The 114,221-nt window shown below is 64.8% G+C and carries 102 protein-coding genes (2 of these 102 running past the window's edge); 59 read left to right on the top strand and 43 right to left on the bottom strand.

Annotation, left to right across the window (positions count from 1 at the left end):
* From IE116_RS02900 to IE116_RS02880, 5 genes are all read left to right on the top strand, one after another.
* Positions 1–204: the end of a YciI family protein gene (locus IE116_RS02900; RefSeq protein ID WP_189609593.1), read on the top strand. Its footprint begins 213 nt before the window's first position; only the last 204 of its 417 coding nucleotides appear in the window; its start codon lies off the left edge, out of view; it ends in the stop codon at positions 202–204.
* Positions 205–277: 73 nt separating this feature from the next.
* The gene (locus IE116_RS02895) at positions 278–745 is read left to right on the top strand and encodes a VOC family protein (RefSeq protein WP_229827974.1); all 468 of its coding nucleotides are present in this window, start codon (positions 278–280) and stop codon (positions 743–745) included.
* Between the two features lie 8 nt (positions 746–753).
* A complete protein-coding gene (locus tag IE116_RS02890; RefSeq protein WP_189609591.1) occupies positions 754–2,040 on the top strand; it encodes an RNA polymerase sigma factor in 1,287 nt (428 codons plus the stop codon).
* A 106-nt stretch (positions 2,041–2,146) separates the two neighbouring features.
* Positions 2,147–3,706 carry an MFS transporter gene (locus IE116_RS02885; protein ID WP_229827973.1) on the top strand — a complete coding sequence of 520 codons (1,560 nt, stop codon included), beginning with the start codon at positions 2,147–2,149 and terminating at the stop codon, positions 3,704–3,706.
* Between the two features lie 148 nt (positions 3,707–3,854).
* Positions 3,855–4,700, top strand: a complete 846-nt coding sequence (locus IE116_RS02880) for an aldo/keto reductase (RefSeq protein WP_189609589.1) — start codon at positions 3,855–3,857, stop codon at positions 4,698–4,700.
* 117 nt (positions 4,701–4,817) lie between these two features.
* Here IE116_RS02880 and IE116_RS02875 read toward each other — a convergent pair whose 3' ends face one another.
* Both IE116_RS02875 and IE116_RS02870 read right to left on the bottom strand, forming a co-directional pair.
* Positions 4,818–6,122: an MFS transporter gene (locus tag IE116_RS02875; RefSeq protein WP_189609587.1), complete on the bottom strand. Its 1,305-nt coding sequence runs from the start codon at positions 6,120–6,122 to the stop codon at positions 4,818–4,820.
* A gap of 2 nt (positions 6,123–6,124) precedes the next feature.
* A complete protein-coding gene (locus IE116_RS02870) occupies positions 6,125–6,760 on the bottom strand; it encodes a TetR/AcrR family transcriptional regulator (protein WP_189609585.1) in 636 nt (211 codons plus the stop codon).
* 58 nt (positions 6,761–6,818) lie between these two features.
* On the opposite strand from IE116_RS02870, the gene IE116_RS02865 reads away from it, so the two are divergent.
* The 11 genes from IE116_RS02865 to IE116_RS02815 all read left to right on the top strand — a co-directional run bounded on the left by IE116_RS02865 (position 6,819) and on the right by IE116_RS02815 (position 18,865).
* Positions 6,819–7,961 carry an AbrB family transcriptional regulator gene (locus IE116_RS02865; protein WP_189609583.1) on the top strand — a complete coding sequence of 381 codons (1,143 nt, stop codon included), beginning with the start codon at positions 6,819–6,821 and terminating at the stop codon, positions 7,959–7,961.
* A 166-nt stretch (positions 7,962–8,127) separates the two neighbouring features.
* Positions 8,128–9,468: an aromatic ring-hydroxylating oxygenase subunit alpha gene (locus IE116_RS02860; RefSeq protein WP_189609580.1), complete on the top strand. Its 1,341-nt coding sequence runs from the start codon at positions 8,128–8,130 to the stop codon at positions 9,466–9,468.
* A 9-nt stretch (positions 9,469–9,477) separates the two neighbouring features.
* The gene (locus tag IE116_RS02855) at positions 9,478–10,026 is read left to right on the top strand and encodes a 3-phenylpropionate/cinnamic acid dioxygenase subunit beta (protein ID WP_189609573.1); all 549 of its coding nucleotides are present in this window, start codon (positions 9,478–9,480) and stop codon (positions 10,024–10,026) included.
* Between the two features lie 188 nt (positions 10,027–10,214).
* The gene (locus IE116_RS02850; RefSeq protein ID WP_189609571.1) at positions 10,215–11,420 is read left to right on the top strand and encodes an NAD(P)/FAD-dependent oxidoreductase; all 1,206 of its coding nucleotides are present in this window, start codon (positions 10,215–10,217) and stop codon (positions 11,418–11,420) included.
* Complete coding sequence (locus IE116_RS02845) at positions 11,413–11,739, top strand: 2Fe-2S iron-sulfur cluster-binding protein (protein WP_189609569.1); 327 nt, start codon at positions 11,413–11,415, stop codon at positions 11,737–11,739. The genes IE116_RS02850 and IE116_RS02845 overlap by 8 nt, the downstream gene beginning before the upstream one ends.
* A gap of 105 nt (positions 11,740–11,844) precedes the next feature.
* Complete coding sequence (gabT, locus tag IE116_RS02840; protein ID WP_229827972.1) at positions 11,845–13,128, top strand: 4-aminobutyrate--2-oxoglutarate transaminase; 1,284 nt, start codon at positions 11,845–11,847, stop codon at positions 13,126–13,128.
* The gene (locus tag IE116_RS02835) at positions 13,125–14,753 is read left to right on the top strand and encodes an acetolactate synthase large subunit (RefSeq protein WP_189609567.1); all 1,629 of its coding nucleotides are present in this window, start codon (positions 13,125–13,127) and stop codon (positions 14,751–14,753) included. Before gabT ends, IE116_RS02835 begins: the two co-directional genes overlap by 4 nt.
* Positions 14,754–14,772: 19 nt before the next feature.
* Positions 14,773–16,203 carry an aldehyde dehydrogenase family protein gene (locus IE116_RS02830; protein ID WP_189609565.1) on the top strand — a complete coding sequence of 477 codons (1,431 nt, stop codon included), beginning with the start codon at positions 14,773–14,775 and terminating at the stop codon, positions 16,201–16,203.
* A gap of 87 nt (positions 16,204–16,290) precedes the next feature.
* Positions 16,291–17,289, top strand: a complete 999-nt coding sequence (locus IE116_RS02825) for a 2-hydroxyacid dehydrogenase (protein WP_189609563.1) — start codon at positions 16,291–16,293, stop codon at positions 17,287–17,289.
* A 49-nt stretch (positions 17,290–17,338) separates the two neighbouring features.
* Complete coding sequence (locus IE116_RS02820) at positions 17,339–17,836, top strand: 2,4'-dihydroxyacetophenone dioxygenase family protein (protein ID WP_189609561.1); 498 nt, start codon at positions 17,339–17,341, stop codon at positions 17,834–17,836.
* A 42-nt stretch (positions 17,837–17,878) separates the two neighbouring features.
* Positions 17,879–18,865 carry a Bug family tripartite tricarboxylate transporter substrate binding protein gene (locus IE116_RS02815; protein ID WP_189609559.1) on the top strand — a complete coding sequence of 329 codons (987 nt, stop codon included), beginning with the start codon at positions 17,879–17,881 and terminating at the stop codon, positions 18,863–18,865.
* Between the two features lie 3 nt (positions 18,866–18,868).
* Here IE116_RS02815 and IE116_RS02810 read toward each other — a convergent pair whose 3' ends face one another.
* Complete coding sequence (locus IE116_RS02810; RefSeq protein ID WP_189609557.1) at positions 18,869–19,819, bottom strand: LysR family transcriptional regulator; 951 nt, start codon at positions 19,817–19,819, stop codon at positions 18,869–18,871.
* Between the two features lie 134 nt (positions 19,820–19,953).
* Here IE116_RS02810 and IE116_RS26040 point away from each other — a divergent pair, with 134 nt between their 5' ends.
* Positions 19,954–20,085, top strand: a complete 132-nt coding sequence (locus IE116_RS26040) for a hypothetical protein (protein WP_268249227.1) — start codon at positions 19,954–19,956, stop codon at positions 20,083–20,085.
* A 117-nt stretch (positions 20,086–20,202) separates the two neighbouring features.
* Here IE116_RS26040 and IE116_RS02805 read toward each other — a convergent pair whose 3' ends face one another.
* The 3 genes from IE116_RS02805 to IE116_RS02795 form a co-directional block, all read right to left on the bottom strand.
* Positions 20,203–20,454: a GlsB/YeaQ/YmgE family stress response membrane protein gene (locus tag IE116_RS02805; RefSeq protein WP_189609555.1), complete on the bottom strand. Its 252-nt coding sequence runs from the start codon at positions 20,452–20,454 to the stop codon at positions 20,203–20,205.
* Between the two features lie 178 nt (positions 20,455–20,632).
* Positions 20,633–21,160 carry a GlcG/HbpS family heme-binding protein gene (locus IE116_RS02800; protein ID WP_229827971.1) on the bottom strand — a complete coding sequence of 176 codons (528 nt, stop codon included), beginning with the start codon at positions 21,158–21,160 and terminating at the stop codon, positions 20,633–20,635.
* An 18-nt stretch (positions 21,161–21,178) separates the two neighbouring features.
* Positions 21,179–22,150: a tripartite tricarboxylate transporter substrate binding protein gene (locus IE116_RS02795; RefSeq protein ID WP_189609553.1), complete on the bottom strand. Its 972-nt coding sequence runs from the start codon at positions 22,148–22,150 to the stop codon at positions 21,179–21,181.
* 186 nt (positions 22,151–22,336) lie between these two features.
* Here IE116_RS02795 and IE116_RS02790 point away from each other — a divergent pair, with 186 nt between their 5' ends.
* Both IE116_RS02790 and IE116_RS02785 read left to right on the top strand, forming a co-directional pair.
* Positions 22,337–23,311: a LysR family transcriptional regulator gene (locus IE116_RS02790; protein WP_189609551.1), complete on the top strand. Its 975-nt coding sequence runs from the start codon at positions 22,337–22,339 to the stop codon at positions 23,309–23,311.
* A gap of 98 nt (positions 23,312–23,409) precedes the next feature.
* Positions 23,410–23,799 carry a VOC family protein gene (locus tag IE116_RS02785; RefSeq protein WP_229827970.1) on the top strand — a complete coding sequence of 130 codons (390 nt, stop codon included), beginning with the start codon at positions 23,410–23,412 and terminating at the stop codon, positions 23,797–23,799.
* Between the two features lie 69 nt (positions 23,800–23,868).
* On the opposite strand, the gene IE116_RS02780 is transcribed toward IE116_RS02785, so the two are convergent.
* A complete protein-coding gene (locus IE116_RS02780) occupies positions 23,869–24,297 on the bottom strand; it encodes a VOC family protein (protein ID WP_189609549.1) in 429 nt (142 codons plus the stop codon).
* 117 nt (positions 24,298–24,414) lie between these two features.
* On the opposite strand from IE116_RS02780, the gene IE116_RS02775 reads away from it, so the two are divergent.
* From IE116_RS02775 to IE116_RS02760, 4 genes are all read left to right on the top strand, one after another.
* Complete coding sequence (locus IE116_RS02775; RefSeq protein WP_189609547.1) at positions 24,415–25,386, top strand: Bug family tripartite tricarboxylate transporter substrate binding protein; 972 nt, start codon at positions 24,415–24,417, stop codon at positions 25,384–25,386.
* Between the two features lie 57 nt (positions 25,387–25,443).
* Positions 25,444–26,304, top strand: a complete 861-nt coding sequence (locus IE116_RS02770; protein WP_189609545.1) for an isocitrate lyase/PEP mutase family protein — start codon at positions 25,444–25,446, stop codon at positions 26,302–26,304.
* 271 nt (positions 26,305–26,575) lie between these two features.
* The gene (locus IE116_RS02765) at positions 26,576–27,613 is read left to right on the top strand and encodes an HNH endonuclease (protein WP_189609543.1); all 1,038 of its coding nucleotides are present in this window, start codon (positions 26,576–26,578) and stop codon (positions 27,611–27,613) included.
* Positions 27,614–27,663: 50 nt separating this feature from the next.
* A complete protein-coding gene (locus IE116_RS02760) occupies positions 27,664–32,193 on the top strand; it encodes a DEAD/DEAH box helicase (RefSeq protein ID WP_189609540.1) in 4,530 nt (1,509 codons plus the stop codon).
* Positions 32,194–32,277: 84 nt separating this feature from the next.
* Here IE116_RS02760 and IE116_RS02755 read toward each other — a convergent pair whose 3' ends face one another.
* Positions 32,278–33,624, bottom strand: coding sequence for an MFS transporter (locus IE116_RS02755; RefSeq protein ID WP_189609538.1), 1,347 nt, complete (start codon positions 33,622–33,624; stop codon positions 32,278–32,280).
* Between the two features lie 169 nt (positions 33,625–33,793).
* On the opposite strand from IE116_RS02755, the gene cyoA reads away from it, so the two are divergent.
* The 10 genes from cyoA (at position 33,794) to IE116_RS02705 (ending at position 45,858) form a co-directional block, all read left to right on the top strand.
* A complete protein-coding gene (gene cyoA, locus IE116_RS02750) occupies positions 33,794–34,861 on the top strand; it encodes a ubiquinol oxidase subunit II (protein WP_189609536.1) in 1,068 nt (355 codons plus the stop codon).
* A 51-nt stretch (positions 34,862–34,912) separates the two neighbouring features.
* Positions 34,913–36,916: a cytochrome o ubiquinol oxidase subunit I gene (cyoB, locus tag IE116_RS02745; protein WP_189609535.1), complete on the top strand. Its 2,004-nt coding sequence runs from the start codon at positions 34,913–34,915 to the stop codon at positions 36,914–36,916.
* Positions 36,909–37,550 carry a cytochrome o ubiquinol oxidase subunit III gene (cyoC, locus tag IE116_RS02740; RefSeq protein WP_189609534.1) on the top strand — a complete coding sequence of 214 codons (642 nt, stop codon included), beginning with the start codon at positions 36,909–36,911 and terminating at the stop codon, positions 37,548–37,550. The genes cyoB and cyoC overlap by 8 nt, the downstream gene beginning before the upstream one ends.
* On the top strand, positions 37,547–37,981 hold the full coding sequence (cyoD, locus tag IE116_RS02735) for a cytochrome o ubiquinol oxidase subunit IV (protein WP_229827969.1): 435 nt from the start codon (positions 37,547–37,549) through the stop codon (positions 37,979–37,981). The genes cyoC and cyoD overlap by 4 nt, the downstream gene beginning before the upstream one ends.
* 2 nt (positions 37,982–37,983) lie before the next feature.
* On the top strand, positions 37,984–38,856 hold the full coding sequence (locus IE116_RS02730) for an SURF1 family protein (RefSeq protein WP_373302931.1): 873 nt from the start codon (positions 37,984–37,986) through the stop codon (positions 38,854–38,856).
* On the top strand, positions 38,837–40,195 hold the full coding sequence (locus IE116_RS02725; RefSeq protein ID WP_189609533.1) for an ATP-binding protein: 1,359 nt from the start codon (positions 38,837–38,839) through the stop codon (positions 40,193–40,195). The genes IE116_RS02730 and IE116_RS02725 overlap by 20 nt, the downstream gene beginning before the upstream one ends.
* Positions 40,185–40,751, top strand: coding sequence for a response regulator transcription factor (locus IE116_RS02720; RefSeq protein ID WP_189609532.1), 567 nt, complete (start codon positions 40,185–40,187; stop codon positions 40,749–40,751). Before IE116_RS02725 ends, IE116_RS02720 begins: the two co-directional genes overlap by 11 nt.
* A gap of 94 nt (positions 40,752–40,845) precedes the next feature.
* Positions 40,846–41,994: a bifunctional DNA-binding transcriptional regulator/O6-methylguanine-DNA methyltransferase Ada gene (ada, locus tag IE116_RS02715; RefSeq protein WP_189609530.1), complete on the top strand. Its 1,149-nt coding sequence runs from the start codon at positions 40,846–40,848 to the stop codon at positions 41,992–41,994.
* Between the two features lie 97 nt (positions 41,995–42,091).
* Positions 42,092–42,829, top strand: a complete 738-nt coding sequence (locus IE116_RS02710; protein ID WP_189609528.1) for a FadR/GntR family transcriptional regulator — start codon at positions 42,092–42,094, stop codon at positions 42,827–42,829.
* Between the two features lie 323 nt (positions 42,830–43,152).
* On the top strand, positions 43,153–45,858 hold the full coding sequence (locus tag IE116_RS02705) for an ATP-binding cassette domain-containing protein (RefSeq protein WP_229828345.1): 2,706 nt from the start codon (positions 43,153–43,155) through the stop codon (positions 45,856–45,858).
* 42 nt (positions 45,859–45,900) lie between these two features.
* On the opposite strand, the gene IE116_RS02700 is transcribed toward IE116_RS02705, so the two are convergent.
* The gene (locus IE116_RS02700) at positions 45,901–46,821 is read right to left on the bottom strand and encodes a LysR family transcriptional regulator (protein WP_189609526.1); all 921 of its coding nucleotides are present in this window, start codon (positions 46,819–46,821) and stop codon (positions 45,901–45,903) included.
* A 100-nt stretch (positions 46,822–46,921) separates the two neighbouring features.
* Between IE116_RS02700 and IE116_RS02695 the strand changes: the two genes are divergently transcribed.
* The 5 genes from IE116_RS02695 to IE116_RS02675 all read left to right on the top strand — a co-directional run bounded on the left by IE116_RS02695 (position 46,922) and on the right by IE116_RS02675 (position 50,866).
* On the top strand, positions 46,922–47,455 hold the full coding sequence (locus IE116_RS02695; RefSeq protein ID WP_189609525.1) for an aromatic-ring-hydroxylating dioxygenase subunit beta: 534 nt from the start codon (positions 46,922–46,924) through the stop codon (positions 47,453–47,455).
* A gap of 16 nt (positions 47,456–47,471) precedes the next feature.
* Complete coding sequence (locus IE116_RS02690; RefSeq protein WP_189609524.1) at positions 47,472–48,830, top strand: aromatic ring-hydroxylating oxygenase subunit alpha; 1,359 nt, start codon at positions 47,472–47,474, stop codon at positions 48,828–48,830.
* Between the two features lie 74 nt (positions 48,831–48,904).
* Positions 48,905–49,924, top strand: coding sequence for a tripartite tricarboxylate transporter substrate binding protein (locus IE116_RS02685; RefSeq protein ID WP_189609523.1), 1,020 nt, complete (start codon positions 48,905–48,907; stop codon positions 49,922–49,924).
* A gap of 82 nt (positions 49,925–50,006) precedes the next feature.
* The gene (locus IE116_RS02680; RefSeq protein WP_189609522.1) at positions 50,007–50,249 is read left to right on the top strand and encodes a hypothetical protein; all 243 of its coding nucleotides are present in this window, start codon (positions 50,007–50,009) and stop codon (positions 50,247–50,249) included.
* Positions 50,250–50,431: 182 nt separating this feature from the next.
* Positions 50,432–50,866, top strand: a complete 435-nt coding sequence (locus tag IE116_RS02675; RefSeq protein ID WP_189609521.1) for a pyridoxamine 5'-phosphate oxidase family protein — start codon at positions 50,432–50,434, stop codon at positions 50,864–50,866.
* Positions 50,867–50,873: 7 nt separating this feature from the next.
* On the opposite strand, the gene IE116_RS02670 is transcribed toward IE116_RS02675, so the two are convergent.
* From IE116_RS02670 to IE116_RS02635, 8 genes are all read right to left on the bottom strand, one after another.
* Positions 50,874–52,256 (bottom strand): ABC transporter permease, encoded by a 1,383-nt coding sequence (locus tag IE116_RS02670; protein ID WP_189609520.1) that lies wholly within the window; start codon positions 52,254–52,256, stop codon positions 50,874–50,876.
* Positions 52,253–53,737 (bottom strand): DUF3526 domain-containing protein, encoded by a 1,485-nt coding sequence (locus IE116_RS02665; RefSeq protein ID WP_189609519.1) that lies wholly within the window; start codon positions 53,735–53,737, stop codon positions 52,253–52,255. Before IE116_RS02665 ends, IE116_RS02670 begins: the two co-directional genes overlap by 4 nt.
* A complete protein-coding gene (locus IE116_RS02660; RefSeq protein ID WP_373302930.1) occupies positions 53,719–54,489 on the bottom strand; it encodes an ABC transporter ATP-binding protein in 771 nt (256 codons plus the stop codon). The genes IE116_RS02665 and IE116_RS02660 overlap by 19 nt, the downstream gene beginning before the upstream one ends.
* A 9-nt stretch (positions 54,490–54,498) precedes the next feature.
* Positions 54,499–56,682, bottom strand: coding sequence for a TonB-dependent siderophore receptor (locus tag IE116_RS02655; protein WP_189609518.1), 2,184 nt, complete (start codon positions 56,680–56,682; stop codon positions 54,499–54,501).
* Between the two features lie 165 nt (positions 56,683–56,847).
* Positions 56,848–57,321 (bottom strand): hypothetical protein, encoded by a 474-nt coding sequence (locus tag IE116_RS02650; protein WP_189609517.1) that lies wholly within the window; start codon positions 57,319–57,321, stop codon positions 56,848–56,850.
* 188 nt (positions 57,322–57,509) lie between these two features.
* The gene (locus IE116_RS02645) at positions 57,510–59,738 is read right to left on the bottom strand and encodes an NADP-dependent isocitrate dehydrogenase (RefSeq protein ID WP_189609515.1); all 2,229 of its coding nucleotides are present in this window, start codon (positions 59,736–59,738) and stop codon (positions 57,510–57,512) included.
* Between the two features lie 142 nt (positions 59,739–59,880).
* Positions 59,881–60,282, bottom strand: a complete 402-nt coding sequence (locus tag IE116_RS02640; RefSeq protein WP_189609513.1) for a hypothetical protein — start codon at positions 60,280–60,282, stop codon at positions 59,881–59,883.
* A complete protein-coding gene (locus IE116_RS02635) occupies positions 60,279–65,912 on the bottom strand; it encodes a DUF3320 domain-containing protein (protein WP_189609512.1) in 5,634 nt (1,877 codons plus the stop codon). The genes IE116_RS02640 and IE116_RS02635 overlap by 4 nt, the downstream gene beginning before the upstream one ends.
* A 204-nt stretch (positions 65,913–66,116) precedes the next feature.
* On the opposite strand from IE116_RS02635, the gene IE116_RS02630 reads away from it, so the two are divergent.
* From IE116_RS02630 to IE116_RS02615, 4 genes are all read left to right on the top strand, one after another.
* Positions 66,117–66,407 carry a hypothetical protein gene (locus IE116_RS02630; protein WP_189609509.1) on the top strand — a complete coding sequence of 97 codons (291 nt, stop codon included), beginning with the start codon at positions 66,117–66,119 and terminating at the stop codon, positions 66,405–66,407.
* Positions 66,408–66,519: 112 nt separating this feature from the next.
* Positions 66,520–67,143 (top strand): LemA family protein, encoded by a 624-nt coding sequence (locus IE116_RS02625; RefSeq protein ID WP_189609508.1) that lies wholly within the window; start codon positions 66,520–66,522, stop codon positions 67,141–67,143.
* Between the two features lie 44 nt (positions 67,144–67,187).
* Positions 67,188–68,054 carry a TPM domain-containing protein gene (locus IE116_RS02620; RefSeq protein ID WP_189609506.1) on the top strand — a complete coding sequence of 289 codons (867 nt, stop codon included), beginning with the start codon at positions 67,188–67,190 and terminating at the stop codon, positions 68,052–68,054.
* Complete coding sequence (locus IE116_RS02615) at positions 68,035–68,553, top strand: TPM domain-containing protein (RefSeq protein WP_189609504.1); 519 nt, start codon at positions 68,035–68,037, stop codon at positions 68,551–68,553. The genes IE116_RS02620 and IE116_RS02615 overlap by 20 nt, the downstream gene beginning before the upstream one ends.
* A gap of 114 nt (positions 68,554–68,667) precedes the next feature.
* On the opposite strand, the gene IE116_RS02610 is transcribed toward IE116_RS02615, so the two are convergent.
* The 4 genes from IE116_RS02610 to IE116_RS02595 all read right to left on the bottom strand — a co-directional run bounded on the left by IE116_RS02610 (position 68,668) and on the right by IE116_RS02595 (position 72,474).
* Complete coding sequence (locus tag IE116_RS02610) at positions 68,668–69,156, bottom strand: GlcG/HbpS family heme-binding protein (protein WP_189609503.1); 489 nt, start codon at positions 69,154–69,156, stop codon at positions 68,668–68,670.
* Positions 69,157–69,260: 104 nt separating this feature from the next.
* Positions 69,261–69,863 (bottom strand): response regulator transcription factor, encoded by a 603-nt coding sequence (locus IE116_RS02605; RefSeq protein ID WP_189609501.1) that lies wholly within the window; start codon positions 69,861–69,863, stop codon positions 69,261–69,263.
* Positions 69,860–71,473: a sensor histidine kinase gene (locus IE116_RS02600; RefSeq protein ID WP_189609499.1), complete on the bottom strand. Its 1,614-nt coding sequence runs from the start codon at positions 71,471–71,473 to the stop codon at positions 69,860–69,862. The genes IE116_RS02605 and IE116_RS02600 overlap by 4 nt, the downstream gene beginning before the upstream one ends.
* 74 nt (positions 71,474–71,547) lie before the next feature.
* Entirely contained in the window at positions 71,548–72,474 is a 927-nt protein-coding gene (locus tag IE116_RS02595; protein WP_189609497.1) for a LysR family transcriptional regulator, read from the bottom strand.
* A 96-nt stretch (positions 72,475–72,570) separates the two neighbouring features.
* Here IE116_RS02595 and IE116_RS02590 point away from each other — a divergent pair, with 96 nt between their 5' ends.
* From IE116_RS02590 to IE116_RS02580, 3 genes are all read left to right on the top strand, one after another.
* Entirely contained in the window at positions 72,571–73,782 is a 1,212-nt protein-coding gene (locus tag IE116_RS02590) for a TauD/TfdA family dioxygenase (protein WP_189609496.1), read from the top strand.
* 128 nt (positions 73,783–73,910) lie between these two features.
* Positions 73,911–74,870, top strand: a complete 960-nt coding sequence (locus IE116_RS02585; protein ID WP_189609494.1) for a tripartite tricarboxylate transporter substrate binding protein — start codon at positions 73,911–73,913, stop codon at positions 74,868–74,870.
* A gap of 69 nt (positions 74,871–74,939) precedes the next feature.
* Positions 74,940–75,746, top strand: a complete 807-nt coding sequence (locus tag IE116_RS02580; RefSeq protein ID WP_189609492.1) for a TetR family transcriptional regulator — start codon at positions 74,940–74,942, stop codon at positions 75,744–75,746.
* Between the two features lie 27 nt (positions 75,747–75,773).
* On the opposite strand, the gene IE116_RS02575 is transcribed toward IE116_RS02580, so the two are convergent.
* The 3 genes from IE116_RS02575 to IE116_RS26110 all read right to left on the bottom strand — a co-directional run bounded on the left by IE116_RS02575 (position 75,774) and on the right by IE116_RS26110 (position 78,189).
* Positions 75,774–76,538 (bottom strand): SDR family oxidoreductase, encoded by a 765-nt coding sequence (locus tag IE116_RS02575; protein WP_189609490.1) that lies wholly within the window; start codon positions 76,536–76,538, stop codon positions 75,774–75,776.
* Positions 76,539–76,664: 126 nt separating this feature from the next.
* Positions 76,665–77,597: an NADP-dependent oxidoreductase gene (locus IE116_RS02570; protein WP_308428203.1), complete on the bottom strand. Its 933-nt coding sequence runs from the start codon at positions 77,595–77,597 to the stop codon at positions 76,665–76,667.
* A gap of 259 nt (positions 77,598–77,856) precedes the next feature.
* Positions 77,857–78,189 (bottom strand): hypothetical protein, encoded by a 333-nt coding sequence (locus IE116_RS26110; RefSeq protein ID WP_308428202.1) that lies wholly within the window; start codon positions 78,187–78,189, stop codon positions 77,857–77,859.
* Positions 78,190–78,240: 51 nt separating this feature from the next.
* Here IE116_RS26110 and IE116_RS02565 point away from each other — a divergent pair, with 51 nt between their 5' ends.
* The gene (locus IE116_RS02565; RefSeq protein WP_308428201.1) at positions 78,241–79,167 is read left to right on the top strand and encodes a hypothetical protein; all 927 of its coding nucleotides are present in this window, start codon (positions 78,241–78,243) and stop codon (positions 79,165–79,167) included.
* Between the two features lie 43 nt (positions 79,168–79,210).
* Here IE116_RS02565 and IE116_RS02560 read toward each other — a convergent pair whose 3' ends face one another.
* Positions 79,211–80,251 (bottom strand): LacI family DNA-binding transcriptional regulator, encoded by a 1,041-nt coding sequence (locus tag IE116_RS02560; protein WP_189609486.1) that lies wholly within the window; start codon positions 80,249–80,251, stop codon positions 79,211–79,213.
* 193 nt (positions 80,252–80,444) lie between these two features.
* Here IE116_RS02560 and IE116_RS02555 point away from each other — a divergent pair, with 193 nt between their 5' ends.
* The 4 genes from IE116_RS02555 to IE116_RS02540 all read left to right on the top strand — a co-directional run bounded on the left by IE116_RS02555 (position 80,445) and on the right by IE116_RS02540 (position 86,077).
* Positions 80,445–81,416, top strand: coding sequence for a Bug family tripartite tricarboxylate transporter substrate binding protein (locus IE116_RS02555; RefSeq protein WP_189609485.1), 972 nt, complete (start codon positions 80,445–80,447; stop codon positions 81,414–81,416).
* 51 nt (positions 81,417–81,467) lie between these two features.
* On the top strand, positions 81,468–82,817 hold the full coding sequence (gene gudD, locus IE116_RS02550; protein WP_189609484.1) for a glucarate dehydratase: 1,350 nt from the start codon (positions 81,468–81,470) through the stop codon (positions 82,815–82,817).
* 115 nt (positions 82,818–82,932) lie between these two features.
* Positions 82,933–85,260, top strand: coding sequence for an MBL fold metallo-hydrolase (locus IE116_RS02545; protein WP_189609483.1), 2,328 nt, complete (start codon positions 82,933–82,935; stop codon positions 85,258–85,260).
* Positions 85,261–85,324: 64 nt separating this feature from the next.
* Positions 85,325–86,077, top strand: a complete 753-nt coding sequence (locus IE116_RS02540; protein WP_189609482.1) for a tetratricopeptide repeat protein — start codon at positions 85,325–85,327, stop codon at positions 86,075–86,077.
* Positions 86,078–86,194: 117 nt separating this feature from the next.
* On the opposite strand, the gene IE116_RS02535 is transcribed toward IE116_RS02540, so the two are convergent.
* Positions 86,195–87,616 (bottom strand): sensor domain-containing diguanylate cyclase, encoded by a 1,422-nt coding sequence (locus IE116_RS02535; protein WP_189609480.1) that lies wholly within the window; start codon positions 87,614–87,616, stop codon positions 86,195–86,197.
* A gap of 352 nt (positions 87,617–87,968) precedes the next feature.
* Here IE116_RS02535 and IE116_RS02530 point away from each other — a divergent pair, with 352 nt between their 5' ends.
* Entirely contained in the window at positions 87,969–88,751 is a 783-nt protein-coding gene (locus IE116_RS02530) for an SDR family NAD(P)-dependent oxidoreductase (protein ID WP_189609477.1), read from the top strand.
* A complete protein-coding gene (locus IE116_RS02525; RefSeq protein ID WP_373302929.1) occupies positions 88,726–89,040 on the top strand; it encodes a LysR substrate-binding domain-containing protein in 315 nt (104 codons plus the stop codon). Before IE116_RS02530 ends, IE116_RS02525 begins: the two co-directional genes overlap by 26 nt.
* Positions 89,041–89,117: 77 nt before the next feature.
* On the opposite strand, the gene IE116_RS02520 is transcribed toward IE116_RS02525, so the two are convergent.
* Genes IE116_RS02520 through IE116_RS02490 form a run of 7 tightly spaced genes read right to left on the bottom strand, consistent with a single transcriptional unit; the run spans position 89,118 to position 96,438 of the window.
* Complete coding sequence (locus IE116_RS02520) at positions 89,118–91,529, bottom strand: xanthine dehydrogenase family protein molybdopterin-binding subunit (RefSeq protein WP_189609473.1); 2,412 nt, start codon at positions 91,527–91,529, stop codon at positions 89,118–89,120.
* Positions 91,522–92,025 (bottom strand): (2Fe-2S)-binding protein, encoded by a 504-nt coding sequence (locus IE116_RS02515; protein ID WP_189609471.1) that lies wholly within the window; start codon positions 92,023–92,025, stop codon positions 91,522–91,524. Before IE116_RS02515 ends, IE116_RS02520 begins: the two co-directional genes overlap by 8 nt.
* Positions 92,022–92,960: an FAD binding domain-containing protein gene (locus IE116_RS02510; protein WP_189609469.1), complete on the bottom strand. Its 939-nt coding sequence runs from the start codon at positions 92,958–92,960 to the stop codon at positions 92,022–92,024. The genes IE116_RS02515 and IE116_RS02510 overlap by 4 nt, the downstream gene beginning before the upstream one ends.
* A gap of 13 nt (positions 92,961–92,973) precedes the next feature.
* Positions 92,974–93,717 carry an ABC transporter permease gene (locus IE116_RS02505; protein ID WP_189609468.1) on the bottom strand — a complete coding sequence of 248 codons (744 nt, stop codon included), beginning with the start codon at positions 93,715–93,717 and terminating at the stop codon, positions 92,974–92,976.
* Positions 93,718–93,721: 4 nt separating this feature from the next.
* Positions 93,722–94,540, bottom strand: coding sequence for an ABC transporter ATP-binding protein (locus IE116_RS02500; protein WP_189609466.1), 819 nt, complete (start codon positions 94,538–94,540; stop codon positions 93,722–93,724).
* Entirely contained in the window at positions 94,537–95,439 is a 903-nt protein-coding gene (locus IE116_RS02495) for an ABC transporter permease (protein WP_229827968.1), read from the bottom strand. Before IE116_RS02495 ends, IE116_RS02500 begins: the two co-directional genes overlap by 4 nt.
* An 18-nt stretch (positions 95,440–95,457) precedes the next feature.
* The gene (locus IE116_RS02490; protein WP_189609464.1) at positions 95,458–96,438 is read right to left on the bottom strand and encodes an ABC transporter substrate-binding protein; all 981 of its coding nucleotides are present in this window, start codon (positions 96,436–96,438) and stop codon (positions 95,458–95,460) included.
* Positions 96,439–96,839: 401 nt separating this feature from the next.
* On the opposite strand from IE116_RS02490, the gene IE116_RS02485 reads away from it, so the two are divergent.
* From IE116_RS02485 to IE116_RS02475, 3 genes are read left to right on the top strand one after another with little or no spacing between them, the layout of a single operon-like run.
* On the top strand, positions 96,840–98,378 hold the full coding sequence (locus IE116_RS02485; protein ID WP_189609462.1) for an amidohydrolase family protein: 1,539 nt from the start codon (positions 96,840–96,842) through the stop codon (positions 98,376–98,378).
* A gap of 31 nt (positions 98,379–98,409) precedes the next feature.
* On the top strand, positions 98,410–99,096 hold the full coding sequence (locus IE116_RS02480; protein WP_189609460.1) for a GntR family transcriptional regulator: 687 nt from the start codon (positions 98,410–98,412) through the stop codon (positions 99,094–99,096).
* A gap of 45 nt (positions 99,097–99,141) precedes the next feature.
* Positions 99,142–100,317: an NADH:flavin oxidoreductase/NADH oxidase gene (locus IE116_RS02475; RefSeq protein WP_189609458.1), complete on the top strand. Its 1,176-nt coding sequence runs from the start codon at positions 99,142–99,144 to the stop codon at positions 100,315–100,317.
* A gap of 215 nt (positions 100,318–100,532) precedes the next feature.
* On the opposite strand, the gene IE116_RS02470 is transcribed toward IE116_RS02475, so the two are convergent.
* The gene (locus IE116_RS02470) at positions 100,533–101,486 is read right to left on the bottom strand and encodes a Bug family tripartite tricarboxylate transporter substrate binding protein (RefSeq protein ID WP_189614402.1); all 954 of its coding nucleotides are present in this window, start codon (positions 101,484–101,486) and stop codon (positions 100,533–100,535) included.
* 107 nt (positions 101,487–101,593) lie between these two features.
* Positions 101,594–102,520 (bottom strand): LysR substrate-binding domain-containing protein, encoded by a 927-nt coding sequence (locus IE116_RS02465; RefSeq protein WP_189609456.1) that lies wholly within the window; start codon positions 102,518–102,520, stop codon positions 101,594–101,596.
* Positions 102,521–102,656: 136 nt separating this feature from the next.
* On the opposite strand from IE116_RS02465, the gene IE116_RS02460 reads away from it, so the two are divergent.
* Complete coding sequence (locus tag IE116_RS02460; RefSeq protein WP_189609455.1) at positions 102,657–103,265, top strand: TetR/AcrR family transcriptional regulator; 609 nt, start codon at positions 102,657–102,659, stop codon at positions 103,263–103,265.
* 75 nt (positions 103,266–103,340) lie between these two features.
* Here IE116_RS02460 and IE116_RS02455 read toward each other — a convergent pair whose 3' ends face one another.
* Both IE116_RS02455 and IE116_RS02450 read right to left on the bottom strand, forming a co-directional pair.
* Entirely contained in the window at positions 103,341–105,545 is a 2,205-nt protein-coding gene (locus IE116_RS02455) for an OsmC domain/YcaO domain-containing protein (protein ID WP_189609453.1), read from the bottom strand.
* Positions 105,546–105,897: 352 nt separating this feature from the next.
* A complete protein-coding gene (locus IE116_RS02450; protein WP_189609451.1) occupies positions 105,898–107,169 on the bottom strand; it encodes a M20/M25/M40 family metallo-hydrolase in 1,272 nt (423 codons plus the stop codon).
* A gap of 223 nt (positions 107,170–107,392) precedes the next feature.
* On the opposite strand from IE116_RS02450, the gene msrB reads away from it, so the two are divergent.
* Positions 107,393–107,836 (top strand): peptide-methionine (R)-S-oxide reductase MsrB, encoded by a 444-nt coding sequence (gene msrB, locus IE116_RS02445; protein WP_189609449.1) that lies wholly within the window; start codon positions 107,393–107,395, stop codon positions 107,834–107,836.
* Between the two features lies 1 nt (position 107,837).
* Entirely contained in the window at positions 107,838–108,332 is a 495-nt protein-coding gene (gene msrA, locus IE116_RS02440; RefSeq protein ID WP_189609447.1) for a peptide-methionine (S)-S-oxide reductase MsrA, read from the top strand.
* A 3-nt stretch (positions 108,333–108,335) separates the two neighbouring features.
* Here msrA and IE116_RS02435 read toward each other — a convergent pair whose 3' ends face one another.
* The 6 genes from IE116_RS02435 to IE116_RS02410 form a co-directional block, all read right to left on the bottom strand.
* Positions 108,336–109,364, bottom strand: a complete 1,029-nt coding sequence (locus IE116_RS02435; protein WP_189609446.1) for a Bug family tripartite tricarboxylate transporter substrate binding protein — start codon at positions 109,362–109,364, stop codon at positions 108,336–108,338.
* Between the two features lie 151 nt (positions 109,365–109,515).
* Complete coding sequence (locus IE116_RS02430; protein WP_189609444.1) at positions 109,516–110,127, bottom strand: glutathione S-transferase family protein; 612 nt, start codon at positions 110,125–110,127, stop codon at positions 109,516–109,518.
* Between the two features lie 35 nt (positions 110,128–110,162).
* Positions 110,163–110,714: a cupin domain-containing protein gene (locus tag IE116_RS02425; RefSeq protein ID WP_189609442.1), complete on the bottom strand. Its 552-nt coding sequence runs from the start codon at positions 110,712–110,714 to the stop codon at positions 110,163–110,165.
* Positions 110,715–110,819: 105 nt separating this feature from the next.
* The gene (locus IE116_RS02420; protein WP_189609440.1) at positions 110,820–111,560 is read right to left on the bottom strand and encodes an SDR family oxidoreductase; all 741 of its coding nucleotides are present in this window, start codon (positions 111,558–111,560) and stop codon (positions 110,820–110,822) included.
* 40 nt (positions 111,561–111,600) lie between these two features.
* On the bottom strand, positions 111,601–112,143 hold the full coding sequence (locus tag IE116_RS02415; protein WP_189609433.1) for a cupin domain-containing protein: 543 nt from the start codon (positions 112,141–112,143) through the stop codon (positions 111,601–111,603).
* 152 nt (positions 112,144–112,295) lie between these two features.
* Positions 112,296–113,099 carry an alpha/beta fold hydrolase gene (locus IE116_RS02410; protein WP_189609431.1) on the bottom strand — a complete coding sequence of 268 codons (804 nt, stop codon included), beginning with the start codon at positions 113,097–113,099 and terminating at the stop codon, positions 112,296–112,298.
* 186 nt (positions 113,100–113,285) lie between these two features.
* On the opposite strand from IE116_RS02410, the gene IE116_RS02405 reads away from it, so the two are divergent.
* Positions 113,286–114,221, top strand: the 5' portion of a protein-coding gene (locus tag IE116_RS02405; RefSeq protein ID WP_189609429.1) for a LysR family transcriptional regulator. It continues 54 nt past the right edge of the window; 936 of the gene's 990 nt are visible here — the first part of the coding sequence; its start codon is at positions 113,286–113,288; the stop codon falls past the right edge of the window.

Genomic DNA, 114,221 nt, shown 5'->3' with positions numbered 1-114,221 from the left:
GAAACCAAAGAGTTGCTGGCCGGCTATACGCTGATCCAGGTACGCTCACGCGACGAAGCCCTGGAATGGGCACGGCGATTTCCGAATCCCATGGGCGCAGGCGCCAGTGCCGAGATCGAAGTGCGCCCCTTGTACGAAGCCGAAGACCTGCCCGCCGCCCTGACGCAGCACCGGCCGCCCCAGCCAGATGCCGCTCAAGCTTGAGCATGCTCGATAACGACACCTCGCCGAATTCCGCCAGTACCTACCCACGCCAGCCCGCCCAAAGGACACCGCCATGCACAAGCACATCTTCGTCAATCTGCCCGTGACCGACCTGCCCCGCAGCAAGACCTTCTTTGCCGCCCTGGGCCTGACCTTTGAACCCCGGTTCACGGACCACACGGCCGCCTGCATGATTCTTGGCGAAAACATCTTTGCCATGCTGCTGACGACCGAAAAATTCCAGGGCTTCACGCCCAAGCCCATCAGCGATGCCCATACCAGCACGGAAGTCCTGGTGTGCCTGTCGTGTGAAAGCCGCGCCGAAGTCGAAGATCTGGTCGCCAAAGCCGTGGCTGCAGGGGGCACGTCGCCCCAGCCGCCGATGGACTATGGCTTCATGTACGCCCACGGATTCACCGACCTGGACGGCCACATCTGGGAGCTGATGTATATGGACATGAGCGCCGCGCCGCCCGAGATGCAGTCGCCCCCGCCCGCCGGGACCGCATCGGGCAGCCCCGACCACCAGGCCACCACCTGACAGGCCACATGGATCCCGCGGCTACCCATCGTGCGATCGACGCCGTCTGGCGTATCGAGTCCGCGCGCGTCATCGCCGCGGTTGCGCGGCGCGTGCGTGACGTCGGCGTCGCTGAAGAACTGGCGCAGGACGCGCTGGTGGCGGCGCTCGAGCGCTGGCCGCGCGACGGCGTCCCCGACAATCCGGGCGCCTGGCTCATGACCACGGCCATCAACCGGGCGCTGGACCGCCTGCGTCAGCAGGCGCTGCATGCCCGCAAGAACGAGCAGTATGGTCAAGAACAGGAGGTCCTGTACGGCGCGTCGGCGCCCGACCCGGCGGACACGGTCGCGGCGGCGCAAGACGACGACGTCGGCGACGACCTGCTGCGCCTCATCTTTACCGCGTGCCATCCGGTGTTGCCCACCGATGGTCGGGTCGCGCTCACGCTCAGGTTGCTGGGCGGCCTGACGACCGACGAGATCGCGCGGGCCTTCCTGGTGCCCGAGCCCACCATCGCACAACGCATTGTCCGCGCGAAACGGACGCTGACGGCGGCGGCGGTGCCGTTCGAAGTGCCCGATGCCCAGGCCCGGCCCGAGCGCCTGGCGTCAGTGCTCGAAGTCATTTACCTGGTCTTCAACGAAGGCTATAGCGCGACCGCGGGGGATGACCTGATGCGCCCGGCGCTGTGCGACGAAGCCGTTCGGCTGGGCCGTGTCCTGGCCCAGCTGGCCCCCGACGAGAGCGAAGTACAGGGTCTGTTGGCGCTGATGGAGTTGCAGGCCTCGCGCGCCGCCGCCCGCGTCGACGCTGCCGGCCGGCCGGTGCTGCTGGCCGACCAGGACCGCTCGCGATGGGATGCGCTGCTGATCCGGCGGGGCCTGGCGGCCCTGGAACGTGCCGAGGCACTGGGCGGTGGCGATGGCCCCTATGCGTTGCAGGCCGCGCTGGCTGCCTGCCATGCCCGCGCCACGACGGCGCAAGCCACCGACTGGCGGCGGATCGTTGCGATCTACAACGTGTTGATGATGCAATGGCCGTCGCCTGTCGTCGCCTTGAATCGCGCGGTGGCCGTCGGCATGGCGGAGGGTCCGCAGGCGGCGCTGGCGTTGGTGGATGAACTGGCGCGCGATCCTGCGCTGGCCAATTACCCGTGGTTGCCCGGCGTACGTGGCGACCTGCTGGCCCGCCTGCATCGCCCCGACGAAGCGCGCGTCGCCTTCGAACATGCGGCCGCCCTGACACGCAACGCCAGGGAACGCGCAGCACTGCTCGCCCGCGCGGCCGCCATGTCGCCTGCCGCGCCGACATGACCCGGCCACATTGGTGTGACATCCTCAAATGTGGCACTCTTGCCGGTTGCGCGCCGCGTCCCGCTGTCGGGACGCACGTGGCCGCCACTTCCTGAATGTGTTTGTCATGACCTCTGCACCACCCACTGAATCGCATCATGCGGCCGCGCCGCCCGACTCCCGCACGCTGGCCACCCGCCGCGAATGGATAGGGCTGGCCGTCATCGCCCTGCCCTGTCTGGTCTATGCCATGGACCTGACCGTGCTCAATCTGGCGCTGCCCGCGATCAGCGAACACCTGCATCCATCCAGCTCGCAGTTGCTCTGGATCATTGATGTCTATGGTTTTCTGGTGGCCGGCTTCCTGATCACCATGGGCACGCTGGGCGATCGCATCGGCCGCCGCAAGCTGCTGCTGATCGGCGCCGCCTTCTTTGCGGTGGCGTCGACGCTGGCTGCCTTTGCCGACAGTGCCGGCATGTTGATCGCAATGCGCGCCCTGCTCGGCATTGCCGGGGCGACGCTGGCGCCTTCGACGCTGTCACTCATCCGCAACATGTTCCACGACGAGCGGCAACGGCAGTTCGCCATCGGCGTATGGATCGCCAGCTTTTCGGTCGGCAGCGCGATCGGCCCGCTGGTCGGCGGCGTGCTGCTCGAGTTCTTCTGGTGGGGCTCGGTGTTCCTGCTGGCCTTGCCGGTGATGGCGCTGCTGCTGATCGTCGGGCCATCGCTGTTGCCCGAATACAAGGACCCGAACGCCGGCCGGATCGACCTGGTCAGCGTGGCGTTGTCGCTGTTCGCGGTGCTCAGCATCATCTATGCGCTCAAGCAGCTCGCCGAGCATGGCCTGCATACGCTGCCGCTTGCCCTGCTGGCCGCGGGTGTGGCGGTCGGCACCGCATTCATCCGGCGACAGAAGACGCTGGCCTATCCGCTGCTCGACCTGGCTTTATTCCAGAGCCGCCCCTTTAGCGCGGCCATCACGGCCTATGCCCTGTCCTGCCTGGCGATGTTCGGCGTCTACATCTACATCAGCCAGTATCTGCAGCTGGTGCTGGGCCTGTCGCCCTTGATGGCTGGCGTGGCGCTGCTGCCCTGGGCCCTGGGCTTCGTGTTCGGGTCCCTGCTGTCGCCGCGGCTCTCGCGCCATGTGGCACCCCAGACCATCATGATCTGGGGCCTGCTGTCCTCGTCCGTCGGGTTTGCATTGGTGTGGATGGCAGGCACGTCATGGGGCCTGCCCGCGCTGATCGCCGGCACCATCGTCATGAGCCTGGGCATGGCGCCCGTGTTCACCGTCGGCAATGAAATCATCGTGACCGCTGCGCCGCCCGAGCGCGCCGGGTCGGCGTCGGCGATTTCCGAGACCAGCGCGGAGTTCAGCGGCGCACTCGGCATCGCCATCTTTGGCAGCCTGGGCACGCTGATCTACCGGATGGCGGTCAGCGATGGCCTGCCGGCCAGCCTGTCCGCGGAGCAGCGCGCCACCTCGCTCGCCACGCTGGGTGGCGCCGTCGCCACCGCGCAGGCCGCGCCCGGTCCAGTCGCCGATGCGCTGCTGTTCGTGGCACGGGATGCATTCGTCAGTGCACTGCAGTTCACCGCGCTGGTGGGCGGCGTCCTGGTGCTGCTGGCGGGCGTACTGACCGCGCGGATCCTGCGCGACATGCCGCCCAAGGCCTAGAGCCGGTCCGTCCAGGCTTGGGCGCTTCAACTCCGGATGTGCAGGGCCGGATGTGCAGGGCCGGGCTTTCAACCGATGGTAACGGCGTTGGAAGCCCGGCCGTACGGGCTGCTAGCATGTCCGCCGCAGTCCAGATGAGGAAGCCATCATGCAAGAACGTCCCTTCGGCGGCACCGGCCGCCAGGTCCCGGTCATCGGTCAGGGCACCTGGAACCTTGAACTTGCGCCCCGCGCCCAAGCCATCGCCGCATTGCAGCGCGGCCTGGACCTGGGCCTGCGCCACATCGACACCGCCGAAATGTACGGCAACGGCGACGCGGAATCCCTGGTTGGCGAAGCCATCGACGGCCGCCGCGACGAGGTGTTCCTGGTGTCCAAGGTGCTGCCGTCGAACGCGTCGAAGCAAGGCGTGCGCAGCGCCTGCGAGCGGTCGCTCAAGCGCCTGCGCACCGACCGGCTGGACTGCTACCTGCTGCACTGGCGCGGGTCCTATCCGCTTGAAGAGACCTTTGCTGCGTTCGAAGACCTGCAGCGTGACGGCAAGATATTGAATTTTGGCGTCAGCAACTTCGACGTGGATGATCTGGAAGAGGCGGTCGACGTGCTCGGCCCCGGCCGCATCGCCTGCAACCAGGTGCTCTACCACCTGAAGGAACGCGCGATCGAACATGCCGTGGTTCCGTGGTGCGAGGACAACCAGATCGCGGTCGTCGCCTACAGCCCATTCGGCCAGGATGCCTTTCCGTCCCCGGACAGCGCCGGCGGGCGGGTGCTTGCCGCCCTTGCCGATGCCCACGGCGCCACGGCGCGGCAAATCGCGCTGGCTTTCCTGACCCGAAGCAATGACGTGTTTGCCATCCCCAAGGCGTCTACCGCAGACCATACGGAAACCAACGCGGGCGCTGGCGACATCATGCTGAGCGACGACGACATCATCCAGATCGACAAGGCGTTTCCCCGCGGTGCCAAGCCTCGCGGCTTGCCGATGCTCTAGGACGCAGGTCGCACGGCGTCGCAGCGTGCCGGGTCAGGCGGGCGGACTCAGGCCCGACCGCCTCGGCACGCCGCGTTGTCAGGCCGCCTTGTCGGGCCGCGTTGTCAGGCCACCCTGTCAGGCCGGCCGCCCCGCCATACGCCCTTCGTGCCAGCGCAGCCCGCCCAGCATCACCAGCACCACGGCCACCAGCGGGAACATCATCAGGTTGATGGCATCCCAGCCGGCCGCGCCCAGCATGCGCCCGGAGCTGAACGACGACAGCGCCACCGTGCCGAACACCAGGAAGTCGTTCAGCGCCTGCACCTTGGACCGCTCTTCAGGCCGATAGCAGTCCGTGACGATGGACGTCGCGCCAATGAAGCCAAAGTTCCAGCCCACGCCCAACAACACCAGGCCGCCCCAGAAGTTGAACAGATCGAGTCCGCCCAATGACATCAAGGCCGCGGCGGCGATCAGCACCAGGCCCAGCGCCGTCATCGCGTACTTGCCGATGGCCGCAATCAGCCGGCCCGTGAACAGGCTGGGGGCAAACATGGCCAGCACATGCCATTGGATGCCGAGCGCCGCTTCGCCCACGGTATGCCCGCAACCGACCATCGCAATCGGCGCGGCGGTCATCACGAAGCTCATCAGCCCGAAGGTCACGACGCCGGCGGTGACCGCCACAATGAACTTGGGCGTCAATGCGATTTCTGACAAGGGCCTGCCTGAGCCGGTGGCCGTGACGGCAGGGGGTGGTGGAATGCGCAGCAGGGCAATCAGCGGGACGGCCAGCAGCGCCAGGGCGGCCTGTCCGAAGAAACTTCCGGCAAAGGGCGCAGCAGGCAAGGCATCGCGGGTCCAGATCACCACCTGCGGTCCGATCACCGCGGCAATCAGCCCACCCACCATCACTCGCGAGATCGCTTGCGGCCGCCACGCGGGCGCCGCCATGTCGGCCGCGGCAAACCGATAGCTCTGCACGCAGGCGCCATAGAAACCGGCCATTGTCGTGCCCACGCAGAACATGACGAAGTCGCTGCGCGCGATGCCCCAGGCCGCGATCAGGCCGGATACCAGACCCAGCACGGCGCCCAGCAGATAGGCCATGCGCCGTCCCATGCGCCGCATGATGAGCGCCGCCGGAATGGTCGAGAGCGCAACGCCCAGGTTGTAGAGACTGACCGGCAGCGTCGACAACGCCGTGTTGGTCGACAGCATCTGGCCGACCAGCCCGCCCAGCGAAATGATGATGGGCGCGGACGCGCCGCCCAGCGACTGCGCGGCGACCAGCAAGTGCAGGTTGCGCCGTTGCGAGGGCTCCGGCTCGGCGGCGGTCGCGGCGGCAGAGGCAGCGTTCGCGGACGCAGCGTTCGCAGCGGCGTTGGGGGCGGACGGCGACACCGCCGCGTCGGTCGTGACAACAGGTGGAGTCGACATCGTCAAGGCTTCCGCTTGGCGCCCGCCGTGTCGAACACGTGGGCAAGGTAACACTGCAACATGGTCCGCAATTCGTTCAGCAGCCCCGGCAGACCGGCCGCCTCTTCATCGATCAACGGCCCGACACTGCGCATCTGGCTGAGCAAGGTGGACGCCACCCGCGCGCCCTGGGCCGGTGGCACCTTGCCGGCAACGGCCAGGATGCCGGCCAGACTGGCGCGCATGTCCGCCCGCAGGCGGCTGCGCCGTCCGTCGGCATCGCCACGGGCATCCATCAACGCAATCGCCGCCGCCCGGTCGGACCGCAGGGTACTCATCAGGTCCACCAAACGATCCGCGAGGCGGGCGGCATCCAGGTCCGCGGCATCCGCCGTGATGGCGTCGAGCGACGCATGGATGCGCTCGCCGTAGCGGGCGAGCAACACGTCGGCCAGGACTTCCTTGGTCGGGAAAAAACGATAAAGGGACCCAATGGCCGTATTCGATCGTGCCGCAACTTCGGTCATCGTCGCCGCGTCGTAGCCCTTCTCCGCAAAGACCGCGGCGCCAGCGTCCAGGATCGCGGCCACGCGCTGCATGCCGCGCTCCCGTTTGGGTTCGCGCGCAGTGGCCACGGCGATTGACTTTTGCGAGGGCATCCTCAACAATCCTGATTTGCGAGTCTAGCCTCGCATTCTCGCACAGCCGTGTGCCGCGATGTCCCCCATTCAACCTCACGTTTCCCCGACCCCGAACACGCCAGCCGGCGGGCCCGAGCATGGCAAGCCGCCCGTCCCGCACAAACGCTGGGCGGCGTTGCTCCTGCTGTCGATTGTCTTTGCGACCCTGCTCGAGCTGGCCGGACTGTCGGCGGGGCTGCTGCTGGGGCCAATGATCGCCGCCATCATCGTCGCTTACGTGGGCGGGACGCTGAACGTGCCCAAGCGCCCCTTCCTGCTGGCCCAGGGCCTCATTGGCTGCATGATCGCGCACAGCATTCCAGCGTCGCTGCTGGGTGAAGTGCTCAAGGACTGGCCGGTGTTTGTCCTGGCCGTGGGCTCGGTGATTGTCGCAAGTGTGATTATCGGATGGCTCATGACCCGCTGGCAGGTCCTGCCCGGCACCACGTCCATCTGGGGCGCATTCCCTGGCGCGGCGTCAGCCATGACCCTGATGGCAGAAGCCTATGGCGCCGATTTCCGCCTGGTCGCGTTCATGCAGTATGTGCGGGTGGTGCTGGTCGCCATCGTCGCCTCCACACTGACGCGCCTCTGGGTCAGCGACGCCAATGTCGCGGCCACTGCGCCGGTCGCGCACATCCTGTGGTTCCCGCCGCTGAGCCTCATCGACTTTGCCAAGACGCTTGCGCTGGCTGCGGGCGGTGCGTGGCTGGCGCTGCGACTGCGTATCCCGGCCGGCCCGCTACTGGTGCCCATGGTGGTTGGCATCGTCCTGCAGAACGTGTTCGGGATGACGCTGGTGCTGCCGCCCTGGCTGCTTGCGCTGGCCTATGGCCTGGTGGGCTGGAGCATTGGCCTGCGCTTTACCCGCCCCATCCTCAGCTACGCCATGAAGACGCTGCCCCAAGTCCTGATCGCCGTCGTCACGCTGATCACTGTTTGCGGCGGCTTTGCCGTCATGCTCGTCGTGTTCGCCGGCATCGACCCGCTCACCGCCTACCTGGCCACCAGCCCGGGGGGCGCGGATTCCGTCGCCATCATTGCGGCCTCCAGCAACGTCGACATGCCATTTGTCATGGCCATGCAGACTGGCCGTTTTGTGGTCGTCCTGCTGATCGGCCCCGGCCTTGCCCGGTATATCGCGCGCCGATCCGGCATCGAGGACACGCCCACCCGCTAGACCAGACCGCGCTGCAGCGCGGTTTTCGCCCGGTCATTCGCGCCAGCCATAGAGGGTATGGCGGGCGATGCGTAGACAGTGCCAGGCACCCGGCCTACCTTAGCCTCCAGTACGACAGAACGATGACGGTCGCATCGTCATCCGTCGGATACCACGGAGAAAGAGCATGAGCCAGGCGTCCCTACGCAACCTCGTCGACGGCGAAACCGGCACTGTCAGCCGCGAGGTCTACGTCAACGACACCATTTTTACGCAGGAGATGGAGCAGATTTTCAGTCGTGCCTGGCTCTTCGTCGGCCATGAAAGCATGGTCCCGAATCCCGACGATTACTTCGTCAGCCGCATGGGCACCGACTCCGTCATCCTGACCCGCGACCGCCAGGGCGAGATCCAGGTGCTGCTCAATAGCTGCCTGCATCGCGGCATGAAACTGTGCCGCTATGACCACGGCAACAACCGCACGTTCACCTGTCCCTATCACGGCTGGAGCTACTCCACCGACGGCCGCCTGGTCGAAAAAGCAGGGGAACTGGTTGGCGTGCCGGGCTACAAGACGCACTACTTTTCCGAACTCGACAAGCAGGCCTGGGGCCTGAAAACCGTCGCCAAGGTGGTGAACTACAAAGGCTCAATCTGGGCCACATGGGACGCCGACGCCCCCTCGTTCGAGGACTACCTGGGCGACATGAGGCTGTATCTGGACTTCGCCCTGGACCATCGCGACGGCCGCGAAGGTGGATCGGAAATGATTGGTGGCGTGCAAAAGTGGCGCATTCCGTGCAACTGGAAAACCGCCGCCGAAAACTTCAACGCCGACCTGTATCACGACATCAGCCATCGCTCGGTCGATATCGTGGGCATCGGCCCGGGTGGCAAGGGCCGCCGCGATCCGACCCCCAACCGCGTGTCGATTTCGTTCAAGAACCTGGGGCATGGCCTGGTCGGCCGCGCGCCGTACACCGAAGAAAATCCCTACGCGCCCCTGTACGGCAAGTATCCGGAAGTCGAAGCCTATTACCGCCAGGTCTATGAAGACCGCGAACAACGCCTGGGCGGAAAAATGCGCGTGCTGCACAGCGTGGGCACCATCTTCCCGAACATGGCGATCCATGGCCGCCAGCCGCGCACCATCGCCGTCTTCCATCCGATCAGCGCGACCGAAACCGAAATGTGGCGCATCTACCTGGTCGACAAGGATGCGCCTGCTGCCGTGAAGGAAGCCGCGCGCGCCTACTACCTGCGGTACTCGGGCCCGGGCGGCATGACCGAGTCGGACGACATGGAAAACTGGTGCTATGCCACCGAATCCAGCACTGGCACCATCGCCCGCACCCTGGCCTACAACTACCAGATGGGCATGGGCCACGAGCAGCCGGTTCCGGGGCTGAAGGGCGCCGTCACCACCGGCGAATTCACAGAAGAGACCAATCGCAACTATTACGTGCGCTGGGCTGCCTTCATGGCGGGCACATCGTGGACCGACCTGATGGCCGGCGCGAACGACTGAGGACGAGACATGACACAGACCTATCTGGACATCGAACCGGCCTCGGTACAGCAGGAAATCGAACAGTTCTTCTATCGCGAAGCCGACCTGCTGGACGAACGCCGTTACGACGAATGGCTGACCTTGCTTGCTGAAGACATCCGCTACTGGATGCCCGTCGTGCGCAACGTACGGCGCGATGCCCGCGAACAGGAATACACCCGCGAAGGGCTTGACGTCGCGTGGTTCGACGAAGGCATCGAGACGCTGCGCCAGCGTGTCGCGCAGATCAACACCGGCATCCATTGGGCCGAAGAGCCGGCCTCGCGGACGTCGCACCTGATCACCAACGTGCGCCTGCTTGGCGCACCGGAAGGCCAGACGCTGGCAGCCAATGAGGTGCGCAGCAAGTGCCGCTTCATCGTCTATCAGAACCGGCTGGAAGGCGAAGTCGCATGGTTCGTCGGCAAGCGTGTCGACACCCTGCGGCGCACCGACAACGGGCTGCAGGTCCGGCGCCGCGAGATCTACCTGGATCAGACGGTGCTGCTCGGCAAGGCGCTGACGGTCTTTTTCTAGGCGCCGCGTCCACCACGCATTCGGGCTGCAGGTCCGCTGTTTCCAAGGCATGACGTCTCCTGCGCCATGTCACGCGGGCGGGGACGGCGCGCGTCCGTACCTGGGCGCGGTCGCAGGCCCTGTGGCCGTCAGGTCCCGCCGCCACCTGTCATGCCGCCGTAAAGTTTTCCGTCTTTTGTGGAGTGCCCATGAATCCCTTGCCAGTCATCGTGATCGGAGCCGGCCATGCCGGTGTCGAATGCGCGTTTGCGCTGCGCCAGGCCGGCGTACCGCAGGACATCCTCCTGATCGGCGACGAACCTCATTTGCCTTACGAGCGCCCGCCGCTGTCCAAGGCCATGTTGTCGGACGCGCTCGATATTGAGCGCGTTCAACTCAAGCCGATGGCGGCCTTCGACAAGGCCCGCATCACGCTTCGGCGTGGCGAGCGTGTCGCGCGGCTCGATACGGCATCACGCACCGTGCACCTGGCCGGCGGCGAAGCACTGCACTACAGCGACTGCATTCTTGCCACGGGTGGCCGTGCCCGGTTGTTGCCTGGCATGGACGCCATGCAGGTCCACGCGATCCGCACACTGGACGATGCCCTGCGGCTCAAGCCCGAACTGGTGCCTGGTCAACGACTCGTCGTCATCGGCGCCGGCTATCTGGGACTGGAAATCGCATCGACGGCCGCCAAGCTGGGCTTGCATGTCACCGTGCTGGAAAACGGCCGGCTGATGGGTGGCAAGGTCTCGCCGTATACCGAAGCGCGTTTTGCCGCGTTGCATCGCGACGCGGGCGTTGCCCTGTTTACCGGTGTCGCGGTGGCGCGCTGCGAAGGCGGGCCTGGGGATTGGCGGATCACCCTGGCCGATGGCGCGGAGCACGAAGCCGACCTGCTGCTCGTGTCGATTGGCGCGGTACCCAATACCGAACTGGCCGAGGCCGCCGGCATTCGTTGCCACGATGGCATCGAAGTCGACGCCCTGTGCCAGACCTCGGCATCCGGCCTGTTTGCGATCGGCGATTGCGCCAATGCCCATAGCCACCACGGCCAGCGCCGCTGCCGGATCGAAAGCGTGCAGAACGCCTTGTTCCAGGCGCGCACCGTCGCCGCGCAACTGGCAGGCAAACCTGTTGCGGCCGTGCGTCCGCCCACCTTCTGGTCCGAGCAATGCGGCAAGCGCCTGCAGATGGCGGGCCTCGTGCTGCTCGATGCGCCCATCGACGATCACGTCACCCATACCGACCGCGGCTGGGTGGTCGAACGGTTCCAGCAGGGTGCGCTGCGCGCCGTCGAAGCGGTCGACAGCCCGGTCGACTTCGTTCAGAAAACCCGAATGATTGCCGCGCCGATATCCATGGAGACGCCGGCGTGCACCACCTTGTCCACGGAGCCCCAGCATGCCTAGTGCGATTTTCGAACAACCCGATGGCGAGCGCGAGACGGTCGACATTCCCGAAGGCTGGACCCTGATGGAAGGGGCGCGCCGCGACGAGATCGGCGGCATCGACGCCGAATGCGGCGGCGGCGCGATCTGCGGCACCTGCCATGTGCAGGTCGATGGCGCATGGCTCGCGCGGCTCAAGCCGGCCGATGCTTCGGAGAGCGCCCTCCTCGGCATCGTGCCCGAGCGCACGGAAGGCAGCCGCCTGGCTTGCCAGATCGTGATGGATGACAGCCTGGACGGCATCGTGGTGCGCGTCCCGTCGGAACAGCTTGGTTTGTAGGACATCGGCAGATATCGGCCTGCAATACATCGGCCAGCAACACATCGGCCAGCAGGACATTGGCCAGTACGACATGTACGTCAATACGATTATCGGGAGAAGGTCGTGAGCGTGGCTTGGAATGAAAGGAAAGACGCGGCATGCCCGCGCGGTGTGGGAATCGCAACCGACGTGTATGCGTCCCATGCGCAGGGTACGGAGCTGTTTGATGAAAACGGCAAGCGCTACATAGATTTTGCGGGCGGCATCGGCGTGCTGAACGTCGGCCACCGGCATCCGCGTGTCGAAGCCGCGGTGGTCGATCAGGCGCGCCGCTTCATGCACAGCTGCTACCAGGTGCTCCCCTACAAGGAATACATCACCCTGGCCGAACGCCTGAACGCGATGGTTCCCGGCGATTTTCCCAAAAAGACGGTGTTCTTCACGACCGGAGTCGAGGCCGTCGAAAATGCGATAAAGATCGCGCGCGCCGCCACCGGCCGGCCCGCCGTCATCAGTTTCAACGGCGCATTTCACGGCCGCACGATGATGGGCCTGGCGCTGACCGGCAAGGTCGCACCGTACAAGATCGGCTTTGGCTCGCTGCCGGGCGATGTGTATCGCGCGCCCTTCCCCACCGCAGGGACCGATGCAGCAGTGGCGGACACGATGGCCGCCATCCACGACCTGTTCCGATACGACGTCGAAGCATCACGGGTGGCCGCCATCATCATCGAACCCGTGCAGGGCGAAGGCGGCTTCTATCCCGCGCCCGTCAGCCTGATGCGCCAGTTGCGCGCGCTGTGCAATGCCCACGGCATCCTCCTGATCGCCGACGAAATCCAGTGCGGCGTCGGCCGTACCGGCACCATGTTCGCGATGGAACACTTCGGCGTCGCCGCCGATATCACCACGGTGGCCAAGAGCCTGGCCGGTGGCATGCCCCTGTCGGGCGTGGTCGGCCGCGCCTCCGTCATGGACGCCCCCGCACCCGGCGGCCTCGGCAGCACCTATGCCGGCGCCCCGCTGGCCATTGCGGCGGCCCATGCCGTCCTGGATGTATTCGAGAAGGAAGCCCTGCTGGAGCACGGCAATCAACTGGCCCGCACCCTGCGCCAGCGCCTCGCGCGCGCTCAGGAACGTCATCCGGAGATCACCGACGTGCGCGGCCTGGGCCCCATGATCGCCATGGAATTCAGCGACGAGCAGGGCAAGCCGTCTGCCGCCATGGCGCAGGCGTTGCGCATGGAAGCACTTGAAGCCGGCCTGATCCTGCTGACCTGCGGCAGCTATGGCAATGCCATCCGCTTCCTGTTCCCGCTCAACACGCCGGTCGGCATCTTCAACGAAGCGCTCGACATCCTCGATACCGCGCTGGCCAACGTGCTGCGCCGGGAGCACACCGCATGACGACCCCTGCTGCTTCAACGGTTCCATCCCAGGCCAGCGGCCAGGCCGGCACACAGGCAGGCACCCCGCCCGGCGCACAAACCGGCTCGCACTGGATGCTGCGCAGCGCCGCGGCATCCGGCCTGACCGTGTGCTTTGCCAACCCAGGCACGACCGAACTGCCCTTCGTTGCAGGGATGGACGCGGTGCCCGAAGTGCGGCCGATCCTGACCCTGTTCGAAGGCGTCTGTTCCGGCGCGGCCGATGGCTACTACCGCATCAGCGGCAAGCCGGCCATGACGCTGACCCATCTGGGCCCCGGATTTGCCAATGCCATCGCCAACCTGCACAACGCACGGCGTGCGGGGTCCGCCATCTACAACGTCATCGGCGAACACATGTCGTGGCACATCGAGGCCGACCCGCCACTGAACAGCGACATCGAGTCGCTGGCGCGGCCTGTGTCCGCGGGCGTCTATCGTGCGGACTCGGTCGCGTCCCTGGCGTCCGTGACACGTCAGTCGCTCGACAACGTCGTGGCGCCCGGCGGCGGCATCCACAGCCTGATCCTGCCAATGGACCTGCAGGCCGCCGCCATGGATGCCCCTTTGCACGCCGCCGTCGCCAAGCCGATCGACACGCCGATGGATGGCGCCGCGATCGACCGCGTCGCAGCCGGCATCGCTGCGGGCAAACGCACCCTGTTGCTGCTGGGCGCCGATGCCTTGCACGAAGCCGCGTTGATCGAAGCCCTGCGCTTGCGTTCCCTGAGCCATGTCGAGATCGTGGGCGAGACCTTTCCCGCGCGCAGCGAACATGGCGGCGGGCTGCCGGCCATCCGGCGCTTCAACCCGTCGGCCGAACAGGCGCACCCGTACCTGCTTGGCTTTGACTGCGTCGCACTGATCGGCGCCAAACGTCCGGTCGCGTTTTTCGGTGCGCCCGGCTATCCCAGCTTTCTGGGCGACCCCGGCCGCACCGTGCCCCTGTGCGGCGGCAGCGAAGGCGCGCACGGCGTGCTGCGCGCACTGGCCGACACCTTGCGTCTGCCCGTGCAATCCCTGCAGGCGCCCGCCCCGGCGCAAGACCACGATCGCGACAACACCCTGACCGCTGAATCGGCGGCGCGCGTAGTGGCGGCCAACCTGCCCGCCAACGCCATCGTGTCGGCCGAAGGGCAGACACTGGCCTTTCCGTTCAACGCCATCGCAGCCGAAGCGCAGCGCCATTCGACCATCGTCCTCACAGGTGGCGCCATCGGCCAGGGCATTCCGGCGGCCTTTGGCGCAGCCATCGCGGCGCCCGACCGCAAGGTCATCGGCCTGCAGTCGGACGGCAGCGCGCTCTACACGATCCAGACCCTGTGGTCGATGGCGCGCGAAGGCGTGGACGCCACCATCCTGATCGCCTCCAACCGTCGCTACAACATCCTGCTCAATGAAATGCGCCGCAACGGCTACGAGCTGGTCAGCCCTGCCGTGACCGACCTGCTGCACCTGTCGCGGCCCGACATCGACTGGGTGCACCTGGCGCGCGGCTTCGGCGTCAAGGCGGACCGCGTCGGGACGGTCGCGGAACTGCGCGCATCATTCCGGCGCGCCATGGCCGAGCCCGGCCCGAAGCTGATCGAGGTCGTCCTTCCTTAACTTCTTTTGCGGATTCGCCATGCACGCCAACTACATTGCCGGACACTGGGTCGAAGGTGACGGCATCACCCGCAACATCAATCCGTCGGACACCGCCGACGTTGTCGGGATCTACACGCAAGCGACCCTGTCGCAGGTGGACGATGCCATTGCCGCTGCCGAGGCGGCAGCGCCTGCCTGGGGAAGCACGACGGCGCTGCAGCGCGCCGACATGCTCGACGCCATCGGCACTGAACTAATCGCCCGCAAGGACGAACTGGGCCGCCTGCTGGCCCGCGAAGAGGGCAAGACCCTGGCCGAAGCCACGGGCGAAGCCTGGCGCGCCGGCACCATCTTCCGCTTCTTTGCCGCCGAGGCCGTCCGCCTGCGGGGCGATCGGCTGCCGCAGCTGCGTCCCGGCGTCGACGTCGACATCACCCGCGAACCGGTCGGTGTCGTCGGGCTGATCACGCCCTGGAATTTTCCGCTTGCCATCCCGGCCTGGAAGATCGCGCCCGCGCTGGCCTTCGGCAACACGGTCGTGCTCAAGCCTGCCGATCTTGTGCCCGGATGCGCCTGGGCGCTGGCCGACATCATCAGCCGTAGTGGCGTGCCGCCCGGCGTCTTCAACCTGACCATGGGCCGCGGCGCAGTGGTGGGCCAGGCCATCCTGGATGATCCGCGCGTCGCGGCCATCAGCTTTACCGGCTCGGCCGCCACCGGCAAACGTATTGCCGAGGCCGCCATGCGGCGTCTGGCCAAGGTGCAGATGGAGATGGGCGGCAAGAACCCGCTCGTGATTCTGGACGATGCCGACATCGAACGCGCCGTGGATTGCGCCGTGCAGGGATCCTTCTTTTCGACCGGGCAACGTTGCACGGCGTCGAGCCGCCTCATCGTGCAGCGGGGCATCCATGACCGGTTCGTGGCGGCGATGAAGGCCCGCATGGCCAGCCTGCGCACCGACAATGCCCTGCTGCCGGGCACGGACATCGGCCCGGTCGTCGATGCCCGCCAATTGCAGCAGAACGAAGACTACCTGCGCATCGGCCGGGACGAAGGCGCCACGCTCGTCCAGGGCGGCGAGCGGCTGCGCCGGGATACCGACGGCTTCTACTTCTCGCCTGCCCTGCTCACCGATTGCGACAACAGCATGCGTGTGTGCCGGGAAGAGATCTTCGGGCCCGTGGCGGCGGTCATTCCCGTCGACAGCTACGAGGAAGCGCTGGCCGTGGCCAACGACACCGAGTACGGCCTGTCGGCCGGCATCTGCACTGGCTCGCTCAAACACGCCACCCACTTCAAACGCCACGCGCAAGTGGGCCTGGTCACCGTCAATTGCCCGACGGCCGGCGCCGACCACCACGCAGCCTTTGGCGGCCGCAAGGGGTCAAGCTACGGCTCGCGCGAGCAAGGCACCTACGCCGCCGAGTTCTACACCACCGTCAAGACGGCCTACACGGCGCCTTGATCCGCAGTGCCTGCCCGCAACTCGTTGTTTGACACCTGCAACGAGTTACCCGATTCAACGATTCACTCCCATTCATTGCGAGGAACCATGCCTTCATCCCAACCTACCGTCGTCATCAGCGCCACCCTGCCGGCCGACCTGCGTGCCAAAGTCGCCGCCGCCTGCCGCATCATCGACCTGCCGCCCGGCACGTCCTTGAGCGAAGGCGTGCCGGCCGCCGACCGTGCCCTGATCGAAGGGGTGCTGTGCACCCTCAAGACATCGATCGGCAAGGACCAGCTGGCCGCCCTGCCCAAGCTGCGCGTGGTTTCCAACTATGCGGTCGGCTTCGACAACATCAGCGTGCCAATGGCGTCCGAGCACGAGGTCCTTGTCTGCAACACGCCGGGCGTGCTGGACCGCGCCGTGGCGGACCTGACCATCGGCCTGCTGATCTGCCTGGCGCGCGGCATGGTCGCTGGCGACGCCTTCGTGCGCAGTGGCGCATGGACCAAGGGCGCCGCGCCGCTGACCATGGACATCGCCGGCAAGACACTCGGCCTGCTCGGCATGGGCCGCATCGGCACGCTGGTGGCCCGCACTGCCAAGGCCTTCGACATGAAGGTTGTCTATCACAACCGTCGCCGCGACGAGGCCGCCGAAGCCGAAGGCCTGGCGACCTATGTCGAGCGCGACGCCTTGTTCAGCCAGTCCGACGTCATCAGCGTGCACATTCCGCTGTCGCCGGAAACCCGCGGCGCCGTCGGCAAGGCAGAACTGGAGCTGATGAAGCCCACGGCCTACCTCATCAACACGGCACGCGGCCCGGTGGTCGACGAAGCGGCGCTGATCGCGCATCTGCAGCAAGGCAAGATCGCGGGCGCGGGGCTCGACGTCATGGAAAAGGAACCCCTGCCCGCCGACAGCCCGCTGTGCAGCCTCCCGAACGTGGTCCTGCAGGCCCACGTCGGCAGCGGCACGGTCGAAACCCGCCGCGCCATGATGGACCTGGCCGTTGCCAACCTGCTCGACGCGCTGGGCGGCACCCCGCCAAAGGCCATGGTCAACCCCGACACGTGGACCGCTGCCCAACGCCGCGCCGCCTGATCGCCTGCCAGGTCGTTCCGGTCACCTATCTTCAAGGACACGCATTGCCATGAGTCAGATCCTGCAGCAGATGACCGGCATCCAGCCGGAAGTCGCCATCGAAGCCATTCCGTCGGACGAGCGCGTCTGGGTGCTCCAGGCGCCCAACGTCTGGTTCCGGCCACTGTTCTTCAACACGCTGTCCGGGGGCTGGTGCAATCTGTTGCGCGTCCGCCGTTCGGGCGTGCTGAGCCGCCACATCCACCCCGCGCCGGTGTTCGCCTACGTCATCAAGGGGTCGTGGCGCTACCTGGAACACGACTGGGTCGCGTCCGCCGGCACCTTCGCGTTCGAGCCGCCCGGCGAGATCCACACCCTGGTCGTTGACGCCGACAACGAGAGCGACGAGATGATCACGTTTTTCAATGTCAGCGGCGCCATGATCTATCTCGATGACGCGGGCCGCCAGGTCGGTTATGAAGATGTCTTCAACAAGATCGACATGTGCCGCAAGCACTACCGCGACGTGGGCCTGGGCGAGGACTACGTCGACCAGTTCATCCGATAGCTGCGGCGGCACGTTAGGAACCTTCAATTGCTTTGAGGCACCATGGATCGTCGAACCGTACTGAAAGTCATTGGTAGCACGGCAGCCCTCGCCTGGGACCTGCCCGTCTTCGCGCAAGAGACCTATCCCACCCGTCCCTTGCGTATTGTCGTGCCGTACACGGCCGGCGGCGTGACCGACGTCGCCGCGCGCATCGTGGGCGACATCCTTTTCCGGAAGTATGGTCAGCCGGCCGTCATCGAGAACCGCGCCGGCGGCAGCGGCGTGATCGGCGCGCAGTACGTCGCCCATGCACCCGCCGATGGCTACACGCTGATCGTGGGCGGCCTGGGCGGCAACGTCATCCTGCCGGTCACGGTGCGCAACCTGCCGCTGGACATCAAGGCGTCCTTCGTGCCGGTGGCGCAGGTGGCCGAATTCGTCAACGTGCTGGTGGTTGCCCAGTCGCATCCTGCCAACAGCGTGGCCGAGCTCATCGCCTACGCCAAACGTTCGTCCAAGCCGCTGGGCTATGGTACCAATGGCCTGGGCACGTCGTCGCACCTGACGACCGAACTGTTCGCGCTGACCGCCGGGCTGACCCTGATGCATGCGCCGTACAAGGGCAGCAACGAGGCCTTGGTGGACACCGTCAATGGCAACCTCGACTTCTGTTTTTCGAACCTGCCGCCGGTGCTTCCGCTCCTGAAAGCAGGGAAGCTCAAGGCCCTGGCGGTGACAAGCTCCTATCGTTCCAGGCACCTACCCAATGTCATGACAATGGGAGAAGCCGGAATCGCCGACTTTTCGGTCACGAGCTGGCTGGGGATCTATGGCCCGTCGAAAATGCCCCCGGGCATCGTCGCGCAACTGGGCAAGGACATCTCGGAAGGGCTGAAGGCGCCCGACATGCAGGCCAAGGTCGAAGCGGCAGGCTTCGAGCCGCGGCCGCTCGATGCGAACGCCTTCGCGCGCCTGAACGATGCGGAATATGCCCGATGGGAAGGGATCGCCAGGAAGGCAAACGTGTCGCTGGAGTTCGGCAAGTAGGGGTCACGCCACCGCGCCGCCCGATCGACTCTCCTCCCCCACCTTGCGCAGCGTTGCGCCGATCTGCAGCGCGGCGATATGACTGCGCAACCACGTATTGGCCGTGTCCTCATGAAAGCGCCCGTGCCAGAACTGGCGGATGTGGGAGTGGGGTGTCTCGAAAGGCAGCGGGCACCACGTCACGCCCTTTGACGCAGTGACGGCATGCGCGATCACCTCGGGCACCGTTACCACCAGATCGGACTGCGCCATCACGGTCGCCAGCACAAGGTAGTTCGGCACGCTCAGCGCCACGTCACGGCGGCTGCCCTGCTTGTCCAGCTCCTGGTCGATACCCAGGTCCGTGCGATTGGCCGACACCACCAGGTGCCGCGCGGCAATGTATTCCTCCAGCGTGATGTTCGCGCCCGCCTTGCGAAAGTCCCGGCCCATCACACAGACATGCTTGTCCACCCACAGGCCGGACTGATAGAAGCCGCTTTGCAGTTCCTGCAGATTGCCCACGGCCAGATCGGCATCACCGCTTTCCAGCGCGCCCCGATACTGATCGCGCGGAATGTTGCTGACATGCAGGTTGACGCCCGGCGCTTCCCGCTTGAGCCGCGCGACCAGGGGCGGCAGGACCAGGAACTGCGCAAAGTCGGACATGAGCAAGGTAAAGCTGCGGGTCGTGGTCGCCGGATCGAAACCAGTCGCCTGCTCCAGTCCGTTGCGCACCAGTTCCAGCGCACGCAGCACATTCACCGACAGGTCCGTGGCGAAAGGTGTCGGCTCCATGCCCGCCTGGGTCCGCACGAACAGCGGATCGCCGCACTGCGTGCGTAGCCGCACCAGCGCATTGCTCATGGAAGGTTGAGACAGACCGACGCGCCGACCCGCACGCGTCACGTTCCGTTCGATGTAAAGCGCTTCGAAAACCGGAAGCAGGTTGAGGTCGAGTTTGCTAATGTCCATGGCGGGAAAACTATATATGCTGACAGCACAGCAGGCAATGCTGCAGACGCCGCGCTTCCTGCCCGTTTTGTCCGCCGGACCGCCGTTCTGCCAGGCTGACCGCCTTCCCTTCGTTTCCAGTCCGGAGCACCCGTATGCAGATTCGCGCCATGACCCTGGCCGACCACGACGCCGTGGCTGCGTCATGGCAGGCCAAGACTTTCGGACGGCATCGCCGCGACATCCACCGGTACTTATTCACCACACCCGGCGATGTGAACGCGTAGGCACCTGACCAAGCACGCCGGGCCTGCCGCGTCGTTGCGACACACCCATAAAAAAGGGAGGCCGAAGCCTCCCTTTCTTACCTGCCGGCGCGCCCTGGCGCCGCCGGCATGTGATGCTCAGGCGCGGCGGCGCACCATGCTGTAGATCACCAGCAGGATGACTGCACCGACCACCGACGCAATCCAGCCAGCAGGTTCGCCTTCGCCATACCATCCCAGTGCACGGCCCAGATAACCGGCCACCAGCGCGCCAGCGATACCCAGCACGATCGTCATGACCCAGCCCAGCTTGTCATCGCCCGGTTTTACCGCGCGTGCAATTAGGCCAACGACAAATCCTACGATGATGGTGCCGATAAGAGAAAACATGGACTGCTCCTTGGGATACGGGTGGGACCGCGCACTGCACCATGCAACACGCGGTGGCAGTGGCGGCCGAGCAAGTATCGTTCCCGCAGATGACGATGGCAAGACGAAAGCCCGGCAAACACCGGTGCATCAAGGGATGCGCCCGGCCTCGTACGGCTGCCTTGTCCTCGACGTTCCGTTACAGCGCCCGCGTGTCCAGGCCAACCTTTCCATAAATTTCGTTGATATGCTGCTTGACTGACTCAGGCGTGTCGTCATTCTCCGGCTTGTGATTCCACCCGACCGCGGCGCGCGCATATTGCCCGATGATCTCATCCTGGTCCGATGTCGCCCCACTGATGCCGTAGGCGCCCACCATCTCGTCGCCCTTGAAGATCGGCGCGCAGCCGCCCGACGCGACGATTTGTCCATTCGAGAACACTGACGCGTTCATCATCATCTGGGGATTCCGTTCCTTGAACCATTGCTGGATGATCAAGCCGTCCTGGAAGCGCGGGCTCATGGACCGGAATGCCGCCACCGTGTACGCCTTGGCGCGCGCCGTATCGGGCGTAATGAAGCCCGCGTCGTCCATCCGCTCAAGCGCGATCAGATGCCCTTCTGCGCTGACCACCGCCATCGACAGTGGCACACCCATCTCGGCGGCCTTCTCGGTGACCGCAAGAAAAAACGTACGGCATTCTGCAATCGTGACTTTCGCCATCATTCGACTCCTAAAAATCCATCAATCCAGTTTCACGCCCGCGGTCTGCATGACCTTGGCGTACTTGTCCACTTCCGTAGCGATATAGCGGCCGAACGGCGCGGGGCCTGCATCGACCGGTTCAATGCCTTGCGCCTGAAACTGCGCCTTGACCGTGGTGGCGCTCACTGCAGTCTTGACCGCCTCGGCCAGCTTGCGCGTCACGGCCTCGGGCGTGCCGACCGGCGCAGCCAGTCCGAACCACACTGACGAATCGAAGCCCTTCAATCCCGCCTCGGCGATGGTGGGCACGTTCGGCAAGGTCGCTGTGCGAGAGGGGCTGGCCACGCCCAATGCTTCCAGCTTGCCGGCCTGGATGTGGGGCAGCACCGTCGACGCCGGACCGAACATGATCGCCACCTGACCGCCCAGCAGATCGGCCACGGCGGGCGAACTGCCCCGATACGGGATATGCAGCAGCTGCACCCCGGCCATCGACGCGAAGAGTTCACCCGCCAGATGCGGCGATGTGCCGTTGCCCGATGACGCGAACGTGATACCGCCCGGCTTGGCCTTGGCCGCCGCGATCAACTCGGGCACCGTCTTGACCTTCAATGACGGGTGCGCCACCAGTACGTTCGGCACGTTGCCCATCATGGCAACCGGCGCGAAGCTGCGCGTCACGTCGATGAACGATGCGCTCTTCGAGCTGGTATTGATGGCATTGGCAATCGTGACAACGAACAAGGAATACCCATCCGGCGGTGCGGCCGCCACTTGCCGTGCCGCGATGTCGCTGCTCGCACCCGGCTTGTTCTCGACCACCACCGACTGGCCCAGAGTTTCGGCCAGGCTGTTCGCGATCACGCGCGTGGCGACGTCGGTAGAACTGCCTGCCGGGAATCCTACGGTGATTTTGATGGGCCGGGAGGGAAAGGCGTCCTGGGCCGTCGCAGCCACCGGTGCAAGCGCCATGGCCGCAGCCATGACGATCCCTGCGTGTCGAGTGTTCATGTCGTCTCCTTGATTGGCAAGGCGTTCTTGCGCCCTGCTCGTTGTGTGCGTTCCGTGCGCCGTGCGCCGTGGTCGCCGGGTAGTGCGTCGCGCTGTCTGCTTCGACGCGCTGCCTGCACCGCCATTACAAGGCTGGAGGATTTATAATTCAAACGAATCTTTCTTATATTTCAATGAGCAGAGCTCATGAATCTGACCGTTCGACAACTACAGGCTTTCGTTCACGTTGCCCGCCTGGGCAGCTTCACCAAAGCCGCCCAGGCCATGCACCTGACGCAATCCGCGCTGAGCCTGCTCATACGCGAGCTTGAAACCGCGCTGGACACGCGGTTGATCGACCGCACCACTCGCAGCGTCAGTCCCACCGCGGTCGGCATCGAATTCCTGTCAAGCGCCGAACGCATCCTGGACGACCTGACCCACGCCATCGCCAACGTGGATCAACTGGTGGCCCAGCAGAAGGGCCGCGTGGTGGTCGCGGCGCCGCTGGTCCTGTCGAGCACCTATCTGCCTCGCGTCCTTGCGGGCTTTCGCAAGCGCTACCCCGGCATCGAACTCGCCTTGCGCGACTCGCTGCCCGACGAGGTGCTGCCGCGCGTCAAGAGCGGCGCGGCCGACATCGGCATCGGCACCTTTGACGACAGCGAACCGGACCTGGGCCGGGTGCTCCTGTTTCGTGAATCGCTGGTGGCTGTATTCCCGAAAGACCATGCGTTCGCCCGGGTGCGCAGGCTGGCGTGGCGGCAGCTGGCCGACGTGCCCACGCTCGCCCTTCCCCGCGGCAGTGTCTTCCGGGACCTGGCCGAGCGCGGATGCGCCGACGCCGGCATCAGTCTTTCGCCGGCGTTTGAAGCCACCTATGTGGGCACCCTGATCGGGATGGTGGGCGCGGGCCTGGGCGTTGCGGTCGTGCCCGGCTACGCCACGGCCTTGGCCGATGCGCAAACGACCGCATGGAAATCGCTGGAACAACCCGTGGTGCAGCGCGACGTGGCGATCGTGCACCGGGCGGGGGTGTCCTTGTCGCCCGCAGCTACGGCCTTCGTGGAATTCCTGCAAGCGGCCGAGCGCGACAGCGGTCGACCCGCCGGGCCGGCCGGACGTCAACGCTTGACGGCAAGACGCAGCGGGAAGAAAGTCGGATTGACCACGGAGCCTTGACCGCGCGGTCGCAGGCCGCAGGCTCTTCATCAAACCTGTCGATTATCGTATTAGCCGATCGTCGTAGAGGTGACGCATACACCGCAAGGAGATCCATCATGGCCGGCATACTCGCCCACAGCCACGCGTTCGGCGGCTTTTCTGCCCCCGACGTCCGGCGCACCGTCGCCTTCTACCGCGACGTCCTGGAACTGGACGCCGCCGAAGAAAACGGCATTGCCCAGATCCATCTGCCCGGTGGCAGCAGCGTCATCTGCTACCCGAAGGCAGACCACGTCCCGGCCACCTTCACCATCCTCAACTTTGCGGTGCCGGACGTCGACGCTGCCGTCGACGCGCTGGTCAAGAAAGGCGTCGTCTTCGAACACTACGATCGGCCCGAGATCCGGACCGACGCCAAAGGCATCAGCCGCGACAACGGCGGGCCGGTCATCGCGTGGTTCAAGGACCCGGCCGGAAACATCCTGTCGGTCCTGGAAGCGAGCTGAAGCGCGCGGCATGGCAAGCGGCGGGTTGCGCGCCGCCTCATGGGGGCACAACCGCTGGCAATGCCGTGCTCAGAACGTCACGGTCACCGACGGCGCGTTCCGGGTCGCGGCGCCGTGATGTACCGCCTCGATGTTGTTGCCGTCCGGGTCGAGCACGAATGCGCCGTAATAGCCGGGGTGATACGGTCGGTATCCCGGCGCACCGTTGTCGGTGCCGCCGTTGGCCAGTGCCGCCTGGTAGTAGGCGTCCACCATCGCGGTGCCGTCCGCCTGGAACGCCAGGTGATGACGGCCGGTCAGCTTGCCCTGCGCCGCCTCGCTGTCGGCTGACGACACAAACAATTCATCTGCCCAGAAATACCCCGGCCCCGTTCCACCTATCGGCACGTTCAGGACGGCGAGCACCGCCTCGTAAAAACGCTGGCTGGCCGGCAGATCGGCCACGACAAGTTGCAGATGATCGATCAACCGGCCGCGATGCAACTGGTTCGTTTCCATGGTGATCTCCTTGGGTTAACCCCTTGTTCCCGACATAATAATTGCTGACACAGCTAAGAAAAAAGCCATAATCCGCCGTAGCGGGACGCAGAGCCTGCGCCACAGGAGACACGCATCATGAGACTGCTTTACCAAGGCATCGCCGCGGGCCTTGCCGCGTCCGTGCTTGCCGTCGGCCACGCTGCCGACGCCCCCTTTCCCGATCGCCCTGTCAAGATCGTCATCGGCTTTCCGCCGGGCAGCGCGACCGACGTCGCCACACGCATCATCGCGAACAAAATGAGTGATCTGCTCGGCCAGCCCACGGTGGTCGAGAACAAACCCGGCGCCAGTACCAACATTGCCGCAGCCCAGGTCGCGCGCGCCGCGCCCGACGGCTACACGCTCTTCATGGCGGGCAACTCCAACTCGGTCAACCCGGCGCTGCTCAAGAACGTGCCGGTCGACATGTTCCGGGACTTCACTCCAGTAGGGCTGGCGGCCACCGTGCCAAGCATCCTGGTGGTCGCGCCGAGCCTGGGCGTCACCTCGGTGCCCGAACTGATCGCTGCCGCCAAGCGTGCGCCGGGCAAGATCTTTTTCGCCTCATCCGGCGTTGCCACCACGTCGCATCTGTCGGGCGAACTGTTCGGCATGACCACCGGCGCCAAAATGACCCATGTTCCGTACAAAGGGAGCAACCAGGTCATCACCGACCTGCTCGCCGGATCGGTGCCTGTCATGTTCGCACCCGCGCCCACCGTGCTGGCCTTCGTCAAGGAAAACAAATTGACCGCGCTGGCCACCACCGGCCTTGCCCGGTCCAGGCTGTTGCCCGACCTGCCCACGGTGGCCGAGGCTGGCGTCAAGGACTACGAAACGCGCATCTGGTTCGGTCTTGTCGCGCCCGCCGGCACGCCGCAGCCCGTCGTGCAGAAACTGTCCGGCGCGCTCGACGCCGCCACCGACAGCCAGGACGTTCGCGACCAACTGGCGGCGCAAGGCATCGAACCCTTCAAGGGCGACGCCAAGGAGTTTGCACGCTACATGCAGCAGGAAACGCGCAAGTGGGCCGAGGTCATCAAGACCAGCGGCATCACGGTGGAATGACGTGGGCGGTCAGTCAAAACCCCGTCGCCATCGACGAAACCGATCACGGAGACAAACTTGAACACGCTCAAACAATGGATAGGCGGCACCGACCTGATCGTTGCTCCCGTCGCCCTGAACCCCATGATGGCCCGCCTGGCGCAAGACGCCGGCTTTCACGCCGCCTACGTCAGCGGGGGGTCACTGGGCTGGTTGAAATGCGTGACCGAGGCAAACCTGAGCCTGCATGAAATGGCGCAGCTCGGCCTGGACATCCGGTCCGCCTGCGATATTCCTTTAGTGCTCGACGCAGGCGGCGGCTGGGGCGACCCGGTGCACATGCACCGCACCATGGCCCTGTCGGAGGCCGCCGGCTACGCCGCCCTGGAAGTCGAAGACCAATACCTGCCCCGCCGCGTGCACCACCATCTTGGCGTGGAACGCCTCATCGACTCCGACCTGATGGTCCAGAAAATCCGCGAACTCGCCGCCGCTCGTAAGAATCCCGACACCCTCATCATCGCTCGCACCAATGCCATCCGCGGAGGGGGCATGGATGACGCCCTGCGCCGCGCCGAAGCCTTCCACAAAGCCGGCGCCGACATGCTCTTCGTCCACACCCGCGACCCCGAGCAGATGCGCTACCTGGGCGAACGCCTGCCCGCGCCGCTCATGATCTTTGCGCCCGGTGATGGCTTTTCCACATTTGCCCTGTCACGCACCGACCTGGCCGGGCTCGGCTACCGCCTCGCCGCGTCGTCAGGTTCCGCCTTTGCTGCCATGTACAAGGCGGTCAAGGAATCGTACGAATGCCTGGCCAACGACACGCCCAACCCCTACATGGCGCCGGGCGAGGTGGGCAGGCAGATGAAAGCAGCCCATGCAACGAGCCGATTACAGGACCTGATTGATGTTGAGCGGGCTACGACTGGCGATTAAAACCGAGCTAATAGACATTCATGGTTGCAGCGCTGACAACATTCACGACCCAGGTTAATTCTAATCCAGTGGCAGCTATAAATGCCGACCCTTCGAACATAAGCCGTTTGAACTTCTTTTGCTTTCGAGCATTAATACAACATGATTAGGGTCCGCTAACGGACCAGCGTTGCGATTTTTCGGACCCTTAAAAACAACGCCTTTTAACTGGTTACTTTCGCCTGCACGTCATATAAAATGCCGCGTCACAAATGAACTTCGGGCGTGCAGAATGTCTCTTGAGTATGGCGATGTTATTAGTTTGCTGCAAAGCAGGGGAATCAAGATCAGCGACGGGGTAAGGCTTATGCGCCATACCTCCAAAGAATACCGGGACATGCCCCTTTATTTCGGTACGGAAGCCTTTTCCCTGTATCAGTCTGTACAAGACCATGCCTATCCCATAGGAAGCCACGTCGTCGGATTTTACGGAGACCGACCTGGACATGGCTTACTTGTCGGGATTTGGCGAGTAGATGAGACAATGGATTCGGCAACTGCTGAAAGTCTCGGTCTCCTCGCGAACGCAGCTGAAGGCCTTGGTCGGATTGGAAAGTTTTATAACCGTCTCACTGAGCTGGATTTGCTTGATGATCTGTTTTTGCGACTGGAAATCACCTGGACAGGCAAAGAACGCTCATGGAAACGGAAACTCGAACTCGGGCAGCTATATCTAATACGCATGCTTGATGCATGCCCTATCGAGCCCCTGCTGCAACCGCCAGCACTGAACCGCTTGACCCGTGCTACAGAACTTGCCGAAGATGACGAAGATCGTTTATCAAATTCGGAGGTGGCGCTTAAAGCGCTGGAGTCAGATCTTGATTTTCTAGGTTTGCCGGAAACCACGCGCGCTGCCATCATCCTAGCTCGACTAGGGCAAGGGAAATTTAGAGACGGGGTGATAGCCAGATGGAAACGTTGTGCGGTCACGAAGTGCGACATGCTAAGTGCACTTGTTGCCTCGCATGTCATACCTTGGCGTGACGCCAGCAATGAAGCCCGAATCGACCCACATAACGGACTTTTGTTGACGCCGAATCTAGACAAGTTGTTTGACCGGCATTTAATCAGCTTCGAGCCAACGGGAAAAATCCTTTTGTCTCGTTCAATAGGTTTAGCAAATATTCGCAGGTTAGGCTTGGATCCGAACATGCGGCTAACAAAGGTTGACGCCGAACTGGTCCCGTATTTGCAGGTCCACATGGAACGGTTTCAGCAAAATGAAACGGCACGGTCAGCGTTCGTCGCCCAGCCGCGTTGTAACTAGGAAAGGCCGCGTTACCTTGACAAACTGCGCACCGCCTCCATCTGCATCCGATGCGCGTCCGCCCTTTCAGCTTGTCAGAGAGTTTCCACCCCGCCGTCACCGCGTGGTTCAGTTCCGCATTCACCGAACCCACCCCTGCGCAGCAGCAAGCCTGGCCGCTGATTCAATCCGGCCAATCGACCCTGATCGCCGCCCCCACCGGCTCTGGCAAGACGCTGACCGCCTTCCTGGCCGCGCTGGATACTCTGGTCCGCGAGGCCATCAAGCACAACGGCGCGCTTCCCGACGAAACCACCGTCGTCTACATCTCCCCGCTTAAAGCCCTGTCCAACGACATCCGCATCAACCTGGAACGCCCGCTCCAAGGCATTACGGATGCACTGACCAGGCTCGGGCTGCCGGCCCCCGGCATCCGCACCGCCGTCCGCACAGGGGATACCACCCAGCAGGAACGCACGGCCATGCGCAAGCGGGCGCCGCATATTCTGGTGACGACGCCGGAGTCCCTGTACGTGCTGCTCGGCTCCGACAGCGGCCGGGGCATGTTGAAGACGACGCGGACGGTGATCGTTGATGAAATCCACGCGGTGGCGGGCAGCAAGCGGGGTAGCCACCTGGCGTTGAGTCTGGAACGTCTCGACGCGCTGTGCGCCGCGCCGCCGGTGCGCATCGGCCTGTCGGCCACACAGAAGCCGCTGGATGCCGTGGCGCGCTTCCTGGTCGGCGCGGACCGCCCGTGCGCTGTGGTGGATATCGGGCATGGCCGGCCGCGGGACCTGGCGCTGGAACTGCCGCCGGTGCCGCTGGAAGCGGTCATGGCCAACGACGTCTGGGAGCGTGTCTACGACCGGATGGCCGAACTGGCCATCCTGCACCGCACGACGCTGCTGTTCGTGAACACGCGGCGCATGGCCGAGCGGACGGCGCGGCATCTGGCGGACCGCCTGGGGCCGGAACTGGTGGCGGCGCACCACGGCAGTCTGGCGAAGGAAACGCGCCTGGATGCGGAGCAACGGCTCAAACGTGGCGAACTCAGGGTGCTGATCGCGACGGCTTCGCTGGAACTGGGCATCGATATCGGCGATGTCGACCTGGTCTGCCAGGTCGGTTCGCCGCGCAGCATCGCAGCCTTCCTGCAGCGCGTCGGAAGGTCGGGTCACCATGTGGGTGGCACACCCAAGGGCCGGCTGTTTCCAACGTCGCGGGATGACCTGATCGAGTGCACGGCCTTGCTCGATTGTGTGCGGCGTGGCGAACTCGATACCCTGCGGATTCCGCAGGCACCGCTGGACGTGCTGGCGCAGCAGATCGTGGCCGAGGTCGCGTCACGGGAATGGGCGGAGTCCGACCTGTACGACACGGTCCGCCGCGCGGCGCCGTATGCGCAGCTACCGCGTCCCAGCTTCGACGCGGTGATTCGCATGCTGGCAGAGGGGTACGCCGGCAGCAATGGTGTTCGCGGCGCCTACTTGCATCGCGATTCCGTTGCTGGAACGGTGCGTGCGCGACGGGGCGGAAAGCTGACGGCCGTCACCTCGGGCGGGACCATTCCGGACAACGCCGATTTTGCCGTGCTCCTGGAACCGCAGGGACTTTCCATCGGTACGGTCAACGAGGACTTCGCGGTCGAAAGCCTGGCCGGAGATGTCTTCCAGTTGGGAAACACGTCGTACCGGATCGTCAAGGTCGAGAGCGGCAAGGTCCGGGTCGAAGACGCACACGGCGCAGCGCCGAACATCCCGTTCTGGCTGGGCGAAGCGCCGGGGCGCAGCGACGAATTGTCGATGGGTGTGGGCCGCTTGCTGGCTGCGATTGACCGGTCATTGGGACTTTCGAACAACCGGACAGATCGGGCGGGGCAGGAAGCGGCACCCGAATCAGCACACCAAGCAGGCGACGACGCAGCAACCGAAGCAGCAAATGAGCCTGTGTCGGCGCCAAACCTGGATGCCGCAATCGACATGCTGGTCGGCGAGGTGGGCGTTTCCCAGGCTGCCGCGACACAAATCGTTGACTACCTGGCCCGCGCCCGGTCCGCACTGGGCGCCCTCCCCAGCCAGGACACCCTGGTCATGGAGCGGTTTTTCGACGAAAGCGGCGGCATGCAACTGGTCATCCACTCCCCCTTCGGCAGCCGGGTCAACCGCGCCTGGGGACTGGCGCTGCGAAAGCGTCTTTGCCGCACGTTCAATTTTGAGCTGCAGGCAGCCGCGACCGAAGACGCCATCGTGCTGTCCTTGTCGACGCAGCACAGCTTTGCGCTGGACGAGGTCTGGCGCTACCTGCGCAGCGATAGCGCCGAACACGTCCTGATCCAGGCGCTGCTGGACGCACCGCTGTTCAACGTGCGGTGGCGCTGGAACGCGACAACGGCGTTGGCCTTGCCGCGCTTTACCGGCGGCCGCAAGGTCGCGCCGCCCTTGCAGCGGATGCGCAGCGACGACCTGCTGACGTCCGTGTTTCCGGACCAGGCGGCCTGCCTGGAAAACGTCGTGGGTGAGCGGGAAATCCCTAGCCACCCGTTGGTGGACCAGACGCTGGACGATTGCCTGCATGACGCGATGGACAGCGAGGTCTGGCTGACGCTGCTGCGGCGGATCGAGCAAGGCCAGGTGCGGCTGATGGCCCGCGATCTGCCCGCGCCATCTCCGCTTGCCATGGAAATCCTGAACGCCCACCCCTACGCCTTCCTGGATGACGCGCCGCTCGAGGAACGCCGCACCCAGGCCGTCCGCAACCGCCGCTGGACCGACCCGTCGTCGCCGGATGACCTGGGCGCGCTGGACGCGCAGGCCATTGCCGATGTCCTGGCCGAAGCGTGGCCCCAGGTGCGCAACGCCGACGAAATGCATGAAGCGTTGATGGCGTTGGGGTGCATGACGCAAGATGAAGCCCGGCGGGGCAGCGGCGCGGTGGACCGTGACGACCGGACAGCGCTGCCGGCGTCCAGGCTTCCGATCGAAGCGACGTCAGGTTGCGATGAGGGCTGGACGCCCTGGCTTCACGCGCTGGCTGCCAGCGGCCGCGCCTTGCTTGTTGAGCCCGGTCCGGCTGCTGAAGCCTCTCCTTCCAGCGCGGCCCTCTGGGTGCCGCTTGAACGCCTTCCCCAGTTCCGGCTGGTCTACCCTCACGGCAACAGCCCTGGGGCAAAGAACAACGAGGTCTTCGACGAACATACCCCGGAAGCCGCCGTCACCGAGATCATCCGCGCCCGCCTGTCCGGCATTGGCCCTGTGACGCCCGACGCCCTTGCCACCCCGCTCTCCCTGGATCTTCACACCGTCAACGCAGCATTGGCCCGGCTGGAAGCCCAGGGCGCGGTCCTCCGCGGCCGGTTCACCCCCAGCGCGTCGGCCGAAGAATGGTGCGACCGCCACCTGTTGGCCCGCATCCACCGCTACACCATCCGCCGACTGCGCCGCGACATCGAGCCCGTCGAGCGCCAGGACTTCATGCGTTTCCTGATGGAATGGCAGCATCTGACACCCGACACGCGTCTGCAAGGCCCGGAAGCGGTGTCTGAAGCCGTCGCACAGCTGGAAGGCTACGACGCGGCAGCCGCCGCCTGGGAAGGCCAGTTGCTGCCTGCCCGTGTCACCGACTATTCCCCCTCATGGCTCGACGACCTGTGCCGCGCTGGAAAGGTGGTCTGGACGCGCCTGGCCGGGCAGTCGCGAGCGACCGGGGGTCCGGTGCGCGGCACGCCGATCGTGCTGCTCCCGCGGCGTCACCTGGGCACGTGGACGTCTTTGCCCACCCTGGCTGGCGAGCCCGAGGTGTCCCCGAGAGCCGGCAAGGTCCATGCGGCGCTGGTGCAATACGGGGCCATGTTCTTCGACGAACTGGTCACCGAAGCCCGCCTGTTGCCGACCGAACTGGAAAACGCACTGGGCGAACTGGTATCCGCCGGCCTCGTCAACGCCGACAGCTTCGCCGGCCTGCGCGCCTTGCTGCTGCCGGCCACGCAGCGCATCAGTCCTGGAAAACGGCGCGGGAGAGGCGGTTTTCGCCCCGCCACCATGGACGAGGCGGGCCGATGGGCGGCGTTACGCAAGCCAAGACCGGACCAAGCGGCGCAACACGACGTCGGGCAGGGTTCCGCACCCCGCCGCCCCCGTACCGACAACGCCACCCTGGAACACATCGCCCAGGTGCTGCTTCGCCGCTATGGGGTCGTTTTCTGGCGCATCCTGGAGCGCGAGCCGGACTGGCTGCCGCCCTGGCGGGATCTGTTGCAGGTCTTGCACCGGATGGAGGCCCGCGGCGAGATACGTGGCGGACGCTTCGTGGGCGGCCTTTCGGGCGAACAATTTGCGCTGCCCGAGGCCATCCCGCTGCTACGAAGCATACGCAAGCGCCCGCTGGACGGCACGCTGGTCGCCGTGTCGGCCACCGACCCGGTCAACCTGGTCGGCACCGTCCTGCCCGGGGACAAGGTCCCGTCCCTGGCAGCCAACCGCCTGGTGTTCAGGGACGGCCTGCCCGTGGCAACACTGATCGGCGGTGACGTCACCATGATGGAATCCGTATCCGCAGGCGACCGCCCGGCCATCGAAGCCGCGCTGCAGTCCCGCCGGTAAAAACCGGGGGCGCAAACAAAAAGCCGGCCGGTCCTGTTACGGAACCGGCCGGCTTTCACCCGCCTTTCAAAACTGCGTGACGTCTTACGACCAGTCGCGCGCTTCGAAATTCTTGTTGATCCGCAGGGCCAGCAGCGTGCAGGCCGCGCCGGACAGCAGATAGGCGCTCAGATAGACCAGACCGTAGTTGGCCGACAGGCCCAGTGCCACCAGCGGTGCGAACGCTGCGCCGATGAGCCATGCAAAGTCGGACGTCAGTGCCGCACCCGTGTAACGGAAGCGTGGCAGGAAGTTGGCGGTCACCGTACCCGATGACTGGCCATACGACACACCCAGCAACGCAAAGCCGATCAGGATGAACGCGTCTTGCGCCAGCGGACTGCCATCGATCAGCCACGGTGCAAACACGGCAAAGATACCGATGAGCACGGCCAGGATACCCAGCGTGGTGCGGCGGCCGATCCGGTCGGCGATCAGGCCCGAGGCAATCGTTGCCCCAATGCCGACAAACGCGCCGATGACCTGCACGAACAACACGTCGGTAATCGATTGCGACGACCGCAGCGAAATCCACGACAGCGGGAACACGGTCACCAGGTGGAACAGCGCATAGCTGGCCAGGGCGGCGAACGCGCCAATGAAGAGGTTGTAACCCTGCGCCTGCACCAGTTCGATAACTGGAACCGGCTCGAGTTCGCCTTCTTCCATCAGCTGCGTGTATTCCTGCGTCAGGACCAGGCGCAGACGGGCAAACAGCGCCACGACGTTGATCGCGAAGGCCACGAAGAAGGGATAACGCCATCCGAAGTCAAGGAAGTCGCCCAGCGACAGTTCGGCATACAAGTACAGGAACAACGCGCTGGCGATCATGAAGCCGATCGGGGCGCCCAGCTGACCGAGCATCGAATACCAGCCGCGACGATCGCGCGGCGCGTTCAAGGCCAGCAGCGACGGCAGGCCGTCCCACGAACCACCGAACGCCACGCCCTGCATCACACGGAAGATCGCGAGCAGGATGATCGAGGCGCTGCCCAGCGAGGCATACCCCGGCAGGAAGGCCATGCCGCAGGTGGCGGTGCCCAGCAGGAACAGGGCGGCCGTCAGTTTGGCGCTTCGCCCCCATCGCCGCTGGATCGCCATGAACAGCGCGGTGCCGATCGGACGGGCCACGAATGCGAACGAGAAGATCACGAACGAGTACAGCGTGCCTTCAAGGCGTTCTTCGAATGGGAAGAACACCGTCGGGAACACCAGCACGCAAGCGATGCCAAATACAAAGAAGTCGAAATATTCAGACGCCCGCCCGATGATCACGCCGATGGCGATCTCACCAGGGGCGACCTTGGAGTGGCTGGTGGTGACCAGCCGGGCGTCGTTCTCCAGTTGTGAGGAGTGCGGCTCTGCGTGGTGCTCATGAGTGGTGCTGGACATCGTGCTTGCTCAGTGATTCGGAATGAGATTGCGCCAATAATGCGCGAACGGCCGTAGGATCGCATTGTCTGCCCTGGGCCGCCATAGGACAAAATGTCCAATTCCGGCCACGCGCAGGTAAGCGTACATTTTGCATCCTTTCCCAAGGTACGTTTTCGTCAATCCGGCAATGCCCACCCTCAAGAAATTTCGCGGACTGCTCTTGCTCCCCGCCGTCGCCATGTTGGCGGGCTGCAACGCGGTACTGCTCTCCCCCTCCGGCGACATCGCCGCCCAGCAACGCGATCTGATCATCTATTCAACGGTGTTGATGCTGATCATTATCGTACCTGTCATCGTGCTGACATTGTTGTTCGCGTGGCGGTACCGCGCGTCCAACAAGGAAGCGACGTATGAGCCGGACTGGGATCACTCCACCCTGCTCGAGCTGTTGATCTGGGCCGCCCCGCTGCTCATCATCATCGCGCTCGGCGCGCTGACCTGGGTCAGCACGCACAAGCTGGATCCGTATCGACCGCTGGATCGGGTCAGCGCCACGCGCGAATTGCCGGCGAACGTCAAGCCGCTGATCGTCGAAGTGGTGGCCCTGGACTGGAAGTGGTTGTTCCTCTACCCGGAACAAGGCATTGCCACGATCAACGAAATGGCGGCGCCGGTCGATCGGCCCATCATGTTCAAGATCACGTCGTCGACCGTGATGAACTCGTTCTTCATCCCTGCCCTGGCCGGCCAGATCTACGCGATGCCAGGCATGGAAACGAAGCTGCACGCCGTGATCAACGAGCCCGGCGACTTCGAAGGTTTCTCGGCCAACTTCAGCGGCGCCGGCTTCTCGGGCATGCGTTTCCGCTTCCATGGCGTCAGCGAAGGTGACTTCGACGCCTGGGTGGCCAAGGCCAAGGCGGACACCGCCGGCGAACTGACCCGCGACGCGTACCTGAAGCTCGAGCAGCCCAGCGAACGGGACCCGGTCAAGTATTTCGCCACCGTGGCGCCTGGCCTTTACGACGCGATCCTGAACCGTTGCGTCGAAGCCAACCGCATGTGCATGAAAGACATGATGGCCGTTGACCAGCGTGGCGGCCTCGGGATGGCCGGTGCGTACAACGTCGCCAAGCTCGACACCGCGTCGCGCAAGCGCCTGGGTATCGACGACAGCAAGGCCAAGACGTATGTCGGCGCCATGTGCACCCCGACCGACCTCTCGGGCTCCGCGAACGCGAGCGTGCCCCTGTGACCGATCGTCTCTCTGTAATTTTCTCCCGCGCTTTCCGCATCGGTACCCAAGATGTCTGAACAACTCGATCTCACCAAGCTATTACTCGGCCGCCTCTCGTGGGAGGCGATCCCCTTCCACGAGCCCATCCTGCTGGTCACCTTCGCAGCTGTGCTGCTGGGCGGCCTGGCGCTCGTGGGCGTGCTGTTCTACTTCAAGCTCTGGACTTACCTCTGGAAAGAGTGGTTCACCAGCATCGATCACAAAAAGATCGGGATCATGTACATGATCCTGGGCATCATCATGCTGCTCCGCGGCTTTGCCGACGCGCTCATGATGCGGGCCCAGCAGGCGATCGCCTTCGGCGACAACGCCGGCTTCCTGCCGCCGCACCACTACGACCAGATCTTCACGGCGCACGGCGTCATCATGATCTTCTTCGTGGCGATGCCGCTGGTGACGGGCCTGATGAACTTCGTGGTGCCGCTGCAGATCGGCGCCCGCGACGTGGCCTTCCCGTTCCTGAACAACTTCAGCTTCTGGATGACCACCAGCGGCGCCGTGCTGCTGATGGCATCGCTGTTCGTCGGTGAATTCGCCCGTACCGGCTGGCTGGCGTATCCGCCGCTGTCCGGCATTGCGCAAAGTCCGGACGTGGGGGTGGATTACTACATCTGGGCCTTGCAGATCGCGGGGGTCGGAACATTGTTATCAGGCGTCAACCTGCTGGCGACCATCGTCAAGATGCGCGCGCCGGGCATGGGCCTGATGAAGATGCCGATCTTCACGTGGACCGCCCTGTGCACCAACGTGCTGATCGTTGCTGCCTTCCCGGTGCTGACCGCCGTGCTGGCCCTGCTCTCGCTCGACCGTTACGCCGGATTCAACTTCTTCACGAACGACTTCGGCGGCAACTCGATGATGTACGTGAACCTGATCTGGATCTGGGGCCACCCCGAGGTGTACATCCTGATCCTGCCGCTGTTCGGCGTGTTCTCGGAAGTCGTGTCGACCTTCAGCCGCAAACGCCTGTTCGGGTACGCGTCGATGGTGTACGCAACCGTCGTTATTACCGTGTTGTCCTACCTGGTCTGGCTGCACCACTTCTTCACGATGGGGTCGGGTGCAAGCGTGAACTCGTTCTTCGGGATCACAACCATGATCATCTCCATCCCTACCGGGGCGAAGATCTTCAACTGGCTGTTCACGATGTACCGTGGCCGCATCAAGTTCGAAGTGCCGATGCTCTGGACGATAGGTTTCATGGTCACGTTCGTGATCGGCGGCATGACCGGCGTGATGCTGGCCGTTCCTCCGGCTGACTTCGTGCTGCACAACTCGCTGTTCCTGATCGCCCACTTCCACAACGTGATCATCGGCGGCGTGCTGTTCGGCCTGATGGCAGGTATCAACTACTGGTACCCGAAGGCCTTCGGCTACAAGCTCGATCCGTTCTGGGGCAAGTGCTCGTTCTGGTTCTGGCTGATCGGATTCTGGGTCGCTTTCGCACCGCTGTACGTGCTGGGCTTCATGGGCGTGACCCGTCGCATGAGCCACTTCACGGATCCGTCGCTGCAGATCTGGTTCCAGATCGCTGCCGTGGGCGCCGTGCTGATCGCACTGGGCATTGCCAGCTTCCTGATCCAGCTGGTCGTCAGCTACCGCAACCGCGAAGCGCTGCGCGATCACACGGGTGACCCGTGGGATGGCCGTACGCTGGAGTGGGCGACGTCGTCTCCCCCGCCTGCCTACAACTTCGCGTTTACCCCGGAAATTCACGAAGGCGACGCCTGGTGGCAGATGAAGCAGCGCAACTACAAGCGCCCTGCGGAAGGCTTCATGGCGATCCACATGCCGAAGAACACCGGCGCGGGCATCATCCTCGCGGGTATCTCGACGGTGCTGGGCTTTGCGTTGATCTGGCATATGTGGCTGCTGGCCGGCATCTCGTTTGCCGCCCTGCTGATCGTGACGATCGTCCACACCTTCAACTACAAGCGCGACTATTACATCCCCGCCGAAGACGTCCTGCGCGTCGAGACGGAACGTACCCGACTGCTGGCCCAATATGTCTAATTCACACGCTATCCCTGCGACCGGCGACGCAAGCTCGCCGGATAACCTGCGGTTCTACGTGCCAGGCGAGCACCACGTCGAAAACGCCACCGGGTTGGGCTTCTGGCTCTACCTGATGAGCGACTGCCTGATCTTTGCGTGTCTGTTCGCCGTGCACGGCGTGCTGGGTCGCAGTTACGCGGCCGGCCCGTCGGGCGCCGATCTGTTCGACCTGCCGCTGGTGGCGATCAACACCTCCATGCTGCTGCTGTCGTCGATCACCTACGGCTTTGCCATGATCGAGATGCGCCGCAAGCGCATCAACGCAGTGCTGGGCTGGCTGGCGCTGACCGGCCTGCTGGGCGCGGTCTTCATCGGCCTCGAGCTGTATGAATTCGCGCACCTTATCCACGAAGGCGCGACGCCCCAGCGCAGCGCGTTCCTGTCGTCGTTCTTCACCCTGGTGGGCACGCACGGCCTGCACGTCTCGTTCGGCATCATCTGGCTGGTCACGCTGATGGTCCAGGTCAAGCGTCATGGCCTGATCGCCGAAAACCGTCGTCGCCTGGCCTGCCTGTCGATGTTCTGGCACTTTCTGGACGTGGTCTGGATCGGCGTGTTCACCTTTGTCTATCTGATGGGAGTGCTGCCGTGAGCGCGGACACCAATACCCTGCATGCGCACGGCCACGCGCATGGTCATGATGATGGCCACCACGGTCACGACGACCACGATCACGATCACGGCGATGGCGCGAGCCACGGCACCTTCCGGGAATACATGACCGGTTTCGTGCTGGCCGTGATCCTGACGGTGATCCCGTTCTGGATCGTGATGACCGGGCAATTCCAGGATTCGGGCACGACCGCCCTGGTCATCCTGGGTTTCGCCGCCGTGCAGATCGTGGTTCACATGGTCTACTTCCTGCACATGAACGCCCGCTCCGAAGGCGGGTGGACGATGCTGGCGCTGATCTTCACTATTGTCCTTGTCGTGATTACCCTGGCAGGTTCCATCTGGGTGATGTTCCACTTGAACACCAACATGATGCCGAACATGCTGCACGACATGAACAACATGCCCTGATCTTGACCGACCCGCAGCACACGCCCTCTGCCAGCCCGACTCCTGGGCCGGCATCCGCCGCCCCGTCGGGCCCCGCCCGGCGGCGCGCGCGATCCTTTACCTTCCTTGTCACCCTGTCCCTACTTGCCGCGCTGCTTGCTGGCGGCTTTGCCGCGCTTGGCACCTGGCAGGTTTATCGTCGCGCGTGGAAGCTGGACCTGATCGAACGTGTGGACCAGCGGGTGCATGCGCCGGCCGTTGCCGCACCCGGCAAGGACCGCTGGCCCGACGTCAACAAGGCGGATGACGAATACCGGCATGTCGAGGTCCGCGGCCAGTTCAAGCACGATAGCGAAAGTTTCGTCCAGGCCGTGACCGAGGTCGGCAGCGGTTTCTGGGTAATGACGCCGCTGCTGCGGGACGATGGCACGACCGTGCTCATCAATCGCGGCTTCGTATCGCCCGAACGGCGCGACCGCACCACACGGGGCGCGGAGCCTTCGGGTGACGTGGCCGTGACCGGCCTGCTGCGCATCACCGAGCCCAAGGGCGGCTTCCTGCGGGACAACGATCCTGCCAATGACCGCTGGTTCTCGCGCGACGTCCAGGCCATTGCGGCGGCACGCGGCCTGGCCAACGTGGCGCCCTACTTCATCGACGCCGCGGCCACGCCGCCGGGTCCCAACGGCGAGCGGTCCTGGCCCGTCGCGGGACTGACCGTCATCCATTTTCCGAACAGCCACCTGGTCTATGCCCTGACCTGGTATGGCCTCATGCTGATGGTGATCTTCGCGGCCTGGTACGTGGCGCGCGACGAGCGTCGCCTGCGCCAGCAACAGGAACCGCTTACACTTCGCGCGAACGGAGAACGCGAAGATGCCCCACTTTCCGACTGACACAGTCACTCTGCTGCACAGCCCGCAGCCGCCCGCCGCCACCCGCCGCGGCATGAACGACACCACCGGACGCAAGAACATGCAGCAGCTGATCGAGCTGCGCTGGATTGCCGCGCTCGGTCAGTTCGCCACCATCCTCGTCGTCCATTTCGGCTTCGAGATTCCGCTGCCGCTCAAACCCATGTTGTGGCTGCTGGGCGGGCTGGTGCTGTTCAATGCCGTCAGTGTGCTGCGTTTGCGCACACACCCCGAAGTCACCAATGCCGAACTGCTGGTGGCTGTGCTGGTCGATGTGGCCATGCTGACCGGCCAGCTGTACCTGAGCGGCGGGGCGACCAATCCGTTTGTGTTCCTGTATCTGCTGCAGGTCACCCTTGCCGCCGTGTTGCTCGAGGCCTGGTCGACCTGGACCATCGTGGCGATCACCGGCGCGTGCTTCGCAGGCCTGGCGCTGTTCGGCCGGCCGCTGGCCCTGCCGCTGGACCACGATCGCGGCCTGTGGAGCCCGTACATCCAGGGAATGCTGCTGTGCTTTGCGCTCAACGCCGCCCTGCTCGTGGTGTTCATCAGCCGCATCAGCGCCAACCTGCGCGCGCGCGATGCGCGGCTGGCGGACCTGCGCCAGCGCGCGGCCGAAGAAGAACACATCGTGCGGATGGGTCTGCTTGCATCGGGTGCGGCGCATGAGCTGGGCACCCCGCTGGCGACGCTGTCCGTAATTCTGGGTGACTGGGCGCACCTGCCCTCATTCACCTCCGAGCCCGACATGTTGCAAGAGATCGAAGAAATGCAGGCCCAGGTCTTGCGCTGCAAGTCCATCGTCAGCGGAATCCTGTTGTCGGCTGGCGAAGCGCGCGGGGATTCGCCTTCCGAGACCACGATGCGGACCTTCCTGGACGATCTTGTGGATGAGTGGAAGGTGACGCGGTCGGTATCATCCGTGGACTATCGCAACCGATTTGGCGGCGACCTTCGGATCGTGTCGGACTCGGCCATCAAACAGATGGTTTGCAATGTGCTGGATAATGCACTGGAAGCTTCGCCAACCTGGGTGGGCCTGGAAGCCACGCGCGACGAAGACACTCTGCGCCTGACCGTGACGGATCGCGGCCCGGGGTTCGCCCCCGGCATCCTGCAGCGGCTTGGGACGCCTTACCAGTCGACCAAGGGCCGGCCAGGCGGTGGCCTGGGACTGTTTCTCGTGGTGAACGTCGCCCGCACGCTGGGCGGCAGTGTGGACGCCGGCAACCGCGCCGAAGGCGGTGCGTTCGTGACCGTGACCCTGCCGCTTGCGGCCATTACGCTGGACGAAGAGGAAGAAGGCATCGATGCCGATTGACGACGACGCACCCGATACCGCCATCAGCGACCGCATCCTGCTGATCGTCGAAGACGATGCCGCATTCGCTCGCACGCTGGGGCGGTCGTTCGAGCGCCGCGACTACACCGTGCTGCATGCCGCCAGTCTGGAAGAGGTCATTGCGCTGCTGCCGGATCACTCGCCGGGCTATGCCGTCGTCGACCTGAAACTCAAGGGCGAAGCATCGGGCCTGGCCTGTGTGCAGGCCCTGCATGCGCATGATCCGGAGATGTTGATCGTGGTGCTGACAGGCTTTGCCAGCATTGCGACGGCAGTGGAAGCCATCAAGCTTGGCGCCTGCCATTACCTGGCCAAGCCGTCGAATACCGATGATATCGAAGCGGCGTTCGAACGCGCCGAAGGCAATATCGAAGTCGAACTGACCGGCCGGACCACGTCGATCAAGACGCTGGAATGGGAAAAGATCCACGAGACCCTGGCCGAGACGGGCTTCAATATCTCCGAGACGGCACGCAGGCTCGGGATGCATCGGCGCACGCTGGCCCGCAAGTTGGGGAAGCAGCAGGTCAAGTAGCTGGGCCGCCCGGTGAATTCGACCGCAAGAAACGTGCTGTGCCCAAGCTGCTGTCGGTTCTACAGTGCGTGCATCGACCTTTCGGTGACCTGCCATGACTTCCGTTCTCTTGTCCGATCCGTGTGATACCGGCGATGCAGCGGCGGCCTGCCGCTACGCCAGTGACGCGTCGCGGTGGCATGCCGTCATGACACGCGATCGCGCGGCCGACGCCTTCTTTGTCGTTGCCGTCCGCACCACCGGCATCTATGGCCGGCCAAGTTCGTCGGCGCGTATTCCCCGCCGTGACAACGTCGAATTCTTCGACACACCCGACGCCGCCGAAGCCGCTGGCTACCGGCCCAGCCGCCGCGCCGTCGCCGATGGCACGCAGGCGGCAGAACGGCGATCGCAATTGGTGGCGCAGACGTGCCGCGCCATCGAACAATCCGACACGTCCCCTGCCCTTGCGGACCTGGCCGCCCAGGCCGGCATCAGTAGCTTCCATCTGCATCGCCTGTTCAAACAGGAAACCGGCCTGACGCCCAAGGCCTACGCAACGGCCTTTCGTGCGCAACGCATGCGCGGTCAACTGGCAGACGCGCCAACAGTGACGCAAGCCATCTACGATGCCGGCTTCAATTCGCACAGCCGCTTCTATCAGGAATCGGATGGCAGGTTGGGAATGCGTCCCCAGGCGTTCCGTGCGGGCGGCGTCGACACCGACATCCACTTTGCGATTGGCCAGACCACCCTTGGCGCCGTGCTGGTCGCGGGCAGTCCGCGTGGGATCTGCGCCATCCTGCTTGGAGACGACCCGGACGCTTTGCTGCGAGATCTGCAGGACCAGTTTCCGAAAGCCAGGCTGATCGGCGCTGACCCGTCGTTCGAGCTGTGGGTGGCGCAAGTGGTCGGTCTGGTGGACGCGCCCGGCCTGGGTCTGCACCTGCCGCTGGACGTGCAAGGAACCGCCTTCCAGGAACGGGTGTGGCGCGCGCTGCGCGACATTCCGGCTGGCACGACGATCAGCTATACCGAGCTTGCCGCGCGTATCGGGTCACCCTCGTCAGTGCGTGCGGTGGCGCAGGCTTGCGGCGCGAACCGGCTGGCGGTTGCCATCCCATGCCACCGGGTGGTCCGGATCGGCGGCGACCTTGCCGGGTACCGGTGGGGCGTGGAGCGGAAGCGAGAATTGCTGCGCACGGAATCGCTGCGGAAGGACGTACTGCCTGACACATCCGTGCGGCTGGAAGGCAAGAAATAGCGCCGTCATTCTGGGCCTGTCGAGGGCCCCGGTAACCACGCGCTGTCATCAATTTGCCGTCGGCCCCGATGTTATTATCCTACAAAGGAGATAACCCATGGCCACGGCACCCGACGTCCACCCACGCAGCGAGCCCAATCTGACCGACCGCATCGCGCAGCGGTTGATGGACGAGATCACCGGTGGGCAATATCAGATCGGCGACGTGCTGCCGCCCGAGCAGGCCATTGCCGACCGGTTCGGTGTGTCGCGCACCGTGCTGCGCGAAGCCGTCTCCCGCCTGAAGTCCGAAGGCATCGTCTCCAGCAAGCAAGGCCGCGGTCTTCAGGTCATTGCGAACACACCCTTGTCGGTGCTGCGTATCCAGGCTGCCGGGCAGCATGATACGGCGCAGATCCTGGGCATCGTGGAACTGCGCCGCGGCGTGGAAATCGAAGCCGCCGCGCTGGCCGCGGAACGCCGCACCGACACCGATCTGATCGACATGCGCGCCGCGCTCGACGCCATGGCCGAAGCCATCGACACGGGCGACGTTGCACTGGGCGTCGAGGCCGACCTGGGCTTTCACCGTGCGATCGCGCGCGCGACACGCAACGACAACTACATCATGTTCTTCGACTTCATGGCCGTGCTGCTGCACAAGAACGTTGAAGTCTCGCGCCGTCGCTCTTCCAAAGTATCGGGCCGCGGTGCGCAAGCGCAGAAGGAACATGCCAAGGTCTTTGCCGCGATCGAAAAAGGCGATCCTGATATGGCCCGCCAGTTTGCTCGCATTCATGTCGTGAACACCGAAGCACGACTGCGGTCGGCGGGTCTGGAACGCGCCTCGCGATAGGCGCAGTAGATCAAAGGAAGAGTCAGGCGCAAAGCTTGCTGGCAAGTGCCGAGCAGCGCGGCGCGTCGGTAGCCGCACGCCGATAGACCGCGCTGCGACGCATACTTTCTTTCGCTCGCGAGGCGTCCGATGGCTTACCGATGAGTAGCGCTTCCCAACCTGAATCCTCTTCGCCCGGCTCGGACCTCGCCGGCATCACGCCCGGCCCCATGGGCGGCACAGCCGCCGGCGGTGGACAGGGCGGCGACCTTCCGCCCGACGCGCCCCAGGGCGCACCTGCGCCAGGCGGCTCCCAGCATCCCAGCCCGATCCTGCGCGCCAGCATGAACCGCGAACTGATGCGCGACTTGTGGGCGGCCATCTGGAAGTTCCGATTCCAGACCTTGACTGCCACCGCGCTGATGGTCGCCGCCAAGCTGGCCGGTGTGTCGGTGCCCCTGGTCCTGCGCAACGTCATCGATGATCTGGCGCACCCGGCCCAACTGGCGCTGTTCCCGGTGTTCCTGGTGCTGGCGTATGCGCTGCTGCGCTTTCTGTCGGATGCGTTGAGCGAAGCACGCGACATGGTCTTCAGCATCGTGACGCAGCGCACCGTTGCGGCGTTCACGTCCCGCACGTTTGCGCGCCTGCATGCGCTTGGCGCGCGGTTTCATGCAAAGCGCGAAACGGGCGCCATTGTGCGCGATGTGCAGAAAGGCTCGGACGGCATTGCGTTCCTGCTGGGCGTGGCGCTGTTCACCATCCTGCCGGCCTTGGTCGAGATCGGCAGCATCGTGCTGATCATGGCCAGCAACTACACCATGGGGTTCATCGCGGCAATCTTTGCGACCTTTGTCAGTTACGCGGCGTGGACCAACATCTTCACCCGCCGCCGCATGCTGGTGCAGCGGGAGGTCAACGGTCTTGAATCACAATCCGATAGCCGTATCGTCGACAGCCTGCTTAACCACGACACCGTCAAATATTTTGCGTCCGAGGACACGGAGACGGCGCGCCTGAACCAGGTGCTGGAAAAATGGGTCGACGCGCGGCAGCGCAATCAGCGCGCCCTGACGACCCTGCATATCGGCCAGAGCGCGATCATCGCGGCCGGCATCACCGCGGTCATGCTGCTGGCGGTGCAGCATGTGGCGGCGGGACGCATGACTGTGGGTGACCTGGTGCTGGTCAACGCCTATATCCTGCAGGTGTGCATGCCCTTGAACACACTGGGCTTCGTGTTCCGCGAGACCAACGATGCCGTCGTCAATGTGGAGCGCATGTTTGCGATACTGCGCGCCGAGGGCAAGCCCGGCGAAGACGTCGATCAAGCCGATGCCGAGCCCCTGCGGGCCGCCACCGGCGATATCGTTTTCGACCATGTGCATTTCGGTTATGAGCCGACTCGCCCTATCCTGCACGACGTCAGCTTCCGCGCGTATTCCGGCAAGACGATTGCAGTCGTGGGGGGCAGCGGATCCGGCAAGTCCACCCTGGTGAAGTTGCTGTTCCGCCTGTACGAGCCGACCAGCGGCAGTGTCAGCATCGACGGCCAGGACCTGCGGGACGTCACGCAGCGCAGCCTGCGCCAGGCCATTGGCATCGTGCCGCAGGACACCATCCTGTTCAACGACACCATCGCCTACAACATTGCCTACGGCACGCCGTCAGCCACGCGGGCCGACGTCGTGCGAGCTGCGCGCGCGGCGCAACTCGACGAATTTATCGAACGCCTTCCGGATCACTACGACACCCGCGTGGGCGAACGGGGCGTGCGGCTGTCGGGGGGCGAGCGGCAACGTATCGCCATTGCGCGCGCCATCCTGAAAGACCCCCGCGTGATCGTATTCGACGAAGCCACATCGGCGCTGGACACCCGATCAGAACGCGCGATCCAGAACGAACTGCATCGCCTGGCCCACGGCCGCACGTCGATCGTGATCGCACATCGCTTGTCCACGGTCGTGGATGCGGACTGGATTCTGGTCATGGAACATGGCCGCGTGGTGGAACAAGGCACGCATGACGAACTGATTGGGCAGGGCGGCGTGTACACGCAGATGTGGACGCTGCAACGTCAGCAAGGCGAACTGGAGCACACCCAGCGCAAGCTGTCGGGCGAAGCGGTGGCGCTGAACGAGTTGACGCAAGGCGTCGCGCAAGTGCTGCAAGAGCAGCTGGCCGACCGGAATGTGGATCTGCACACCGTCGTCACGGATCCCGATCTGGGCACGACCGCGAACCGCGCCGACCTGCGCGATGCCATCGCGACCCTTGCGCGCAGCGAGATCATGCAGGCGTCGCCGGGTGACCGGGTCGAACTGCGGCTGGAGCGGCAAGACAACAAGGCGCTGTTGAGCATTGTCGGCTCGGGCAACAAACTGCCGCGGCTGTCCGCCAAGGCCGCCGATGATGCGCAGGCCACCCTGGCCGCCTTTGGTGGCAGCCTGACCTTGATGCAGATCGACGGACGCGCCGCCTACGCCGCCGTGCTGCCCCTGCGGCCGGTGATGGAGCCGCCCCATGTCGACATCGCAACGGCCGCCGGCACGGACACCGACTCGGACAACGCCGCGTCGCCCGCGACCGCGCCGACCGCCGCCAACCGCGAGCCCTTGCTCGGCTGTTCGCTGCTGATCGTCGACGACGAAGAAGAGTCGAGAGACGCCCTGGAACTGCTGCTGGGTGACTTCGGGGCCGAGGTGCATCTTGCCGCGTCGGCACGCGAGGCGCTCGATTTCCTGGACGCGCGACCGCACTCCCGGTGGCCCACCACCCTGCTTTGCGACATCATGCTCGATGAGGATGGGGACGGTTACGACGTGCTGCGCGAGATCCGTGAACGCGAAACAGCGCAAGGGGTGGCGCGCGAAAAACGCATGCAGGCCATCGCAATGACGGGTTTTGCCGACGCCGACCACCACGAACGCGCGCTGGTGGCGGGCTTCAAGGCCAGCCTGACCAAGCCCGCGCCGCTCGAACGCATGATCGAGGAAATCCTGCGGACCACGCCGCCCAGCCCTTATCTGTCCGACGACCCCATCAGTTGACGTCTTCAACCTGTCGACCTGCAGGAACCGGCCGGCGCGCAGCTACAAGGCGCACATCGTCTTTGCTGTCTTGACCACCGACTGCACGAAGGGTTCGATGGTCGGCGGCAGTTCACGACCCTTGCGCACGATGCGGTAGAAAGCCAGGTCGACCAGGGGCGCCTGCAAACGCGCGACTTCGACGCCGAACCGCAATGCGACGGGCAACGCGAACGAAGGCACGATACCGATCCCGAATCCACGCGCCGCCATGGCGATGATCAGCTGCATGCTGTGATAGGTCGGCCGTTCCTCATGGGCGCGGCCGATCTGCGCCAGTTGCGCATCGATCAATATCTGCGTTGTATCGGTGGCAGGCGCCGCAAGAATGGGCAGGTCCGGCAACTGCTTCCAGCGGGTACGCGGCAAGGCATCACCCGCGCGATGCGTCAGGGTCATGCGGCCCGGCTGGGCCACGCACAACAGATGGCAGTTGAACAGCGCAACGCGATCGATGCCGGCGGCCGGGTTCAGGAAGGAACCGAAGCCAACGTCCACCTCTCCGCTTTCGAGCATGGCGGGCATCTGCTCCTTGTTGACGTCATGGAGCTTGACCGTGACATCCGGGTATCGGCTCGCAAAGTCTTCGCACGCTTCGGGAAAGAAGCTGGATGCGACCACCGGTGATACGGCAACCGACAACTGGCGCCGCGCTGCCGCCGCCGTGTTTCCCATCCGCAGGGCCGCATAGTTGAGTTCGGCAAGCATCCGTTCCGCGCTCGGCACCAGTTGCGCGCCCTCTGGCGTCAGGGCCACGACCCGCGTGGTGCGATCGAACAGGCGGCATCCAAACTGCGTTTCCAGATCTCGCATCATGGCGCTCAATCCTGCCTGTGTAATGTGCAGTTGCTCAGCCGCACGGGTAAAGCTGCGCAGCCGGGCAAGGGTCAGAAAACAGCGCAACTGCCGCGCAGAGACATTCATAACCGTCACTTGTAAATCCATAAGATAGTGTGACTTTACTTGTCGCACGGCGGCTCGTCTAATTCCACGCATCCGATTGACGTGGTTGGGCCGTATGCCGATGACCGAACTTTCTACCGATGCCGCCGCGGCGTTTGTCTATGCCGAGGCGCTCTGCCTCGACGAGCAGCGCTGGCAGGACTGGCTTGCCCTGTACGCCGACGACGCCGTGTACTGGATCCCCAGCTGGAAAGACGACCATGCGACGACCGAAGATCCCGCCACCGAGGTGTCCTTCATGTACGCGGCCGGACGCGGCCGCCTTGAAGAACGCGTCAAACGGGCGAGCGGTACCAAGTCGATTGCCTCGATGCCCCTGCCGCGCACCTTGCATTGCATCAGCAACGTCATCGTCACACCGGCTGTCGACGCCCCTGAAGCGGGCGCGGCTGCCGGCGAGAGCGCGTCCCGCTGGCGCGTGCAATCGAACTGCGTGACGCAGATCTACGACCTGCGCCGCGATGGCTTGAAAGCCATGGCGTGCCGATACGAGCACCTGCTGGCCGAGGTCGATGGCGCATTGCGTATCGCCCGCAAAAAGATTGTGCTGATCAACGACAACGTCCCGACCGTGCTGGACTTCTACTGCGTCTGACGCGCCAGGCCCCCCGATGACCGACTCCTGTACCCGAACCTCCCCTTCCCCGACACCGCTCGATATCGGCCGGCTGCTCGACGATCGCCCCGCCGACCAGGTCTTCCGCGTCCATCGCGATGCCTACGTCGACCCGCAGGTTTTCGAACGTGAACAGCAGGATATTTTCGAATCCACCTGGGTATTTGTCGGTCTGGAAAGCCAGCTGCCGCGCCCCCATGACTTCTTTACCGTGACCGTGGGCCGCCAGCCGGTGATCGTGAGCCGCAACGGCGACGGAGAAATCCGATGTCTGCTGAACTCGTGCCGGCATCGCGGCATGGTCGTCTGCCCGCAACGCAGCGGCAATCGCAAGACCCACACCTGCCGTTACCACGGCTGGGTCTACGGCAGCGGCGGTGAAAACATGTTCGTGACCGATCAGGCCGAGGGACGCTACCCCGCCTGGTTTGCCAAGGACAACCATGACCTGGCGCCTGTTGCGCGCTTTGGCAACTACCGGGGTTTTCTGTTCGCCAGCCTGTCCCCCAACGTGCCACCGCTGGAAACCCACCTTGGCGAAGCCAGGTTCTTTCTGGACCTGATCCTGGACCAGGCCCCGCAGGGCCTGGAGTATGTACCCGGCGAGATCCACTACACCTTCGACGCCAACTGGAAGCTGCAGATCGAGAACTCGCTGGACATGTACCACTTTGCGTCCACGCACGCGTCGTATGTCGAACTGCTCGGGCGCCGCAAGCCCGACGCATTTGCGGGCGGCATGCCCCCCTCGCCTGCCGATGCCGCCGAACAAGGCACGTTCAGCTTCGGGCGCGGCCACGCCGTGATGTGGCGCGGCAAGAGCCGGGCGTCGCCCGAGCTGCTGGCGCGGCGCCGCGCCGGCTACGTGGCCGACATCTCCGAGACACGCGCCAAATGGGCCGCGTCCGCCCGCAACCTGACCATCTTCCCGAACCTGCAGATCGTGGACAACGTCACCAGCGTCATGTTGCGGGTGCTCCATCCGCTGGCCGTCGACAAGACCGAGATGCACACGCACTGCCTTGCTCCGGCCGGCGAAGACGCCGACCTGCGCGCCGCGCGGATCCGCGACTACGAAGACTTCTTCAATCCGAGCGGCCTCGCAACACCCGACGACAACGTCATCTACGAACACAGCCAGGCCGGTTTCAAGGCCATGGCCGCAGGATGGACCGCCGGCCATCTGCGCGGACTGAACCCGGAAGGCGCCCCAACCACCAACAAGCACGCCGAAGAGTTGGCGCTGCACGATGCCGAGTGGAGCCTGGGGTCGCGGGCGCTGGGCGACGAGACCTGCTTTCACGACGCGTACCGCGAGTGGCGCCGCCTGCTCACGCAGCACCAGCCCGCTTGAATCGCGGCTGCGCCAGCTCCCGCCGCCACAACAACGACAACAACAACGACCTGCTTTCCACCGAGGAGACCTCGATGTCCACGATTACTCTGACCACACTGCTGCACCGCGCGGGCCCGCTTGCCGCCGCGGCTCTGCTGACCCTCACCCTGACCAGCACCGCTTCCTTGGCGGCCAGCCCCGCCGGCCCGTCGGCCCGCGACTATCCGCGCGGCCCGGTTACCATGATCGTCCCCTTCCCCCCGGGCGGCCCCACCGACATCCTGGCGCGCATTGTCAGCCAGCAGTTGGCCGAGACCTGGAAAGCCCCCGTTGTCGTCGACTACAAACCGGGTGCAAGCACCATGCTTGGCGTGGCCGCGACCGCACGCGCCACGCCGGATGGGCAGACCCTCGGCATCATCAACTCGGCCTATGTAATCAACCCGAGCCTCCAGAAAAAGATGATGTACCGGAACGAAGATCTTGTCGCCATCACCCAGCTGATCCGCGTCCCGTTGGCGATCGCCGCGACGCCCAACGCACCCTTCAACACGCTGTCGGAAATGATCGCGTACGCCAAACGCAATCCGGGCGCAGTCACCTTCGCCAGCCCGGGCACCGGCGGCACGTCGCACCTGGCGGGTGAATTGCTGGCGCGCCGCGCCGGCGTCGAACTGGCCCATGTGCCCTACAAAGGCAGCTCGCCTGCCCACACCGACGTGATCGGCGGCCGCGTCATGCTCATGATCGACCCCCTGTTCTCGTTGATGCCCAACGTCAAGGCCGGTCGCATGAAGCTGCTGGCCACCACCGGCGCCACGCGATCTGCGCCCTACAAGGAATACGAAGCGGTCGCCGAGCAGTTCCCGGGATTTGAGGTGCAGGCTTTCATTGGCATGATCGCGCCGGCCGGCACGCCCGCCGACATCGTGGCGAAAGTCCAGCGCGACGCCTCCGCCGTCATGGCGCAGCCCGCCGTGAAGCAGAAGGTCGAAGACCTTGGCATGGAAATCGTGGCGTCCGACCCCGCCGCCTTTCAGCAGCGCGTGAGCGACGAGACGGCGCAGTGGTCCAAAATCATCCGCGACGCGCGCATCGAATTGCAGGAATAAGCCAGGCGTGAGGCCGGTCGCACCGCGATGACCGATAATGGCGCCATTGCACTCCCGCCATCATCGCCTCACGAGCCGCCGCATGACCTACGAAGAATATCTGGACGAAGTCACCACCCTGCTGACCGAAAACCACGACCTGACCGAATCGGCCGCCATCAAATGCGTCGTCCGCGCGCAAGCCGCGGACTACTTCGTCCCCCACGACGACAATCCCGAACTGCGCACGGTCGCCAACGCGGTCAAGGATGCCGAAGCCTTGTACGAACAACGGGTGGCGGCTGCGGCTGCGTCAAGGGGCAAGCCGGGGCGAGGGAAGCACTGAGCTGCAGGACAATTCTTCAACACAAGGCCGGGCCTCGCGGACCTTGCCTCCGGGAGCGGCGCTTGCTGATCAGCAAGCCAGGTCCAGCACGAATCATGTCAAGACGCGCTTCGTGCTGCGGACCACCGATCAACGGCTGCCGCGGCGTCCTGCCGCAGTGCGCCACCCCTCGTGGAGTTGCCATGTCTGAATGGACCCTGTCCGACCTGTCGAAGAAGATGCAAGGCATCGATTTCGCGATGCTCAATACCCGCGCCGAAGGCGGCGAGATTGCGGCTCGTCCCATGAGCAACAACGGCGACGTGGAATATGAAGGCGATTCCTATTATTTCACCTGGGAAAAATCGCGGATGGTGGACGACATCAAGCGGGACCCGCAGGTGGGTCTGTCGTTCAGCGGCAGCAAGGGTCTGCTGGGGAAGCCGCCGATTTTCATCGGCGTCGAAGGCAAAGCGGAATTGATTCGCGACAAGGCCGAGTTCGAGGCGCACTGGACCAAGGAACTGGACCGCTGGTTTGAAGACGGCATCGATACCCCGGGCGTGGTGATGATCAAGGTGCACGCCTCGCGCATCCACTATTGGGATGGCGAGGACGACGGCGAGATCAAGGTCTGACGCCTGGCTAATCCAGCCTGACGCGGCGGACGGCCAGTCCGCCCAGCAGCAGCATCAGCAGTCCGGATGCCGCGACCCGTGCCCACCCAGGTGGCGCGGGGGTCGCGGCATTTTGTCTTTCTGATGTCAGGTTGGCGTCACGGGGTTCCTCAAAGCGCGGAAGCCGTGACACGTCTTCTTTCGTGAACCGGACATCATTGAAGACGAACGGGTAGTAGAACGCCCGCAAGCGGTCGTGGAAGGCGGTGATCCGGTCCTGATAGGCAAGTTGTGCGCGCAGATCGGTGTCTGCAAGGCGCTGCAATGCGACCTGCAGGCCGACACCCGGCAGGACCCAGCCCAGATGTTCGGACCAGGCCTGACGCGTCAGCAGTCCTTTCCGATAGGCCTGTGCATTCTTCGCCACGGCTTCGTCCCCCAGCTGGTGAAACGCCAGATACCACTTCCAGTGGAAGCGCTCGGGTAAGGGCGCGGTGCCGGCCCATTGCCGGTGCGAGGCAATGAAGGCCTGCATTGTCTCGTTGCGGGGCCGGTCCCAGGCGGCGTTGATGTGCTCGCGCTGCGTCAACGTGAGGTCTATCCCCTGGGCAACGGGTGCGGCGCGGGAGGATGCAAGATTTGCCAGACCGGGTAAGACGAGGGTCAGGACTGCCCACAAGCCCATCAATGCGATGGCATGGGTCGCGGGCCGCCAGGGTCGCGACCCGACGATCAGCGCAAGGCCGACCCAGAACGCCAGGTAGGTCGCGACCACCCCCAGTACCGCGGCCAGCGCCGGCGCGCTCAGCCCTTGTATCCCGCTGCCTATGATCACGGGCACGGCGATGCACGCAAACAAGGCGAGGTAGCGCAACGCGGCGCGCCGCCACCACAGCGTGGCCACCGGTCCCGGCATGGTCAGCAGCAGGCGTAGGCGCCCGGATTGTCGTTCGTCGGACACCAGGTCGTGCAGGAGCGCGATCACGAACAGGGGCGCCAGGTAGGTCAGCACGAACGCCAGGTCGAACCTGCCCAGTACCGCAATGTCAGGGTTCAAGGTCTCGCCATCGTGCAGCTGACTCTGCAACGCGAGTGCCCTGACCCGCAGCACATACGGAGACACGTCTCGCATGCCGGTGGCCAGGAAGCTTGCAGCCGACGGCGACTGCCAGGTAGGAAAGAAGGTGTAGTAGGCGACGTAGCCTGCATCACCGGCATGGGTCGGGTCCCGCGCGGCCGATGCCGCGGCGTCATGCATTGCCGTGAGCCGCGCGACAGTCGCCGCTTCGCTTCGCACCTGTGCGATGCCTGCGCCAACCGCCAATGCGGTCAGCACGAGCAACAGCAGCAAGGCCACTGCCGTCAGCCGCGACCGCATCAGCAAGCGCCATTCGTGTTTGAGCATGCTCATGATGCGGCCTCCGGCGTTGCGGTTGCGTCCGGCGCTCGCACGAAACGCGATGCGCCTGCGCGACGATCCAGCGTTCTTGCGGCCGGGGCCAGCGCGCCAACGGCCACCAGCAGCCACGCCAGCAGAACGATTGCCGGCTGCCCTGCCCGCGCGATCACGGCTTGCGGGTCTTCCGCCACAAAGGCAAAGTCGGGAATGCTTTCCCAATGCGACTGCGCAATACGCATCGACTCGGCGCCTTTGCGTTCACTGGTGTAGTCCACTTTTTCGGCCTGCAGCTGGTTCAGCGATTGCACGAGCCGGTAGCGATACGCCTCGGCCTGGTCAACAAAACGCCGATAGCTCGGCAGATCGGTTTGCGTCAGCGTCATCGACAGGCGGCGCACCGCCAGCGTTGGCGCAAGCCATGCCAGGCTGTCGACCGTGGCGCTCTGGGCCGCCTGGCGCTCGAAGGACGCCGTGGCGTACCGGTCAAACAGCGCACTGGTCAGGCGCTCGCCTTCCATGCCGACCAGGCCGCGATAGTTGACGGGAAGATCTTCAAGCCGGGTGACACCGTAACGTTTGAGCACGTCTGCCTTGAAGCGTGCAAAGTGGGGATCGTCCGGCCGATGGCTGTCGCCGATGGCCGCCAGATCGCGCGCGATGGCAATGTCGGTCTCGAAGCGGGTTGCCAATGGCACACGGGCGTCGGCCCACGCCGCGCCCAGGCGCGGGAGCAGGATGACCACCGTGACCCACACGGCCAGCAAAACCATCAAAGCGTCGCGGGGCAGTGCGCACACGGTGGAAACGGCCACGATGACCAGCGCCCACACGGCCAGCCATCCGGCATAGCCCGCCACGAGCAGGCCCGCCGACAGCATGGCCTGGGCATTACCAAAAGCCAGCACGGCAAGCGCCAGCGCACCGGGCAGCAGAACGACAGCAGCCGCGCCAAGCAAGGCCAGGGCCTTGCCCGCGACCACCTGCCGGCCACTGACCCCTTGCGTGATCAGGATGCGCAAGGTGCCCGATGCCCGCTCGCGCGCCACCAGGCCGAAGCCGAGAAACACCAGCAGCAGGGGCGCCAGCGTCTGCAGGACAAACGCGGGCGTCAGCTGGCCGAACCGCAACAAGGACGACGATTGCCGTGCATCGCCGAAGTTGGCGGTGTTCTGCCGATGCCCTTCCAGGAAGATCATGGTGCCGGTGTAGGCATCGATGCCGCTGTCGAATCCCGCAAGCGGGCTCAAGGGCCGGAACACGAATTGGCCGTAATGCACCATGCGATGGGGATGCCGGTCGGGCTGGGCATCGAACTGTTGATCCACGTTTGCCTGGTAGCGCTCGCGCTGGGCCGTGGCGTCGCGTTGCCGTTCATACGACGTCGCGGCGGCGATCACCGTCAACGCCAGCAACAGCAGCGCTCCGATCACGGCCACGCGGTCCCGCAGCATGTGCCGCCAGGCGTCGCGGGCGATCAGGACGACGACGCGCATGGCTCGCTCCCGGCGGTATAGCGGCGATACAGCGCGCGCACATCGAACCGTTCCGCACCTGCGGAACTGACGACCTCGGTCAGGCGCCCCGATGCCAGAAAGCCGATGCGGTCCGCTACGTCGGCCGCACTCAGCAGGTCGTGCGTCACCATCAGCATCGCAACACCCCGCTCGCGCAGCACGGCGAGGGCGGCATGGAATTCGGCCGTGGCCTGCGGATCCAGGCCTGACGTCGGCTCGTCCAGCAGCAAGGCGGGCACGCGCCGCGCCAACGCGAGTGCGATCGCGACTTTCTGCCGCATGCCTTTGGAGAACCCGGTCACCCGACGGTCCCAGGCCGATGACGCGAGGCCGGCCGCGGACAGGGCCGGTTCGATGGCGGCATGCGCGTCTTGCTGGCGGGCCAGATCAAGCAGGTAGGCCAGGTTTTCGCGCGCTGTCAGGTGTTCGTACAACGCGACGTTTTCGGGGATATACGCCAGGTGACGCCGTGCGCTTCCCGGATCGGTGGAGGGGTCGGCGCCGTTTACGTTCAGGGAACCGGAGGTCGGCGCGATCAGGCCCAGCATCAGGCTGAGCGTGGTGGTCTTGCCTGCGCCATTCCCGCCGAGCAGCGCGTAGATTTCGCCGGCATGCACGGCCAGGTCCAGGCCGTGAAGAATGGTCTTGTCACGATAGCCCGCGGTCACGGCCCGGGCTTCCAGCACGGGCTTGCCACGGCGGGGCATGGCGGCTTGAAGCAGCGCGTTCATGGCGTCTCCTTAGAAGTTGGCATGAAGGCCGACGATGACGGTGCGCGACGCGCCCGGCGCCACCCACAGGCGGTTGTACGAACTGACGTACGTCGTCTTGTCGAACAGGTTGTGAACGTCAACCGACAGCCGCATCTTGGGGTTCAGGCGCCAGTAGGCGCTGAGCCGGGCCACGGTATAGGCCGGCAGCATGAAGGCAGCTTCGCCTCGGTCAGCCTGGGCCTGCGTCCGCGCTTCACCCAACCGCTTGCCGACGTGGGTCACGCCGCCGCCCAGACCATAACGGTCGCCGTTGGCCAGCACGTCTTCGTACATCGTCAGCACACTGGCAGTCACGGCAGGCGTGTTCAGCAGCCGGCCGCCGACTTCCAGCGTATTGTCTTGTCGGACTTCGACGTCGGTCACCGCCAGACTCGCGTTGATGCGCCAGTGGCGCGAGACCTGGCCGTTCGCCTCGGCCTCGAAGCCGCGGCTGCGCACCTCGCCGGCCGAAATCGAAAAGCCTGGATTACCCGGGTCGCCCGTCAGGACGTTGCGTTTGCGGATGTCGAACAGCGATGCGGTCGCGCCCAGCGTCTGGTCCGCGTTTTCCCACTTGCTTCCCAGTTCCATGGCGCGGCCTTCCTCCGGCTTGAAACTGCGGGTCTGGAAATCGGCGCCGGCATTGGGCCGGAACGACGTGCCCGCATTCGCATACACCGTCCACTGCCGATTCGGCAGCCAGCTGACACCCAGCTTGGGTGACGTCGCGGTCGGGTCTTGCGAGGTCGTGATGCCGCTGCGGCGATTGAGCAGCGACTGCCGCGTCGTGTCGACACGTACACCGCCCAGCAGCCGCCACTGGGGCGCCAGCTCGATGGCATCTTGCAGGTACAGGGCCGTGCCGCGCTGGCGTTCCAATGTGGCCGTGTTGGGCGCTGGCACGGGCTGCGGCTGGCCATAGACAGGCTGGTAGATGTCGATGGCGTACGGCGCGGCGGCTGTCGGGTTGGCGCGCAGCGCCAGCGTGTCCATGTTGTAGTGGAAGGTCTCGACGCCGATCAGCAAGTCATGCTTGAGGACGCCCGTGCTGACGTTGCCCTGCACTTCGGCCTGCACCCCCACATCGTGCGACTGATAGTTGCGAAAGCGCCGTTGCCGGTTGAGGATGCCGCTGGCCGACAGGCTGCTGGCTTCCGTCGAAAAGCCGTCGAGCGACGTGTCGCGGTACGACAGGCCGACACGGCTGCGCCAGCTGTCATTCCACTGATGCGACAGCACGAGCTGGTGGGCCTGGTTCTTGACCGTCATGCGGCCGTCCGACGGCTCGCCCAGAAAACGCGACCGTGGAATGGCGCCCAGCCGGTTGTTGACCGCAACGACCCCGCGATCCAGGTTCGCAGAATGGCGCAGCACTTCGCCCACGTATTCCAGCATCGTGTCGTTGCTCAGCTTCCAGGTCAGCGCCGGCGCGAACACCTGCCGGTTGCTGTTGACGTGGTCGCGAAAGGTGTTGCCGCCTTCAGCCGCGACGTTAAGGCGGTAGGCCACCGAGCTGCTGAGCGGCCCGGTGCTGTCGAGCGCGCCGCGCGCGAACCCCTGGCTGCTCACCTGCGTGTCGATGGCATTGGCGGCCGTCCACCGGGGGCGTTTGGACACGATGTTAAGCGTGCCGCCCGGTTCGCTGCTGCCGTACAAGGCGGCCGCCGGTCCCTTCAGGAATTCGATCCGCTCGACCCCCGCCAGGTCGCGCGGCGCGTTGAAGCCGCGGTTGCCTGCAAAGCCATTCAGCAAGGTCGCCGACCCGGTGTTCTCGTTGCCGGGCAGGCCGCGAATCGCGACGTTGTCCCACAGGCCGCCAAAGTTGTGTTGCCGGGAAACACCCGCCACGGTTTCGATCACGTCGTCCAGGCGGGTAGCGCCCAGGTCGTCCAACGTTTCGCGCGACATGATGCGCACCGACTGCGGCAGCTCGCGCAGCGGCAGGTCGGTCTTGGCCGCGCGCACGTCGTCGGGCTGGTAGGTGCCACCGGTCGCGCCACCGCCAACGACCTCGACCGTCGGCAGCAGCACACCGACGGGGGCTTCGGACGTCTGCGCGGTCGAGGGGTCGGCGGGCGTTTGGGCGGCGGCGGGTTGGAATGCCCAGAGGGCGCTCAGGGCGAGTGCGAGCGGGACCGGGGCGAAGATCGCCGTGGAAGTGGACGTGGACATGGCAAGGCTCGAGAATGCGGCCCCGCGCCGGCGTGAAGCAACGGTCTGGGGCATGGCAGGAAAGGTCTGCACGACGTCGGCGCCGTCATGGGGACAGGACGGAACCAGGTCGGATCGTGCAGGCGGCAGGACGCGGTGCGTGGCCGGGGCCAGCACGCAGGAAGATCAGGCGCGCGGAGGATCGCGAGCAGCGAAGGGCCACTGCCCTGCTGCGGCGAATGCGGGGGAGACGTAGGAAGAAGGAACAGCAAAGGCAGCCGGCACGACGGGCGGCGCCATGGGCCAGATCACAAAGGCCGTCACAAGCAAGTTCAGCGACGCGCAAACGGCGCAGGATTCGGCAGCGGTATGCGCGTCGGGCCGCGTGTCGGGTGTATGGCGACCGGGCACCTCCGAGGCGTCTTGCGCGAACAGGGTGGTCAGCTCGGCCAGTTCGGACGAGGACGGGGCTGACGCGGCGGCTTGCGCTGCCGCCTGGGCAGCAACCTGTCCCGCGCCCTGCCCGGCCGCGCGCATGTCCGCCTGCCTTGCCGCGCCCGCATTCTTCACATGTTCCGCCGCGTGCAGGGGCACGCCGATCGCGGTGTTGAAGAACACGGCAATCATCAGATAAGCGATGAACTGGCGGAAAAACGGCATGGACGACCTGAAAGCCTGAACGCGCGATCGCGAGCCCCGCTCGTGCGCGGCGCGAAGGTGCAACTATATTGCATTGTAAGCCTAACGCAATCGGGTTGCAGGTTTCTGACAGCGCCTTTTTGTCCGTCCACCAATGACAAAGCCGCCTTTCGGCGGCCTTGTCTTACCCGTTCACAAACTGACGCGTCTTACTGAATGGCGTCGATCGTGGCGTTCAGGGTGGCGCTGGGGCGCATGGCCTTTTCGGTCAGCGCGGCATCCGGACGGTAGTAACCGCCGATCTGCACAGGCTTGCCTTGGGCAGCTGTCAACTCTTCCAGGATCTTCGCTTCGTTGCCTTCCAGCTCCTTGGCGACGCTCGCGAATTGCTGCTGCAGGTCCTTGTCTTCCGTTTGCGCAGCCAGCGCCTGTGCCCAGTACAGGCCCAGGTAGAAGTGGCTGCCACGGTTGTCCAGACCGCCGACCTTGCGCGACGGCGACTTGTCTTCGTCCAGGAACTTGCCGGTTGCCTGGTCCAGCGTCTTGGCCAGCACGTTGGCCTTGGGGTTGCCGTAAGCGTTGCCAAGGTGTTCAAGCGACGCGGCCAGCGCCAGGAATTCACCCAGCGAGTCCCAACGCAGGAAACCTTCTTCGACGAACTGCTGCACGTGCTTGGGAGCCGAGCCGCCCGCGCCGGTTTCGAACAGGCCGCCACCGGCCATCAGCGGAACGATGGACAGCATCTTGGCGCTGGTGCCGACTTCCAGGATCGGGAACAGGTCGGTCAGGTAGTCGCGCAGCACGTTGCCGGTGACCGAGATCGTGTCCTTGCCCTGGCGGATGCGGTCGATCGAGAATTGCGTGGCTTCGACCGGCGACATGATCTGGATGTCCAGGCCATTGGTGTCGTGGTCTTTCAGGTACTGGTTGACCTTGGCAATGATCTGCGCGTCGTGGGCGCGGTTCTTGTCCAGCCAGAAAATGGCGGGAACGCCGGTCGCGCGGGCACGGTTGACGGCCAGCTTGACCCAGTCCTGGATCGGCGCGTCCTTGGTCTGGCACATGCGCCAGAGGTCGCCCTCTTCCACTTTCTGCTCGAGCAGGACCTTGCCCGACGTGTCGGTGACGGTCACGGTGCCGCCGGTCGGGATCTGGAAGGTCTTGTCGTGCGAACCGTATTCTTCGGCGGCCTGGGCCATCAGGCCCACGTTCGGCACGCTGCCCATGGTGACCGGATCGAACGGACCGTTCTTTTTGCAGTCGTCGATGGTGGCCTGGTAGATGCCGGCGTAGCAACGATCGGGAATCACGGCCTTGGCGTCCTGCAGCTTGCCTTCGGCATCCCACATCTTGCCCGACTCGCGAATCATGGCAGGCATCGACGCGTCGACGATCACGTCGCTTGGCACGTGCAGGCTGGTGATGCCCTTGTCGGAGTTGACCATGGCCAGCTGCGGACGGCTTTCGTACAGCGCCTTCATGTCGGCCTCGATCGCGGCTTGCGTATCGGCAGGCAGCGACTTGAGCTTGGCGTACAGGTCACCGATCCCGTTGTTGGGGTCGAAACCGGCCTGCTTGAGCGCGTCGGCGTACTTGGTCAGCACGTCCTTGTAGAACACCGAGACGACCGTGCCGAAGATGATCGGGTCGGAGACCTTCATCATGGTGGCCTTCAGGTGAACCGAGAACAACACGTTCTTGGCCTTGGCATCGGCGATCTGCGCTTCGATGAAGCTTGTCAGCGCCTGCTTGCTCATCACCGACGCATCGATGATTTCGCCGGCCTTCACCGCCGTCTTTTCCTTCAGTACGGTCTTGGTGCCGTCGGCGGCAGTCAGTTCGATCTTGACGGAGCCGGCGTCGCCGATCAGGGCCGACTTTTCGCTACCGTAGAAATCGCCCTGGTCCATGTGCGCAACGTGGGCCTTGGAGTCCGAGCTCCAGGCGCCCATCTTGTGCGGATGCTTGCGGGCGTAGTTCTTGACCGACAGCGGTGCGCGGCGGTCCGAATTGCCTTCACGCAGCACGGGGTTGACCGCGCTGCCCTTGATCTTGTCGTAGCGGGCCTTGACGTCCTTGTCGGCGTCGGACTTGGCGTCGTCGGGGTAGCTCGGCAGCTTGTAGCCCTGGTCCTGCAGTTCCTTGATCGCGGCCTTGAGCTGCGGAATCGAGGCGCTGATGTTGGGCAGCTTGATGATGTTGGCTTCGGGCTTCGTGGCCAGTTCACCGAGTTCCGCCAGGGCCGCGCCGATCTTTTGCGATTCGTCGAGGAAGTCGGGGAAGGCGGAGATGATGCGGCCGGCCAGCGAGATGTCGCGCGTTTCCACGGCGATGCCCGACGAGCGGGTGAACGCCTTGACGATCGGCAACAGCGAATAGGTCGCCAGTGCGGGAGCCTCGTCGGTAAGCGTGTAAATGATTTTGGATGTAGTAGCCACTGTCTCTAACCTCGCTGCATTTCAGGGATAGCAAAACTTGTCTGCCTTCGCGCGCTTGAAGCGCCGCACGAAAACGCACCGCCTTAGATATTAGACGATATGGGGCTTCCAACAGAAGCACCCGCTTGGGTCGCCCGGTAAATCATGCGTCGCCGAGCAGGTCGCGGGCGTTCAGCAGCGCATAGACGATCTCGGGGTTCTTTTCGAGCGACCGCCGGATCGCGGCGGGAATCGTCTGGCGTGTCTTGCGGCAGAGGCCGGGGCGCGCTTCGACTTCGATGGCGATCCCGCGGGCCGTGCGCACTTCACGGGCGCCCGGCTCGACCCGGATGACGATGCCCAGCTGGGCCCGCAGCCGTTCCTCGAACCGCCGCAGTTCGGCCAGGTCCGCCAGGTTTTCCAGCCGCGCCACCAGCTTCTTTTCTTCTTCCTTGGTCAGCATCAGCACGCGCAGGTCTGCCTCGGGATCCGCCAGCAGGCGTTCCCGGTCGCATTCGCAGGCGCCAGGCGGACATTCGGTCCGGATCGGAAAGGTCGGGCTCATGCAGCCGCCTGGTCCTGCAAGACGATCAGCGCGTTGCGCCGCGCCAGGGCGCCATCGGCCAGCAGGTCATCGATCCCCGCGGCCAGCAGCTTGCGCAGCGGCGCGCTGGTCGACTTGAAGCCGAGCAAGCGCGCGACGGCCAGAACGATCTCTTCGTCGGCCGCGCCAAGGTGATCGCCGACGACCTGGACAATACCCGCGGCAATCTCGGCCGGCGCAATCATTTCGGGCTTGCGCAGACCGGCCGACAGCGCGTTGCGCCGATCGCGCAGCACCGGCGCCTTGCCCGGCTGCACCAGAAAATCGCCATCGCGTTCGATCGCACCGTCGGCCACGGCCTGCTGCACGCCCTGCCCCACGGCCGCTTCGATGCGGGCGCCGGCGCGTTGCAGGCCCCAGGCCGTGCGGACCCGGACAATGACTTCATCGATGTGCACGGGCGATTCCACCGCGACCACCTGCCTGACCAGGTCGGCCATCACGCGGGCCGGCGTGTCATGCAATTCCCAGGAGCCGGGGCGATCCAGGGTGGCTTCGACATAGATGGCGTCAGGCGACGTAGCGTCCAGGGAATCCACCAGCCCGATCGCCGTCATGTCGCCGCGATCCACCGTCACGATGTCGACCGGAACGGCGCGGCGCGGCACTGTGCCGGCGCTCTGACCGGCCGGAGTATTGCCCTGGCCAGATGCCTGGGCAGACGCAATCCGTGCCGCATCGTCCGCCAGTTCGGCCTTGACGGCCTCGATGGCGGCGACCACCCGATCCAGTTGTTCCTGCGGCCGCTGGAACCAATCGACGCTCCAGATGCGATGCACCCGCCAGCCATGATCTTCAAGGACCGACTGGCGGAGCCGGTCGCGGTCCCGCGCCGAACGGGCCGACCGGTAGGCCGTGCCATCGCATTCGATGCCCAGCAGGTAGCGGCCAGGATAGGCAGCGTCGGCTACGGCCAGGTCGATGAAGATACCGGCGATCCCGACCCGCGGGTGGACCTGGTACCCCCTGGCCTGCAGGGCCGTTGCCACCTGGGCTTCGAACACGTGCTGGGCGTCGCGGGCGGTGTTCTGCCCCAGGTCCAGCCGGCCGGTGCGCGCGTAATGCAGGAACAGCTTGAACGCAAAGACACCCTTGCCCTTGGCACGTTCCAGATCGATGTCCTCGTCGGTGATCGACGCGAACACGTCACAGCGCCGCTTGGCCCGGCTGATCAGCACATTCAGGCGGCGCTCGCCGCCCTCAGCGCCCAGGGGGCCGAAGCGCATCGTCAGGTTGCCCTGCGTGTTCCGTGCGTAACCGACCGAGATCATGATCACGTCGCGTTCGTCGCCCTGGACGTTTTCCAGGTTCTTCACAAAAAAGGGTTCGCTCGGGTGTCCGCCAAAGAACCCTTCGGTTCCGGGATGGGCGCGCCGCAAGGTTTCCAGCTCATCGGTGATGGCCTTGCGCTGGGATACGGAAAACGTCGCCACGCCCAGGGACAGCTCGGGCGACTGCTGCGCATGCGCCAGGATGGCCGCGGCCACCACGCGCGCTTCGATCACGTTGGCCCCACTGCCGCCCGAATCGAACACGCCCTCGGGCACATGATGGAACCGCAGCCCCATGCCGGCTTCTTGCGTATAGGGACTCGGAACGATGTACAGCTTGTTCTCGTAGAACTGCGTGTTCGAGATCGCGATCAATGATTGATGACGGCTGCGGTAATGCCAGCGCAGCATGCGCTGGGGCAGCCCGCGCGCGGTGAACAGGCCGAGGATGCTCTCGATGTCGGACACCTGGGTGTCGTCGTCTTCATCGTCGGTCTGCGACTCGGTGATCTTGGAAAAGAACTTGGTGGGCGGCAACTGGCGCTCGTCACCCACCACCACGACCTGCTTGCACCGGGCAATGGCCCCCATCGCATCGACGGGCTGGATCTGACTGGCTTCGTCCATCACCAGCAGGTCGAACGTCAGACTGCCCGGCGACAGGAACTGCGCCACCGACAAGGGGCTCATCATCATGACGGGCTTGAGCGCCTGGATGGCCGGACCGGCCTTGAGCACCAGTTGCCGGATCGGCAAGTGGGCGCGGCGCTTGGCCATCTCGGCCCGCAGCACGCCCACTGCGCCGATGCCGCCGTCGCGGGGCGGAATGCGGCGGTAGTGCGCGCTGGCGACCTGGATGCGGGCGCCGGCAATACGTTCACGATCCAGGTTGGCAAATTCCTGCACATGGCGGCTGTGCAGCGCGCCATCGAACCGGCCCAGGTCCGGCGCCTGCGCGATCATCTCGCCAAGGATGGCTTCGTGATAAGCCATGTCGAAGGTCGTGCCAGCGTCATTGGGCGCCAGGCCGCCATCGGCCAGCCGGTCGGCCAACGCGGCCAGCCCCGCTTGACGCGCCGTATCCGCACGCTCGCGATAGGCCACCCATTTGGACAGCTGTTCGGTGTTGGCGAGCCAGCTCGTCAATTTGCCAGCAACCGTGTCCAGCCGGGCCTGACGGACCTGCGGCGCATTTAGCACTACAGCCGGGTCCGCCTTCAGTTCGGCCAGGATGGTGCCGAAGGCGTCGGCCACCGAGGCAGCGGCCGCGCTCTCCTGTTGCGCAGTCCGGACCAGCATCTGGCGGTCTGGCTGCGCGGCGGCAACGTGGCGCAGATCGCCGTGGGTGGTGATCCACGCGTACCCGCTCAATAGTTGGGACCAATCCGATGCCTGCGCATGCCATGCGTCAGCGAACGCGGCAGCGCCCAGCTCGGCGTGCGCGGCGATGGCAGCGTGGGCGGCGTGCAAGGTGGCCAACCGGTCCACCAACGCGTTGCGCGCGCCCAGGTCCTGCGGCGGGTCCACGAACCATTGCCGCGACAGATCATCGGTCTGGACCAAGGTTGCCGCGCGTTGCCCGACGACCGCCAGACTGGCATGGTCCAGCGTGGCAGCGCCATCGAACGCGTCGGCCACACTCGTGGCATAGGCCTGGCCCAGCTGCTGCATGGCAGGCCGGGCCTGCTCGATCAACTGGCGCAATTGCGCGGCGCGGGCGCCGACGGCAGACCGTTCGGCAAGCCGGCCAGCCAGCAGGCGCGGTTCGTCCCCCAGGCCTTGCAGGGTGCGCATCCACTCGACCAGGGCCAGCAATGGCGCACTCGTGGAGCGTTCACCGCGCCAGTCGCCGCCGAATGCCGACAGCCCGAAACTGTGATCGGCCCGGATGCGCCCGGCCGCGGCCTGCCCACGCAGCAGAACATCGAACAAGCCGACGATATCGGACACCGGCAACTGCGGGTCACGGACCAATGACCGGGCCAGCGCCCGCGCCTTGCGCCAATCACCGTTGAGCATCTTGAACATGCCGGTATGGGTCGCAAGCGCCTGGCGCGCGGCAGCAACGTCGGTTGTCCAGGCGGTATCCAGCAACTGCTCGCCAATGGCGGCGCGGCTGTGTTCCAGGGTCGCTACCGCCTGGGCCAGGTCGTTGGCCTGCTCGACGCCGTGGCTCCACACCGTCGCGGCAAAGGCTTCGGGACTGGCGTCCGGGGCCTTGGCGACGCGCTCGGCGGTCGTGGCCAGACGGGCGATGGCCGCAAAGGTATCCGTGTTCGCGGCGCTGCCGAGTTCAGCGGCCAGGCGCTGCGCTTCAAGGACCAGACGCGGCAGCATTGCCACCACCTCGCGCGCGGCGGCAATGGCATCCAGCGGGAATCCCGCCGGCAAGGCAGACAGCCCTTCCTGCAAAGGACGCAGATCGTCACGCGTGATCGCGCCAGCCTGCAGCATCGGCCGCAGAGCGGCTTCCTGTTCCGCATACGCCTGGCCCTGCTCGAGCACGGCACGAACGTCGGCCGAGCGGTCGTCCCACACCGTGGAGGACAAGGCATCCGCGGACAGGAAAGCCGGCACGGTCGCCAGCAGTTCGGCCTTGTCGGTCAATCGCCGGGTGTCATCGAATGACGTGACTGCCGGGTCGAGCGCCAGCGCATTTTCCAGTTCACGCACGTTGGCCTGCAACCGGTTCATCCGGTCGGCCAGATCCTGCAGGCGCGGCGTCAGGCGTTCGACCAGGGTCGGCAACACCATGTCCAGCCCGATGCCGTACCACGGATGCGTGGCGGGCCTTCCGATGTCATCGATACGCTGACTCAGTTCGTGCACCAGCCGCGCGCGGTCGCGCACGTCATCAGGCGTCCAGGTCGTTGCGCCTTCCAGTTGCAGGTCCACCGGGCGCTGACCCTCGCGCCGCAAGCGCACCATCTGGCCTACGACATCGAACGGCGACAGGGCGGACGGTTCAAGCGGCGTGTGCATGCGCGTCACGTGGCTGTTCAGCCCATCGCGCGCGGCCTGCAGCCGCGTCACCACATTGCTCGGGAAGTCGGCACGCGGGGCGCCCAGTTCCCAGGTGCGCCGCAATTCCTGCAGCAGCGCACGCTTGTTGGCCTTGTTGCTATGCAGTTCCAGGCAGGCATCACCCACCCCCGCACTGTCGAGCCGGCGCTTCACGACTTCCAGCGCCGCCATCTTTTCGGCAACGAACAGCACCGTTTTGCCGTCGGCCACCGCCGCCGCGATTACGTTCGCAATGGTCTGCGACTTGCCCGTGCCCGGTGGTCCCTGGATCACCAGGTTGCGGCCCTTGCGCACGTCATGGATCGCCAGGGTTTGCGAGCTGTCCGCATCGACGATGTGCAGCATGTCGGCCGGCGGAATCAGATCGTCGATGGCGACGTCGTCCGACACCGACTCGCCGTCGCTTTCGAATCCATCGCCCAGCAGGGACCGCACCACCGGCTGGTTCAGGATGCCCTGGTCGGGCCAATTGGCCGGGTCCAGGTCCCGATACATCAGGAATTTGGCGAATGAAAAAAAGCCCAGCACGATGTCATCGGGCTCGACCTGCCAACCTGCCTTGGTCGAGACGGCCTGGGCCACGGCCGCCAGATAGGTCACCGGATTGAAGTCGTCGGTCGCATCGAAAGGCGGCATGGCGAGTCCATGCTCACGATCGAGCCAGGCTTCAAGCGACAGGTTGGACGTGATTTCTTCCTGACGCGCCCGCAGCGAAAAACGCTCGCCCGCCTTGGCCCGCTCCAGGGTCACCGGCACCAGCAGCAAGGGCGCGTGGCGCGCATTGTCCTTGTTCTTGGGGTCGACCCATTTCAGCGTACCCAGCGCCAGAAACAGGATGTTGACGCCCTGCTCTTCTTCCAGCGTGCGGGCGTCGTGATACATGTCCAGCAGGCGCTTTTGCAGGCCTTTCGGGGTCATGCGTGTCTGCAGACGGGTGTCCGCATGGCGGCGCATGACGCCGCGCGCGTCGAGTTCCGCATCTTCCGGCGTCACGTCGTAATCGGCCGACCACTGGCCTTCCTCATCGGTGCCCTCGCCTTCCTGCGCCTCGCCGCGCTCGGGCCGGTCGGGCCGGCCGGCCACGAAACTGAAGGATTTGGTCTCGCGCACCAGGAGACGGAACACCTCGGCCGTCTTCTCTCCCACCACGTCCACCGTCTTGGCTGTCTTGGAAAACTTGGGCACGTTCAGCAGACGGTTGCGGGCAGACAGGTCCAGCAGTTCGAGCCGCGCGCGCTCGAGCTTGAGCTCGGGCGTCAGGCTGCTCTGGAACAAGGAGGGAGGTGTGACGGACATGGATGACCTTCGATGAAGACTGCACCCGGGGCAATCATGGATTCTGCCAGCGTCGGGAACGGCGCCCAGTGTATCGCGAGCCAGTCTGCCATCTGGGCGACCAGGAGGGGAACTACACCAGGCGGTCTTAAGGATACTTACGGATAATCGCGCAGGGCAGATTCGTGCAGAATCCGTCGGTCATCCGCCCCAGGCGAACCCAGCATGGCATTGCAACGGTACGACTCATGGCCCGATTTCCTTGGCCGCCCGCTGGTCGTCAAGATCGGCACGACCTGGTTCCATGGCGTGATGCACGGCCTGCAGCCCGTGTCCGACAAATGGCCACAAATGCGCGACACCGATCATCCTTGGGCGCTGACGACCAAGGACGGCATCGTGCTGTTCGACCCCGACAATCCAGGAGTCGAAATCTATAGCGCCGACATCGTCGGCGCCCTGCCCCGCTTCCGTTCCCTGTTCGAGCAACCAACGCCCCATCCCAACCGTGGCTGATGCCTGGCGCTGACATTGCGTAACGCACGTAACGCCCCCGACGGACGGTTAAATGCTTGCTCAAGAGGAAACCTGCTGTAATGGAACGCCCCGCCCCCAGTGAGCCGTCATCATGAAGCGACTGTTATCCCTCTTTATGCTTTCGTTCTTTGCCGCGACCCTGACCGGATGCGGCTACAACGCCATGCAGGCCTCTGACGAAAAGGTCAAGGCTGCGTGGTCCGAAGTATTGAACCAGTATCAACGCCGCGCCGATCTGATCCCGAACCTTGTCAGCACCGTGAAGGGGTACGCCAGCCACGAAGAGGCCGTGCTGACCCGCGTGACCGAAGCCCGCGCGCGCGTCGGCTCGACCAACATCACGGCCGAGCAGCTGGATGATCCGGCGCAGGTGCAACGCTTCCAGCAGGCACAAGGCGAACTCAGTTCGGCCCTGTCCCGCCTGCTGGTGGTGACCGAAAACTATCCGCAGCTGAAGGCCGATGGACTGTTTCGCGACCTGCAGGCGCAACTGGAAGGAACGGAAAACCGTATCGCCGTGGCCCGCAATCGCTACGTGAAATCGGTTGAGGAATACAACGTCCTGATCCGCCAGTTCCCCGGCGCCATCACCGCCAAGGTCATGGGCTACAAGCCGAAGGCGAACTTTGCGGTTGAAAACGAGGCCGCCATTTCGCGGCCGCCCGCAGTCGACTTTGGTGGCGGCGCCCGTCCTGCGCCGGCCCCGGCGCGATGAACCCGGCCCGTCTATGGCATGGGCTCTGCCTGTGCGTGATGGTCATGGTTGGCGCCCTGCTGCCGCCTGGCCTCACGCACGCCGCCGAGACCGCCGTGCCGAAGCTCGAACGGCGCGTGACCGACCAGACCGGCACGCTGGATGCCGCAGCGATCGCGCGACTCGAAGCAAAGATGCAGGCCCTGGAGGAAGAAAAAGGCGCGCAGATCGCGGTGCTGATGGTGCCGACGACCGACGGCGAAGCGATCGAGCAATACGCCGTTCGCGTGTTCGACGCCTGGAAGCTGGGCCGCAAGCAGGCAGAAGACGGCGTGCTGTTCGTGATCGCCAAGAACGATCGCACCCTGCGGATCGAAGTCGGCTATGGCCTGGAAGGCGCCGTGCCCGATGCGCAGGCCAGCCGCATCATTCGCGAGCAGGTCACCCCGCGCTTTCGGGAAGGCGATTTCGCCGGCGGTGTCGAGGCCGGCGTGAACGCGTTGATTGGCCTGGTCCAGGGCGAGGCGTTGCCGCCCGTTGAACGGGCCAAGGCCAATGCCGCCGAAACCGTGCGTGGGATCCCGACCGCCATCCTGTTTGGCGCGGGGCTGGTGTTGATCATGCTGCCGGTCTGGGCTGCGGCCTTGCTCGGCGCGGTGGCAGGCTTCATGTTCACCGGATCGCTGCTGTTTGTATTGCTCGGCGGCGTGCTGGGCGTCATCTGCAGCGTGGTCGGCAAGGGCTTCCTGCCAGGTGGCGGCGCCCGCACGATGTCCCGCCGTGGCCTGGGCCGCGGTGGGTTCGGCGGCGGCTTCGGTGGCGGCTTTGGTGGAGGTCTTGGCGGTGGGGGCGGCGGCTTCGGCGGCGGCGGTGGTGGGTTCTCAGGCGGCGGTGGCCGCAGTGGAGGCGGCGGTGCATCCGGCAGTTGGTAAGTTCGCCCGCGCTTGCGGCTGGCCGCTCGTCAGCGGCCATTGGCGCCGGTCCCGGCATTTCAACGCGGCGGCGCTCGACCGGCTGGCTGTCGCGATCGCAGAAAGCGAGACACATCACCCTGGCGAATTGCTGGTCGTGCTTGAGACGCATCTGCCCGATCACGTGCCCGATGGCGCTACCCGGGCACTTGAAGTCTTTGGCCGTCAACGCGTGTGGGATACGCCCCAGCGCACGGGCATGCTGCTGTACATCGCCCTGGGCAACCGATGCATCGAACTGATTGCCGATCGGGGCATCGACGTGCCGGATGCGACCTGGGATGGCGTGTGCCACACCATCCAGGAAGGCTTTCGGCGCGGCGATTACATCGGAACGCTGGAAACCGGCATCGATACGATCGAGGCGGCGTTGAAAGCCGCGCTGCCCGCGGGGGATGTCGCATCGGGTGACGCAGCGTCCGACCCCAACCGGCTCCCGGATCGGCCCGTCTTCATCTGATCGTCTTTGCGTGATCGATCTGCGCACGAACACCGCGCCATAAACAAGGGGATGCCACTGACAATGGCATCCCCTTTTTTCCATGGCGCATCGTTACCGATGCGCGGTCCGGCCTTACATCAGCTTGGCCTTGACGGATTCGATGCCGGCGGCACCGCATTCGCCGTCGATGACGCCCGACGGCGCGCCAGCGACACCGACCGCGCCGACCACTTCGTTACCCACACGGATGGGCACCCCGCCGCCAAGCAGCAGAAAGCCAGGGATGTCGGACAGGTGTTGCGCAACCGGGTTCTTCTGCGAGTTTTCCTGCATGGTCAGTGTCGGGGCACGCGACGACGAGGACGTGTAGGCCTTCATCCGGGCGCCATCAACGGTATGCGGACCGGCGTTGTCGGCACGGACCAGCACGCGCAGCACGCCAGCCCGATCCACGACCGCAGCACTGACGTTGAAGCCGCGCTGGGCGCAGGCGTTCAGGGCGGCATGCGCGATCTCGGTGGCGATGGTGGCCGGTACGTTCCGTTCCTGCAGCAGTTGCGCCGAGGCGAACAATGGCGTGGCGGCAAGGGCGATGGCGGCAATGCGTTGAGTGGCTTTCATGGGGGTCTCCGGGGTTGCGTGACCGGTCATCCGGCCATGGGAGAACTGTACCGACGGCCCCCGCGTGCGCACAGCCGGTGCGCTACCCAGTCGGCTGGGTAGAACTACGCCGTTGCCAGGACCAGGCGAACCATGTCCGCCACCGACGTCGTGCCGAGTTTGGTGGCGATGCCGGCCCGGTGCTTTTCGACCGTGCGTGGCGATAATTCCAGCGCTCGGGCGATTTCCTTGGTCGCGAGTCCCTGCGCGATCAGAGTGATGATCTCGCGTTCGCGCTGGCTCAGCACGGACAGGGCACGCGCCGCTTCGTCGCGCTCCCTTGCCTTGCCCAGATCGCCCTGCCCTCGGGCCAGGCCGGCATCGATCGCTTCGAGCAGGGCATGTTCGTCGATCGGCTTGGTCAGGAAGTCCACCGCGCCGCCCCGCAGCGCACGCCGGCAGGCAGCCACGTCACCATGTCCCGTGATCACGACCACGGGCAGGCCCGACGCGTCCGCCTGCAGGCGCTCGAGCAGATGCAGCCCCGACATGCCCGCCATCCGTACGTCGGTCACGACACAGCCAAAGCGCTCCGGGGCGCCACGCGCCAGGAACGACGCCGCGTCCGCATAGGCTTCGACGGCCAGCCCCATCGTCCGCAGCAGCAGCGCCAGCGCGTCGCGCACGTCTTCATCGTCATCGATCAGGAACACCAGGGGGCGGGTCATGCGGCGGCCTTGAGGGTCAGGGTGAAACGGGTGCCTTGGCCAAGCACGCTATCGACCTGGATGCGGCCCCCCATGGCTTCCATCAGCCGTTCGCACAAGGGCAGGCCAAGTCCCATGCCGCCTTCCTTGGTCGTGTAGAACGGGGTAAAGATCTGTTCGACGCGGTCCGTGGCCATGCCCGGGCCGTTGTCTTCGACAACGATGGTGATGGCGGCGTCGGTGTGGTTATCGATGTCGTTGTGACGGACAACGAGTCGGACCCAGTGGGCCGGATCAGCTGACGCGCCGTGGCCGGTCGCTGACGAGCCGTGCCCGCCGGGGCCGGCTGCGGCCGCCGTGGATGCCGTTGCGCCCTGTCTTCCCTGGTCCGACGCCATCATCGCTTCGGCCGCGTTGCGCACCAGGTTGTGCAGTACCTGCTCCAGCGACACGGCGTCGGCCACCGCCCGCCCCACCTCCATGGACGTCCATTGCAGCGCGATGCCGCGCGCGGCAAGGTCGGCCTGGCACAGGTCCACGACGCTTTGCAACACCGCATTGACGTCCGTGTCAGCCAGCGGCAGTTCACGGCGGCTGACGAAGGCGCGCATCCGCTCCAGGATCGCGCCCGCCCGATTGACCAGCCGGATGTTGGTGCGGATCACCGGCGCCAGCTCGTTGGCCGTTGCGCCGCCATCGATCAGCCGCAAGGCCGCCTGGTTCTGGCTGAGCAGTGCCGTCATGGGCTGCGTGAGTTCGTGTGCGATGCCCGACGCCATTTCCCCCAGGCCATCGACACGCATGGCGTGCGCCAGCCGCAGTGCCTGGTCTTGCAGGCGCGCATCGCGACGGGCTCGCCGCAGACGTTGACCAGTGCGCAGTACGGCAAGCAGGGCCGCGGCCAGCAATGCGCAGGCCAGCACGGCGAAAACCGGCAGCAACTCCGACCACCGTGCATCGCGGCGCAAGGTCAGCACCAGTGGCTGGCTCGGGCTGTCCAGTTGCGACGTCATGACCATGGCAGGCAGCCGCCAGCGCGACGGGCGCAGCGGCTCCGACTCGGTCGCGCCTTGCAGCGTCGTGACGGTCGTTGCGCCGTCCGGGATGGCCAGGGTCCATGCCAGGGGACGCGGTACGGCATCGGCCGCAACCAGTTGGCCGGCATCGATGTTGAACACCAGCACGGTGTACGGATCACGCGGGATGTGCTTGATCAGCCGGAACGAGCCAGGCACGCGGCCGGCGGCGAGCCGGGCCCGTCCGGTGGCGATGCCGGCCGATGCCTGCGTCATGGCGGGGCTCCATCCGGCATCGGGCAGCGCAGCGAGCGCGCTTACCGCAAGCACGCGGGGCACCACCGATACCGGCGGTTCAGGCGCCAGCTCGACCAGTACGATCTCCGCAATGCGCGGGTAGTACTGGCGCACCGATGCCGAAACCCCCAGAAAATTTGCGAAGTCCGCCCCGTCGAAACGTGCGACCGCAGCGAGGCTGGTCAGGTGGGCGTCATGTTGGTCCACCCGCTGCGCGATCTGCCTGACGAGCGTGCCGGCGTCGGCGTCGAATTGCCCGCGCGCGTCCGCGTACCGATAGCCAAGCAGGATCGCGCAGGCAAGCGCGGTCAGTGCCATCCACAGAGCCAGCCGGACACAGATCGAACGAAGCGGAGGCAAGGGTTGCGACATGCGCGGCATTATCGCCGCATTCATGTGGCGCGTGCCGGGGCCCGGCGCAGCCTGCCCCGGCTGCCGGCCTGCCGGCGGAACGACCCGACGCTGACCTGCATGCCTTGCCGCACGGCGTCGATGGACCGGTTGTCGTCATCGTTCTTGCGGGTCACCATCGAAAACTGGAGCACCGGCGCGCCGCGCCCCAGGCGGATGACCCGCACCGGGTACACCTGCAGCACGGCCGGATCGGGCTCCTGCAGCAGCGATACGCCCAGCCCCGCGCTGACCATGGCCACGATCGCGGGCGAACTGTCGAATTCGAGCGCGCCCCGAATGTCGGGCAGATGCTCGTTGGCGTACTGCACGGCCATGGCGCCGGTGACCGTGTTCCTGTCATAGCGTATCCATTCGTGCTGGCGGAACAGGGTCCCCAGCGCAGCGTCGTCGGCATCGGGCGGCGCAATCACCACCAGTTCACGGGTAAACATGGGCGTCCAGCGCAGCCGGGCCGACCCGCCCGACAAGGGCTGCGCGACCAGTGCGGCGTCGAGCTCGCCCGCCTTGACAGCGGCGGTGAGCGTGCTGCTGCGGCCGCGCGCAGGCCGCAATTCCAGCCGCGGATGGCGCTCACGCAGGAAAGCCATGATTCCGGGCAACACCGCGGCCTGGAGCGACTCGATGATGCCCAGGCGGACCTGTCCTTCCACGGCCAGGCTGCTGCCGGCCCGCAAGGATTCCAGTCCCTGCAGCGCGGCGCGCAAGGTGTCGGCCACGTCATGGGCCAGCTGGTTGGGCCGCGCCTGCAGACCGGATCGATCAAAGAGCGGCTTGCCCAGATACAGTTCCAGCTGCTTCATCTGCATGCTGACCGCGCTGGGCGTCACGTTGGTGGCGCGTGCCGCGGCGGCGAACGTGCCGGTCTGCAGCACCGCTTCCAGCGTCGCGAACGTTTCGATCTTCATCAAATTTCCTTATGAAGAAGCTCAAATACCTTCGCTATTCTAATGAAGCGCTCTGGCCTAGACTAGCCCTCAAACGCATAACAGCAGGAGCACGCAATGCAAGCCACCGCTACCGCCACGCCGCGGGCCCGTTCACTCGAAAGCCGTCCGCTGGCCTGGACCGCCGACCAGGTCGGCCAGGACGAATCCTGGATCATCCGCCTGACCGGGGATCAGATCGATGGCATGCACGCCGCGCTCAGCCATGCCAGACACACGGGCAAGTCCCTGTTGGAAATGACGCAGGAAGACTTTCCCTTGAATGCGTCCGCCATCGCGGTGTTGAAGCAGGCCATCGACACGACGCAGGGCCGGTGGGGCATGTGCCTGGTCAAGGGCTTTCCGGTCGATGTCTGGTCCGAAGACGACGCGCGCCTTGCCTTCTGGGGGATGGCGCTGTACATGGGCGTGGGCCGCACGCAGAACCGGGCGAGCCAGATCATGAATGACGTTCGCAACGAAGGCGGCGAATACAAGGTCAAGGGTGGCCGTGGCTACAACACCAACGCCGGCCTGGATTTCCACCAGGATTCGTGCGATGTGGTCGGCCTGCTGTGCCGCCGCACGGCCAAGTCGGGCGGCACCAGCAAGGTGATCAGCTCACTGGCCCTGCGCGACGAGGTCAAGCGCCTGCGGCCCGACCTGATTCCGGTGCTTGAATCCCCCTTCTTCCACAGCTACCAGGGCACGCAAGACCCGTCGCAGCCGCCCTACTATCGCCTGCCCATCTTCGGCAGTCACCCCCAATACTTTTCGGCCCGCGCCAATCGAAAGAATACCGACGCTGCGCAGCGGGACTTTCCGGAGATCCCGCGCCTGACGCCGCAACAGGTCGAAGCCCTGGACCTGCTTGAAGAATTGATGCCCAGCGACAAGCTCTGCTACACGATGGAACTGGAGCAAGGCGACGTGCAGCTGCTGAACAACTACGTCACGCTGCATTCGCGCACGCCGTTCGAAGACTTCGACGAACCCGACCGCAAGCGGCATCTGTTCCGGCTGTGGCTGGCCATTCCCGGGTCGCAGCCGCTGCCCGACGCCTGGGCTGAATACTACGGCGATGCCCGGGCCGGCGCGGTGCGCGGTGGGGTCCGCGGCACGGCCATCACCCAGGAATTCCTGGCCTACGAAAAACGCCAGGCCGCCACCCTCGGGATGCAATTCGAAACCTGGAAACCCCGCATGCTCAAGGAAGATATGGACAAACTGCTCGGGGGCAAACTGCTCGGGGACAAACGGCTTGCGGTGGACAGTCACGCCGAGGCCTGATCGTCACACCCGAATTTCCGACGCGGTCGCCACCCTGAAAACGGGTCGCGGCCGCGCACCCACATCCAGCCACGCGGATGGCCTGACATAACAAGCTTGGGGAAGACCCGGCACACAAGGAGATAGCCATGCAAAGAAGAACGTTTCTGGGCGCCATGAGCGCAGCGGGCATGCTGGCCGCCACAGGAATGGCGCGGGCGCAAAGCGGAGCCACACGCATCGTGGTGGGGGCGTCCCCGGGGGGCGGTACCGATACGGTGGCCCGCCTGATGGCGCTGGAACTCGGGCGCTTGCTCGGTGGCACGTTCGTGGTCGAGAACAAGCCAGGCGCCGGCGGCAACATCGCCGCGCAGCAGGTCGCCAACGCCGAACCGGATGGCCGCACCCTGCTGATGTGCTACACCAGCCACGCCATCAACGCGACGCTTTACCCCAAGCTGCCCTTTGATCCGGTCAAGGATTTTTCGCCGATCGCCTGTGTCGCCAGCGCGCCGTCGATCCTGCTGGCGCGCCCCGGCATCAAGGCGAACAACGTGCGCGAACTCATCGCCCTGGCCAAGGCGGAGCCCGGCACGCTGAACATGGCCTTGCCCGGCATCGGTTCCTCGGGCCACCTGGCGTCGGAAGTGCTGAAGACCCGGGCGGGTGTCGACATCACGCTGATCCCGTACAAAGGCACGGCCCCCGCCATGAACGACCTGCTCGGCGGACAGGTCGACCTGATGTTCGCCACGGCCGCGCTGGCCAAGGCCCAAATGGACAACAAGACACTCAAGCCGTTGGGCGTCAGCAGTGCGCAGCGCATGGTGTCGGCTCCCAACGTGGCGCCCGTTGCGGACGTTCTGCCCGGGTACGATTTCAGCGCCTGGTACGGACTGCTTGGCCCGGCGGGCATCAAGCCGGAACTGGCCCAGCAAATCTCGGCTGCCGTCGAGAAAACACTTGCTCAGGAACCCATTCGCCGCCGGCTGCTGGACGAAGGGCTGATTGCGCAAAGCAGCCTGCCCGATGCCTTTGGCGCCTTCGTGAAGTCGGAAGTCGAACGTTGGGGCGCGGTGGTCAAGGCAACGGGCGCCAAGGCGACCTGACCCGGAAGTGGCATATCGTTTGCTGATGGGCATCGGGGCATCTGCCCCGATGCCCATCAGGAGCAAGGCATGCCATTACTCGCGGACTGCACGTTTGTGCTGGGCGCCCAGGACCCCGAAATGCGTGAAATCGAACGCGTCGTGCAGGACGCCGGCTACGCGTGCGTGGTGGCGGCCACGGGCCGGCAGCGCGTCTCGCCGCGCACTGCCTACGACGCCGACGGCGTGCTGCACACCGGCCCGGGAGGTCTGAGACCGGCCGTCCTCCTGCCCAAGGCGCCCATCGTGACAGTGGAATGCCACCTTCGTGGCTACGTGCCGATTGTTGCGGTCGACCACCATAACCCGGGTGATATCGGCTACGAGATCGGCCCCGATCGTTATATGGAAGGCGCGTCCCTGGGCCAGGTGCTGTCCCTGCTCGAACGCGAACCCACGGAAACCCAGCGCCTGCTTGCGGCGGGCGATCACTGCCTGACCGCCGCCTACCAGGGCGCGTGCGACGGCGCGCCCCCCGATCGCCTGCTGGAATTGCGCGCATCCTGGCAGGCTCGGGTGAGCGGGCGCCGGCTGTCCGACGTCATCGGCGGCATCCTGGACGCGGCCGTGCAGGTGCGCGCCCGCTACGACAGCGAGCGGGGCGAAGCCCGTTTCCTGGATCCGATCGGCGTGCCACGCGACCTGCCCGAAGGCGCGGCGTACGCCGGGCTGCCGGTGCGTTATCGCCAGCTTCTGCCCGACGGAGTATTGAAGGAAATGTTCAAGGGGGGCAGCCCGGCGGCCATCGAACGGTTCATGGAAGAACACCGTCTGGCCGGACGGCCTGCGTATGGCAATCCGTACCGGGGCTATGCGGGGGCGTACTGGGGCGGCTAAGGCTTGGAGCGGGCTCCTGTTCGAAGCTCAGCCCCGGCCCACGAAGGGCATCTTGGTGGCCATTACCGTGTGGAACAGCACGTTGGCTTCCAGCGGCAGGTTCGCCATGTACAGCACCGACTGCCCGACCACGTCCACGTCGATCATTGGCTCGATTTCGACCGCGCCATTCGCCTGGGGCACGCCCCTGGCCATGCGGGACGCCAACTCGGTCATGGCATTGCCGACGTCGATCTGCCCGACCGCGATATTGAACGCCCGGCCATCCAGCGCCGCGGTCTTCGTGAGCCCCATCACCGCATGTTTGGTCGCGGTATAAGCGATCGAATTGGGGCGGGGCGTATGGGCCGAAATAGAACCATTGTTGATGATGCGGCCGCCTTGCGGTGACTGATCACGCATCACGCGAAACGCCTGCTGCAGGCAATAGAACATGCCGTTCAGATTGACGTCGACCACCTCGCGCCATTCGGCCGCCGTCCAATCGAGGAACGACCCCGGCGGGTTGCCGCGGCCCGCATTGTTGAACAGCACGTCCACCCGGCCAAAATGCGCCACGGCCTTCGCAAACAGGTCCTCCACCGCGGCGGCATCGGCCACGTCGGTCGGCACGCACAGCAGCCGGTCAGCCGCGCCATGCCGCTGCTCGGCCTCGTCACGCACCGCGTCCAGCATGGCTTCGCGGCGCCCCGCCAGCACCACGCGATAGCCCGCTTCCGCCAGCGCCAGCGTTACTGCCTTGCCGATGCCCGATCCCGCTCCGGTTACGACCGCCACTTTTCCAAGGTTCACTGCTGTCTCCTGTTCATGGGTTGACGCGCGACGTCGCCGTTGCCGCCGCGCGCACCGGCGGGGCCGGAATGATTGCGGGTGTCAACGATAGCGAATTATGCATGAGCCCCTGGATTGGACAGGTGATTACTGCATTGCGACCTCGATCACCACCTTGCCCCGCGCGTGTCCTTCCTCTACCGCGGCCAGGGCATCGGGTGCAGCGTCAAAGGGATACGTGCGGACTACCTTGACTATCAGATCGCCTTCATCGATCAGGGTGCAGATCGTGGCCAATTGCTGGCCATCGGGCTCGGCAAGAAAACGCATGGCGCGGATGTCCCGCTTGGCCGCTTCTTCCTGCGATGGCTCGCCCAGCGTGGAAACCAGGACGCCGCCCGGCTTGATCACATCCCAGGACCGTTGCTGCGTCTCGCCGCCGACAAGGTCGAGCACCAGATCGATATCGGTGGCAACGTCTTCAAACTTCTCGGACGTGTAGTCGATCGCGTGGTCGGCCCCCATCTCGCGAAGCAGATCGACGCCCTCGCCCGACGCGGTGGCGAACACGTCGGCGCCGACCTGCTTGGCGAACTGGATGGCAAAGAGCCCCACGCCGCCCGATGCGCCGTGGATCAACACGCGCTGCCCTGATTCCAGCGTGCCATGATCGAACAGTCCTTGCCACGCGGTCAGCGCGGCCAGCGGGATCGCGCCCGCGTGTACCCAGTCGACGGACTCCGGACGGCGCGTGATGGCCTTGGCGTCGACGATGACGTATTCCGCAAAGGCGCCATGGCCTTGCCCGACAAATGCGATGACTTCATCGCCCGCCTTCCAGGGCAAGGCAAGGTCCCCCACTTGTTCAACGATACCGGCCACATCACGGCCAAGAATGTAAGGCAGGTCCTTGTCGCCGATCATGGGGTAGGTGCCAGCGCGCGTCTTGGCGTCAACCGGGTTGACCCCAGCGGTCAGGACGCGGATCAACACGTCGGAGCCAGAGGGCTCGGGAACGTCGACCGACTCGGGTCTGAATACCTCGGGGCCACCGAACGCGTGGATTCGGTAGGCAAGCATGTGACTCATCATTGCATCCTTCGAGTAGCGGTTCGGCCCACTGCAGGCCGCAGAACGCACGCTACGGCTCTGCAAGCGCCGTTCCCCATGCTGCTAGACTGACCGGCCCGCCTTGCGCCTGCCGCACATTGCACGACCCGCCGTCATGGAATCACCGCCCTGCCCTCCGTTGGTCCAGTTGCTTCGCACCGTGCCCCGGCGATACCGGGCACCGGCGCTCGCTGGCCACCTTGCTGGTCCCCTCGCTGGCGGGTCTGCGTCATCCACGCAGACCGACATTGCCGTGGCCATCGAGCTGGCGCGAATGGCACGTGAACGCGGTGATCAACCCGACGCCCCCCTTAAAGACCGCTTTCTGGATTCGCTTCACCATCTGATCACCGAGGCCTTGCATCCACAGGCGGGCGACGTGGCATTCCAGGCCATGGTGCTCCGCCACGGGAACGCCCGCGTTCGCGAGTTTGCCTCGTTGCAGGCACACGCAGAAAAGGACAAGCGCCGGGTTCGCAGCAGCGTCGACGCCATCGCGCACCCTGGAAAATTGCAGCGGCGTGAGCCAGATGCGCTCCGCGACATGCTGATGCGGGTGCATACGCAGGCGTCATCCGGCGCGTGGACGGACGTTGGCAAGACCTGCCACTGCATGTTGACCCGTCCAGAGACGCAGCGCGACTCGGATCTGGAACGCAGCCTGCGCAACCTTCTGGCGGCCCCCGCCCTGGAACGTCTCCAGCGCCTGTCAACGCTGGCGGACGACGCCAGCGTGCGGCAGTACCTGGCGCTATGGGAGTCGCATGGCCCCGCGTCGGGCAGCGCGGAAGCGGCGGCGCAAGGCGCCGGCGCGCAGGAACGCGGCGCCGCGGTGGAAGCCCTTGCCGCGCACGCGCTGGATGCGCTGGCTCGGCACCTTGGTCGTGTCGACGGCAAGCGGTGGACCTACCGTGTCGTTACCGCCATGCACGTTCCCGCAGTCCTGGTCGACAGCGCCCAGCGCGCCAAGACCGAGTGGGACGCAGTGGTCTTGCGGCAACCCAACACCGAAGGCGACGTAGCGCAGCCCTGGGACGTGTGCCTGCTGGTCGAGGCCAAGGCATCGGCGGACGCCGCGACCACTGACTTTCCGAGACTGCTGCGCGGCTTGCGTCTGCTTTCCCTGGCGGATCCAGATGTCGTGTACCGCTTCGTGGCGAAACAAGGAACCGTGGACATTCGCGGCGCATCGCTCAACGCTCTGCCCACGACAGACACCGCTGAAACATTCCAGGATACGGTGCTGTATTGCTCGGACGCGCCTGCCGATCAGGCCCCGCGTCCGCTCAGCGCAGCCAGCCGCATGCAGTTGCTGTCGTCAACGACCACCCTCGATTACGCCAGCAAGCTGAAGCGTGACGACATGAAGCATGACGACACCGCGGACGGCACGGCGCGCATCAGCGAGCTCGAGCCGGTGTGGCAGGCATTGTTGAACGACCCGCGCTGGCTTAGCGTGCTCAACCAGTACGCGACCCTGCGCCGCGTCAGGGAGCTGATGGTGCACATCGCGGATCTGCAGGTGTTGTTCGAGGAGTAGGCGGTAGGTGAAGGCAGGGTGACCCAGGCTAGGCATCACCCCCTCAAGCGCTCTCCCGCCGCACTATCTCGAACCCGATTTCCACCACCGATTCCGCCGGCCGGCGCCCATTCGCGCACGCCGCAATCATCTCGGCCGCGCGCGCGCCAATGGCGCCACCGTCCACGTGCACCGACGTGATCGACGGCGACATCGATGCCGCGATGTCCATGTCCCCGAACCCGACGACCGCCAACTGACCCGGCACCGACAGTCCCTGCACCATCGCCTCGGTCAGCACGCCCGCCGCCATCAGGTCGGACGTACAGAACACGCCGTCGATGCGCTTGTCTGCATCGAGCAAGGACCGCAGTCCTTCCCGCCCCTGCGCGTGCGTGGTGGGGGCCGATAGGAAACGCACCACGGGTTCCGGCAGCCCCAGTTTCAGCGCCGTGCGCACGACGCTTTCGGCACGCAGGTGCGCGCGCTCGTCATCGCCAGCCAGCACCGCAAGGTGCTTCTTGCCAGCGTCGAACAGATAGGTGCTGACGGCGGCGCCGATCTTTTCGTGCGACACGCTGAGCAGCATGTCGATGGGCGTCGACGTCGTGTCCCACGTCTCCACCACCGGAATACCGGATGCCTGCAACAACTGCCGCCCCTGGGGCGAATGCATGACCCCGGTCAAGACAATGCCATCCGGACGACGGCCAATGATCGCGCGCAGCAGCGCGTCTTCTCGTGGCGTGGCGTAGCCGCTCTGCCCAACCATCAACTGGAAGCCCTTGGCATCCAGCGATTCGGTCAACTCGGTCAGCATGCCGGCGAACAGGGAACCGGCCACGGAGGGCACCAGCAGCGTCACCAGGTTGCTGCGCGACAAGCGCAGCGCACCCGCCATCAGGTTGGGCACATACCCAAGCGCATTGATGGCGGCATTCACCTTTTCAAGCGTGGCGGGCGACACCTGTTGGGGCGTGTTGATGACGCGCGACACGGTGATCATTGACACGCCAGCGGCGCGCGCCACTTCGCGCACGGTGACCTTGCCCCGTTCGACGGGACTGTGCGGAGGAACATCAGGCTTGCTGGACGTCGCGGGCATGGGCGGAAACAGGTGACTTGTGCTGGGAAGAAAGCAGAAGGCTAACCCGTTGCTCCCGGCAGGTCACTCTCCAACCCCTGGGTTTGCCCCGATGCCGGCTCCCGAAACTTGATCCATACTCTCGCCACTTCTGACGTTAACGTTAACAAGTGAAATGTTAACGTTAACAACTAATAAAACGACGGAGACAACAATGAACAGCAGTTCGAGCAAATGGATCGTGGGTCTGACACTGCTGGCCGCTGCGGGCGCTGCGCACGCGTGGCCTGAAAAGCCAGTAACGGTGGTGGTGCCCTTCCCGCCAGGTGGCGCGACCGACTCGGTTGCCCGTTCCGTCGCCAACAAGTTGACGGAGCAGTTCAAGCAGACCTTCGTGATCGAGAACAAGGCCGGCGCGACCGGCACGATCGGCGCTGCACAGGTTGCCCGCGCCGCGCCCGACGGCTACACGCTGATGGTCACGTCGCTCGCCCCGCTGGTCGTGGCCGAGCACTTGATGAAGTCGCTGCCCTACTCCCCTGCCAAGGACTTCACCTACCTGACCGTGGCCGTGCAGGCGCCGAACGTGCTGGTCGTCAGCCCGGCCCTGTCATCCAAGGTCAATAACGTGCAGGACGCCCTGGCCCTGCTCAAGGCCAAGCCGGGCGGCGTCAGCTTCGCCACATCGGGCGCCGGTTCTTCCGATCACCTGACCGCTGAACTGTTCTGGCAAAAGACCGGCACCAAGGGCCTGCATGTGCCGTACAAAGGTGGCGCGCCAGCCATCTCGGACCTGCTGGGCAATCAGGTCGACATGTCGTTCCAGAACGTGAACGCCGTGCTGCCGCACATCAAGGCAGGCAAGCTCAAGGCCATCGCCATCACCGGCAACAAGCGTTCGGCGGTTCTGCCGGATATCCCGACCTTTGCCGAGGCGTCGGTGCCCGGCCTGGTGGTCTATTCGTGGCAAGCCGTGGTGGCGCCCAAGGGCCTGCCAACGGATGTGCGCGACAAGCTGTCGGCCGCGCTGGTCAGTGCCGTGAAGGATCCTGCCATCAGCAAGCCATTCACGGATCAGGGCCTTGAGGTCGTCGCCAATTCGCCTGAAGAGTTCACCCGCTTCCAGCAGCAGGAAAGCGCGCGCTGGAAAGAAGTGATCCAGGCCGGCAACATCACGATCGAGTAAACGCAGCGCGACCTGGTCGACTGCACAACGAACCTATTTTTCCGAGCTGCCATGCCCCACACCTCCCCCGCAGTCGGCCAGACGCCGACCATCACCCACATGCGTGTCGTTCCGGTCGCCGGACGCGACTCGATGTTGCTCAACCTGAGCGGCGCGCATGGCCCGTACTTCACCCGCAACCTCGTCATCCTGACCGACAGCGCCGGCCACACCGGCGTGGGCGAAGTGCCCGGCGGCGAGAAGATCCGCGCCACACTGGAAGACGCCGGCCAGTTCATCATCGGTAGTTCCATCGGCAACTATCAGCACACGTTGAATCAAATGCGGCAAGCCTTCGCCAGCCGCGACAGCGGCGGCCGCGGCCAGCAGACGTTCGACCTGCGCGTGGCCATCCATGCCGTTACCGCGGCCGAGTCGGCCCTGCTGGACCTGCTGGGTCAGTACCTGAACGTGCCCGTGGCTGCGCTGCTAGGCGAAGGCGTGCAGCGCACGTCGGTGCAGATGCTGGGCTACCTTTTCTACGTGGGCGACCGTCACCAGACGCCGCTGGACTATGACAGCTCGCCCGACGAAACGGACGACTGGCTGCGCCTGCGGCACGAAAAGGCGCTGACGCCCGACGTCATCGTCAAGCTGGCCGAAGCCACCTACGCACGGTATGGATTCCAGGACTTCAAGCTGAAGGGCGGCGTGCTGCGCGGCGAAGAAGAAGTGGAAGCCATTCGCGCCCTGCACGAACGTTTCCCGCAGGCGCGCATCACGCTGGATCCCAACGGTGGCTGGCTGCTGAAAGACGCCATCCGCCTGTGCCGCGACCTGCACGGTGTCATGGCCTACGCCGAAGATCCGTGCGGCGCCGAAGGCGCGTTCTCGGGCCGTGAAGTCATGGCCGAGTTCCGCCGCGCGACCGGTTTGCCTACGGCGACCAACATGGTCGCCACCGACTGGCGCGAGATGGCGCATGCCCTGTCCCTGCAGTCCGTGGACATCCCCTTGGCCGATCCGCACTTCTGGACGATGCAGGGTTCGGTCCGCGTGGCGCAGACCTGCCAGGCCTTCGGCCTGACCTGGGGATCGCATTCGAACAATCACTTCGACATTTCGCTGGCGATGTTCACGCACGTGGGCGCCGCCGCGCCCGGCCGCGTGACCGCGCTGGACACGCACTGGATCTGGCAGGACGGCCAGCAACTGACGCGCAATCCGCTGCAGATCCGCAATGGCTACATCGACCTGCCCGAAGCGCCGGGGCTGGGCGTCGAGCTGGACATGGACGCGGTCGAACGCGCCCACCAGCTCTACAAGCAGCACGGGCTGGGCGCTCGCGACGACGCCATGGCCATGCAGCACCTGATTCCCGGCTGGGCATTCGACAACAAGATGCCCTGCATGGTGCGCTAGGCACGACAGCACGGCAGACGACAGCACGGAACACCGCGGCACAGCGGTGACACACCACAAGAAGGCCATCAGGCCACATCCACGCTTGGCAACAAGCACCCGAGGAGACAGCAAGGTGAATACAGCATCGCACTTCAAATGGAAAGTGCTGCCGGCGATCATCGCCGCGGCATTTCTGGCAGGCTGTGGGGGCAGCGGTGACGACGATGCGGGACCCACCGCATCGGCGCCCGTGTTCCGGTCGGCAGGCCTGGTCCAGGCCGCGCCCACGTTCGCGACAAATGCGTCCGGCCAGCAGGTTGTCAGCGTCAGTGTGCTGACGCAAGGCGGCGTCAAGACGCTAACAACCAGCGCCGTCACGCCGGCGAACGCAGCCATCATCCAGGCCGCGCTGGCGCCCGGCAACCTGGTGGACTGGCTCGCGTCCGACACCGGCGCCGTCTCGGTTTCAACAGATCCCACGCAGACCTTCAACGTGGTGCTCGCCAAGGGCAAGTCGAGCGATGCGCAGTTCAACATGCAGAAATACGGGGCCTCGGTTGCTCGCAATGGCAATGCACCCGGCCCCATGGTCGCGGCGGGCTGGATCTACAACAAGACCGGGTCCACCATTACCGTGGGCGACGGCACCATCGTGACGGCCGACCAGGCAGGCCGCGCGTACGCCACACCGATCAAGCGTTACGAAGAAACCTATACGGTTGCGCCCGACGCGCAGGTGTTCAACGTCAACACCGACGACTACAGCAAGAGCACCGTGTCGACCCTGGCCGCCGTGCCGGTCACTGCCAACTACAACTACGCGACCACCGCCAGGCAGGCCGCCTACCTGCTGTTCGACAACCACTACCAGAACGCGGCCAACGCCAAGGTCGTGGCCATCTGGTACTTCACGCCGCAATCGAAAACCGACGGCAAGCCCGTGTGGGACGTGCCGACGCAAAGCCCGATGCTGGCGGACAAGGGCACCGACCCGGCGTCGGGCCAGCCTTACGTCGCCATCAATGCAACCGGGGTGTCGGCCGCGCCCTACACGCGCAGCACCGAACCATTCGAAATGGTCAAGAACACCATGTACTACGTGGGCGACAACGAAGTGGCTTCGTACGTGTTGAAGGCGGACATGGGAACGGCCGATACGGCGGACGACAAGGTCATCAAGATCGACGCCGGCTGGCCCAACAGCGGCTATCAGTACTTCAAGAACATGGAACTGGTGGGCGTCGATCCGCGATCCGTGACGGACCTGTGGTTGACCCACGGTCACGGCGACCATTACGGCACCGCCGTCGAACATCTGAAAATGATGGACAACGCCGGCAAGACGATGAACCTGTGGGCCTCGAAAGAAGACGTGATCGGCGTCAAGGGCGACCTGCAAGGCAACGTCTGGGACATTCCCGGCGCCCTGCCCGAAACCGAAACGGTGCTGCGCGCCCGCACCGATAACTACTACGAATACGACAAGTGGTACGACTATGGCAACGTGCAGATCATGGTGATCTGGGCGCCCGGCCATACGCCCGGCACCACCAATATGTTGTTCAAGGTCAAGAACCCCGCCGACGGCAAGTTCGTCATTTTTGGCTATCACGGCGGTTATGGCGTCAATGGCCTGAACTCCCCTACCCCTGCCAACGGCTGGCGCCGCCTGTCCTTCCAGCACGGCTTCAGCTATCTGCAGAATACGGTGGACGTGGACTTCGTTGCGCCTCAGCACACCAATCAGTATCCGATCGTAGAAGTGTTTCAGGGCTTGAAGGCGTACAACCGCGACCCGGCCAATGCCAGCAAGCCGTTGACGATGCTGGATGCGCTGACGTCCAGGGTGTTCGATTCGCCCACCATCGGCGGCGCCAAGGTGACGACCGAGTTTGCCAACCAGCTGGAAAAGCGCAGGTCGGTGGTGTCGTACAAGGCCAGCGATGTGGCCAACCGCACGTACAAGAGTATCGAGACGTCCGGTCCGTTCAAGCCGGGTCGCGAAGCCGGTCTGACCGACATCCGGGCCACCCTGCTGGACAGCGGCAAGATCGTGCAAGGCTTTGTGGGGGCGCAGAACAAGAACCCGGCAATCCCGCTGCTGGCCAAAGGCATCGTCGTGCCGACCGACAGTTACGTGGACGATCCCACCGGCTTCTTCGTGCAGGTGTCGATCGACGTGCAGGACACGGTCTACAAGGGCTATGTACCGCCCAGCTTCGCGCAGACCAGCCCGGGACTCGGTACATCGATCACGTACGACGGCGGGCCGGTCGAATCCGTGCATGCAGCCAAGGGCACCTTCCATCCGCCTGAAGTGCTGCGCACGCAACGCCTGAAGACCCTGGCCGAGGCGCAAGCCGTGCTGGCCAGGATCCAGAAGGGCCGCACGGTCACGATCTCGCTCAATTCCGGCAGCGAAATCGTCGTACCGGCCGACGTCAACGCGACGTTCCGGTAACGCGGGAATGAAGCAAGGCGGCGCGGGTGGCCGCCTTGCTTTTTCCTGCACGAAGCGAGCAGCCATGCCATCGAATCTTGTACGACGACTTTTCCTGGGCGCGTCGGTCACGCTGACCATGGCGGCCAGCGCACAGGCCGCCTCCGTTGCCGAACTGGACACGCAGGCGCAGGCCGGCGATGCCACGGCCACCTACGCGCTGGCGCGCCACTACAGCGGCGCAAGCGGAACGGCGCTTGACCGGCAAAAGGCCTTCGACTATCTGCACAAGGCCGCCTTGCAGAGTCACCCCCCCGCCCAGGTCGACCTGGCCTTCACCTACTACAACGGCAACGATCGCGTGCCGAAAGATCCCGCGCAAGCCTTCCAGTGGTTCAGCAAAGCCGCCGCCGGCGGATCCGTGATCGCGCAATGTCTGCTTGGTGACTTCTACAAGAACGGCATGGGCGGCGCGCCCAAGGACGGCAAACAGGCCTTTGCGTGGTACAGCAAGACGGCCGTTACCAGCGATCGCTGCGCGCCGAAATCCCAGTACGAATTGTTCGAGGCCTATGCATCCGGCCGCGGCGTCCCCCGCAACATGACAACCGCCATCAGCTGGTTGCGACGCGCTGCCGACGCCGGCAATCCCGTCGCCCAGGCACGTCTGGGGCGCGCGTACCTGAAAGGCGAAGGCGTGCCGCTGGATGACGCGCTGGGCCGCACGTGGATCAAGAAATCCCGCGAAGGCGTTGCGCCGCACGAGGATGAAGACGACGACGCCCATGAACCGGGGGCGAAAGCCAAGGGGCATGGCCATGCAGGGCACCGGCATTGACGCTGCGGCTTCATGCAGCGCTCAGGCGGGCATTGTTCAGGCGGGCACCGTTCAGCCGAACACCCTGCGGCCGGACATCGACCAGGGTAAAGGCCGGGGTCGACTGGGCCTGGGTATTCAGGTGCGGCGGGCCGCCATATGAATCCGGTTCTTGCCCGACGCCTTCGCCTGATACATGGCCTCGTCCGCCGCGCGCATCATCGTCTCGACGTCGGTCAAGCCGTCAGCGGACATCAGCACGACGCCAATGCTGGCGGACACGGTCACCTCGGTTGCCGTCAACGGAATCGGCTCGCTCACCGCCTTCAGCACGCGTTCGAGCACCCTGTGGCATTGCGCCTCGTCGGTCAGCTGACGCAGGACGATGACGAATTCATCGCCACCGATCCGCGCCACCACATCGTTGGGTCGGGATGCACGCGTCAAGCGTTGCGCCGTGGTCATCAGAACCCCATCGCCCTGCCCATGCCCGAATGCGTCATTGATCGGTTTGAAACCATCCAGGTCCAGATAGGCCACGGCGGCCAAGGACGCGTCGGACCTTGACGGGAACAGCAGGGTGTCGAGCCGCTCGTAGATGTATCGGCGATTCGGCAGGCCGGTCAGCGCATCATGCAGCGCCGACCATTCGAGTTCACGGCTGGTGCGCCTGAGCACGATCAACGCGTGCACGAGACAGCCCACGCCAACGCTGCACACGACGATCAGCACCAGTTCGAACAGGTGGCGCGACCAGGATGACGAGGTCTGCAGCGGCGACACGCACAATGTCCAGCTGACGCGCTCGATGGACACGTCCTTGCACGTCGGCTGCAGGACCGGGACGGTCGACCGGGCAATGACCCGCCGGTGGCCGGCTTCGGGATCCATGCCGGACAACTCGTACGCATAGCCCTGCAAGGACATGGCATCCAGATTGGCGTCCTCGATCGCATCGGGCAGCACCAGCGTGACGACCGTATAGCCCCAGAAGGCGCTGGCACCCCTGGCGTCAGGCAGGAAGATGGGCAGCATGCCGATCGCACCGACCGGGCCCTGGATCAGCTGGAACGGACCCGAAAACTCGATGACCGGCGTGTCACGATCGATCGCCTTGATCACCTGCTCGCGGTCTTGACCTTCCAGCACATCGTGGTCCCGGACCAGCAGATTGCGGTCCAGGGGCTCTATCTGCCGGATGATGCCATCCGGTGCAAGCGACAGCGCATACGCGCCCTTGTACATGGGCAACAGGAACAACGCGAGCCGCTCGAAATCGTCGACCTTTCCGTTGCCCTGATAAACCATGACGGCCAATGACCGGGTCGCCGTCAGCGCCCTGCTCACCACCCGCTCCACCGCTGACGCAAAGGTGGCAGCCACCGCGCTGGTCTGGGCCGCTTCCACCGCACGCGCGTCCTCGTTCAACTTGGACAGCACGAATCCGCCGAATGCCAGGAACACAAGGGACGCCAGCAGGGGCAGCAGCATCCACAACATATCAGGGCCCTGGCGACCGGTTGCGCGCCGCAGCGATTTGAGGGCAATCGCGGGGGTCATGGGGTGTCTTGGGATGCCTGGAATGATGGGGAGTGACGACGCGACGAATCAGGAAGCAGCGGGTTCGGCCCGCGTCCGCGCGAGCCGGTGCGATCTTATCGTGCCCCTGCGCGCTTGCAGTCCGTAGTTCCCACAGGCGGACGCGCGCGCGATTGGCCTGCGATTGGGCGTTGGAGATCATCGTGGCAGCCGTCCTCGTGCAGGCTGATGACGGCCGCCGCTGTACTTTGATGATGACCATCATCAAAGTAGTTGACAGTTTTTATTATGATCATCATCATTAATCGACTTGCTGATGAGCCGACCGGATCGGCGCATGGCGTTGAACCCAACCCTTCAGGCGACACCCACCATGGCACTCTCCAACACCGTATTGATCACCGGCGCGTCCAGCGGCATTGGCGCAACGTATGCCCAACGTTTCGCACAGCGGCGGCATGACCTGGTTCTGGTTGCGCGCGACGCGGCACGACTCCAGGCGCTGGCGGACACGCTTCGTACCGCTCATGGCGTGAAGGTCGACGTCTTGCAGGCCGACCTGACGCGGCCCGCCGACATTGCGCGCGTTGAAGCGCGTCTGCGCGACGACGCCTCGATCAGCACACTCATCAACAACGCAGGCATGGCGCAAACGGGTGGCTTTGCCGCGCAGACTGCCGATGCCATCGACCGGCTCATCACTCTGAACACAAGCACGCCGACGCGGCTGGCTGCCGCGATTGCACCGCGACTGGCCGCCGCTGGCACGGGCGCGATCGTCAATATCGGGTCGGTCGTAGGCATGGCGCCGGAGTTTGGCATGTCGGTCTACGGCGCGACCAAGGCGTTCGTCCTGTTCCTGTCGCAGGGCCTGGCACTGGAACTCGGTCCGAAGGGGGTGTATGTGCAGGCGGTGCTGCCCGCGACGACACGCACCGAAATCTGGGAGCGTGCCGGAATGGACCTGTCTGCCATGCCCGAGGTGATGGAGGTGGGTGAACTGGTCGATGCGGCCCTGGTAGGATTCGATCGCCGCGAAGCCGTCACGATTCCGCCGCTGCACGACGATGCGCATTGGTCGGCACTGGACGGCGCCCGGCAGGCCTTGCTGGGCGGGCTGCGGCAGGCGCATGCGGCGCCCCGGTATCAGCGCTGAAGGATCGGCGCGACGCATCGGCCAGCGCCCTCAGCCCCACTGCATCTCGCCCATCCTTCTCGACGCCACCCTGGCCGTGCGCGAGGCCGTCCTTCATGGAGCGGGACTGTCGGTGCTGCCCGATTGTGCGATTGCCCAGGATCTGGCGGCGGGCCGCCCGATCCCGGTGCTGCCGGCGGGTGGCATTCATGCGGTGTTTCCGTCGGCACGGTTCCTACCGGCCAAGCTGCGGGCGTTTGTGGAGATGCTGATGGAGCGAACGGCAGGCCAGGAGGTGGTTCGCTTTTAGCTGCATAACAAGCAAATGCGATTTGACTGGTATACGAATAAAAGCCTGACAGTCGGATAACGGCTGAAGCTGCCGGGTCAGAGCGCACCGAGCGCACGCAGCACGCGTTCAGGCGTCAGCGGCAAGGTGTACACACGACCGCCCCCTGCAGACGCCAGAGCGTCATTGAGCGCGTTCATGACTGCGGCCGCCGCGCCCACGGTTCCGGCTTCCCCCACGCCGACAATGCCCAGGCCGTCGTCGGTGAACGCGGGGCCATCGGCATGAATCAGTTCGATATCGGGCAAGTCGGCTGCCATGGGCATGTCGTAGCTGGCAAGTGACGAGGCCAGTGAACGGCCGCGGGCGTCGTAGGCGCATTCTTCCATCAACGCCGCGCCCAGCCCTTGCGCCACGCCGCCGCGCACCTGTTCGTTCACCAGCACCGGATTGACGACGCGGCCGGCTTCGTGCACGACAATGTGGCGCAGCAGCCGGATCTGACCGGTGCCCGGATCGACGTCGATGTGCGAGAGCTGGATGCCGGTGCCGCAACGGAACGGCTGTTTGAGCGGGCCATAGGTGGTGCTGGCCACCAGTTGCGGCTGGAGGCCGCCGAATTCATAGGGGCGAAAATGTGCGGCCTCGGCCAGGGCGCGCAAGGCAAGGCGCGGCGCGCCATCGTTGACATTCACAATCGACTCGTTGCGAATATCAAGCATGCCGGCGTCGGTTTTGAGCAGGATCGCGGCCAGTTCCAGGATCTCCTTGCGCAGCGCCAGGGCGGCGTCGAACGCCGCCTGCCCCCCGATGGCCATGCCGCGTGACCCCCAGGTGCCCCCCCCGTGGGATGTGACGGCGGTGTCGCCCGTCAACACGTCCACGCGGTCGGGCGCCACGCCCAAGCCGTGCGCCACCACCTGCCGCACGCCCATCTCGGTGCCCTGCCCCTGTTCGGTCACGCTGGAAATGCAGCGGAAGTTGCCTGACGGTTCCAGGCGCAACGTGCATCCATCGCGACTGGACACCGCCTGTTCGCCTTGACCGTAAAACCAGGGGCCGCGCGACGTCTGCTCCACGAACGCGGCGATGCCCAGACCCTGAATGCGACCGGACGCGCGGGCGCTGGCGATCGATTCCCGCAAGGCTGGCAAGTCCACGTCGCGTTCCAGCGCGGCCAAGCTTTGCGTGAAGGCAAGCCGCTCGAAGCGAGTGCCGGTGGGCGCGACGTGGGGAAAGTCGGACGGCTGCAGGAAATTGCGGCGGCGCATCTCCACGGGGTCGATGCCGCAGGCGCGCGCCGCTTCGTCAATCAACGCTTCGGTCACGGCGCAGGCCAGCGGATGGCCCACCCCGCGATAGTGGCCCGCCATGCCCTTGTTCTGGAAGACAATGTCGGCCGACGCCGCGAAGGCGTCAAAGCGATACGGCGCGCCGCACAGGCCCATGATGGCGCGCGGCTCGCCCAGACTGGACCGCGGATATTGGGAGTACGGCCCGATCGCGTACAGGTCCTGTACCTGGAAGGCGAGCAGTTTTCCGTCCGCGTCCACAGCCAGCTTGCCCGCGACGCGATGTTCGCGCGCCTGGATGTCAGACAGCATGGACTCGTTGCGATCCGCAATGAATCGCACCGTGCACCCCAGCAGCACAGCCGCGGCACACACGGCCAGTTCATCCCCGTACAGCTGCTGCTTGATGCCGAATGCGCCGCCCACGTCGGGGCAGATCACCCGCACCCGATGGGCCTCCAGCCCCAGCAGATGCGCGTATTCCTCTTGCATCTGGTGCGGGCATTGGTGACTCAGGTGGACGGTCAGCCGTCGTTCATTCGGCTCGAACTCGGCAACGAGACCCCGTGTTTCCAGCGGTACGCCTGTGTGGCGGTTGAAGCCGAACTCGCACGCCACCACGTGGGCGGCGGTGGCAAACACGGTGTCGGGCTGGCCGGACTGCTGATCCAGATGCAGCACCAGATTGCTGGTCAAGTCGGCGTGGATGGGCGGCGCGGCCAGCGCGGCTTGCGGGTCGGTCAATGCCGGCTGCTCGTCCCACACGACGACGACACGCGCGCAGGCGTCTTCTGCCCGCGCGCGGCTGTCGGCAATGACCACGACAACGGGCTCGCCGTGCCACATGGCCGTATTCAACGCCAAGGGATGCTGCAGGGGCGCACGCAAATCAGGGAAGGCAGCGGTCGCGCCGCGATAGCCTTTGCAGATGCGCGCGATGTCCGTCCCGGTCAGGACGGCTTCCACGCCGGGCATGGCGCGGGCGGCTTCGACATCGATGCTGACGATGCGGGCATGGCCCCAGGGACTGCGCAGGAAGGCGGCGTGCAGGCTGGCGGGGAACGGCAGGTCGGCCACGTAGCGGCCACGCCCTGCAAGCAGACGGCGATTGCGAGGAGAGGACAAGCCCTGCCCCAGCACGTCGCCCGCTGCGTGGGTGTGGTCGTGCGTGTGGTCGTGCGTGCCGGCGGGCGTGGGCTTGTCGGTGGTGTCATGCATCACGGCGCAACCTTGCCGTGTCCACCACGGCATCGACAATGGCGTGATACCCGGTGCATCGGCAGTAGTTGCCAGTCAGTGCTGCGCGCACGCCCTCGCGCGTGATGGCGGGATTGCACCGCAGCGCATCGTCGGCGGTGATCAGCATGCCTGCCGTACAGAAGCCGCACTGCAAGGCCGCGTGACGAAAGAAGGCGTCCTGCAGGTCGGCCAGTTCGCCGCTTGCGGTCAGGCCTTCGATCGTGTCGATGTGCATGCCGTCGGCCTGCACGGCCAGCATCAGGCAGGCGCGCACCACGGCGCCGTCGGCACGCACGGTGCAGACGCCGCATTGCCCTTGCTCGCACCCAAGGTGGGTGCCGGTCAGTCCCAGCACATCACGCAGGTAATCGGCCAGCGTCATCCGTACCGGCACGTCGTGCGAGCGCAGCTTGCCGTTCACGATGCAGCGCAGGCGCAGGGTCGATTCGTCGGCGATCAGTGCTTCGTCGTTCATGTTGATGGACTCGGGTAAGGCATGGCTGGGTGCAGGTGCGACCGCATCGCGGTGATGGCACGTACCAGCAGGGCCGCGGCCAGGTGCAAGCGGTAGGCGGGGTCGTCGCGGATGATCAAGGGCGCCAGCTCGGCTTGCAGAATCGCGCGGGTGGCGTCGACATCGAACGCGATGCCGCTGCGCGCTGTGTTTTCCGACCCCTTGCCCATGTCACGCAACGCCATGGTCAGGTGCTCACTGGTTGCCGACAACAAGCGAGGCCGATCGGAAACACCCCCTATCGCCACCGCCATGGACGGCGGCTGACCGATTATCCGATTAAGCGATAGCGCGATGCTCGCCAGCGCCGGTGCGGTTGGCCGTCTGGCGATTTCATCGAAGAAGTGAAAGCTGTCATGCCCGTTGACCGGCACCTGAACGGCCGCGACAAATTCATCCGGACGGCGCACCGTGGAAAACGCACCCGTGAAGAACGCATCGGCAGCCACATCACGCGCACCCGCCAGCGACCGCAGGCAAACCCGAGCGCCGGACGCCACCGCCATCAAGGGTATTTCGCCGCCCGGATCCGCATAGGCCACCGACCCGCAAACCGTGCCGCGATTGCGGACTGCCGCGTTCCCGACATGTGTGGCGGCGGCCGCCCAGGCCGGCGCATGTCTTTGCACCAGGTCGTGCTTCAACAGATCGCCATGGCGCACCAGCGGCCCGATCTGCAACGTGCCGTCTGTCGCTGAAGCCAGCGCGATCGTATCGGCTCCAGGCAAGTGGTTGATATCGACCAATACCTTGACGTTGCGCGACCGCAGCGCCAGTTCCGGCATCAGGCTCTGCCCGCCTGCCAGCACGGCCGCATCAGCGCCGTAGCGGGCAAGCGTATCCAGCAGTTCCGCTTCGCTGCGCGGCCGCACGTAGTGGACAGGGGCAAGCTTCACGGTGCCGACCCCATCACCGCACTTTGGCGTGGCGCGTCAGCCGGCGTTCCACCAGGCCCACCGCGCCCATCAGCGTCATGCCGAGCAAAAAGACGATCATGACCAGGGCCCAGAACCGGTCCATCTGAAATCCATGCAGATAGGTGTCGAACAACTCGCCGAGCCCGACCACGGCCACCACGATCTGCCCGATGATCACGCCCTTGATGCCGCGCACCACGCTCAGCCGGATGCCGGTCATGACTTCGGGCATGGCCGAGGGCAGCATGATCTTCGAAAACATCTGCCACCGCGTCGCCCCATTGCTGCGGGCCATCTCCAGCAAGGATCGGTTGATGCCAACCATGCCTTCGCGCGTGTCGATGATGATCACCCATACCGCGAACAGAAACACGGTAGCCACGACGGTGCTTTCACCGATACCAAGAATGGGCATCAAGGCAGGCACGACGGCGGTCAACGGCGCCGCAATGAAGATGTTGACCCACACGTTCAGGATGCGATCGACCGGCTTGAAACGTCCCATGAGCGCACCCACGGGCACTCCCACCACGATCGCCAGCGCCATGCCGGTGGCAAAAGCCCTGGCGGTGATGACGATGGCGTCCTTGAACGATTGAAGCTGGACGAGGCTGAAGGCGGTCGTGACGACGTGGGACAGCGGCGGGAACATGTCGGACGCCGCGTAGCGCGCGGCCAGTTCCCACAGCACCGCCCAGGCCACCAGGGACAGCAGAACGGGTTTCTGTCTGGCCATGGGTTCAGGCCAGATACTGTTTGAGTTGGGACCAGATATCGTCGACCGCATCCAGATAGCGCTGGTCACGGCGGATCTCGTCCGGGCTGGCATTGCGGTCCAGGCCGGGGCGGATGGTCTTGACGACTTTGCCCGGATGTCGGGTCAACAAGACAATCTCGTCCGACAGGTACACGGCCTCTTCGATCGAATGGGTCACGAAAATGACAGTCTTCTTTTCCACACGCAACAAGGACAGCAGGTCTTCCTGCAGCTTGCGGCGCATCTGTTCGTCGATGGCCGAGAATGGCTCGTCCATCAGCAGCACGTCGGCATCGACCGTCAGCGCACGGGCCAGGCCGGCGCGCTGGCGCATGCCGCCTGACAGCTCGTTGGGGTACTTGTCTTCGAAGCCGGCCAGCCCGACCTCGCGAATGTAATGGCGGGCGCTGGCTTCGCGTTCGGCCCGTGGCGTGCCGCGCAGCTCCAGGCCGAACGCCACATTGCGCAGCACCGTGGCCCAGGGCATCAGCGCAAAGTCCTGGAACACGAACGCGCGGTCCGGCCCTGGCCCGTACACCGTCTTGTCGTTGACACGGATCTCGCCCGACGTGGGCGTGATCAGTCCCGCAATGATCTTGAGCAGCGTGGTCTTGCCGCAGCCGGATGGGCCCAGCAGGGTCACCAGTTCGCCGCGGGGAATGTCCAGCGTGGCGTCCTCGAGGGCAAGCACGCCATTCGGGTAACGCATCGTGATGCCGAGCGACTTGATGATCGGATCGGGCAACGGCGCCGTCGTTGACGACGACGCGGGCCCGGTGGCAAGCAATGAAGTTTGTGTCATGTCTGCGTGTGCTGCTGTCCGAGGGCCTTGAAGACACGGCGCTCGATGAGTTGCAAGGCGGTCAGCACCAGCGTGGCGAGCACGATGATGGACACGATCGCGGCGAACATTTCGGCGTACTTCGCCACGGACCGGTAATAGCTGATGGTGTCGCCGATACCGGTTGGCGTGATCAACAATTCGGCCAGGACGATGCCGATGAAACCGCCGGAGATGCCAAGGCGCAATCCCGCGAAAATCATGCCGCTGGCATGCGGCAGGATGATCTTGGTGACCTGCTGGCGCCGGGTCCCCATGAAGGAGCGCGTCATCTCCAGCAACGACGCATTGGTCTGGCGGATGCCGCTGTAGCAGTTCATGGTGACCATGGGCAGCGACAGGATCACCACCGCAATGATCTTGGCCGTGATGCCGATACCGTACAGAAAGGTGATCAGCGGAATGATGGCGGCCATGGGCGCTGTCTGCATGATGACCATGCCCGGATACAAGGCCCACTCGGTCAGGCGCGACAGCCCCATGGCGATGCCGCACACCACACCCACCACTGCCGTGATCACCAGGCCGGCGATCAGCGGTGGCAGCGTGTTCGCATACGCCTTGATCAGCTCGCCACTGGCCAACAGGTTGAACATCGCAACCGCCACCTTCGAAAACGGCGGAAAGGCCAGGCTGATCGGGATCCGGCCGGCGATCTCCCACAGACCGAAAAAGATTGCGAACGACGCCAGCTTCCACAGCACGGGCACGTGACGCTGCCAGCCCGTGGCGTGTGCTGCCTGCGTCTGCGCCGGGGCCGCAGGCGCGGCGCCGACGCTCATCGGCGTCGACACGGAAGTGCCGGGTCCGGCGGCATGCACGGCCGCGCCGGGCGCGCCTGCAACGAGGGTGTGGGGCATGGTGTCCACGCTATCGGCTTACTTGGCGCCCACGGCTTTGCTGGCAGCTTCCAGCGGCTTGAAATCCCAATACGCATCCAGGCCGCCCGACGTTTCCGACTTGAGCTTGCCGGCCAGCGACAGGAAGTCCACGTCCGCCTGCGCGGCCGTTTTGCCACCGCCATCGACCGGGAAAATGCCGGCAGCGACGGCACGCGTGAAGTACGGCGTGATCTCGGCCACTTCTTTCTCGGCCAGGTCCGGCAGCAGCTTCAGTTCCTTGCGTTGCGCGGCCGGCCACGAGGGATCGGCTGCCGTGGCCTTGACAGCCTTCAGCAGTTCCTCAAGCAAGATCTGCACGGCGCGCGGATTGGCTTCGGCGAATTTGGTGCTGACATAGAAGGTCGAGTCGCTGGCGTCCTGGTCCTGGACCGGCAAGGCGCCGAAGCGTTTCGGGTCGCTGTCGATCAGGACCTTGGAGCTGGTCAGGTCCAGATAGGTCGCCTTGATGTTGCCGCGCTGCATCGCCACGACACGCACTTCCGAACCCGGCACATAGCTGATCTTGTCGAACTTGATGCCCGACTTCTTTTCCATGATCTGCGCCATCGTCTCGGTGCCCGAGCCGCGCGAGTGCACGACAAAGGTCTGGCCGTTCAAGGATTTCCAATCCGGGTACGCGGTCTTGTCGACCACCGGCACGTAGGCCAGCTTGCGAATCTGGTAGATGTTGCGGATCGGCGCCTTCAGGTTGTTGATGGCCTCGTAGGAGTCGCCCACCCCCATGTCCATTTGCCCGTTCAACACGGCCTGGAAAGCGATGTCGTCCGACTTCAATGCGGTGGCCTGTACCTCGACCCCGCGCTGCTTGGCGCGCGCATACGCAATGAGTTGAGGAAGGTCTTCGGCCGAAAACGAATCGGCTTCGGCAATGCGGATCTTGCCGACGCTTTGAGCCTGGGCCACGCCCCCCGTCAACGCGACACTCAATACGATCCCGACGATATTCAGCAGCTTCATGCGTACCTCTGTGTGGATGGTTGGCCCGGCAATCGGGCGGCAAGGTGATGCGAAGGCGGAGCGAGCAGCGCGTGAACATCGGCGCCGAGCTGGTATTACGTACGTATACCGGCATGACAGTCACGCAATGCAACATGCATGCCATTCATGGTTTTCCATGAGTTCGCCAGCAAGCACCGCGTCCGCTCGAACGAACCTGCACCGATATGGACGCTGCAGGCACGCTTATGCAGCGTTTAGGCTGAGAAACGGTGCATTCTTCGCCACTGACTGAACGAAACTCCCGGACGTACCTGGGAGACCGGATGGCATGCGACTTGCATCCATATTAAATTAAGGCGGTATACCACTCGAATACAGACTGCCTCCGTACCGCCGCCCTGCTCAGGAAAGGACATGCGATGCCGCAATCGACCCCGTTGCCCGTAGGCACCACACTCTGGATCGCAAACGCCCGTGTCATGACGCCGGAGACCGATTGGCACCAGCCGTCGGTGGCCGACATTGCGATCCAGGACGACATGATCATCGGGGTCGCGCCATCGTATGGCCTGCGTCCAGGGCAGGTCCCGCCCGAGACGCTGGATGCCCGCGGCCACCTCGTCCTGCCTGGCTTCGTCAACGCCCACTACCACTCGCATGACGTGCTCGCCAAGGGGACGCTGGAACAGGTGCCGCTCGAACAGTGGCGTCTGTACGCCCTGCCCGCGCAGTACCCGCCCCGCTCGAAAGAAGAACTGCGCGCACGCACGATGCTCGGCGCCTTGGAGTGCCTGCGCTCGGGCATGACCACCGTGCAGGACATGCTGACGCTGTATCCCTTCGACCCCGAGCACCTTGATACCGTCATCCAGGCGTACGAAGACGTCGGCATTCGCGTGGTCTTCGCGTTGCAGTACGGCGATCGCAAGGGTCTGGATACCGTCCCCTACTGGAAGGAAGTCTTTCCGCCCGAATACCACCACCTGCTGTCGAGCGCCGCGGAACCCGAAAAGAAGTTCGACCTTCTGGACTACTTCGAGCAGAACTGCCTGAAGGGGCCGACGCATCCGCGGCGACATTGGGCGATGGGGCCGTCGTCTCCGGAGCGCTGCACGACTGCCCTGATGGCGCGGACCATGGACATGGCCAGGCGCTACGACCTGCCGGTGTACTCGCATATCTACGAGTCCAAGGGCATGGCATTGACCGCGCGCCAGGAACTCGGTCAGTACGGCGGATCGTTGATCCGGCGCCTGCATGCCGAAGGCTGCCTGGGTCCGCAGATGAACTTTGCGCACAGCGTGTGGCTGGCGCCTGATGAGATCGAGATCCTTGCCGAGACAGGCGCCGGCACGGTCTTGAATCCGCAGGGCAACCTGAAAATGCAGTGCGGCCTGCCCCCGATCAAATCCTTGATGCGCGCCGGTGTGCGCATCGGGCTGGGCTGCGACAACTGCAGTTGCTCGGACGCACAGAACATGTATGCAGCGATGAAGCTGTTCTCGCTGCTCGCCGTGGTCAGCGATCTGCGCAAAGGGCCACCTCCTGCCATGGAAGCCTTGAAGGCCGCGACCGAAGGGGGCGCGGAAGGCGCGCGCCTGGGTCACCTGATCGGCCGCATCGCGCCGGGCTACAAGGCCGACCTGTCCATCCTGGACCTGGCGGACCCCAGCTTCGTGCCGCTCAATAGCGTCGTGCGCCAGCTCGTCAACATCGAAGGCGGCCGCGCCGTGCGGCATGTCATGGTCGATGGCAACTGGGTGGTGCGCGACCGGCGCGTGGTGTCGGTCGATGAGGCGGCTGTGTTCGAAGAGGTCGAAGCCATCATGCCGACCTTCAGGAAGGACTTCGACGCCATCACGAAACGGGTGGCTACACTACAGCCGTGGTTGGACGAAGCCCAAGAGAAGATGGATGCGGCAGACGTCGGTATCGAACGTCTGCCCCGCCTGCGATGAGGATCGCAGGCTCGAAACAAAGGATGTGAACATGACCTTTCTGGTCCAGAAGCCGGCGCCGCTGGAAGACGACACCGACTCGCCCTTGGAGCCCGGCGGGCTGGTTGCGCGGGTGCATGCGCAGCTGCACGACATGGTGCTCAAGCACGAAATACCGCTGGGCCGCCCGATCTCGGAACGCCAGTTGTCCTTGCAGCTGGGCGTGTCTCGCACGCCACTGCGCGAAGCGCTGCGCCGGCTGGAAGGTGAAGGCTTCATCTTGCGCAGCCGCGGCGTGCTCGAAGTGCGCCGCATCACGCTTGAAGAATTCCTGGATCTGCTCAAGATCCGCAAGGTGCTCGAAGCCGAAGCCGCCGGCCTTGCAGCCGGCGCCATGGATGCCGGTGTGCTGGAAAGCCTGCGGGTGCGGCTGACGGCACTGGCGCAGGCCGAGCGCCCCGACAACCATGAACGTGTCACGCTCGACCTTGAACTGCACCGCGCGGTGTGTGCCGCGTGCGGCAACGAGACCATGGCCAGGCTGATCGAAGACCTGCGCCGCAAGTCCATGCTCTTCGCCACGCCGCCCACGCCGCAGGACTTTCGCGCCTCGGTTGCGCAGCACCTGGATCTGCTCGACGCCCTGGCGGCGGGCGATGCCGCCCGCGCCCGCGCCGCCATGGCCGTGCACATCGAAGCCACACTGACCAACGTCCTCTCTCGTCTGCTCAAGCGCTAAACGCCTCCTCTCGTCCCGCGCATGCCAACCACCAGCGAATCCTCCATGACCGACACTCCCCAGAAACAAGCCGCCGCGCTGCCCCTGATGTTCCAGCCCAAGACGCTACGCGGGCTGACCGTCAAAAACCGCATCGTCGTCTCGCCCATGTCGCAATACAGCGCCGTCGACGGCGCTCCCACCGACTGGCACCTTGTGCATCTTGGCAAGTTTGCATCGGGGGGCGCAGGCATCGTCTTCTGCGAAGAGACCTCGGTGTCCGAACGTTCACGCAAGACCTACGACTGCCCCGGCATCTACACCGACGCGCAGGCCAAGGCATGGAAACGCGTGACCGACTTCATCCGCACCCAGGGCGCCGCATCGGCCATCCAGCTTGGCCACGCCGGCCGCAAGGTCGCCACACGCGCGCCGTGGGATGGCTTTGCGCCCCTGAGCGCAGCCGACGCCGCCAATGGCCGTCCGCCCTGGTCGGGCCTGGCGCCCAGCCCCATCCCCTTCAAGGAAGGCGCGATGGCGCCGAAGGAAATGGATCATGACGACATCAAGTACGTGATCCAGGCCCACGTGGACGCCGCCAAACGGTCGCTGGACGCGGGCTTCGACGTCGTCGAGATCCACGGCGCGCACGGCTACATCATCCAGCAGTTCCTGTCGCCCATCACCAACAAGCGGACCGACGCCTACGGTGGCGACATGGAAGGCCGCATGCGGTTCGGCCTGGAGTTGATCGAAGCAGTGCGCGACGCCTGGCCTGCGGACCGGCCGCTGTTCTTTCGCGGGTCCTGCGTGGATGGGCGCGGCGGCGCCTGGAGCCTGGAAGACACGATCGTGCTGGCAGCGGCGCTGAAGGAACGCGGCGTGGATGTGTTCGACTGCTCGTCGGGCGGCATCGACGGTCCGTTGACGCTGCACGTCGTCCCGCGCGTGCCCGGCTATCACGTGCCCTTTGCGAAACGCATCCGCGAAGAGACGGGCATCCCGACCATGGCGGTGGGCCTGATCCGTGAAGCCGAACAGGCCGAAGGCTATCTGCAAGCCGGGGACTGCGACTTCGTTGCCCTGGCCCGCGAATTCATGTGGGACCCGAACTGGCCCGTGCACGCTGCCGCCAAGCTGGGCGTGCCCGATCCGCACAATCTGCTGCCCCGCAGCTATGCGTGGTGGCTGCAGAAGCGGGAAGAAACGCTGGCGCTGACGGCGGGGGACGCGGCGCGGTAAGGGCAAGGCGTGGGATCGATCGCTGGGGACGTCTCCGCCGCGATCCCGACGCTGACGGTGACCGGCGTCTTCAGGCCGTGCACTGCCGCCGCCTCCACCCCCGTGCACTGGCGCCCAACGCGGGCGAACAGCTTCAGCACCTTGTCGCCGGCATCGTGCCCTTCGACCGTCCAGCCGACGCCCTGATCACATCCGCGGCGACCCTGGCCGATTTATCAATCGGCGGTGATCTTGCGCTCCTTGACGATGGCGCTCCACTTCGCGTCTTCTTTCTTCATGAAGGCCGTCAGCTCGGCACGCGTGGTGGGCTGCGGCGTCAGGCCATGCTGGTTCAGTGCCTGCTTCACGCCGGGGTCGTTCAACACCTTCACGATTTCCTGGTTCCAGCGATCCAGCATGGCTGTCGGCGTTTTTGAATGCGCGACAAAGGCATACCAGTTCAGCGCTTCAAATCCTGGATAACCCGACTCGGCCACCGTCGGAATGTCGGGCAGGTACGCCGGGCGAACCAGGCCGGTCGTGGCCAACGGAATCAGCCTGCCGGTTTCGATATGCGGCATGGCGGTAGGCGGCGCGGAAAAGTACGACGCGATCCGTCCGCCCAGCAGATCCTGCAAGGCCGGCGCGCCGCCCTTGTAGGGCACATGCACCATCTCGATCGCGGCCCGCTGGTTGAACAGCTCGCCGGCCAGATGCGACGCCGACCCTGCCCCGGTCGACGCAAACTCCACGCCGCCTGACTTCTTCTTGGCGAGCGCAACAAATTCCGCCAGGTTCTTGACGCCGAGTTCCTTGTGCACGACCAGCACGTTAGGGAAATTGACGCCGCCCGATACGGCACTCAGATCCTTGAACGGGTCGTACGTCACCTTCATGACATGGGGCGCGATCGTCAACGGGCCGATCGAACCGAACAGCAGCACGGATCCATCCGCCGGCCCGCTTGCCACGAGTTGATGCGCGATGTTGCCGCCGGCACCCGCCTTGTTTTCAACGACCACTGTCTGTCCAATGTTGTCGCCCAGCTTGCGGGCAATCAACCGGGCGGCGGCGTCTGCCGCGCCGCCGGGCGCAAAACCCACCACCATCGTGACAGGCTTGGCGGGCGGAAAGTCCTGCGCATAAGCGGATGCGGCCATACAGCATGCCGCTGCGGCCATCGCCACCATGGGCAATGAAGGGAATGTGGACACTGTCGTCTCCTGCGTTCTTTTGAAAGCAGGAGACTGTAGGCAGCTCGGCAGTGCGACGACAGCCCGTATCGGGCAATAGGTGTTCAGTTTTTGAGAAGACGCGCGCCTGCCCACAAGCCTTCACGCACCAGCGTGCGCGCAATGTCGGCAATCACCACCCGCGTTGCCAGGGCGGCCGGCGACAGTTCGTCGTCCGACAGGCTGACCAACACGTTGCGACGGCTCACATGCGCGTCGCTGATCTGACAGCTGACCACGTGATCCGCCGGCTGCCGCGCCACGGCAGCGCCAGGCTGGATCGTGGCCCCCAGGCCCGCGCGCACCGCGTCCATCAATAGCGCCAGGCCGTCGATCTCGGCCACCACCCTGGGTTCGATCCGCGCGCGGGCAAACGCCGTGGTCAGCGAGGCCCGAAGCCCGTGCCCCTGGCTGGGCATGACCAACGGCACACCGGCAAGCTGCGACAGCCGCACACGCGGCCCGTCCGGGCGCTGCGGCAGTGACTTGGCGGCGATCAAAAACAGCTTTTCGTCCAGCAAGGGTTCGATGCTCCACCGGCGCGGCGTTGCCGTCTCGAACAGCACGGCAAGGTCCAGTTGACGCGCCTGCAGCATGCTGCCGAGATTGCCCGACAGCGACTCGACCAGGTGCAGCCGGATGTCCGGATAGCGTTCCCGCATCGCCTGCATCAACGGCATGCCCAGCACCGACGCCGTCGTGGGCGCCAGCCCCACGCTCACGTGCCCCGACAGCCGCGCCTGCTGCGCTGCCCGCACGGCTTCGTCGGCATGCCGCAAGGTCAGCTGCGCCTGCTGGAGAAAGGCCACCCCGGCGTCGGTGGGCGTGACACCGGTGCTGGCGCGCTGCAACAGGCGCGTGGACAGCTCGCCTTCCAGCCGGCTGATCTGCTGGCTGAGCGCAGACGTCACCACGCCCAGCTCGATCGCTGCACGGCCCATGCTGCGCAGTTCACAGACCTTCACGAAGTACCGGAGTTGGCGAAGTTCCATGGATGACCTTGGTGGGAAGACAAGCACGTCATGGTAGTCCGGTTTTCCATCGTGCGGACAAGGCCTGCTTGGCCAGGAAGCCATCGGCCGGCGTATTGCCGAGGATCTGTCGCCGCCAAGCCGGTAAACTTGCGGCATGACCGCCTCTCCTGCCTCCCCCGCCGAATCTCCCAAGCGGCGCATGCCGCGCGCCGCGCGTACGCGCCAGTTGCTGGACACGGCGTGGGCCTTGATCGGCGATGAAGGCACCGACGCCCTGACGCTGGGTCGCCTTGCGGAAGCCGCCGGGGTCAGCAAGCCTATCGTCTACGATCACTTCGGCACGCGCAACGGCCTGCTGGTTGCGCTGTACCAGGACTACGATGCGCGCCAGACCGCCCTGTTTGCCGACGCCATCGACAAAGCCCGCCCCACCTTGCAAGAGAAGGCGAGCGTGATTGCATCGAGCTATGTGAGCTGCGTGGTGTCGCAAGGCAGGGAGATGTCGGGCGTGATTGCGTCGCTGAACGGGTCACCGGAACTGACGGCCGTCAAACGGGAATATCAGCACGCTTTCATGGATATGTGCGCCGGCATTCTTGCGCCGTTCAGCGGACCGGCGGGCGTGTCGGGCGCCAGCCTCTGGGCCATGATGGGCGCGGCCGATGCCCTGTCGGAAGCCGCGGCGGATGGCGAAATCGCGGAAAGCGATGCGTGCGACGAATTGCTGCAGGTAATCCTGAATCTGGTCAGACGCAGCAAGTAAGCAGGATGCCGCGAACGGTGCCGCGAAGGAAGCCGCGAACGAGACCGCCCGGGATCCCGATGCGGGATCCCCTGCTTATTTCGTGACGGCCGCAGCCCGGGCCCGCGCCGTGTGCAGTTTCCGGTAGCTGTCAATCAGGCGATGGTGCCGGTCCAGGCCTTCCAGTTTCATGCTGGTTGGGGCGAGACCATGGAAGCGGACTGTGCCGTCCACCGACCCCAGCACCGCATCCATCCGGTCATTGCCGAACATCCGGCGAAAGTTGACGACGTAGTCGTCCAGCTCAAGCTCATCATCGAGCACGACTTCAAGCACGCCGTTCAATGCCTGATAGAACAGGCGGCGATCGACCGTGTTGTCGTTGTACTGAAGGAAGGCGCCCACCCCTTCCTGCGCGGCATCGAACTGCTGCAAGGCCAGGTTGATCAGCAGCTTCAGTTCCAGCACCGTGAGCTGACCCCACTCCGTGTTCTCGTCGAACTCGATCCCGATCAATGTGGCGATGTCGGAATAATCGTCCAGCTCATTGCTCTCGAGCCGCTCCAGCAGGTCGGTCAAAGCCGCGTCGTCCAGGCGATGCAGATTCAGGATGTCTTCCCGGAACAGCAGCGCCTTGTTCGTGTTGTCCCACACCAGATCGTCGACCGGATAGATCTCGGAATAGCCCGGCACCAGAATGCGGCAGGCAATAGATCCCAATTGGTCATGCACCGCCACATAGGCCTCTTTGCCCATGTCCGCCAGGATGCCGAACAATGCCGCCGCTTCCTGCGCATTGGAATGTTCGCCGTGACCGGAAAAGTCCCATTCCACGAATTCGAAGTCCGCCTTGCTGCTGAAAAAGCGCCAGGACACCAGGCCGCTCGAATCGATGAAATGTTCAACAAAGTTGTGGGACTCGGTCACTTCTTCGCTGTTGAATGTGGGCGCGGGCAGGTCATTCAGGCCCTCAAAACTGCGGCCTTGCAGCAGCTCGGTCAAGCTGCGTTCCAGCGCCACTTCGAAGCTCGGGTGCGCGCCAAACGATGCAAAGACGCCGCCGGTCTTGGGGTTCATCAAAGTCACGCACATCACGGGATAGACCCCGCCCATCGACGCGTCCTTCACCAGCACAGGAAAACCCTGCGCTTCCAGGCTCTGAATCCCGGCCAGGATGCCCGGGTATTTGGCCAGGACGTCAGCCGGCACGTCTGGCAGGGCAAGCTCGCCCTCCAGGATCTCACGTTTGACCGCCCGTTCAAATATTTCGGACAGGCACTGCACCTGCGCTTCGACCAGCGTGTTGCCGGCACTCATGCCATTGCTGACATACAGGTTTTCGACCAGATTCGACGGGAAGTACACGACCTCCTGGTCCGACTGCCGAACGAAGGGCAAGGCGCAAATGCCGCGCTTCGTGTTGCCTGAATTGGTGTCGATCAGATGCGACGCCTTCAGCTCGCCATCGGGGTTGTAAACCTCGATGCAGTGGGGATCCAGCAAGCCCGCCGGCAGCGCGTCCTTGCGGCCGGGCTTGAACCAACGTTCATTCGGGTAGTGCACGAACGGCGCATCGGCAAAATCTTCGCCCCAGAACACGCCCGCATAAAAGTGGTTGTTGTTCAGCCGCTCGATATATTCGCCCAGCGCCGACGCAAGGGCGCTTTCCTTGGTCGATCCCTTGCCATTGGTAAAACACATCGGCGAATGGGCGTCACGGATATGCAGCGACCACACATTCGGGACCAGATTGCGCCAGGATGCGATCTCGATCTTGATGCCCAGGTCCGCCAAAATGCCCGTCATGTTGGCGATGGTCTGTTCCAGCGGCAGATCCTTGCCCGCGATGAACGTGCGCGCCTCGGCATCCGCCTTGACCGTCAACAGCGATTGGGCATCGGCGTCCAGGTTCTCGACTTCTTCAATAACAAAGTCCGGCCCTTCCTGCACCACCTTCTTGACCGTGCACCGCTCGATCGACCGCAGGATGCCCCGGCGATCAACCTCGGCAATATCCGATGGCAGTTCGACCTGGATCTTGAAGATCTGCTTGTAGCGATTTTCCGGGTCCACGATATTGTTCTGCGACAGCCGGATATTTTCGGTCGGAATATTCCGCGTCACGCAGTAGAGCTTCACGAAATACGCCGCACACAAGGCCGACGACGCCAGGAAATAATCAAAAGGCCCGGGGGCCGACCCATCGCCCTTGTACCGGATCGGCTGGTCCGCCACCACGGTGAAATCATCGAACTTGGCTTCGAGACGTAGCTTATCGAGGAAGTTGACTTTGATTTCCATGGGGGATGCCTGATCGAAATGCCGAAGTAAGCCCGTCCGCACACCGTGTGCGCAAGGCGTTGTCATGCTGAGTGGTGGTAAGGGCGACCGGGCCGCTGACCCGTACCGGCCAGGGGTGCCCAGAGCGCGCCTAGTGTAAACGGTAAGGCGGACCCGGTATTTGACGGGCCTTTTTCAAGGCAGGGCAGGATGCTGAATTAAGCGAACAAGCCGAAGTGCTTTGGTCTTATCTCGATGCGTGGTGCAAGCAGACAGAACCCTGCCCGGGGGAATCGACGAAAGACGGATAACGCCTTGATCGCGCATGGCGGATGACGTCGGCATTCCGGCAATCGTCTCTTCCGTTAAAAAGTTATTTCGACATATCCCGGATCATGCGCGTGACCAGGTACAGACGCGGCACGATCGTACCCACCTGCACGTATTCGGCGTCATTCGAATGCGCGCCATGCCCCGTCAGCCCCATCCCTTCGATGACGCCGCCGCGTGCCTTGAGCGCGGCGAACGCGGCGTCCGTGCCTCCGCCGGTCGCCTTTTCGGCCACGGTCATCTTCATGCCCAGGTCCTGGCTATAGATTTCCTGCATCTGTTTGGCCAGGCGACGTGACGTCTCGTTGGCCTCCAGCGGCGGGCGGCGCACTTCGAAATTGAGCTGGACCTTGCTCGCGGCCAGCAGCTTGTTGCCGACCTTGGCCTGCATGGCTTGCTCAAGCTCGGTAAAGTCCGCCACGCGCAGCGCCCGGGCGTCGGCCTGGGCAGTCGCCTCGGCAGGGATCACATTGCGATTGGTGCCTGCCGTCGCCACGGTCCAGTTCAACTTCAGGCCCGTGTCGGGCTTGGACAGGTCCTTCATCTGCAGCAGTTGATGCGACAGCTCATACAGCGCGTTCACGCCATCTTCCGGCCTGGCACCGGCGTGCGACGCCTTGCCTTCCACCTTCAACAGGGCAGCGCCGATGCCACTCGTGGCCAGCCGCACGCCGCCGTCCGGGCCACCGCCTTCGAACGAGAACACCGCATCCTGCTCGGCGCCGATCCGCGTCATGGTGCTGCGCGCGCCGGGCGAGCTGATCTCTTCATCGCTGTTCATCAGCACAGTCAGCGTGCCGTAGTTGTCAAAGCCCATCTGACGCAGCATGGCCACGGTGTGCAGGATCAACGCCACGCCCTGCTTGTCGTCCGCAATGCCCAGGCCGTAGGCGCGGTCGCCGTCCACGCGGAATGGCTGGTCTTTCAGCATCCCTTTCAAATAGACCGTGTCCATGTGGGCGATCAGCATGATGCGGCTCTTGCCCTTGCCCTTGAACTCGGCATGCACCATCGGGCCGATCTTGTCGGGCGTGTCACCCAGCTTGTAGATATCCGTCGGCTGAATGGTCTCGACCTTGCCACCCTGCTCCCGCAGCTTGCCGGCCACATAGTTGGCAATTTTTTCGGTGCCTTCGATGTCCTTGCTGCCGGACTCAATGTGGACCAGGTCGCGCAGCGTGTCCAGATAGGGCTGTTGATGTTGCTGCGCCAGCGTGTGGATGTCGGCTTGCGGGGCGGCGACGGCGTGGCCGGTCACCATCACGAAGCCGGCGGTGGCAAGGTGGGTGACAAGCGATCGGAAGGGAAAATGCATGGGTAATCTCCTGCGTGGTCAAGTGATATGCGACGAGGTGTGTCGAGCGAAACCCCAGCGCCACCCCGCGGTCCAAGGTATACACCAACGTGCGGATGGCGTCTGGGCCGCGGGTGCATCGCCGCGGTGCGCATATCGTTGGCATGACCGCTGATCCGGTAGGGTAAGCTGACCTCAGCACATCCTGACGTCCGGACCCTCCGGACACCTAGTGGAGACCATCATGAAGTTTGAAAAGTCGCAGTCAGCGATTGAACGCCTGACGCCCGAGCAGCGTCGGGTGCACCAGAACGCGGGCACCGAACGGCCCTTCACAGGCGAGTACAACGACAACAAGGAATCCGGCATCTACGTCGACGTCGTGTCCGGAGAGCCGCTGTTCGCGTCGACAGACAAGTTTGATTCGGGATCTGGCTGGCCCAGTTTCACCAAGCCTATCGTTCCTGCAAACGTGAACGAAGTGCGCGACAACGCGCACGGCATGGTCCGCACGGAAGTCAGGTCGGTGCATGCCGACGGCCACCTGGGCCACGTGTTTCCAGACGGCCCGTCCGATCGCGGCGGGCTACGCTACTGCATCAACTCGGCGTCCCTTCGCTTCATCCCGCGCGACCAGATGGAAGCCGAGGGGTACGGCGACTATCTCGACCAGATCAAGGAGGTTTGACATGCAGCAACGCGCTGTTCTTGCAGGCGGATGTTTCTGGGGCATGCAGGATCTGATCCGCAAGCAGCCCGGCATCGTCTCGACCCGTGTGGGTTACACCGGCGGCGATGTGCCAAACGCCACCTATCGCAATCACGGCACCCATGCCGAGGGGATCGAGATCACCTTTGACCCGGCGGTCACCAGCTACCGGAACATCCTGGAATTTTTCTTTCAGATCCACGATCCGACGACCAAAGACCGCCAGGGCAATGACCGCGGGCTCTCGTACCGGTCGGCCATCTATTACGTCGACGAGGAACAAAAGCGCGTCGCCGAAGACACGATCGCCGATGTGGACGCGTCCGGGCTGTGGCCTGGCAAAGTGGTGACCGAGGTCGAGCCGGTCGGTGACTTCTGGGAAGCCGAGCCGGAGCACCAGGATTACCTCGAGAAGCGGCCAAACGGGTATACGTGTCACTTCCCGCGCGCCGGCTGGGTGCTTCCCAAGCGCTGACGTTCAGTCGAGCACGATATTGCGCGCCTTGATGATGCTGCCCCACTGCGCCGACTCCTTTTCGATGGCGGCACGCATCTCAGCGGGCGTGTTGCCCATCGGCGATGACGCGAGTTCGGCGATTCGCGCCCGCATCTCCGGGGTGTTGGTGATGCGGACGAACTCGGCGTTGAGCTTCGCAACGATGTCCGGGGGCGTGGCGCTCGGCACCCAGACGCCCTGCCATCCCACCAGGTTCAGGCCCGGCACGGCCTCGTTCATGGTTGGCACGTTGGGCAGTTCAGGCACCCGCTTGTCGGTGGTGACTGCGAGCGTGCGCACCTTGTCCGACTTGGCGTAGGGTACGCCCGACGGAAAAGGCTCGAACAGCATTGCCACCTGTCCGCCCAGTACGTCGGTCAAGGCGCCCTGGCGATAGGGCACATGCAGCAGCTTGATCTTTGCGCTGTCCTGAATGATCTCGAAGATGAGGTGAGATGCCGTGCCCGGCCCATAGCTGGCGTAGGCAAGCTTTCCCGGGTTCTTGCGCGCGTAGGCAATCACCTCGGCCAGACTCTTTGCCGGCAGATCCTTGTTTCCCAACAGCACGTAGGCCGTCGACAGTGTCTGCGTGACTGGGGCCAGATCGCGCTGCATGTCATACCCTAGCTTGGCGAACAGGTGGGGGTTCATGGTCGGGATCTGGTTATAGCCATAGAGGATGGTGTAGCCATCGGCCGGCGCCTTGGCCACGAACTCCGCGCCGATATTGCCCGAAGCGCCGGCGCGGTTTTCCACGGTCACGGCCTGGTGCAGCGACCGGCCAAGCTGATCCGCATACAGCCGCGCCATGACATCGGGCGCGGCGCCTGGGGGTACGGGCGTGATGATGCGAATGGTACGGCTGGGGTAGTTGGAGGCGGCGGACTTCGTATCTGCGGGCTGGGCGAAGGCGGCAGTGCCTGCTGCCATCGAGGCTAGCGCGGCCAACGTCGCCGCCAGCCTGGTCAGCCTTGTCAACGAGGGCTTTTTCTGTCGAAAGGGTGCATGCATGAAAGGTCTCCGGGGTTATCGCTTTTTTGTTTTTGGCTTGATTGATAACTTGCAGCTTATGTTTGATTGATAAGCGGGAAGTTATGGTTTCGGCCGGCAGGGCGCAAGGTGTCTTCCGCCCGCTGCCTGGCTGTGATGGTCTTCGCTGCGCTCAGTAATCCGCGCTGGGCCGGGCGCGGAAGCGCGCGTACCAGGCGTCCAGCCGCGGGTGGTCATTGCCAAAGGGTTGCGCAAAGCGTTCGCGCGCCGTCTGGAAGATCGGGAATGCCGTGAAATCCGCAATCGTGGGCTGGTTTCCCGCCAGGAAAGCGTTGTCGCCCATCGCCTTTTCCAGAACGTCCAGCAATTCAGTGACATAACGCTGTGCACGCGCGGCCGTCTCCAATGCGGGATGGGGTTCCTTTGCGGCAAACGCCGGCGTCAGGTTCCACAGCCACATCTGCGACCGGACGATCAGGTCGTTGCCTACCCGTTCCAGCGCCCGAACCTGGGCGCGCGTGACGGGGTCGGTTCCGATCATCGGATGATCGGGATGCTGTTCTTCGAAGTACTCGACGATCGCCGCGGACTCGGTGATTGCCGTGCCGTCGTCCGTCACCAACGTTGGCGCGCGGCCGGCCGGATTGATCTTCAGGTACTCGGGCGACCGATGCTCCTGGTTGGCGTAGTCCAGTTCGCAGCGCGGAACGGTTAGGCCCTTCTCTGCCAGGTAGATGATGACGCGGCGGGGATTGGTGCCCATCTTGAATTGGTAAAGCAGCATGCGGTGGCCCTTGGGGTGATGACAGTGGGTGCGCCTTAGCTGGCGCGTGCCTGGCTGGCTTGGTATTCCTCGATGCGCTTCCACGCGCTTGGCGAGAACTCGGCGGCTGGCGCATTGCCTTCGACGATGCCCAGCAAGAGGCCGACCCTCTCGCCAGGACCTGCTTCCAGGCATTCGAAGCGTCGCGGCACGCCCACCGGGCAGGCAAAGAAGTCAAGCGGGCCCAGGTCGACCGACTGGTTGCCGTTCGCCCCTTCCCACTCCACCCGCCAGCGTCCCTTCATGCCGATGAAGGTCTCGACGGTCTCGTGGTTATGCATCAGCACCCCCCTGCCCACCTCGCACTCGATATACGACACGCCAAAGCCCGCACGCAGATGGTTGACGGCGGCCCGCGCCTCGTCGCCGAACGGCGAGGTATAGCCTTCGGCTGTCGGTTGATCAAAACCGAGCACGTTCAGGAATGCGCGCTTGCCTTCGGGCAGCACCATGTCCGGCAGGCCGGACGAACACCGCTCCAGGTCGGTGAAGCGGGCGAGGCCTTTGAGCATGTCTTCGTGATCGAGGTGCACGACGGGTAAGGGCATGGCGTTACTCCGGAAGGGGTGGCTTGGATGGAATGCTTGGGTTGAATGGTTGGATGCGTTGCGTGGATCAGTTGTTCGGATCTTGCGTTTCAATGCGCGGCCGTCTCAAACGCCACCGCCGTTGACCCGGATCACCTGGCCACTGAGCCAGCTCGCCTCCGGGCCCGCCAGGAAAGCGACGATCCCGACGATGTCCTTGGGCTGCCCCAGCCGGCCGAGCGGCACACGATCGGCGTAGTACTTCAGTTCTTCATCCGTCTTGCCTTCCAGGAACAATACGGTTTCGACCTGCCCAGGCGCCACGGCGTTGACCGTGATCTGGCGCGGGCCAAGCTCCTTGGCGAGCACGTGCGTCATCGCATCCACGCCCGCCTTGGTCGCCGCATACACGCCAAAATTCGGGTGATAGAAGCCGACCACGCTCGTCGAAATATTGATGATGCGTCCGCCCTCCCGCATGCGCCGCGCGCTCTCGCGCATGCCGCGGAAATAGCCGCCCAGGTTGACGGACACCAGGCGATCGAACATGGCGTCTTCAGACTGCGCCATGGGCGCTTGCCGCAACATGCCCGCATTGTTGACAAACACATCGACCGGCCCGAACTCGCGTTCCGCCACGTCGTACAGATTGGGCGCGCAATCGAGCGACGCCACATCGCCCTTCACGGCGATCGCCCTGCCGCCCGCAGACGTGATGGTGTGGATGACGGACTCTGCGTCGGCCGTGGCCTGGGCGTAGTTGATGACGACCGCGTGGCCCATTGAGGCGAGGCGCACGGCGATTTCGGCGCCGATGCCCTTCGAGCCGCCGGTAACGATGGCGGTTTGGGTAGCTGTTGTTGACATGGTTGTCTCCCGATTAGGGTGATAGGTGTAATAAGGGTCGTCAAGCGGCCAAGGTTCCGGCTTCGCGCATCCGCTTCACGCTCTCGGGCGAATACACGCCCATCGGCGATTCGCCCTGAATGATCCCCAGCAGCAACGCTTCGTCCTGTCCTGCCGCGGGCGACACACATTCGAATCGCCGCTGCACGCCCACCGGGCACGCAATGAAATCCAGGCGATCCAGCATCACTGACTCGACCCCGCTTGGCCCTTCCCAATCGATGCGCCACTGGCCATCGATACACAGGAAGGTCTCGACCGTGTCATGGGCGTGCATCAACACGCCCTTCCCCGGCTTGGCTGAAATGAACGACAGCCCGAAGCCCGCCTTCATATGGCGGATATGCGCCCGTGCCTCGCTGCCGAACGGCGAATACGCGCCCTCGCCTTCCGGCTGCTCAAAACCGAGCACGTTCAGGAATGTGCGTTGTCCTTCCGGCAGACCCATGTCGGGCAGGCCGGAACTGCAGCGCGTCAATTCGGCAAAGCGGGCCACGCCCATCAACATCTCTTGGGTCGTTGGCCGGATCGATTGCATGGTCATGGTCGATGTCTCCTGTATGTCTTTCTTATTGATCGAATCAAGACTGCGGTCTTGTCGAAGTTGCATGCATGTTTGCTGCAGCCTGCTGAAGTGGCGTGGCCGTACCGCCCGTACCGCCCGTATCCGCGCGGTGTTCCGCATTCCGCATTCGCCTATTCGCTGCGGAAATGCTCCAGCAGTGCCGCCTGGAATTCACTGGGATTGAGCAGGGCCGGATAGTGGCCACCCGTGCCCAACCGGAACTGCGCGGCCCCCGCATAGCGCACCCGCATGGCGCTACGCGTGGGCGCATCGACTACCGGATCGTCTTCGGCATCGAGCACGGCGACCTTGCTTGCCGGAAAGTCCACCTTTGGCAGCGGATTGGCACCGAGCACTGCCAGCAAGGCGGCCTTGGCCATCTCCGCGGTCTGGTCCGTGCCCACCAGATGCAGCATGGTCCGTTTGAAATCGGCCTTCTCGGCCGTGTCATCGGGCAAGGCGCGGAGTTGCGTCAAGGTCCCGGCAAGATGCTCGACCGCCGGCTTGGCCAGCAGGGCGTCCCTGGGAACCTTGCGCTGCAGCCACGTCGCGTCGTAGAAGGTGTTGGCGAACATCACCCGCCGCACGCGCGACGGCTCGCGCAGCGCGCACATCTGCGCCAGATAGCCGCCCAGCGATGAACCGAACAGATCGAACTGATCGATCCCCGCCTTGGCCAGCACCACCAGCAGGCCCGACGCCAGATCGTTGACATCGTCCACTGCCGGATAGGACACGCTGATCACGCGGCGCCGCTCGCGCAGCGTGTCGATCGCTCGATAAAAGGTGTCTCCCGTGCCGCCCGCACCCGGCAGCATCACCAGGGGAACACGCGTGGCGTCCTGATCCGTATCGCGCAGCGTCCAGGTGTTGCCCAAGACAGTCCATTGCGTGGCGGGGAAGCGGCCCTGGAAGTCGGCTAGATTCGAATTCATGCAGGTAGCCTGAGTTCAGATGAGGAAACGCATTCCACCATCGCAGCCCCGGCTCGCCAATCAAGCGGCGCGAATCCGCCCATTCGCGCCGCCAATGGGCTTGGCAACGTCATGCGCCAGAAGGCCGATGTCATTGACCCGACCACCCAGCCGTTCCAGAATCGACCATTCCCGCCGGAGACACCTTTGATCCCGCTCAAGAAAAACATCGACCTGAACCTGCTGACCTGCCTTGATGCACTGCTGACCGAAGGCTCCGTCACCCGCGCCGCCGAACGCCTGAACATGAGCCAGCCCGGCATGAGCCACGCGCTTTCGCGCCTGCGCGCCCTCACCGGCGACGCCCTGTTCGTGCGGTCCGGCAACGACTTCATCCCGACCGAACGCGCGCAAGCCCTTGCCGGCAAAGTGCGCGTCGGCCTGGCGGCCATGGAAGAAATCTTCTCTGAAGAAGGCCCGTTCGATCCGGCCAACACCGCCGGCAAATTGACGGTTGCCGCCGTCGACTCCGTGGGCGTCCTGCTCATCCCCTTGCTCGCCCAGGCCCTCGCCAAGGAAGCGCCCATGGTCGCCATGCACGTGCGCCTGCCCGACCCCGAGCAACTGCGCGAATGGCTGGCCGAAGGGGAATGCGACATTGCGCTGGGCTTCTTTCCGGACGTGAATCCCGAACTTCACGGCGGCGATCTGTTCGGCCAGGAACTGTCCATCATCAGCGGCCCGTCCCACCCGCTGCGCGGCCAGCCCATGGACTTTCAGCAATATGCCGACTCGACCCACGTCATCTTCGGCTCGCCCTTTTCAGAACGATCGCCCATGGAAGGCGCGATCGATCAGGCCTTGAAAGAGCGAGGCATCGAACGCAGGCACTCGGTGCAGGTGTCGTCGATGCTCTTGGTGCCCTATGTAATCGCCGCGTCCCCCCACGTCGCTGCTTTGCCGACCTGGCTCGCCCGGCAGTACGCCGACATGCTGTCCCTGGACGTGCGCCCCATGCCCATGACGCACCCGCCCATCCTGATCCGCATGCTGTGGCATGACCGGACACATCGGACGGGATTGCATCGGTGGGTTAGACAGTTGGTGCGGTCCCTGACGCGGGAACTGGCAAGGACGGAAGGT

This window comes from Pigmentiphaga litoralis, assembly GCF_014651835.1.
GTDB classification, from domain to species: Bacteria; Pseudomonadota; Gammaproteobacteria; order Burkholderiales; family Burkholderiaceae_B; genus Pigmentiphaga; species Pigmentiphaga litoralis.
The sequence above is the reverse complement of the archived record's forward strand: the minus strand, read 5'-3'. Positions and strand labels throughout refer to the sequence as shown.

Excerpts from the sequence above, each read along its gene's own strand:
- IE116_RS02830 (WP_189609565.1), top strand. The coding sequence starts at position 14,773 with ATGCACGCCAACTACATTGCCGGACACTGGGTCGAAGGTGACGGCATC.
- IE116_RS02535 (WP_189609480.1), bottom strand. The coding sequence starts at position 87,616 with ATGACCCCCGCGATTGCCCTCAAATCGCTGCGGCGCGCAACCGGTCGC.
- IE116_RS02660 (WP_373302930.1), bottom strand. The coding sequence starts at position 54,489 with ATGAACGCGCTGCTTCAAGCCGCCATGCCCCGCCGTGGCAAGCCCGTG.
- IE116_RS02800 (WP_229827971.1), bottom strand. The coding sequence starts at position 21,160 with ATGATGGCGAAAGTCACGATTGCAGAATGCCGTACGTTTTTTCTTGCG.
- cyoC (WP_189609534.1), top strand. The coding sequence starts at position 36,909 with ATGTCTAATTCACACGCTATCCCTGCGACCGGCGACGCAAGCTCGCCG.
- IE116_RS02415 (WP_189609433.1), bottom strand. The coding sequence starts at position 112,143 with ATGACCATGCAATCGATCCGGCCAACGACCCAAGAGATGTTGATGGGC.
- IE116_RS02610 (WP_189609503.1), bottom strand. The coding sequence starts at position 69,156 with ATGAAAGCCACTCAACGCATTGCCGCCATCGCCCTTGCCGCCACGCCA.
- IE116_RS02810 (WP_189609557.1), bottom strand. The coding sequence starts at position 19,819 with ATGGACATTAGCAAACTCGACCTCAACCTGCTTCCGGTTTTCGAAGCG.
- msrB (WP_189609449.1), top strand. The coding sequence starts at position 107,393 with ATGAAGTTTGAAAAGTCGCAGTCAGCGATTGAACGCCTGACGCCCGAG.
- IE116_RS02875 (WP_189609587.1), bottom strand. The coding sequence starts at position 6,122 with ATGTCGACTCCACCTGTTGTCACGACCGACGCGGCGGTGTCGCCGTCC.
- IE116_RS02775 (WP_189609547.1), top strand. The coding sequence starts at position 24,415 with ATGAGACTGCTTTACCAAGGCATCGCCGCGGGCCTTGCCGCGTCCGTG.
- IE116_RS02635 (WP_189609512.1), bottom strand. The coding sequence starts at position 65,912 with ATGTCCGTCACACCTCCCTCCTTGTTCCAGAGCAGCCTGACGCCCGAG.
- IE116_RS02860 (WP_189609580.1), top strand. The coding sequence starts at position 8,128 with ATGAGCCAGGCGTCCCTACGCAACCTCGTCGACGGCGAAACCGGCACT.
- IE116_RS02700 (WP_189609526.1), bottom strand. The coding sequence starts at position 46,821 with ATGAATGTCTCTGCGCGGCAGTTGCGCTGTTTTCTGACCCTTGCCCGG.
- IE116_RS02455 (WP_189609453.1), bottom strand. The coding sequence starts at position 105,545 with ATGGAAATCAAAGTCAACTTCCTCGATAAGCTACGTCTCGAAGCCAAG.
- IE116_RS02720 (WP_189609532.1), top strand. The coding sequence starts at position 40,185 with ATGCCGATTGACGACGACGCACCCGATACCGCCATCAGCGACCGCATC.
- IE116_RS26040 (WP_268249227.1), top strand. The coding sequence starts at position 19,954 with ATGCAGATTCGCGCCATGACCCTGGCCGACCACGACGCCGTGGCTGCG.
- IE116_RS02560 (WP_189609486.1), bottom strand. The coding sequence starts at position 80,251 with ATGCCCGCGACGTCCAGCAAGCCTGATGTTCCTCCGCACAGTCCCGTC.
- IE116_RS02485 (WP_189609462.1), top strand. The coding sequence starts at position 96,840 with ATGCCGCAATCGACCCCGTTGCCCGTAGGCACCACACTCTGGATCGCA.
- IE116_RS02870 (WP_189609585.1), bottom strand. The coding sequence starts at position 6,760 with ATGCCCTCGCAAAAGTCAATCGCCGTGGCCACTGCGCGCGAACCCAAA.
- IE116_RS02655 (WP_189609518.1), bottom strand. The coding sequence starts at position 56,682 with ATGTCCACGTCCACTTCCACGGCGATCTTCGCCCCGGTCCCGCTCGCA.
- gudD (WP_189609484.1), top strand. The coding sequence starts at position 81,468 with ATGCCCCACACCTCCCCCGCAGTCGGCCAGACGCCGACCATCACCCAC.
- IE116_RS02690 (WP_189609524.1), top strand. The coding sequence starts at position 47,472 with ATGACCGACTCCTGTACCCGAACCTCCCCTTCCCCGACACCGCTCGAT.
- IE116_RS02665 (WP_189609519.1), bottom strand. The coding sequence starts at position 53,737 with ATGCGCGTCGTCGTCCTGATCGCCCGCGACGCCTGGCGGCACATGCTG.
- IE116_RS02630 (WP_189609509.1), top strand. The coding sequence starts at position 66,117 with ATGGCATTGCAACGGTACGACTCATGGCCCGATTTCCTTGGCCGCCCG.
- IE116_RS02470 (WP_189614402.1), bottom strand. The coding sequence starts at position 101,486 with ATGGTGGCGATGGCCGCAGCGGCATGCTGTATGGCCGCATCCGCTTAT.
- IE116_RS02540 (WP_189609482.1), top strand. The coding sequence starts at position 85,325 with ATGCCATCGAATCTTGTACGACGACTTTTCCTGGGCGCGTCGGTCACG.
- IE116_RS26110 (WP_308428202.1), bottom strand. The coding sequence starts at position 78,189 with ATGCACCCGCATCAGCATGTCGCGGAGCGCATCTGGCTCACGCCGCTG.
- IE116_RS02710 (WP_189609528.1), top strand. The coding sequence starts at position 42,092 with ATGGCCACGGCACCCGACGTCCACCCACGCAGCGAGCCCAATCTGACC.
- IE116_RS02625 (WP_189609508.1), top strand. The coding sequence starts at position 66,520 with ATGAAGCGACTGTTATCCCTCTTTATGCTTTCGTTCTTTGCCGCGACC.
- IE116_RS02570 (WP_308428203.1), bottom strand. The coding sequence starts at position 77,597 with ATGCTTGCCTACCGAATCCACGCGTTCGGTGGCCCCGAGGTATTCAGA.
- IE116_RS02595 (WP_189609497.1), bottom strand. The coding sequence starts at position 72,474 with ATGAAGATCGAAACGTTCGCGACGCTGGAAGCGGTGCTGCAGACCGGC.
- IE116_RS02515 (WP_189609471.1), bottom strand. The coding sequence starts at position 92,025 with ATGAACGACGAAGCACTGATCGCCGACGAATCGACCCTGCGCCTGCGC.
- IE116_RS02865 (WP_189609583.1), top strand. The coding sequence starts at position 6,819 with ATGTCCCCCATTCAACCTCACGTTTCCCCGACCCCGAACACGCCAGCC.
- IE116_RS02425 (WP_189609442.1), bottom strand. The coding sequence starts at position 110,714 with ATGCCCTTACCCGTCGTGCACCTCGATCACGAAGACATGCTCAAAGGC.
- IE116_RS02760 (WP_189609540.1), top strand. The coding sequence starts at position 27,664 with ATGCGCGTCCGCCCTTTCAGCTTGTCAGAGAGTTTCCACCCCGCCGTC.
- IE116_RS02500 (WP_189609466.1), bottom strand. The coding sequence starts at position 94,540 with ATGACACAAACTTCATTGCTTGCCACCGGGCCCGCGTCGTCGTCAACG.
- IE116_RS02565 (WP_308428201.1), top strand. The coding sequence starts at position 78,241 with ATGTTGACCCGTCCAGAGACGCAGCGCGACTCGGATCTGGAACGCAGC.
- IE116_RS02430 (WP_189609444.1), bottom strand. The coding sequence starts at position 110,127 with ATGCTGCTTTACCAATTCAAGATGGGCACCAATCCCCGCCGCGTCATC.
- IE116_RS02605 (WP_189609501.1), bottom strand. The coding sequence starts at position 69,863 with ATGACCCGCCCCCTGGTGTTCCTGATCGATGACGATGAAGACGTGCGC.
- IE116_RS02820 (WP_189609561.1), top strand. The coding sequence starts at position 17,339 with ATGAGTCAGATCCTGCAGCAGATGACCGGCATCCAGCCGGAAGTCGCC.
- IE116_RS02785 (WP_229827970.1), top strand. The coding sequence starts at position 23,410 with ATGGCCGGCATACTCGCCCACAGCCACGCGTTCGGCGGCTTTTCTGCC.
- IE116_RS02705 (WP_229828345.1), top strand. The coding sequence starts at position 43,153 with ATGAACCGCGAACTGATGCGCGACTTGTGGGCGGCCATCTGGAAGTTC.
- IE116_RS02755 (WP_189609538.1), bottom strand. The coding sequence starts at position 33,624 with ATGTCCAGCACCACTCATGAGCACCACGCAGAGCCGCACTCCTCACAA.
- IE116_RS02795 (WP_189609553.1), bottom strand. The coding sequence starts at position 22,150 with ATGAACACTCGACACGCAGGGATCGTCATGGCTGCGGCCATGGCGCTT.
- IE116_RS02435 (WP_189609446.1), bottom strand. The coding sequence starts at position 109,364 with ATGCATGCACCCTTTCGACAGAAAAAGCCCTCGTTGACAAGGCTGACC.
- IE116_RS02620 (WP_189609506.1), top strand. The coding sequence starts at position 67,188 with ATGGTTGGCGCCCTGCTGCCGCCTGGCCTCACGCACGCCGCCGAGACC.
- IE116_RS02410 (WP_189609431.1), bottom strand. The coding sequence starts at position 113,099 with ATGAATTCGAATCTAGCCGACTTCCAGGGCCGCTTCCCCGCCACGCAA.
- IE116_RS02675 (WP_189609521.1), top strand. The coding sequence starts at position 50,432 with ATGTCTGAATGGACCCTGTCCGACCTGTCGAAGAAGATGCAAGGCATC.
- IE116_RS02885 (WP_229827973.1), top strand. The coding sequence starts at position 2,147 with ATGACCTCTGCACCACCCACTGAATCGCATCATGCGGCCGCGCCGCCC.
- IE116_RS02855 (WP_189609573.1), top strand. The coding sequence starts at position 9,478 with ATGACACAGACCTATCTGGACATCGAACCGGCCTCGGTACAGCAGGAA.
- IE116_RS02420 (WP_189609440.1), bottom strand. The coding sequence starts at position 111,560 with ATGTCAACAACAGCTACCCAAACCGCCATCGTTACCGGCGGCTCGAAG.
- IE116_RS02765 (WP_189609543.1), top strand. The coding sequence starts at position 26,576 with ATGTCTCTTGAGTATGGCGATGTTATTAGTTTGCTGCAAAGCAGGGGA.
- IE116_RS02590 (WP_189609496.1), top strand. The coding sequence starts at position 72,571 with ATGCAAGCCACCGCTACCGCCACGCCGCGGGCCCGTTCACTCGAAAGC.
- ada (WP_189609530.1), top strand. The coding sequence starts at position 40,846 with ATGACTTCCGTTCTCTTGTCCGATCCGTGTGATACCGGCGATGCAGCG.
- IE116_RS02640 (WP_189609513.1), bottom strand. The coding sequence starts at position 60,282 with ATGAGCCCGACCTTTCCGATCCGGACCGAATGTCCGCCTGGCGCCTGC.
- IE116_RS02555 (WP_189609485.1), top strand. The coding sequence starts at position 80,445 with ATGAACAGCAGTTCGAGCAAATGGATCGTGGGTCTGACACTGCTGGCC.
- IE116_RS02805 (WP_189609555.1), bottom strand. The coding sequence starts at position 20,454 with ATGTTTTCTCTTATCGGCACCATCATCGTAGGATTTGTCGTTGGCCTA.
- IE116_RS02475 (WP_189609458.1), top strand. The coding sequence starts at position 99,142 with ATGACCGACACTCCCCAGAAACAAGCCGCCGCGCTGCCCCTGATGTTC.
- IE116_RS02890 (WP_189609591.1), top strand. The coding sequence starts at position 754 with ATGGATCCCGCGGCTACCCATCGTGCGATCGACGCCGTCTGGCGTATC.
- cyoB (WP_189609535.1), top strand. The coding sequence starts at position 34,913 with ATGTCTGAACAACTCGATCTCACCAAGCTATTACTCGGCCGCCTCTCG.
- IE116_RS02580 (WP_189609492.1), top strand. The coding sequence starts at position 74,940 with ATGCCATTACTCGCGGACTGCACGTTTGTGCTGGGCGCCCAGGACCCC.
- IE116_RS02850 (WP_189609571.1), top strand. The coding sequence starts at position 10,215 with ATGAATCCCTTGCCAGTCATCGTGATCGGAGCCGGCCATGCCGGTGTC.
- IE116_RS02525 (WP_373302929.1), top strand. The coding sequence starts at position 88,726 with ATGCGGCGCCCCGGTATCAGCGCTGAAGGATCGGCGCGACGCATCGGC.
- IE116_RS02450 (WP_189609451.1), bottom strand. The coding sequence starts at position 107,169 with ATGCATTTTCCCTTCCGATCGCTTGTCACCCACCTTGCCACCGCCGGC.
- IE116_RS02600 (WP_189609499.1), bottom strand. The coding sequence starts at position 71,473 with ATGGCACTGACCGCGCTTGCCTGCGCGATCCTGCTTGGCTATCGGTAC.
- msrA (WP_189609447.1), top strand. The coding sequence starts at position 107,838 with ATGCAGCAACGCGCTGTTCTTGCAGGCGGATGTTTCTGGGGCATGCAG.
- IE116_RS02505 (WP_189609468.1), bottom strand. The coding sequence starts at position 93,717 with ATGGCCAGACAGAAACCCGTTCTGCTGTCCCTGGTGGCCTGGGCGGTG.
- IE116_RS02815 (WP_189609559.1), top strand. The coding sequence starts at position 17,879 with ATGGATCGTCGAACCGTACTGAAAGTCATTGGTAGCACGGCAGCCCTC.
- IE116_RS02460 (WP_189609455.1), top strand. The coding sequence starts at position 102,657 with ATGACCGCCTCTCCTGCCTCCCCCGCCGAATCTCCCAAGCGGCGCATG.
- IE116_RS02725 (WP_189609533.1), top strand. The coding sequence starts at position 38,837 with ATGCCCCACTTTCCGACTGACACAGTCACTCTGCTGCACAGCCCGCAG.
- IE116_RS02585 (WP_189609494.1), top strand. The coding sequence starts at position 73,911 with ATGCAAAGAAGAACGTTTCTGGGCGCCATGAGCGCAGCGGGCATGCTG.
- IE116_RS02790 (WP_189609551.1), top strand. The coding sequence starts at position 22,337 with ATGAATCTGACCGTTCGACAACTACAGGCTTTCGTTCACGTTGCCCGC.
- IE116_RS02480 (WP_189609460.1), top strand. The coding sequence starts at position 98,410 with ATGACCTTTCTGGTCCAGAAGCCGGCGCCGCTGGAAGACGACACCGAC.
- IE116_RS02780 (WP_189609549.1), bottom strand. The coding sequence starts at position 24,297 with ATGGAAACGAACCAGTTGCATCGCGGCCGGTTGATCGATCATCTGCAA.
- IE116_RS02495 (WP_229827968.1), bottom strand. The coding sequence starts at position 95,439 with ATGCCCCACACCCTCGTTGCAGGCGCGCCCGGCGCGGCCGTGCATGCC.
- IE116_RS02695 (WP_189609525.1), top strand. The coding sequence starts at position 46,922 with ATGACCGAACTTTCTACCGATGCCGCCGCGGCGTTTGTCTATGCCGAG.
- IE116_RS02845 (WP_189609569.1), top strand. The coding sequence starts at position 11,413 with ATGCCTAGTGCGATTTTCGAACAACCCGATGGCGAGCGCGAGACGGTC.
- IE116_RS02465 (WP_189609456.1), bottom strand. The coding sequence starts at position 102,520 with ATGGAACTTCGCCAACTCCGGTACTTCGTGAAGGTCTGTGAACTGCGC.
- IE116_RS02670 (WP_189609520.1), bottom strand. The coding sequence starts at position 52,256 with ATGAGCATGCTCAAACACGAATGGCGCTTGCTGATGCGGTCGCGGCTG.
- IE116_RS02520 (WP_189609473.1), bottom strand. The coding sequence starts at position 91,529 with ATGCATGACACCACCGACAAGCCCACGCCCGCCGGCACGCACGACCAC.
- IE116_RS02490 (WP_189609464.1), bottom strand. The coding sequence starts at position 96,438 with ATGAAGCTGCTGAATATCGTCGGGATCGTATTGAGTGTCGCGTTGACG.
- IE116_RS02880 (WP_189609589.1), top strand. The coding sequence starts at position 3,855 with ATGCAAGAACGTCCCTTCGGCGGCACCGGCCGCCAGGTCCCGGTCATC.
- IE116_RS02650 (WP_189609517.1), bottom strand. The coding sequence starts at position 57,321 with ATGCCGTTTTTCCGCCAGTTCATCGCTTATCTGATGATTGCCGTGTTC.
- IE116_RS02680 (WP_189609522.1), top strand. The coding sequence starts at position 50,007 with ATGACCTACGAAGAATATCTGGACGAAGTCACCACCCTGCTGACCGAA.
- cyoA (WP_189609536.1), top strand. The coding sequence starts at position 33,794 with ATGCCCACCCTCAAGAAATTTCGCGGACTGCTCTTGCTCCCCGCCGTC.
- IE116_RS02685 (WP_189609523.1), top strand. The coding sequence starts at position 48,905 with ATGTCCACGATTACTCTGACCACACTGCTGCACCGCGCGGGCCCGCTT.
- IE116_RS02530 (WP_189609477.1), top strand. The coding sequence starts at position 87,969 with ATGGCACTCTCCAACACCGTATTGATCACCGGCGCGTCCAGCGGCATT.
- IE116_RS02825 (WP_189609563.1), top strand. The coding sequence starts at position 16,291 with ATGCCTTCATCCCAACCTACCGTCGTCATCAGCGCCACCCTGCCGGCC.
- IE116_RS02835 (WP_189609567.1), top strand. The coding sequence starts at position 13,125 with ATGACGACCCCTGCTGCTTCAACGGTTCCATCCCAGGCCAGCGGCCAG.
- IE116_RS02895 (WP_229827974.1), top strand. The coding sequence starts at position 278 with ATGCACAAGCACATCTTCGTCAATCTGCCCGTGACCGACCTGCCCCGC.